Source organism: Embleya sp. NPDC005971 (genome assembly GCF_040629175.1).
In the GTDB taxonomy this organism is placed as follows: Bacteria; Actinomycetota; Actinomycetes; order Streptomycetales; family Streptomycetaceae; genus Embleya.
The window spans coordinates 56357-171699 of record NZ_JBEXUX010000007.1 but is presented as its reverse complement, the minus strand read 5'-3'; the positions used below and the strand labels follow the sequence as shown (position 1 = coordinate 171699).

General features: G+C 70.4%; 99 protein-coding genes, 4 tRNA genes and 1 pseudogene (2 of these 104 running past the window's edge). 21 read left to right on the top strand and 83 right to left on the bottom strand.

Annotated features, from left to right (window positions below):
• The 24 genes from rpmC to ABZ374_RS09585 all read right to left on the bottom strand — a co-directional run.
• Nucleotides 1-25: the 5' end (the start) of a 50S ribosomal protein L29 gene (gene rpmC / locus ABZ374_RS09700; RefSeq protein WP_020549229.1), read on the bottom strand. The gene continues 209 nt to the left of window position 1, outside the view; only the first 25 of its 234 coding nucleotides appear in the window; its start codon is at nucleotides 23-25; its stop codon lies off the left edge, out of view.
• Nucleotides 25-444 carry a 50S ribosomal protein L16 gene (rplP, locus tag ABZ374_RS09695; protein ID WP_020549230.1) on the bottom strand — a complete coding sequence of 140 codons (420 nt, stop codon included), beginning with the start codon at nucleotides 442-444 and terminating at the stop codon, nucleotides 25-27. Before rplP ends, rpmC begins: the two co-directional genes overlap by 1 nt.
• Nucleotides 445-449: 5 nt before the next feature.
• Complete coding sequence (gene rpsC, locus ABZ374_RS09690; protein ID WP_355532993.1) at nucleotides 450-1325, bottom strand: 30S ribosomal protein S3; 876 nt, start codon at nucleotides 1323-1325, stop codon at nucleotides 450-452.
• Entirely contained in the window at nucleotides 1325-1669 is a 345-nt protein-coding gene (gene rplV, locus ABZ374_RS09685) for a 50S ribosomal protein L22 (RefSeq protein ID WP_026217944.1), read from the bottom strand. The genes rpsC and rplV overlap by 1 nt, the downstream gene beginning before the upstream one ends.
• 43 nt (nucleotides 1670-1712) lie before the next feature.
• A complete protein-coding gene (gene rpsS / locus ABZ374_RS09680) occupies nucleotides 1713-1994 on the bottom strand; it encodes a 30S ribosomal protein S19 (RefSeq protein WP_020549233.1) in 282 nt (93 codons plus the stop codon).
• Between the two features lie 11 nt (nucleotides 1995-2005).
• On the bottom strand, nucleotides 2006-2842 hold the full coding sequence (gene rplB / locus ABZ374_RS09675) for a 50S ribosomal protein L2 (RefSeq protein ID WP_355532991.1): 837 nt from the start codon (nucleotides 2840-2842) through the stop codon (nucleotides 2006-2008).
• A gap of 34 nt (nucleotides 2843-2876) precedes the next feature.
• Nucleotides 2877-3218, bottom strand: coding sequence for a 50S ribosomal protein L23 (gene rplW, locus ABZ374_RS09670; RefSeq protein ID WP_020549235.1), 342 nt, complete (start codon nucleotides 3216-3218; stop codon nucleotides 2877-2879).
• The gene (gene rplD, locus ABZ374_RS09665) at nucleotides 3215-3892 is read right to left on the bottom strand and encodes a 50S ribosomal protein L4 (protein WP_360308905.1); all 678 of its coding nucleotides are present in this window, start codon (nucleotides 3890-3892) and stop codon (nucleotides 3215-3217) included. The genes rplW and rplD overlap by 4 nt, the downstream gene beginning before the upstream one ends.
• 5 nt (nucleotides 3893-3897) lie before the next feature.
• Nucleotides 3898-4542, bottom strand: a complete 645-nt coding sequence (gene rplC, locus ABZ374_RS09660) for a 50S ribosomal protein L3 (RefSeq protein ID WP_360308767.1) — start codon at nucleotides 4540-4542, stop codon at nucleotides 3898-3900.
• Nucleotides 4543-4555: 13 nt separating this feature from the next.
• Nucleotides 4556-4864 (bottom strand): 30S ribosomal protein S10, encoded by a 309-nt coding sequence (gene rpsJ, locus ABZ374_RS09655; RefSeq protein WP_020549238.1) that lies wholly within the window; start codon nucleotides 4862-4864, stop codon nucleotides 4556-4558.
• Nucleotides 4865-5388: 524 nt separating this feature from the next.
• Nucleotides 5389-6582: an elongation factor Tu gene (gene tuf, locus ABZ374_RS09650; RefSeq protein WP_360308763.1), complete on the bottom strand. Its 1194-nt coding sequence runs from the start codon at nucleotides 6580-6582 to the stop codon at nucleotides 5389-5391.
• A 129-nt stretch (nucleotides 6583-6711) separates the two neighbouring features.
• Nucleotides 6712-8841 (bottom strand): elongation factor G, encoded by a 2130-nt coding sequence (gene fusA, locus ABZ374_RS09645; RefSeq protein WP_360308760.1) that lies wholly within the window; start codon nucleotides 8839-8841, stop codon nucleotides 6712-6714.
• 42 nt (nucleotides 8842-8883) lie between these two features.
• Entirely contained in the window at nucleotides 8884-9354 is a 471-nt protein-coding gene (gene rpsG / locus ABZ374_RS09640) for a 30S ribosomal protein S7 (RefSeq protein WP_161360661.1), read from the bottom strand.
• Nucleotides 9354-9728 carry a 30S ribosomal protein S12 gene (gene rpsL / locus ABZ374_RS09635; protein WP_020549242.1) on the bottom strand — a complete coding sequence of 125 codons (375 nt, stop codon included), beginning with the start codon at nucleotides 9726-9728 and terminating at the stop codon, nucleotides 9354-9356. The genes rpsG and rpsL overlap by 1 nt, the downstream gene beginning before the upstream one ends.
• Nucleotides 9729-10176: 448 nt before the next feature.
• On the bottom strand, nucleotides 10177-10677 hold the full coding sequence (locus tag ABZ374_RS09630; protein ID WP_360308755.1) for a DUF4190 domain-containing protein: 501 nt from the start codon (nucleotides 10675-10677) through the stop codon (nucleotides 10177-10179).
• A 148-nt stretch (nucleotides 10678-10825) separates the two neighbouring features.
• A complete protein-coding gene (locus ABZ374_RS09625) occupies nucleotides 10826-14701 on the bottom strand; it encodes a DNA-directed RNA polymerase subunit beta' (RefSeq protein ID WP_360308752.1) in 3876 nt (1291 codons plus the stop codon).
• A gap of 138 nt (nucleotides 14702-14839) precedes the next feature.
• On the bottom strand, nucleotides 14840-18319 hold the full coding sequence (gene rpoB, locus ABZ374_RS09620) for a DNA-directed RNA polymerase subunit beta (protein WP_360308749.1): 3480 nt from the start codon (nucleotides 18317-18319) through the stop codon (nucleotides 14840-14842).
• A gap of 672 nt (nucleotides 18320-18991) precedes the next feature.
• Nucleotides 18992-19372 carry a 50S ribosomal protein L7/L12 gene (gene rplL, locus ABZ374_RS09615; RefSeq protein WP_360308746.1) on the bottom strand — a complete coding sequence of 127 codons (381 nt, stop codon included), beginning with the start codon at nucleotides 19370-19372 and terminating at the stop codon, nucleotides 18992-18994.
• 93 nt (nucleotides 19373-19465) lie between these two features.
• Complete coding sequence (rplJ, locus tag ABZ374_RS09610) at nucleotides 19466-20029, bottom strand: 50S ribosomal protein L10 (RefSeq protein WP_360308743.1); 564 nt, start codon at nucleotides 20027-20029, stop codon at nucleotides 19466-19468.
• 412 nt (nucleotides 20030-20441) lie between these two features.
• Complete coding sequence (gene rplA / locus ABZ374_RS09605; protein ID WP_360308740.1) at nucleotides 20442-21158, bottom strand: 50S ribosomal protein L1; 717 nt, start codon at nucleotides 21156-21158, stop codon at nucleotides 20442-20444.
• Between the two features lie 130 nt (nucleotides 21159-21288).
• Nucleotides 21289-21723: a 50S ribosomal protein L11 gene (gene rplK, locus ABZ374_RS09600; RefSeq protein ID WP_020549250.1), complete on the bottom strand. Its 435-nt coding sequence runs from the start codon at nucleotides 21721-21723 to the stop codon at nucleotides 21289-21291.
• Between the two features lie 172 nt (nucleotides 21724-21895).
• Nucleotides 21896-22708 carry a transcription termination/antitermination protein NusG gene (nusG, locus tag ABZ374_RS09595; protein WP_360308902.1) on the bottom strand — a complete coding sequence of 271 codons (813 nt, stop codon included), beginning with the start codon at nucleotides 22706-22708 and terminating at the stop codon, nucleotides 21896-21898.
• A 112-nt stretch (nucleotides 22709-22820) separates the two neighbouring features.
• The gene (gene secE / locus ABZ374_RS09590) at nucleotides 22821-23264 is read right to left on the bottom strand and encodes a preprotein translocase subunit SecE (protein ID WP_360308737.1); all 444 of its coding nucleotides are present in this window, start codon (nucleotides 23262-23264) and stop codon (nucleotides 22821-22823) included.
• Between the two features lie 2 nt (nucleotides 23265-23266).
• Nucleotides 23267-23339 (bottom strand) — tRNA-Trp (locus ABZ374_RS09585).
• A 205-nt stretch (nucleotides 23340-23544) separates the two neighbouring features.
• Here ABZ374_RS09585 and ABZ374_RS09580 point away from each other — a divergent pair.
• Nucleotides 23545-24789, top strand: a complete 1245-nt coding sequence (locus ABZ374_RS09580; protein ID WP_360308734.1) for a pyridoxal phosphate-dependent aminotransferase — start codon at nucleotides 23545-23547, stop codon at nucleotides 24787-24789.
• A 113-nt stretch (nucleotides 24790-24902) separates the two neighbouring features.
• On the top strand, nucleotides 24903-25976 hold the full coding sequence (locus tag ABZ374_RS09575) for an adenosine deaminase (protein WP_360308731.1): 1074 nt from the start codon (nucleotides 24903-24905) through the stop codon (nucleotides 25974-25976).
• Between the two features lie 24 nt (nucleotides 25977-26000).
• Here ABZ374_RS09575 and ABZ374_RS09570 read toward each other — a convergent pair whose 3' ends face one another.
• The 11 genes from ABZ374_RS09570 to ABZ374_RS09520 all read right to left on the bottom strand — a co-directional run bounded on the left by ABZ374_RS09570 (nucleotide 26001) and on the right by ABZ374_RS09520 (nucleotide 41021).
• On the bottom strand, nucleotides 26001-27053 hold the full coding sequence (locus ABZ374_RS09570; RefSeq protein ID WP_360308728.1) for a UDP-N-acetylmuramate dehydrogenase: 1053 nt from the start codon (nucleotides 27051-27053) through the stop codon (nucleotides 26001-26003).
• A 33-nt stretch (nucleotides 27054-27086) separates the two neighbouring features.
• A complete protein-coding gene (locus ABZ374_RS09565; protein WP_360308725.1) occupies nucleotides 27087-27515 on the bottom strand; it encodes a MaoC family dehydratase in 429 nt (142 codons plus the stop codon).
• A gap of 2 nt (nucleotides 27516-27517) precedes the next feature.
• Nucleotides 27518-27979 (bottom strand): MaoC family dehydratase N-terminal domain-containing protein, encoded by a 462-nt coding sequence (locus tag ABZ374_RS09560; protein ID WP_360308722.1) that lies wholly within the window; start codon nucleotides 27977-27979, stop codon nucleotides 27518-27520.
• 115 nt (nucleotides 27980-28094) lie between these two features.
• Nucleotides 28095-28259 (bottom strand): 50S ribosomal protein L33, encoded by a 165-nt coding sequence (gene rpmG, locus ABZ374_RS09555; protein WP_004571794.1) that lies wholly within the window; start codon nucleotides 28257-28259, stop codon nucleotides 28095-28097.
• 76 nt (nucleotides 28260-28335) lie between these two features.
• Nucleotides 28336-28411 (bottom strand) — tRNA-Met (locus tag ABZ374_RS09550).
• A gap of 45 nt (nucleotides 28412-28456) precedes the next feature.
• Nucleotides 28457-28529, bottom strand: a tRNA-Thr gene (locus tag ABZ374_RS09545).
• A gap of 65 nt (nucleotides 28530-28594) precedes the next feature.
• Entirely contained in the window at nucleotides 28595-30451 is a 1857-nt protein-coding gene (locus tag ABZ374_RS09540) for a hypothetical protein (protein ID WP_360308719.1), read from the bottom strand.
• Entirely contained in the window at nucleotides 30448-34089 is a 3642-nt protein-coding gene (locus ABZ374_RS09535) for a DUF5682 family protein (RefSeq protein ID WP_360308899.1), read from the bottom strand. The genes ABZ374_RS09540 and ABZ374_RS09535 overlap by 4 nt, the downstream gene beginning before the upstream one ends.
• Before the next feature lie 31 nt (nucleotides 34090-34120).
• Entirely contained in the window at nucleotides 34121-35281 is a 1161-nt protein-coding gene (locus ABZ374_RS09530; protein WP_360308716.1) for an AAA family ATPase, read from the bottom strand.
• A complete protein-coding gene (locus tag ABZ374_RS09525; RefSeq protein WP_360308713.1) occupies nucleotides 35281-40173 on the bottom strand; it encodes a hypothetical protein in 4893 nt (1630 codons plus the stop codon). Before ABZ374_RS09525 ends, ABZ374_RS09530 begins: the two co-directional genes overlap by 1 nt.
• On the bottom strand, nucleotides 40170-41021 hold the full coding sequence (locus tag ABZ374_RS09520) for a DUF4132 domain-containing protein (RefSeq protein WP_360308710.1): 852 nt from the start codon (nucleotides 41019-41021) through the stop codon (nucleotides 40170-40172). Before ABZ374_RS09520 ends, ABZ374_RS09525 begins: the two co-directional genes overlap by 4 nt.
• A 224-nt stretch (nucleotides 41022-41245) precedes the next feature.
• On the opposite strand from ABZ374_RS09520, the gene ABZ374_RS09515 reads away from it, so the two are divergent.
• The 3 genes from ABZ374_RS09515 (at nucleotide 41246) to ABZ374_RS09505 (ending at nucleotide 42397) form a co-directional block, all read left to right on the top strand.
• On the top strand, nucleotides 41246-41542 hold the full coding sequence (locus tag ABZ374_RS09515; RefSeq protein ID WP_360308707.1) for a hypothetical protein: 297 nt from the start codon (nucleotides 41246-41248) through the stop codon (nucleotides 41540-41542).
• A gap of 116 nt (nucleotides 41543-41658) precedes the next feature.
• A complete protein-coding gene (locus tag ABZ374_RS09510; protein WP_360308705.1) occupies nucleotides 41659-41901 on the top strand; it encodes a chaplin in 243 nt (80 codons plus the stop codon).
• A gap of 133 nt (nucleotides 41902-42034) precedes the next feature.
• Nucleotides 42035-42397 (top strand): VOC family protein, encoded by a 363-nt coding sequence (locus ABZ374_RS09505; RefSeq protein WP_360308702.1) that lies wholly within the window; start codon nucleotides 42035-42037, stop codon nucleotides 42395-42397.
• Nucleotides 42398-42491: 94 nt separating this feature from the next.
• Here ABZ374_RS09505 and ABZ374_RS09500 read toward each other — a convergent pair whose 3' ends face one another.
• The 3 genes from ABZ374_RS09500 to ABZ374_RS09490 all read right to left on the bottom strand — a co-directional run bounded on the left by ABZ374_RS09500 (nucleotide 42492) and on the right by ABZ374_RS09490 (nucleotide 45647).
• Nucleotides 42492-43466: a sugar kinase gene (locus ABZ374_RS09500; protein ID WP_360308699.1), complete on the bottom strand. Its 975-nt coding sequence runs from the start codon at nucleotides 43464-43466 to the stop codon at nucleotides 42492-42494.
• Nucleotides 43467-43590: 124 nt separating this feature from the next.
• Complete coding sequence (locus tag ABZ374_RS09495; RefSeq protein ID WP_360308696.1) at nucleotides 43591-44787, bottom strand: alanine racemase; 1197 nt, start codon at nucleotides 44785-44787, stop codon at nucleotides 43591-43593.
• On the bottom strand, nucleotides 44784-45647 hold the full coding sequence (locus ABZ374_RS09490) for an IclR family transcriptional regulator (protein ID WP_360308693.1): 864 nt from the start codon (nucleotides 45645-45647) through the stop codon (nucleotides 44784-44786). The genes ABZ374_RS09495 and ABZ374_RS09490 overlap by 4 nt, the downstream gene beginning before the upstream one ends.
• Nucleotides 45648-46143: 496 nt before the next feature.
• On the opposite strand from ABZ374_RS09490, the gene ABZ374_RS09485 reads away from it, so the two are divergent.
• The 5 genes from ABZ374_RS09485 to ABZ374_RS09465 all read left to right on the top strand — a co-directional run bounded on the left by ABZ374_RS09485 (nucleotide 46144) and on the right by ABZ374_RS09465 (nucleotide 51457).
• A complete protein-coding gene (locus tag ABZ374_RS09485; RefSeq protein ID WP_360308690.1) occupies nucleotides 46144-47436 on the top strand; it encodes an extracellular solute-binding protein in 1293 nt (430 codons plus the stop codon).
• Nucleotides 47437-47440: 4 nt separating this feature from the next.
• Nucleotides 47441-48406: a sugar ABC transporter permease gene (locus ABZ374_RS09480; protein ID WP_360308687.1), complete on the top strand. Its 966-nt coding sequence runs from the start codon at nucleotides 47441-47443 to the stop codon at nucleotides 48404-48406.
• Nucleotides 48407-48462: 56 nt separating this feature from the next.
• Nucleotides 48463-49293 (top strand): carbohydrate ABC transporter permease, encoded by an 831-nt coding sequence (locus ABZ374_RS09475; RefSeq protein WP_360308896.1) that lies wholly within the window; start codon nucleotides 48463-48465, stop codon nucleotides 49291-49293.
• Between the two features lie 4 nt (nucleotides 49294-49297).
• Entirely contained in the window at nucleotides 49298-50908 is a 1611-nt protein-coding gene (locus tag ABZ374_RS09470; protein ID WP_360308684.1) for a beta-N-acetylhexosaminidase, read from the top strand.
• Nucleotides 50909-51013: 105 nt separating this feature from the next.
• Nucleotides 51014-51457 carry a nuclear transport factor 2 family protein gene (locus ABZ374_RS09465; protein ID WP_360308681.1) on the top strand — a complete coding sequence of 148 codons (444 nt, stop codon included), beginning with the start codon at nucleotides 51014-51016 and terminating at the stop codon, nucleotides 51455-51457.
• Between the two features lie 94 nt (nucleotides 51458-51551).
• On the opposite strand, the gene ABZ374_RS09460 is transcribed toward ABZ374_RS09465, so the two are convergent.
• Together ABZ374_RS09460 and ABZ374_RS09455 are read right to left on the bottom strand one after the other, a co-directional pair.
• Complete coding sequence (locus ABZ374_RS09460) at nucleotides 51552-52574, bottom strand: NUDIX hydrolase (protein WP_360308678.1); 1023 nt, start codon at nucleotides 52572-52574, stop codon at nucleotides 51552-51554.
• Nucleotides 52575-52876: 302 nt separating this feature from the next.
• Nucleotides 52877-52959: transfer RNA gene (locus tag ABZ374_RS09455), tRNA-Tyr, on the bottom strand.
• A gap of 173 nt (nucleotides 52960-53132) precedes the next feature.
• On the opposite strand from ABZ374_RS09455, the gene ABZ374_RS09450 reads away from it, so the two are divergent.
• Nucleotides 53133-53621: a YajQ family cyclic di-GMP-binding protein gene (locus tag ABZ374_RS09450; RefSeq protein ID WP_360308675.1), complete on the top strand. Its 489-nt coding sequence runs from the start codon at nucleotides 53133-53135 to the stop codon at nucleotides 53619-53621.
• Between the two features lie 162 nt (nucleotides 53622-53783).
• Here the strand turns inward: ABZ374_RS09450 and ABZ374_RS09445 are convergent, their stop codons facing one another.
• The 13 genes from ABZ374_RS09445 to ABZ374_RS09385 form a co-directional block, all read right to left on the bottom strand.
• Nucleotides 53784-54764, bottom strand: a complete 981-nt coding sequence (locus tag ABZ374_RS09445; RefSeq protein ID WP_360308671.1) for a glycosyltransferase family A protein — start codon at nucleotides 54762-54764, stop codon at nucleotides 53784-53786.
• Between the two features lie 282 nt (nucleotides 54765-55046).
• On the bottom strand, nucleotides 55047-55451 hold the full coding sequence (locus tag ABZ374_RS09440) for a YccF domain-containing protein (RefSeq protein ID WP_360308668.1): 405 nt from the start codon (nucleotides 55449-55451) through the stop codon (nucleotides 55047-55049).
• A gap of 123 nt (nucleotides 55452-55574) precedes the next feature.
• A complete protein-coding gene (htpX, locus tag ABZ374_RS09435; protein WP_360308665.1) occupies nucleotides 55575-56435 on the bottom strand; it encodes a zinc metalloprotease HtpX in 861 nt (286 codons plus the stop codon).
• A gap of 168 nt (nucleotides 56436-56603) precedes the next feature.
• Entirely contained in the window at nucleotides 56604-58142 is a 1539-nt protein-coding gene (locus ABZ374_RS09430) for an NADH-quinone oxidoreductase subunit N (protein ID WP_360308662.1), read from the bottom strand.
• Between the two features lies 1 nt (nucleotide 58143).
• Nucleotides 58144-59655 (bottom strand): NADH-quinone oxidoreductase subunit M, encoded by a 1512-nt coding sequence (locus ABZ374_RS09425; RefSeq protein ID WP_360308659.1) that lies wholly within the window; start codon nucleotides 59653-59655, stop codon nucleotides 58144-58146.
• A gap of 52 nt (nucleotides 59656-59707) precedes the next feature.
• On the bottom strand, nucleotides 59708-61600 hold the full coding sequence (locus tag ABZ374_RS09420) for an NADH-quinone oxidoreductase subunit L (RefSeq protein WP_360308656.1): 1893 nt from the start codon (nucleotides 61598-61600) through the stop codon (nucleotides 59708-59710).
• On the bottom strand, nucleotides 61597-61920 hold the full coding sequence (gene nuoK, locus ABZ374_RS09415) for an NADH-quinone oxidoreductase subunit NuoK (protein WP_360308653.1): 324 nt from the start codon (nucleotides 61918-61920) through the stop codon (nucleotides 61597-61599). The genes ABZ374_RS09420 and nuoK (ABZ374_RS09415) overlap by 4 nt, the downstream gene beginning before the upstream one ends.
• A gap of 7 nt (nucleotides 61921-61927) precedes the next feature.
• Complete coding sequence (locus ABZ374_RS09410) at nucleotides 61928-62488, bottom strand: NADH-quinone oxidoreductase subunit J (RefSeq protein ID WP_360308650.1); 561 nt, start codon at nucleotides 62486-62488, stop codon at nucleotides 61928-61930.
• Nucleotides 62485-63039: an NADH-quinone oxidoreductase subunit I gene (locus ABZ374_RS09405; RefSeq protein ID WP_360308647.1), complete on the bottom strand. Its 555-nt coding sequence runs from the start codon at nucleotides 63037-63039 to the stop codon at nucleotides 62485-62487. The genes ABZ374_RS09410 and ABZ374_RS09405 overlap by 4 nt, the downstream gene beginning before the upstream one ends.
• A complete protein-coding gene (locus ABZ374_RS09400) occupies nucleotides 63039-63995 on the bottom strand; it encodes a complex I subunit 1 family protein (RefSeq protein WP_360308644.1) in 957 nt (318 codons plus the stop codon). Before ABZ374_RS09400 ends, ABZ374_RS09405 begins: the two co-directional genes overlap by 1 nt.
• Nucleotides 63992-64837 carry an NADH-quinone oxidoreductase subunit C gene (locus ABZ374_RS09395; protein ID WP_360308641.1) on the bottom strand — a complete coding sequence of 282 codons (846 nt, stop codon included), beginning with the start codon at nucleotides 64835-64837 and terminating at the stop codon, nucleotides 63992-63994. Before ABZ374_RS09395 ends, ABZ374_RS09400 begins: the two co-directional genes overlap by 4 nt.
• Nucleotides 64834-65436: an NADH-quinone oxidoreductase subunit B family protein gene (locus ABZ374_RS09390; protein WP_360308638.1), complete on the bottom strand. Its 603-nt coding sequence runs from the start codon at nucleotides 65434-65436 to the stop codon at nucleotides 64834-64836. Before ABZ374_RS09390 ends, ABZ374_RS09395 begins: the two co-directional genes overlap by 4 nt.
• A complete protein-coding gene (locus tag ABZ374_RS09385) occupies nucleotides 65427-65798 on the bottom strand; it encodes an NADH-quinone oxidoreductase subunit A (protein ID WP_360308635.1) in 372 nt (123 codons plus the stop codon). The genes ABZ374_RS09390 and ABZ374_RS09385 overlap by 10 nt, the downstream gene beginning before the upstream one ends.
• Before the next feature lie 263 nt (nucleotides 65799-66061).
• Here ABZ374_RS09385 and ABZ374_RS09380 point away from each other — a divergent pair, with 263 nt between their 5' ends.
• The 5 genes and pseudogenes from ABZ374_RS09380 to ABZ374_RS09360 all read left to right on the top strand — a co-directional run.
• A complete protein-coding gene (locus tag ABZ374_RS09380) occupies nucleotides 66062-67402 on the top strand; it encodes a sensor domain-containing protein (protein ID WP_360308632.1) in 1341 nt (446 codons plus the stop codon).
• 118 nt (nucleotides 67403-67520) lie between these two features.
• Nucleotides 67521-68165, top strand: coding sequence for a response regulator transcription factor (locus ABZ374_RS09375; protein WP_360308629.1), 645 nt, complete (start codon nucleotides 67521-67523; stop codon nucleotides 68163-68165).
• A 279-nt stretch (nucleotides 68166-68444) separates the two neighbouring features.
• Complete coding sequence (locus ABZ374_RS09370; protein WP_360308626.1) at nucleotides 68445-70307, top strand: 2-oxoacid:acceptor oxidoreductase subunit alpha; 1863 nt, start codon at nucleotides 68445-68447, stop codon at nucleotides 70305-70307.
• On the top strand, nucleotides 70300-71370 hold the full coding sequence (locus tag ABZ374_RS09365) for a 2-oxoacid:ferredoxin oxidoreductase subunit beta (protein ID WP_360308623.1): 1071 nt from the start codon (nucleotides 70300-70302) through the stop codon (nucleotides 71368-71370). The genes ABZ374_RS09370 and ABZ374_RS09365 overlap by 8 nt, the downstream gene beginning before the upstream one ends.
• Before the next feature lie 130 nt (nucleotides 71371-71500).
• Nucleotides 71501-73456 (top strand): annotated as a pseudogene (locus ABZ374_RS09360) (APC family permease); the annotation flags it as partial.
• A gap of 350 nt (nucleotides 73457-73806) precedes the next feature.
• On the opposite strand, the gene zapE reads toward ABZ374_RS09360, so the two are convergent.
• The 3 genes from zapE to ABZ374_RS09345 form a co-directional block, all read right to left on the bottom strand.
• The gene (zapE, locus tag ABZ374_RS09355) at nucleotides 73807-74946 is read right to left on the bottom strand and encodes a cell division protein ZapE (RefSeq protein WP_360308620.1); all 1140 of its coding nucleotides are present in this window, start codon (nucleotides 74944-74946) and stop codon (nucleotides 73807-73809) included.
• Nucleotides 74947-75032: 86 nt separating this feature from the next.
• A complete protein-coding gene (locus ABZ374_RS09350; protein WP_360308617.1) occupies nucleotides 75033-75305 on the bottom strand; it encodes a hypothetical protein in 273 nt (90 codons plus the stop codon).
• Between the two features lie 242 nt (nucleotides 75306-75547).
• Nucleotides 75548-76096 carry a Uma2 family endonuclease gene (locus ABZ374_RS09345; RefSeq protein ID WP_360308614.1) on the bottom strand — a complete coding sequence of 183 codons (549 nt, stop codon included), beginning with the start codon at nucleotides 76094-76096 and terminating at the stop codon, nucleotides 75548-75550.
• 153 nt (nucleotides 76097-76249) lie between these two features.
• Here ABZ374_RS09345 and ABZ374_RS09340 point away from each other — a divergent pair, with 153 nt between their 5' ends.
• Entirely contained in the window at nucleotides 76250-76591 is a 342-nt protein-coding gene (locus tag ABZ374_RS09340; protein ID WP_360308611.1) for a VOC family protein, read from the top strand.
• Between the two features lie 103 nt (nucleotides 76592-76694).
• Here the strand turns inward: ABZ374_RS09340 and ABZ374_RS09335 are convergent, their stop codons facing one another.
• Complete coding sequence (locus tag ABZ374_RS09335) at nucleotides 76695-77177, bottom strand: hypothetical protein (protein ID WP_360308608.1); 483 nt, start codon at nucleotides 77175-77177, stop codon at nucleotides 76695-76697.
• A gap of 124 nt (nucleotides 77178-77301) precedes the next feature.
• On the bottom strand, nucleotides 77302-77808 hold the full coding sequence (locus ABZ374_RS09330) for a hypothetical protein (protein ID WP_360308605.1): 507 nt from the start codon (nucleotides 77806-77808) through the stop codon (nucleotides 77302-77304).
• A gap of 197 nt (nucleotides 77809-78005) precedes the next feature.
• Here ABZ374_RS09330 and ABZ374_RS09325 point away from each other — a divergent pair, with 197 nt between their 5' ends.
• The gene (locus tag ABZ374_RS09325) at nucleotides 78006-78548 is read left to right on the top strand and encodes a DUF6058 family natural product biosynthesis protein (protein WP_360308602.1); all 543 of its coding nucleotides are present in this window, start codon (nucleotides 78006-78008) and stop codon (nucleotides 78546-78548) included.
• On the opposite strand, the gene ABZ374_RS09320 is transcribed toward ABZ374_RS09325, so the two are convergent.
• The 21 genes from ABZ374_RS09320 to ABZ374_RS09220 all read right to left on the bottom strand — a co-directional run bounded on the left by ABZ374_RS09320 (nucleotide 78535) and on the right by ABZ374_RS09220 (nucleotide 106077).
• A complete protein-coding gene (locus ABZ374_RS09320) occupies nucleotides 78535-79257 on the bottom strand; it encodes a signal protein (protein WP_360308599.1) in 723 nt (240 codons plus the stop codon). The two genes, ABZ374_RS09325 and ABZ374_RS09320, sit on opposite strands and share 14 nt — an antisense overlap.
• 24 nt (nucleotides 79258-79281) lie before the next feature.
• Complete coding sequence (locus tag ABZ374_RS09315; protein WP_360308596.1) at nucleotides 79282-80724, bottom strand: S8 family serine peptidase; 1443 nt, start codon at nucleotides 80722-80724, stop codon at nucleotides 79282-79284.
• Nucleotides 80725-80819: 95 nt separating this feature from the next.
• A complete protein-coding gene (locus ABZ374_RS09310) occupies nucleotides 80820-81743 on the bottom strand; it encodes an ABC transporter permease (protein ID WP_360308593.1) in 924 nt (307 codons plus the stop codon).
• Nucleotides 81730-82683, bottom strand: coding sequence for an ABC transporter ATP-binding protein (locus ABZ374_RS09305; protein ID WP_360308590.1), 954 nt, complete (start codon nucleotides 82681-82683; stop codon nucleotides 81730-81732). Before ABZ374_RS09305 ends, ABZ374_RS09310 begins: the two co-directional genes overlap by 14 nt.
• The gene (locus ABZ374_RS09300; RefSeq protein WP_360308587.1) at nucleotides 82680-83759 is read right to left on the bottom strand and encodes a DUF2092 domain-containing protein; all 1080 of its coding nucleotides are present in this window, start codon (nucleotides 83757-83759) and stop codon (nucleotides 82680-82682) included. The genes ABZ374_RS09305 and ABZ374_RS09300 overlap by 4 nt, the downstream gene beginning before the upstream one ends.
• Nucleotides 83760-84000: 241 nt before the next feature.
• Nucleotides 84001-85011, bottom strand: a complete 1011-nt coding sequence (locus ABZ374_RS09295; RefSeq protein WP_360308584.1) for a polyprenyl synthetase family protein — start codon at nucleotides 85009-85011, stop codon at nucleotides 84001-84003.
• Between the two features lie 43 nt (nucleotides 85012-85054).
• Nucleotides 85055-86641 (bottom strand): NADH-quinone oxidoreductase subunit NuoN, encoded by a 1587-nt coding sequence (gene nuoN / locus ABZ374_RS09290; protein WP_360308581.1) that lies wholly within the window; start codon nucleotides 86639-86641, stop codon nucleotides 85055-85057.
• Nucleotides 86642-86643: 2 nt separating this feature from the next.
• Complete coding sequence (locus ABZ374_RS09285) at nucleotides 86644-88281, bottom strand: NADH-quinone oxidoreductase subunit M (protein ID WP_360308578.1); 1638 nt, start codon at nucleotides 88279-88281, stop codon at nucleotides 86644-86646.
• 64 nt (nucleotides 88282-88345) lie between these two features.
• On the bottom strand, nucleotides 88346-90244 hold the full coding sequence (gene nuoL / locus ABZ374_RS09280) for an NADH-quinone oxidoreductase subunit L (RefSeq protein WP_360308893.1): 1899 nt from the start codon (nucleotides 90242-90244) through the stop codon (nucleotides 88346-88348).
• A gap of 106 nt (nucleotides 90245-90350) precedes the next feature.
• Nucleotides 90351-90650 carry an NADH-quinone oxidoreductase subunit NuoK gene (gene nuoK, locus ABZ374_RS09275; RefSeq protein WP_020549317.1) on the bottom strand — a complete coding sequence of 100 codons (300 nt, stop codon included), beginning with the start codon at nucleotides 90648-90650 and terminating at the stop codon, nucleotides 90351-90353.
• Nucleotides 90647-91651, bottom strand: coding sequence for an NADH-quinone oxidoreductase subunit J (locus ABZ374_RS09270; protein WP_360308575.1), 1005 nt, complete (start codon nucleotides 91649-91651; stop codon nucleotides 90647-90649). Before ABZ374_RS09270 ends, nuoK (ABZ374_RS09275) begins: the two co-directional genes overlap by 4 nt.
• A complete protein-coding gene (gene nuoI / locus ABZ374_RS09265) occupies nucleotides 91648-92229 on the bottom strand; it encodes an NADH-quinone oxidoreductase subunit NuoI (protein ID WP_360308572.1) in 582 nt (193 codons plus the stop codon). Before nuoI ends, ABZ374_RS09270 begins: the two co-directional genes overlap by 4 nt.
• Before the next feature lie 4 nt (nucleotides 92230-92233).
• The gene (nuoH, locus tag ABZ374_RS09260) at nucleotides 92234-93562 is read right to left on the bottom strand and encodes an NADH-quinone oxidoreductase subunit NuoH (protein WP_360308890.1); all 1329 of its coding nucleotides are present in this window, start codon (nucleotides 93560-93562) and stop codon (nucleotides 92234-92236) included.
• 11 nt (nucleotides 93563-93573) lie between these two features.
• The gene (locus ABZ374_RS09255) at nucleotides 93574-96129 is read right to left on the bottom strand and encodes an NADH-quinone oxidoreductase subunit G (RefSeq protein WP_360308569.1); all 2556 of its coding nucleotides are present in this window, start codon (nucleotides 96127-96129) and stop codon (nucleotides 93574-93576) included.
• 1 nt (nucleotide 96130) lies between these two features.
• Complete coding sequence (gene nuoF / locus ABZ374_RS09250; protein ID WP_360308566.1) at nucleotides 96131-97468, bottom strand: NADH-quinone oxidoreductase subunit NuoF; 1338 nt, start codon at nucleotides 97466-97468, stop codon at nucleotides 96131-96133.
• Nucleotides 97465-98340 carry an NADH-quinone oxidoreductase subunit NuoE gene (nuoE, locus tag ABZ374_RS09245; protein WP_360308563.1) on the bottom strand — a complete coding sequence of 292 codons (876 nt, stop codon included), beginning with the start codon at nucleotides 98338-98340 and terminating at the stop codon, nucleotides 97465-97467. Before nuoE ends, nuoF begins: the two co-directional genes overlap by 4 nt.
• Nucleotides 98337-99674, bottom strand: a complete 1338-nt coding sequence (locus ABZ374_RS09240; RefSeq protein WP_360308560.1) for an NADH-quinone oxidoreductase subunit D — start codon at nucleotides 99672-99674, stop codon at nucleotides 98337-98339. Before ABZ374_RS09240 ends, nuoE begins: the two co-directional genes overlap by 4 nt.
• Nucleotides 99674-100378, bottom strand: coding sequence for an NADH-quinone oxidoreductase subunit C (locus ABZ374_RS09235; RefSeq protein ID WP_360308887.1), 705 nt, complete (start codon nucleotides 100376-100378; stop codon nucleotides 99674-99676). Before ABZ374_RS09235 ends, ABZ374_RS09240 begins: the two co-directional genes overlap by 1 nt.
• Nucleotides 100379-100434: 56 nt before the next feature.
• Complete coding sequence (locus ABZ374_RS09230; RefSeq protein WP_360308557.1) at nucleotides 100435-101055, bottom strand: NADH-quinone oxidoreductase subunit B family protein; 621 nt, start codon at nucleotides 101053-101055, stop codon at nucleotides 100435-100437.
• A gap of 83 nt (nucleotides 101056-101138) precedes the next feature.
• On the bottom strand, nucleotides 101139-101498 hold the full coding sequence (locus tag ABZ374_RS09225; RefSeq protein ID WP_360308554.1) for an NADH-quinone oxidoreductase subunit A: 360 nt from the start codon (nucleotides 101496-101498) through the stop codon (nucleotides 101139-101141).
• A gap of 3853 nt (nucleotides 101499-105351) precedes the next feature.
• Nucleotides 105352-106077, bottom strand: a complete 726-nt coding sequence (locus tag ABZ374_RS09220) for a DUF4232 domain-containing protein (RefSeq protein ID WP_360308884.1) — start codon at nucleotides 106075-106077, stop codon at nucleotides 105352-105354.
• Between the two features lie 1483 nt (nucleotides 106078-107560).
• On the opposite strand from ABZ374_RS09220, the gene erm reads away from it, so the two are divergent.
• Nucleotides 107561-108403 carry a 23S ribosomal RNA methyltransferase Erm gene (gene erm / locus ABZ374_RS09215; RefSeq protein ID WP_360308551.1) on the top strand — a complete coding sequence of 281 codons (843 nt, stop codon included), beginning with the start codon at nucleotides 107561-107563 and terminating at the stop codon, nucleotides 108401-108403.
• A 96-nt stretch (nucleotides 108404-108499) separates the two neighbouring features.
• On the opposite strand, the gene ABZ374_RS09210 is transcribed toward erm, so the two are convergent.
• Complete coding sequence (locus ABZ374_RS09210) at nucleotides 108500-109330, bottom strand: MerR family transcriptional regulator (RefSeq protein ID WP_360308548.1); 831 nt, start codon at nucleotides 109328-109330, stop codon at nucleotides 108500-108502.
• Between the two features lie 433 nt (nucleotides 109331-109763).
• Between ABZ374_RS09210 and ABZ374_RS09205 the strand changes: the two genes are divergently transcribed.
• Nucleotides 109764-110081, top strand: coding sequence for a hypothetical protein (locus ABZ374_RS09205; protein ID WP_360308545.1), 318 nt, complete (start codon nucleotides 109764-109766; stop codon nucleotides 110079-110081).
• Nucleotides 110082-110110: 29 nt separating this feature from the next.
• Here ABZ374_RS09205 and ABZ374_RS09200 read toward each other — a convergent pair whose 3' ends face one another.
• Complete coding sequence (locus tag ABZ374_RS09200; protein WP_360308881.1) at nucleotides 110111-111304, bottom strand: helix-turn-helix domain-containing protein; 1194 nt, start codon at nucleotides 111302-111304, stop codon at nucleotides 110111-110113.
• A gap of 216 nt (nucleotides 111305-111520) precedes the next feature.
• On the opposite strand from ABZ374_RS09200, the gene ABZ374_RS09195 reads away from it, so the two are divergent.
• Nucleotides 111521-112462 (top strand): SGNH/GDSL hydrolase family protein, encoded by a 942-nt coding sequence (locus ABZ374_RS09195; RefSeq protein WP_360308542.1) that lies wholly within the window; start codon nucleotides 111521-111523, stop codon nucleotides 112460-112462.
• Nucleotides 112463-112685: 223 nt separating this feature from the next.
• Here the strand turns inward: ABZ374_RS09195 and ABZ374_RS09190 are convergent, their stop codons facing one another.
• Both ABZ374_RS09190 and ABZ374_RS09185 read right to left on the bottom strand, forming a co-directional pair.
• Complete coding sequence (locus ABZ374_RS09190; protein WP_360308539.1) at nucleotides 112686-114962, bottom strand: BTAD domain-containing putative transcriptional regulator; 2277 nt, start codon at nucleotides 114960-114962, stop codon at nucleotides 112686-112688.
• Nucleotides 114963-115187: 225 nt separating this feature from the next.
• Nucleotides 115188-115343 carry the 3' portion of a hypothetical protein gene (locus ABZ374_RS09185; RefSeq protein ID WP_360308536.1) on the bottom strand. 1230 nt of this gene lie beyond the right edge of the window, so the window shows 156 of its 1386 coding nt (coding positions 1231-1386); its start codon lies off the right edge, out of view; it ends in the stop codon at nucleotides 115188-115190.

Here is a 115343-nt window from a genome sequence, read left to right as displayed (position 1 = left end):
CGGACGCCTTGGTAACGGCCGCCATCACGCCTCACCAGCCTCGCGCCGGACGATCCGGCACTTCATCGGCAGCTTGTGCACGGCGCGGGTAAGCGCCTCACGAGCCACCTTCTCGTTCGGGTACGACAGTTCGAACATCACCCGACCGGGCTTGACGTTCGCGACCCACCACTCGGGCGAGCCCTTACCGGAACCCATGCGGGTCTCGGCAGGCTTCTTGGTCAGCGGACGGTCGGGGTAGATGTTGATCCACACCTTGCCACCACGGCGAATGTGCCGGGTGATGGCAATACGAGCGGACTCGATCTGACGGTTGGTCACGTACGCCTGGCCCAGGGCCTGGATGCCGTACTCGCCGAACGCCAGTTCCGTACCGCCCTTGGCGCGGCCACCACGCTTGGGGTGGTGCTGCTTGCGGTGCTTGACCCTGCGGGGGATCAGCATCGGGGTCAGGCCTCCGATCCGGATTCGGGCGCCGAGTTCACAGCCTCGGCCGCCGGCGCGGAGCCGGTGTCCGAGGAACCGGTGGCCTGCGCGTCGTTCTGCTGCGGACGTCCGCCGCGGCCACCACGGCCACCGCGCTCGCCGCCACGACCGCCGCCGCCACCCTCGCCACCACGACGGGGACGCTCGGGAGCGCCGCCGCGGGCGGGACGGTTGCTGGCACGAGCCGCAGCGTTCTCGGCGCGAACCTCGGCGATGTTCTTCACGTCGCCCTTGTAGATCCACACCTTCACACCGATGCGACCGAACGTCGTACGGGCCTCGAAGAAGCCGTAGTCGACGTTGGCGCGCAGCGTGTGCAGCGGCACGCGACCCTCACGGTAGAACTCCGAGCGGGACATTTCGGCCCCACCCAGACGACCACCGCACTGGATCTTGATGCCCTTGGCCCCGGCCTTCATGGAGCTCTGCATCGCCTTGCGCATCGCGCGGCGGAAGGACACGCGGCTCGAGAGCTGCTCGGCCACACCCTGCGCCACAAGCTGAGCGTCCACCTCGGGGTTCTTGACCTCGAGGATGTTGAGCTGAACCTGCTTGCCGGTGAGCTTCTCGAGCTCACCGCGGATGCGGTCGGCCTCCGCACCACGACGGCCGATGACGATGCCCGGCCGGGCGGTGTGGATGTCGACGCGGACGCGCTCACGGGTGCGCTCGATCTCGACCTTCGAGATCCCGGCGCGCTCCATGCCCTTCGTCATCATCTGACGAATCTTGACGTCCTCGCCGACGTAGTCCTTGTAAAGCTTGTCGGCGTACCACCGGGACTTGAAGTCCGTGGTGATGCCGAGACGGAACCCGTGCGGGTTAACCTTCTGGCCCACTAGCGGGTCCTCTCCTTCTCGGCGACAACCACGGTGATGTGGCTGGTGCGCTTGCGGATGCGGTACGCCCGGCCCTGTGCCCGCGGACGGAAACGCTTGAGGGTCGGACCCTCGTCCACGTAGGCGGCGGACACGTACAGGATGTTCGTGTCCAAGTTGTGGTTGTGACCGGCGTTGGCAATGGCGCTGTCCAGCACCTTGCCGACCGGCTCACTCGCGGCCTGCGGAGCGAATCGCAGGACCGCCTGGGCCTCCGCGGCGTTCATGCCACGGATGAGGTCCACCACACGGCGGGCCTTCATGGGCGTGACGCGGATGTACCGCGCCTGAGCCCTGGCTTCCATCGACGTCCCCTTGCTCATCTCGATATCCATGCGATTCGCCGCGTCAGCGACGACGCGACTTCCGGTCGTCCTTCTCGTGACCGCGGAAGGTCCGAGTCGGCGCGAACTCGCCGAGCTTGTGGCCGACCATCGACTCGGTCACGAACACCGGGACGTGCTTACGGCCGTCGTGCACCGCGATCGTGTGGCCCAACATCGCCGGGACGATCATCGAGCGACGGGACCAGGTCTTGATGACGTTCTTGGTTCCCTTGTCGTTCTGTACGTCCACCTTCTTGATGAGGTGGCCGTCGACGAAGGGTCCCTTCTTGAGACTGCGCGGCATCGAGACTGCTCCTAGCGCTTCTTGTTCGTCTTGCGGCGGCGGATGATGAGCTTGTCGCTGGCCTTCTTCGGCCGGCGAGTACGACCCTCGGGCTTACCCCAGGGGCTCACCGGGTGGCGACCACCAGAGGTCTTACCCTCACCACCACCGTGCGGGTGGTCGATGGGGTTCATCGCCACACCGCGGACGGTCGGGCGCTTGCCCTTCCAGCGCATGCGACCGGCCTTGCCCCAGTTGATGTTCGACTGCTCGGCATTGCCGATCTCGCCGATCGTCGCCCGGCAGCGCACGTCCACCAGGCGAATTTCGCCCGAGGGCATGCGGAGGGTCGCGTGAGCGCCCTCCTTCGCCAGCAGCTGCACGCTGACACCCGCGGAACGGGCGATCTTCGCGCCGCCACCGGGCCGAAGCTCGATGGCGTGGATGACCGTACCGACCGGGATGTTCCGGAGCGGCATGTTGTTGCCCGGCTTGATGTCGGCGCCCGGACCGTTCTCGATCCGGTCGCCCTGCTTCAGCTTGTTCGGGCACAGGATGTAGCGCTTCTCGCCGTCCGCGTAGTGCAGAAGAGCGATGCGCGCGGTGCGGTTCGGGTCGTACTCGATGTGAGCGACCTTCGCCGGAACGCCGTCCTTGTCGTTGCGCCGGAAGTCGATCAGTCGGTACGCGCGCTTGTGTCCGCCACCCTGGTGGCGAGCAGTCACACGGCCGTGGTTGTTACGACCACCCTTGCTGTGCAGAGGGCGGACCAGCGACTTCTCCGGCTCGGACCGCGTGATCTCGACGAAGTCGGCGACGCTGGCGCCACGACGGCCCGGCGTCGTCGGCTTGTACTTGCGGATGCCCATGGCTTCTCTTAGTCCTCGTCCGTATCAGCGGCCGTCAGCCGACGGGTCCACCGAAGATGTCGATCCGCTCGCCCTCTGCAAGGGTGACGATCGCGCGCTTCGTGTCCTTGCGCTTGCCGAAACCGGTCTTGGTGCGCTTGCGCTTACCGACGCGGTTGATCGTGTTGACGCTCTCGACCTTGACCCCGAAGACCGCGATGACGGCCTGCTTGATCTGAGTCTTGTTGGCGTCGGGGTGCACGATGAACGTGTACTTGTTCTCGTCGATGAGCCCGTAGCTCTTCTCCGAGATCACCGGCTTCAGCAGCACGTCGCGCGGGTCGGTGTAGGTCTTGCTGGTGACCTTCGTCGTGCTCTCGACGGTGTCGGTGCTCACGCGTGGCTCCCTTCGAGCTCGTCGGAGCTCGCGACCGCCGAGGCGGCCTGGGCCGGTCCGGCGATGAAGCGCTCCAGAGCGGCCTTCGTGAAGACCACGTCGTCGGAGACGAGCACGTCGTAGGTGTTCAGCTGCCCGACCTCGAGCAAGTGCACCTGCGGAAGGTTGCGGGCGCTCAGCCAGGCAGTGGTGTCGGACTTCTCGACGACCAGGAGCACGTGCTTGCGCTCACTGATCTTGCCGAGCAGCGTCTTCGCCGCCTTGACCGACGGCTTGTCGCCCTCGATCAGCGCGGAAACGCAGTGGATGCGCTCGTGACGCGCCCGGTCGGAGAGGGCACCGCGCAGGGCGGACGCCTTCATCTTCTTCGGGGTCCGCTGCTCGTAGTCACGCGGCACGGGACCGTGCACGACGCCACCACCGGCGAACTGCGGCGCGCGGGTCGAGCCCTGACGGGCGCGACCGGTGCCCTTCTGGCGGTACGGCTTGCGCCCACCACCGCGGACCTCGCCACGAGTCTTGGTCTTGTGCGTGCCCTGACGAGCCGCGGCGAGCTGCGCCACGACGACCTGGTGGATCGTCGGGATGCTCACCTGGACGTCGAACAGCCCCGCGGGGAGCTCGATCGTCCCGGACTTCTCGCCGGCGGGCGAAAGAACGTCAATGCTGGTCATGAAATTCACACACCCTTCGCAGCAGTGCGCACCAGAACCAGGCCGCCGTTGGGACCGGGGACCGCGCCCTTGATCAGGAGCAGGCCCTTCTCCGCGTCCACAGCGTGCACGGTCAGGTTCTGGGTGGAGACGCGCTCGTTACCCATGCGGCCTGCCATGCGCACGCCCTTGAACACACGACCCGGGGTGGCGCAGCCACCGATCGAGCCGGGCGAGCGGTGCTTGCGCTGCGTACCGTGCGAGCTGCCGAGACCCTTGAAGCCGTGTCGCTTCATGACACCGGCCGTGCCCTTGCCCTTCGAGGTGCCCATGACGTCGACCTTCTGGCCGGCCTCGAACACCTCGGCGGTGATCTCCTGCGCCAGCGTGTACTCGCCGGCGTCGGAGGTGCGGAGCTCGATCAGGTGGCGACGCGGGGTCACCCCGGCCTTGGCGAAGTGGCCGGCGAGCGGCTTGTTCACCTTGCGCGGGTCGATCGCGCCGAACGCGATCTGGACGGCCGAGTAGCCGTCGACCTCGGCGTTGCGGACCTGGGTCACGACGCAGGGCCCGGCCTCGACCACAGTCACTGGAACGACGCGGTTGTTCTCGTCCCAGACCTGGGTCATGCCGAGCTTCTTGCCCAGAATGCCCTTCATCTGCTTCGTCATCGTCGGTGCGTCCTCAGAGCTTGATCTCGATGTCGACGCCGGCCGGCAGGTCGAGACGCATAAGCGAGTCGACCGTCTTCGGCGTGGGGTCGAGGATGTCGATGAGCCGCTTGTGAGTGCGCATCTCGAAGTGCTCGCGCGAGTCCTTGTACTTGTGCGGCGAGCGGATGACGCAGTACACGTTCTTCTCGGTCGGCAGCGGCACCGGTCCCGCAACCTGCGCACCAGTACGCGTCACCGTCTCGACGATCTTCTTCGCCGAACTGTCGATGACCTCGTGGTCGTAGGCCTTGAGCCTGATGCGGATCTTCTGTCCCGCCATGGCTGCTTCGAATTCCTTCTCTCGTACCGCTGCGGATCACCCCCGCTGACACGGGGAGAAGACTTGGGCTGAAAACCCGTTGGGGTTTCCCTTCCCCGCCGACCCCCGCGGTCGGGCGTGTCGCTCTGTTGCTCACAAGCACCCCTTGGAAACCCTTACGGGCGGCCTGGGGGCCTGGGCAACGTACTCTCGGCGTCACCTTCGCTGCGGCAAGCGAAAGGACGACACGAGGTCGCTAAGCGACGACGCCGGCTGCATGGGTGGCAGGACAGAAGTCCACCGATTGCTCGGAGTCAACTGGGCCGGCGCCCGATCCCGTCTGTGCGACAGGCACGGCGCAGCCCGTTGTCTATCCGAGCAACTTGGCTAGTATGCCCCACGAATGGCGGGCTTGGCCAATCGAGCGGCTCTCCCAGGTTTGAGGGAGCCACCGAGCAGTGGATATCCGGTCCCACCTTGGGGGTGGAATCGATCCGGACAAAGCCCCGCCCGCCGACCCAGGTGGACCGGCGGGCGGGATTTCATCACTTCTTGATCTTGACGACCTGGCCGGCGCCCACGGTGCGGCCACCCTCGCGGATGGCGAAACGCAGGCCCTCTTCCATGGCGATCGGCTGGATCAGCGCGACGTCCATGCCGGTGTTGTCACCCGGCATGACCATCTCGGTGCCCTCGGGGAGGGTCACCACGCCGGTCACGTCCGTCGTACGGAAGTAGAACTGCGGCCGGTAGTTGTTGAAGAAGGGGGTGTGACGGCCACCCTCGTCCTTCGACAGGATGTAGACCTGGGCCTCGAAGTCGGTGTGCGGCGTGACCGAACCCGGCTTGATGATGACCTGGCCGCGCTCGACGTCCTCGCGCTTGATGCCGCGGAGGAGCAGACCGACGTTCTCGCCCGCCTGGCCCTCGTCGAGCAGCTTGCGGAACATCTCGATGCCGGTGACCGTGGTGGTGGTCTTCTCCAGCTTGATACCGATGATGTCGACGGTCTCGTTGACCTTGACGATGCCACGCTCGATGCGGCCGGTGACGACGGTGCCACGACCGGTGATCGTGAAGACGTCCTCGACGGGCATCAGGAACGGCATGTCGGTGTCACGCGGCGGCGTCGGGATCGACTCGTCGACGGCGGCCATGAGACCGAGAAGCTTCTCGCCCCACTCCTTGTCGCCCTCGAGCGCCTTGAGCGCCGAGACCCGCACGACCGGAAGGTCGTCGCCCGGGAACTCGTACTCCGAGAGGAGCTCGCGCACCTCGAGCTCGACGAGCTCCAGGATCTCCTCGTCGTCCACCATGTCGGCCTTGTTCAGCGCGACCACGATGTACGGAACGCCGACCTGGCGGGCCAGGAGCACGTGCTCCTTGGTCTGCGGCATCGGGCCGTCGGTGGCGGCGACCACGAGGATCGCGCCGTCCATCTGCGCGGCACCGGTGATCATGTTCTTGATGTAGTCGGCGTGCCCGGGGCAGTCGACGTGCGCGTAGTGACGGTTCTCCGTCTGGTACTCGACGTGCGCGATCGAGATCGTGATACCGCGCTGCCGCTCCTCCGGCGCCTTGTCGATCTGGTCGAACGGCGTGAAGGGGTTCAGGTCCGGGTACGCGTCGTGCAGCACCTTGGTAATCGCCGCGGTCAGCGTCGTCTTACCGTGGTCGATGTGACCAATGGTGCCGATGTTGACGTGCGGCTTAGTCCGCTCGAACTTAGCCTTCGCCACTGGGGTCCTCCTGTGGACTGGTTCTTTACGCCGTACGACGTCGGGTATCGGGGGTGAGCCGGGGCGGGGGCACCGGAGTCCTGTGGACTCCGGGTCCCCCTGGTATCGCTGGTGCCGCGGTGGCGGTGATCACTCGCCGCGCGACTTGGCGATGATCTCCTCGGCGACGTTCCTCGGAACCTCGGCGTAGGAGTCGAACTGCATGGAGTAGCTCGCGCGACCCGAGGTCTTGCTGCGGAGGTCGCCGACATAGCCGAACATCTCCGACAGCGGGACCAAGGCCTTGACGACGCGCGCACCAAAGCGCTCGTCCATGGCCTGGATCTGGCCGCGACGCGAGTTGAGGTCGCCGATCACATCGCCCATGTAGTCCTCGGGCGTGGTGACCTCGACGGCCATCATCGGCTCCAGAAGAGCCGGACTGGCCTGCCGAGCCGCTTCCTTGAACGCCTGCGAACCGGCGATCTTGAACGCGAGTTCGGACGAGTCGACCTCGTGGTAGCCACCGTCGATCAGCGTCAGACGCACGCCGACCATCGGGTAGCCGGCGAGAACGCCGTACTGCATGGCCTCCTGCGCACCCGCGTCCACCGAGGGGATGTACTCCCTGGGGATACGGCCACCGGTGACCTTGTTGACGAACTCGTACGCGTCACCCTCGAGCGGCTCGAGCGCGATCTGCACCTTGGCGAACTGACCGGTACCACCGGTCTGCTTCTTGTGCGTGTAGTCCACGCGCTCGACGACCTTGCGGATCGTCTCGCGGTAGGCCACCTGCGGCTTGCCGACGTTGGCCTCGACACCGAACTCACGGCGCATCCGGTCGACCAGCACCTCGAGGTGCAGCTCGCCCATGCCACCGATGATGGTCTGGCCGGTCTCCTCGTCGGTGTGCACCTGGAACGAGGGGTCCTCGGCCGCGAGGGACTGGATGGCGACACCCAGCTTCTCCTGCGCACCCTTGGACTTCGGCTCGATCGCGACCTGGATGACCGGAGCCGGGAAGGTCATCGACTCCAGGATCACCGGGTTCGCCGGGTCGCAGAGCGTCTCACCGGTGGTGGTGTCCTTGAGACCCATCACGGCGATGATGTCGCCCGCGCCGACCGACGGGATCTCCTCACGCTTGTTCGCGTGCATCCGGTAGATCTTGCCGATGCGCTCCTTCTTGCCCTTGACCGAGTTCAGCACGAAGCTGCCGGCTTCCAGGACACCCGAGTAGACCCGGACGAAGGTGAGCTTCCCGAGGTGCGGGTCGCGCATGATCTTGAACGCGAGACCGGCGAAGGGCTCGGCGTCGCTCGGCTGGCGAACGATGGACTTCTCGGCGTCGTTGACGTCGTGGCCCTCGATGCCCGAGATGTCGAGCGGCGACGGCAGGTAACGAACGACCGCGTCGAGCAGGGGCTGAACGCCCTTGTTCTTGAACGCGGTACCGCAGAACACCGGGGTGAACGTCGGCTTGTCCTTGTTGTCACCCAGCGTCGAGGCGATGGTGGCGCGACGGATCGCGGCCATGAGCTGCTCCGTGGTGGGCTCGGTGCCCTCCAGGTACAGCTCCATCATCTCGTCGTCGAATTCGGCGATCGTCTCGAGCAGCTTGCCGCGGTACTCGGCGGCGGCCTCGGTGTGCGTGGCGGGGATGTCGACGACGTCGTACATCTCGCCCTTGGCAGCCTCGGCCGACCAGACCAGAGCCTTCATGGCGACCAGGTCGACTACGCCCTGGAAGTCCATCTCGGTGCCGATCGGAAGCTGCATGACCAGCGGAACCGCGCCCAGTCGCTCGTCGATCATGTCGACACAGCGGTGGAACTCGGCGCCGGTGCGGTCGAGCTTGTTCACGAAGCAGATGCGCGGCACGCCGTACCGGTCGGCCTGACGCCAAACGGTCTCGGACTGCGGCTCCACGCCGGCGACACCGTCGAAGACGGTGACGGCGCCGTCGAGCACGCGCAGCGAACGCTCCACCTCGACGGTGAAGTCGACGTGGCCAGGGGTGTCGATGATGTTGATCGTGTGATCGACGTCTTCGAGCGTCCAGTGACAGGTCGTCGCGGCAGACGTGATGGTGATGCCGCGCTCCTGCTCCTGTTCCATCCAGTCCATGGTGGCAGCGCCCTCATGAACCTCACCGATTTTGTAGTTGACGCCTGTGTAGAACAGGATCCGCTCGGTGGTGGTGGTCTTGCCCGCGTCGATGTGGGCCATGATGCCGATGTTTCGGACCTTGGCCAGATCAAGAGCAGTGGTAGCCATCGTGGCTTGTCTTCTCTCGGCTTCTCGTCGTTGCGGGTGGAACTACCAGCGGTAGTGCGCGAAGGCCTTGTTGGACTCGGCCATCTTGTGAGTGTCCTCGCGGCGCTTGACCGCGGCACCGAGACCGTTGCTCGCGTCCAGCAGCTCGTTCATCAGACGCTCGGTCATCGTCTTCTCGCGACGAGCGCGGGAGTAGCCGACGAGCCAGCGGAGAGCGAGGGTCGTGGAGCGGCCCGGACGGACCTCGACCGGCACCTGGTAGGTCGCGCCACCGACGCGGCGGCTGCGGACCTCGAGGGTCGGCTTCACGTTCTCGAGGGCACGCTTGAGCGTGATGACCGGGTCGGTACCGGTCTTCTCGCGGCAACCTTCGAGAGCGCCGTAGACGATCTTCTCGGCGACGGAGCGCTTACCGTGCGACAGGACCTTGTTCACCAGCGAGGTGACCAACGGCGAGTTGTAAACCGGGTCGATGATGACCGGTCGCTTGGGGGCAGGGCCCTTACGCGGCATTAGCTCTTCTCCTTCTTCGCGCCGTAGCGGCTGCGCGCCTGCTTGCGGTTCTTGACACCCTGGGTGTCGAGCGAACCACGAATGATCTTGTAGCGGACACCGGGGAGGTCCTTCACACGACCACCACGAACGAGCACGATCGAGTGCTCCTGGAGGTTGTGACCCTCACCGGGAATGTAGGCCGTCACTTCGATGCCACTCGTGAGGCGCACACGCGCGACCTTGCGAAGCGCCGAGTTCGGCTTCTTCGGCGTCGTCGTGTAAACACGGGTGCACACGCCGCGACGCTGCGGGCTCCCCTTGAGCGCCGGAGTCTTGGCCTTGTCGACCTTGTCCTGGCGGCCCTTTCGGACCAGCTGCTGGATCGTGGGCACCGCGTCTCCGTCTTCTTCGTGCCGAGCGGTCTTTTTGAAGCGACTGCAATGTCTGAATCGGCCTGCATCCCGGTCGACGCCGGAGCCAACCGCAAGTCCGACCCCCGCGGTCGGGCGTGTCGCCCGGTCTTGGGAGTGTGCTTGCTTAGGAGGCTGTGGGTCGGTCTCTCGGGCCTCTCACGCACAGATCCCGTCGGGATCGCGGTGAGCGCAGCCACAAGAGCCCGGGGACACCCCAGGCACAAGGAGAGAGACTACCTACCACAGCAGCAGAGGTCAAAGCGAAAAGAAAGACCCCCGCCACGACATGGAATTCGGTGCTCTCACCGTGGTGGAGCACCGAATCGTTCAGGGCGGTACATCACCCTCCGAGCCCCACCGTACCCGGCATTGCGGCCCGAGGCGAACGAGCGCGCGCCCGGTTCCCCACCGGGGGCGCGAACGTGACTCAGCACACCGCGCGCAGTGCGCCGAACAGATGCAGGTAGTCCGAATAGTCATCATTGTTCGAATCCAGGACCAGGACCACGATGGTCAGCGCCAGCAGGGCCATGCCGATCCAGCCCAGCACCACGCCGGCGATCGCCATGCCCCGACCCTGCTGGCCGGTACGAGCGGTCTGGGCCAGCGCTATGTGTCCGAAGATCACCGCGAGCAGGCTGCCCAGCCAGTAGAGCCACAGGATGCCCAGGATCATCGACGCGATGGCCAGGCCGTTGGTGCCCGGCTGGGGCAGGTAGCCGCCGTAGCCGGGGTGCTGGGGGTAGCCGTATCCGTACGGCGGCTGCTGCCCGTACTGCGGCGCCTGGCCGTAGCCGTAGGGCGCGGGCGACTCCCCCGGTCCGTAGCCGTATCCGTAGGGCGGGTACGGCTCGCCGTACGGGTTCTGCGCGTCGCCGTACGGCTGCTCTCGATAGGGCCCGTACTCGGACCCGCCAGGGGTGCTCATGGAGGTTCTCCCGGGGTGGGACGACGCGTCGCCGGTATCGTCGCACCGATCGTCGCGCGGTGGAGAGGGTCCGCGTACCGAAGGTATGGATATGCGACAGGGCCGCCACCCCGAAGGATGGCGGCCCTGTGCGTCGACCGGGGGCTGATCAGCCCTGGTAACCGCCGAAGTCGTACTCCTCCAGCGGGACGGCCTGGCCGGAGCCGGAACCGAACGCGGAGTAGTCCGCCTCGTCGTACCCGGACATCGAGTACATCGCGGCCTTGGCCTCTTCGGTGGGCTCGACCCGGATGTTGCGGTAGCGGGGCATGCCCGTACCGGCCGGGATGAGCTTGCCGAGGATCACGTTCTCCTTCAGGCCCAGCAGCGGGTCCGACTTGGCGTGGATCGCCGCGTCGGTCAGCACCCGGGTGGTCTCCTGGAAGGAGGCCGCCGACAGCCACGACTCGGTGGCCAGCGACGCCTTCGTGATGCCCATGAGCTGCGGACGACCCGAGGCCGGGTGCCCGCTCTCGGACATCACCCGACGGTTCTCGGTCTCGAACCGGCCACGCTCGACGAGCTCGCCCGGAAGCAGCTCGGCGTCGCCCGACTCGATGATCGTCACGCGGCGGAGCATCTGCCGAATGATGATCTCGATGTGCTTGTCGTGGATCGACACACCCTGCGAGCGGTAGACCTGCTGGACCTCCGCCACGAGGTGGATCTGCACGGCACGCTGGCCGAGGATGCGCAGCACGTCGTGCGGGTTGACCGCGCCGACGAGCATCTTCTGACCGACGTCGACGTGGTCGCCCTCGTCGACCAGCAGGCGCGAGCGCTTGCTGACCGCGTACGCCAGTTCCTCGGAACCGTCGTCCGGGACCACCACGACCTTGCGGGTCTTCTCGGTGTCCTCGATGCGCACCCGACCGGCCGCCTCGCTGATCGGGGCGACACCCTTGGGGGTGCGCGCCTCGAAGAGCTCGACGACACGCGGCAGACCCTGCGTGATGTCGTCACCCGCCACACCACCGGTGTGGAAGGTACGCATCGTGAGCTGGGTGCCGGGCTCACCGATCGACTGGGCGGCGATGATGCCGACCGCCTCGCCGATGTCCACGAGCTTGCCGGTCGCCAGGGAGCGGCCGTAGCACATGGCGCAGGTGCCGACCTTGGACTCACAGGTCAGGACCGAACGCGTCTTCACCGACTCGACGCCTTCGGCGACGAGGTGGTTGATGATCACGTCGCCGAGGTCGGCGTTGGCCGGGGCCAGCACCTTGCCGTCGACGACGACGTCCTCGGCCAGGTTGCGGGCGTACACGCTGGTCTCGACGTCGTCGTCCTTGCGGAGCACGCCGTCGGCGCCGCGGGTGGCGATCGACAGGACGAGGCCGCGGTCGGTGCCGCAGTCCTCCTCGCGCACGATCACGTCCTGCGACACGTCCACCAGACGACGGGTCAGGTAACCCGAGTCGGCGGTACGCAGCGCGGTGTCGGCCAGACCCTTACGGGCACCGTGCGTCGAGATGAAGTACTCGAGGACGGACAGACCCTCACGGAAGGACGCCTTGATGGGACGGGGAATCGTCTCGTTCTTGGCGTTCGACACCAGACCACGCATACCCGCGATCTGACGCATCTGCATCATGTTTCCGCGGGCACCCGAGTCGACCATCATGAAGATGGGGTTCGTCTTGGGGAAGTTCAGGTTCATCGCCTCGGCAACCTCGTTGGTCGCCTTGGTCCAGATCTGAATCTGCTCCTGCTGACGCTCGTCCTTGGTGATCAGGCCGCGCTCGTACTGCTTCTGCACCTTCTCGGCCTGGGCCTCGAAGCGCTCCAGGATCTCCTTCTTCGCCGGCGGCACGACGACGTCGGAGATGGAGACGGTGACACCGGAACGGGTGGCCCAGTGGAAGCCGGCCTCCTTCAGGTTGTCCAGCGTTGCCGCCACGACCACCTTCGGGTACCGCTCCGCCAGGTCGTTCACGATGATCGACAGCGTCTTCTTGCCGATCTCCTCGTCGACGAACGGGTAGTCCGCCGGCAGAAGCTCGTTGAACAACGCGCGACCGAGCGAGGTGCGCACGCGCAGCGGCGAACCGGGCTCCCAGCCCTCGGGCGCGACCCAGCCGCGCGACGGGACGGTACCCGCCGGCAGCCGCAGCTCGATCTTCGCCTGCAGGTCGAGCTCACGGGCGTCGAACGCCATGATCGCCTCGGCCGTGGACGCGAAGACGCGCCCGTCGCCCTTGGTGATCTCCCGCTCGGAGGTCAGGAAGAACAGCCCGAGCACCATGTCCTGGGTCGGCATGGTGACGGGGCGACCGTCGGCCGGCTTCAGGATGTTGTTGCTGGACAGCATGAGGATGCGGGCCTCGGCCTGCGCCTCCGCGGAGAGCGGCAGGTGAACGGCCATCTGGTCACCGTCGAAGTCCGCGTTGAACGCGGTGCACACGAGCGGGTGGATCTGGATGGCCTTGCCCTCGACGAGCTGCGGCTCGAACGCCTGGATGCCCAGACGGTGCAGCGTCGGTGCCCGGTTGAGCAGCACCGGGTGCTCGGCGATGACCTCTTCGAGCACGTCCCACACCACGGGGCGGGCGCGCTCGACCATGCGCTTGGCCGACTTGATGTTCTGCGCGTGGTTGAGGTCCACCAGGCGCTTCATCACGAACGGCTTGAACAGCTCGAGCGCCATGGCCTTCGGCAGACCGCACTGGTGCAGCTTGAGCTGCGGGCCGACGACGATGACCGAACGCGCGGAGTAGTCCACGCGCTTGCCGAGCAGGTTCTGACGGAAACGACCCTGCTTGCCCTTGAGCATGTCGGACAGCGACTTGAGCGGCCGGTTGCCCGGGCCGGTCACCGGACGACCGCGGCGGCCGTTGTCGAACAGCGCGTCGACGGCCTCCTGGAGCATCCGCTTCTCGTTGTTCACGATGATCTCGGGGGCACCGAGGTCGAGCAGACGCTTCAACCGGTTGTTGCGGTTGATCACGCGGCGGTACAGGTCGTTCAGGTCGGAGGTCGCGAAGCGGCCACCGTCCAGCTGCACCATCGGACGCAGGTCCGGCGGGATCACCGGGACGCAGTCCAGGACCATGCCGTTGGGGCTGTTCCGGGTCTGCTGGAACGCGGAGACGACCTTGAGGCGCTTGAGCGCGCGGGTCTTCTTCTGGCCCTTGCCGGTGCGGATGATCTCGCGCAGCTTCTCGGCCTCGGCGTCGAGGTCGAACGACTCCAGCCGACGCTGGAGCGCCTGCGCGCCCATGCCGCCCATGAAGTACGTGCCGAAACGGTCACGCATCTCACGGAAGAGGATCTCGTCGCCTTCGAGGTCCTGGACCTTGAGGTTCTTGAACCGGGTCCAGACGTCGTCGAGACGGTCGAGCTCGCGCTGGTTGCGGTCGCGAAGCTGCTTCATCTCACGCTCGGCACCTTCGCGCACCTTGCGGCGGACGTCGGACTTGGCGCCCTCGGCCTCCAGCTCGGCGAGGTCGGTCTCGAGCTTCTTCTGGCGCTCTTCGACGCTGGCGTCACGACGCTGCTCGATCTGCTGACGCTCGACCGAGATCTTGGCGTCGAGGGACGGCAGGTCGCGCTGGCGACGCTCGTCGTCGACGTACGTGATCATGTACGCCGCGAAGTAGATGACCTTTTCGAGGTCCTTCGGGGCGAGGTCGAGCAGGTAGCCGAGGCGGCTGGGCACGCCCTTGAAGTACCAGATGTGCGTGACGGGCGCGGCGAGCTCGATGTGGCCCATGCGCTCACGACGCACCTTGGCGCGAGTGACCTCGACGCCGCAGCGCTCACAAATGATGCCCTTGAAGCGGACGCGCTTGTACTTGCCGCAGTAGCACTCCCAGTCCCGGGTCGGACCGAAGATCTTCTCGCAGAAGAGCCCGTCCTTTTCCGGCTTCAGGGTGCGGTAGTTGATGGTCTCGGGCTTCTTGACTTCACCGTGCGACCACTGGCGGATGTCGTCTGCGGTAGCGAGGCCGATACGCAGCTCGTCGAAGAAGTTGACGTCGAGCACTGTTTCGTCAATCCCTCTTTCGGGGTTTGGTCCCGGCGGTCACGGCTGGGGCTGTGCCGTGCTCACCAGTGTGTGTCTTCATCAGGACTGGGGTCGAAATCCCGGGGCCGGCCTCACGGCCGGACCCGGGAGGGAGCCTCAGACCTCTTCGACGCTGCTCGGCTCACGCCGCGACAGGTCGATACCAAGCTCCTCCGCAGCGCGGAAGACGTCCTCGTCGGTGTCGCGCATCTCGATCGACATACCGTCGCTGGAGAGGACCTCCACGTTGAGGCAGAGCGACTGCATCTCCTTGATGAGCACCTTGAAGGACTCGGGGATGCCCGGCTCCGGGATGTTCTCGCCCTTGACGATCGCCTCGTAGACCTTGACTCGGCCGAGGACGTCGTCGGACTTGATGGTCAGCAGCTCCTGGAGCGCGTAGGCGGCACCGTATGCCTCGAGTGCCCACACCTCCATCTCACCGAAGCGCTGGCCACCGAACTGGGCCTTACCACCCAGCGGCTGCTGGGTGATCATCGAGTAGGGACCGGTCGACCGGGCGTGCAGCTTGTCGTCGACCAGGTGGTGCAGCTTGAGGATGTACATGTACCCGACCGACACCGGGTGCGGGAACGGCTCGCCGGAGCGGCCGTCGTACATCTTCGCCTTGCCGGTGCCGTCGATCAGACGGACGCCGTCGCGGGTCTTGTTGGTCGAGTCGAGGAGACCGGTGATCTCCTCCTCGCGCGCACCGTCGAAGACCGGGGTGGCGACGTTGGTGCCGGGGGCACCCTGGTCGGCCGCGATCGCCCGGAGGCGACCCTTCCAGTCCTCGTCGTCGCCCTCGACGCTCCAGCCGGTCTTGGCGATCCAGCCGAGGTGCGTCTCCAGGACCTGACCCGGGTTCATGCGGGACGGGACACCGAGCGGGTTGAGGATGATGTCGACCGGGGTGCCGTCCTCCAGGAACGGCATGTCCTCGACCGGCAGGATCTTCGAGATGACGCCCTTGTTGCCGTGTCGACCGGCGAGCTTGTCACCGTCGGTGATCTTGCGCTTCTGCGCGACGTAGACGCGGACCAGCTGGTTCACGCCCGGCGGCAGCTCGTCGCCGGCCTCGCGGTCGAAGACGCGCACGCCGATGACCTTGCCGGACTCGCCGTGCGGGACCTTGAGCGAGGTGTCGCGCACCTCGCGCGCCTTCTCGCCGAAGATCGCACGGAGCAGACGCTCCTCCGGGGTCAGCTCGGTCTCACCCTTGGGCGTGACCTTGCCGACCAGGATGTCGCCGGGTACGACGTCGGCGCCGATCCGGATGATGCCGCGCTCGTCCAGGTCCGCGAGGACCTCTTCGGAGACGTTCGGGATGTCCCGGGTGATCTCCTCCGGGCCGAGCTTGGTGTCCCGGGCGTCGACCTCGTGCTCCTCGATGTGAATCGAGGAGAGCACGTCGTCCTGCACCAGACGCTGCGACAGGATGATCGCGTCTTCGTAGTTGTGACCCTCCCACGGCATGAACGCCACGAGCAGGTTCTTGCCGAGGGCCATCTCGCCCTCTTCGGTGCACGGACCGTCGGCCAGCACCTGGCCGGCCTCGACCCGCGCGCCCTCGTCGACGACGACCTTCTGGTTGAAGGACGTGCCCTGGTTCGAGCGCATGAACTTCTGCACGCGGTACGTGGTGTACGTCGCGTCGTCGTTCATCACGGTGATGTAGTCGGCCGAGACGTCCTGGACCACACCCGGCTTCTCGGCGGTGATCACGTCGGCGGCGTCGACCGCGGCGCGGTACTCCATGCCGGTGCCCACCAGCGGGGACTCCGCCTTCAGCAGCGGCACGGCCTGGCGCATCATGTTCGAGCCCATGAGCGCGCGGTTCGCGTCGTCGTGCTCGAGGAAGGGGATCATCGCGGTCGCGACCGACACCATCTGGCGCGGCGAGACGTCCATGTAGTCGACTTCGTCGCCGGGGATGTAGTCGATCTCGCCGCCGCGGCGACGCACGAGCACGCGGGCCTCGGCGAAGACGTCGTCTTCCTTGAGCGGCGCGTTCGCCTGGGCGATGACGAAGCGGTCTTCCTCGTCGGCCGTCAGGTAGTCGATGCCGTCGGTGACCCGGCCCTCGATCACCTTGCGGTACGGGGTCTCCACGAAGCCGAACGCGTTGACCCGACCGTAGGACGCGAGCGAGCCGATCAGGCCGATGTTCGGGCCTTCGGGGGTCTCGATCGGGCACATCCGGCCGTAGTGCGACGGGTGCACGTCACGGACCTCGAAGCCGGCCCGCTCACGCGAGAGGCCACCGGGGCCCAGGGCGGAGAGACGACGCTTGTGGGTCAGGCCCGACAGCGGGTTCGTCTGGTCCATGAACTGGGAGAGCTGGCTGGTGCCGAAGAACTCCTTGATGGAGGCGACGACCGGCCGGATGTTGATCAGGGTCTGCGGCGTGATCGCCTCGACGTCCTGGGTGGTCATCCGCTCGCGGACGACGCGCTCCATCCGGGCCAGGCCGGTACGGACCTGGTTCTGGATGAGTTCGCCGACGTTGCGCAGGCGACGGTTGCCGAAGTGGTCGATGTCGTCGACCTCGACCACGATCTCCTGGCCCGACGCGCCTTCCATGGCCTCTTCGCCGGCGTGCAGCTTGACCAGGTACTTGATGGTCGCGATGACGTCTTCGACGGTCATGACGCCGGCGTCCAGCGCCTGCTCGACCCCGAGCTTCTTGTTCACCTTGTAGCGGCCGACCTTGGCGAGGTCGTAACGCTTCGGGTTGAAGTAGAGGTTCTCGAGCAGGGTCTGCGCGGCCTCGCGGGTCGGCGGCTCCCCCGGACGCAGCTTGCGGTAGATGTCCAGCAGCGCGTCGTCCTGGCCCTGGGTGTGGTCCTTCTCCAGGGTCTGCCGCATCGACTCGTACTGGCCGAACTCCTCGAGGATCTGGGAGTCGGTCCAGCCGAGCGCCTTCAGCAGCACGGTGACGCTCTGCTTGCGCTTGCGGTCGATGCGGACACCGACGGTGTCGCGCTTGTCGATCTCCAGCTCCAGCCAGGCACCACGCGAGGGAATGACCTTCGCGCTGAAGATGTCCTTGTCGGACGTCTTGTCGACCTGGCTGTCGAAGTAGACACCCGGGGAGCGCACGAGCTGGGACACCACGACACGCTCGGTGCCGTTGATGATGAAGGTGCCCTTGTTCGTCATGAGCGGGAAGTCGCCCATGAAGACCGTCTGGCTCTTGATCTCGCCGGTCTCGTTGTTGGTGAACTCGGCCGTGACGAACAGCGGCGCCGAGTACGTGAAGTCGCGCTCCTTGCACTCCTCGATGGAGTTCTTCGGAGGCTCGAACCGGTGGTCCCGGAACGTCAGGGACATCGAACCGGAGAAGTCCTCGATCGGAGAGATCTCTTCGAAGATCTCTTCGAGGCCGGACTTGGTGGGCACATCCTGTCCGCCCGCGAGGGCGGCCTCGACCCGTGCCTTCCACGCACTGTTGCCGAGCAGCCAGTCGAAGCTCTCGGTCTGCAACGCGAGAAGGTTCGGAACCTCCAGGGGTTCCCTGATCTTGGCGAAGGAGATGCGGAGCGGGGCAGTGGCGGCGCCGGGGTTGGTAGCGGAGGCGGTGCGCGAGGCGGCCAAGAGGGGTCCTTCCGAGGGCTCGGACTCACTATGCGCATACAAGACGGCCCGGGTTCATACACCGGGAGAAGTCGATAGGCAGCGCAAAGGGTCAGTGTAGCCACAAGGCACACCGCTGTCCAGCCCCTACGAAGGGCCGGTCCACCACCCGGATTCAGAAACCATCCGGCAACCGTGCTTCAGGGGTGCGTCCGAAGAATTGCGCGCCCCGATCCGTTCGTCAAGGGGTTGCTTTCCCCCTCAGAGCCGACGGAACCCTTCCGCGCCCCGGGAAAACCGGACGGAGGTCCCGATCCTGCGGCCTGCGACGAGAGTCTCGTCACATCGGCCGACCGGGTTCGCGAGGAGCCTCGGGAAGCCTGGAAAACACGGTAGACCGCCCGTCCGACAACGACCGGATCCGGCGGCTCACGAGAGGGTCCGCGCGCCCTGGCGCGCGCCCTCGGCGAGGCGCGACGGGCCTGGTACGAGCGGGTTCGGCGGACGCCGAGAGTGTTGGGAGTATCACCCTTTCGAGCGAGGCCGAGAGAGGTATGTCCGACTCTGGGCGGCTCGCCGCGGGGGTCGCCCGGCGCCGTCGAACGGTCCGTGATCCGGTCCGGAAAAGCCCGAAGGCGATCGCCCTGACGGACGATCGCCTTCGGTGATGCCGCCCGAAGGGGCGGCGTCGAATTACTTGACCTCGACCGAGGCGCCGGCGCCTTCGAGGGCAGCCTTCGCCTTCTCGGCGGCCTCCTTCGAGACCTTCTCCAGGAGCGCCTTGGGGGCGGAGTCCACGAGGTCCTTGGCCTCCTTCAGACCGAGGCTCGTGAGCGCGCGCACCTCCTTGATGACCTGGATCTTCTTCTCGCCGGCACCCGTGAGGATGACGTCGAACTCGTCCTGCTCCTCGGGCGCGTCCGCGACGGCGACCGGGCCACCGACGGCGACGGCGGCCGGGGCGGCAGCCTTGACGTCGAAGGTCTCCTCGAAGAGCTTCACGAAGTCCGAGAGCTCGATGAGGGTCATTTCCTTGAACGACGCAAGCAGCTCGTCGTTGCTGAGCTTCGCCATGATCGGCGGTCCTTCCTGATCAATTCGGCTGGTGCCGGGTGGTGTGGGATGGCGGGGGCGCTGCCCCCGGCGACCAAGGTCGCGACTGCCGAACTACTCGGCGGTCTCGGCCTCGGCGGCGGGAGCCGGCTCGCCGGCACCGCCCTGCTCGACCTTCGCGCGCAGCGCGTCCGCAGTGCGGACGAACTCCGTGAGCGGAGCCTGGAAGGTCGCCGCGGCCTTGGCCATGGTTCCCTTCATGGCGCCCGCCAGCTTGGACAGCAGCACCTCGCGGGACTCGAGGTCCGCGAGCTTCTTGATCTCGTCGGCGCTGAGCGCCTTGCCCTCAAGGACGCCGCCCTTGATGACGAGAAGGGGGTTCGCCTTGGCGAAGTCACGCAGGCTCTTCGCGGCCTCCACGGGGTCACCCGTGACGAACGCGATCGCGGACGGGCCTTCGAAGAGGTCGTCCAACTGAGCGATGCCCGCCTGGTTGGCGGCGATCTTGGTCAGCGTGTTCTTCACCACGGCGTACTGCGCGTTCTCACCGAGCGAACGACGCAGCTCCTTGAGCTGCGCGACGGTGAGTCCGCGGTACTCGGTCAGCACTGCGGCGTTCGAGTCACGGAACTGCTCCGTGAGCTCGGCGACCGCGGCCGCCTTGTCGGGCCTCGCCATAGGGCTGGCCTCCTTCCGCGATGCGATTGCCGATCGACCGTGGCGGTCGATCGTGTGCCGGATGAATACGCCGGTCCGCAGGGCGGAAGGGGTCCACATACAAAAACGCCCCGGCGCAGGCGCACGGGGCGTACATCCTCGAAACACGCGGAGTCCGCGGGTCTCGGGGGCAACGTCTCACGTTCACACCTGCGCAGGCCGTCCGCGATGCGGAACCTTCGTTTGCCGACCCTGCCTTACGGCACGACGACAACGACCGACGGTCTTTGGCTTGTTGCCAAGGTACGCGATGGCACTCGTTCGGAGCAAATCGGTTCGCGGAGGAAGGGCTGGCGCGGCGCGGGCCGACGGCGAACGTGCCGAGGCCCGGCACACCGTGGGGTGTGCCGGGCCTCGTTCGCGTGCGGGCGGATCAGACCGCCTCTTCCTCCACCAGGAGGTTGCGGACGCGGTTCGGGTCGACCTGGATGCCGGGGCCCATCGTGGTCGAGACGCCGACCTTCTTGATGTAGCGACCCTTGGCGGCCGACGGCTTCGCGCGGAGCACCTCTTCGAGGGCGGCGGCGTAGTTCTCGACGAGCTGGGTGTCGTCGAACGTCGTCTTGCCGATGATGAAGTGCAGGTTCGAGTGCTTGTCGACGCGGAACTCGATCTTGCCGCCCTTGATCTCGTTCACGGCCTTCGCCACGTCGGGCGTGACCGTGCCGGTCTTCGGGTTGGGCATGAGGCCACGCGGGCCGAGCACGCGGCCCAGGCGGCCGACCTTGCCCATCAGGTCCGGGGTGGCGACGACGGCGTCGAAGTCGAGCCGACCCTTCGCGACCTCGTCGATCAGCTCGTCGGAGCCGACGATGTCGGCGCCGGCGGCCTTGGCAGCCTCGGCACGGTCACCGGTCGCGAAGACCAGGACCCGGGCGGTCTTGCCGGTGCCGTGCGGGAGGATGACGGTGCTGCGGACCATCTGGTCGGCCTTGCGCGGGTCGACGCCCAGGCGCATGGCCACCTCGACGGTGCCGGCGAACTTGGAGGGCGAGGTCTCCTTGGCCAGGCGAACGGCCTCGAGCGGCGAGTAGAGCCGGTCGTGGTCGACCTTGGTGTCGGCCTCGCGGTAGGACTTGCTGCGCTTCACTGAAAGCTCCTGAAATTCCGAAAGGAGTTGTGGTGGGAGCGGGTCGCGCGGACCCTTCCACTCCGCCAGGTCGTGGGCTTTCGCGCACGTCCTCGCGTCGGTTCTGGTACTGCCGGACTGCGGGGCTCGATCAGCCCTCGACCGTGATGCCCATCGAACGCGCGGTGCCGGAGATAATCTTCTCCGCGGCGTCGATGTCGTTGGCGTTCAGGTCGGCCATCTTGGTCTGCGCGATGCCGCGGATCTGCTCGCGGGTGACCTTGGCGACCTTGGTCTTGTGCGGCTCGCCCGAGCCCTTCTCGACACCGGCGGCCTTGAGGATCAGGCGCGCGGCCGGCGGCGTCTTCGTCACGAAGGTGAAGGAACGGTCTTCGTAGACCGAGATCTCCACCGGGACGATGTCGCCACGCTGCGACTCGGTCGCCGCGTTGTACGCCTTGCAGAACTCCATGATGTTGACGCCGTGCTGGCCCAGAGCGGGACCGACCGGCGGGGCCGGCGTGGCTGCGCCGGCCTTGATCTGCAGCTTGATGATCGCTGACAGCTTCTTCTTCTTGGGAGGCATTTTTTCCGGGTCCTTCGACGAGATGTACGTCCCGATCACCACGCGGAGCGCGGACGTGTTCGGGCCCGCCACGCGGTGCGGCGCCCCCTCAACGATAACCACCGTTGTGAGGGCGCCTTGTCCACCACCCGGATGCGACCCCGGCGAAACGGGGTCCCACCTGGGGGAAGTATCAGTTCTTCTGGATCTGGCTGAACGAGAGCTCGACCGGCGTCTCGCGCCCGAAGATCTCCACCAGACCCTTGACCTTCTGCGAGTCGGCGTTGATCTCGTTGATCGTCGCCTGCAGCGTCGCGAAGGGACCGTCGATGACGGTGACCGAGTCGCCGACCTCGAAGTCGAGCACCTTGACCTCGGTCGTGCTCTTGGCACCGCTGCCGCCGCCGGCCGCCTTCTCCTCCTCGGGGGCGAGGATCTTGACGACCTCGTCGAGGGTGAGCGGGAAGGGCTCGTGCGCGTTGCCGACGAAGCCGGTCACCCCGGGGGTGTTCCGGACCGCGCCCCACGACTCGTTCGTCAGGTCCATCCGGACCAGCACGTAGCCGGGGAACTTGTTGCGCTTGACGGTCTTGCGCTGGCCGTTCTTGATCTCGACGACCTCTTCCTGCGGCACCTCGACCTGGAAGATGTACTCCTCCATGTTGAGCGAGGTGGTGCGGGACTCGAGGTTGGCCTTCACGCGGTTCTCGTAGCCCGCGTACGAGTGGATGACGTACCACTCGCCCGGGGCGCGGCGGAGCGCGTCCTTGAAGTCCTCGACCGGGTCGCCCTCGGGGGCGTCCTCGAGCTCGGCGTCGTCGTCCTCGGCCTCGGCGGCTTCGGCGTCGTCGTCCTCGAACTCGTCGTCCGCGTCCTCGGCGTCGTCGTCCTCGGTGGCCTCGGTGTCTTCCACTTCGTCATCGGTGGAGACGGCCGGGGCCTCGGCCGCGTCTTCGAGGTCTGCGTCCTCGAAAGCTGCGGCCTCCGCCTGCTCCGACAGGGCCACCGTCTCGTCGGCGGAGTTGTCGGCGGACAGGTTCGGGTCAGACACGTTGGGTACTTCTTCCTGGCTGGGGGTCGAACGGTCGTTGCAGGCGCGCTGCGAAAAGGGGTGAGGCTCAGCCGAAGATGGCGAGCGCGGCCTTCGCGAAGCCGAGGTCGAGTCCGTAGACGATGCCGATGATCATCAGGCAGAACACGATGACCACCGTGGTGTACGTGCTCAGCTCGTTGCGGGTCGGCCAAACGACCTTGCGCAGCTCGGCGATGATTTGCCGGTAGAAAAGAGCCGCCCGCGCGAACAGGTTCTTCTTCTTCTGCTCCGGCTTGCCCGAAGAACCCTTCGGGCGGTTCGCCCGGCGACCGCCGGGGGGCTCGTCGTCGGAGCCGCGGCCATCAGAGCTGCTGTGCTCAGGCGTAGCCGTGGAGCCGTGGGCCTCCGTCAACTCGTCCTCACCTGATCCGGTCCGACCGTGATCACCGACGGGGTTGTCGGCGCCGACAGTTTGCGCTGACTGCGTACGAGCCACGGTCGATCCGAGGATCGACAGCGGTTCGCACATCGCAGGGCACGAGGGACTTGAACCCCCAACCCCCGGTTTTGGAGACCGGTGCTCTGCCAATTGAGCTAGTGCCCTTCACGTGGTCATCAACCTAGCGGAGACGCCGACCCGAGAACACAACATTTTCGGGCGCGGCAGCATGCAGGTTGGGACCGCCAAGCGTCGAGTGTACGGGGTCCGGTGCGTCAGGTCGAACCCGTGCCGCGCGGGTCCGCCGGATCGACGCGCCGGCGCGAAATCGACAGGCCCGCGCCGAGGCGGAAATGCGACCATGGCCGGCATGACGGCTCCCACCCCCAGCTCCCCGTCCGGGCCCACCGCCAAGCGCCGGGTCTCGGCCCTCGTCGGTGCCATCGCCGAGTCCGCGACGCTCGCGGTCGACGCCAAGGCCAAGGCGCTCAAGGCCGCCGGTCGACCCGTGGTCGGCTTCGGCGCGGGCGAGCCGGATTTCCCCACGCCCGAGCACATCGTGGAGGCGGCGGTCGCGGCCTGTCGCGAGCCGAGGTTCCACCGCTACACGCCGGCCGGCGGGCTGCCCGAGCTGAAGGCCGCGATCGTGGCCAAGACGCTGCGTGACTCGGGCCTGGTGGTGGACCCGGCCCGGGTCCTGGTGACCAACGGCGGCAAGCAGGCGATCCACGAGGCGTTCGCGGCCGTCCTGGACCCGGGCGACGAGGTGCTCGTGCCGGCGCCGTACTGGACCACCTACCCGGAGTCGATCAAGCTCGCGGGCGGGGTCCCGGTGGCCGTGGTCGCCGACGAGGGCACCGACTACCTGGTGTCCGTCGAGCAGTTGGAGGCGGCGCGCACCGAGCGCACCAAGGTGCTGGTGTTCGTCTCGCCGTCGAACCCGACCGGCGCGGTGTACTCGCGGGAGCAGACCGAGGCGATCGGGCGCTGGGCCCTCGAACACGGGCTGTGGGTGTTGACCGACGAGATCTACGAGCACCTGGTCTACGACGACGCCGAATTCGTGTCGATGCCGGTGCTGGTGCCCGAGCTCGCGGACCGCTGCGTGATCGTCAACGGGGTCGCCAAGACGTATGCGATGACCGGCTGGCGGGTCGGTTGGATCATCGCTCCCGAGGACGTGATCAAGGCGGCCACCAACTTCCAGTCGCACGCCACCTCGAACGTGTGCAACGTCGCGCAGGCCGCCGCGCTCGCCGCGCTGACCGGCGATCCGGCCGCGGTGGAGACGATGAAGGTCGCCTTCGACCGGCGCCGGCGCACGATCGTGCGGATGCTGAACGAGATCCCGGGCGTGCGGTGCCCCGAGCCCAAGGGCGCGTTCTACGTCTACCCGTCGGTCAAGGGGGTGCTGGGCAAGGAGATCCGGGGGGTGCGGCCGGCGACCTCGGCCGAGTTGGCGGCCCTGATCCTGGACGAGGTCGAGGTGGCCGTGGTGCCGGGCGAGGCGTTCGGCACCCAGGGCTATCTGCGGCTGTCCTACGCGCTCGGGGACGAGGATTTGGTCGAGGGGATCGAGCGGATCGCCCGGTTGTTGGGCGAGGCGAAGCGGTAGGCGCGGCGCCGGCGCGGTCGTTCACGTGCCGGCCGCCGAAGTTTCGGCTCTCCTTCAGGGGATCATCCGCAGTACCCCTCACGTGCGAGGGGCCGGTGGTCCATGATCTGTGGATGGATCGTCCCGCACGCGATGTCCGCACCCTCCCGAAGGCTCATCTCCACCTGCACTTCACGGGATCCATGCGGTCGCAAACCCTGTTGGAACTGGCGGATCTGCACGGAGTGCGGCTGCCCGACTCGCTGACCTCGGGTCGACCACCACGCTTGCGGGCCACCGACGAGCGGGGCTGGTTCCGGTTCCAGCGGTTGTACGACATCGCCCGCTCGTGTGTGCGCACGCCGGACGACATGCACCGGCTGGTCCGCGAGGCGGCGGAGGACGACCGGTCCGAGGGTTCGGGCTGGTTGGAGATCCAGGTGGATCCGACCTCGTACGCGCCGCGCCTGGGCGGGTTGACGCCGGCGGTCGAGATCGTGCTCGACGCGGTGGAGGCCGCCCGGGAGGCGACCGGGATCGGGATCGCCGTGGTGATCGCGGCGAATCGCACCAAGCACCAGTTGGAGGCGCGCACGCTGGCCCGGCTCGCCGCGCAGTACACCGACCGGGGTGTGGTCGGCTTCGGGCTGTCCAACGACGAGCGGCGGGGGCGGGCGCCCGCGTTCGAGCGGGCCTTCGAGATCGCCCGGCACGCCGGGCTGTTCGCGAACCCGCACGGCGGCGAGTTGGACGGGCCGCGCAGCATCCGCGAGTGCGTGGACATATTGGGCGCGCGCCGGCTCGGGCACGGGATCCGGGTGGTGGAGGATCCCGAGTTGATGGCGCTGCTCGCGCGGCGGCGGATCGTGTGCGAGGTGTGCCCGGCGTCCAACGTCGCGCTCGGCGTCTACGACAAGGCCGCGGATGTGCCGCTGCGGAGGTTGTTCGACGCGGGGGTGCCGATCGCGTTGGGCGCCGACGATCCGTTGTTGTTCGGTTCGCGGTTGGCCGCGCAGTACGAGTCGGCTCGCGACGATCACGGTTTCGACGACGCGGAGTTGGCCGAGCTGGCCCGGCAGTCGATCCTGGGCTCGGTGGCGCCGGCGCACGTACAGCGCGCGCTGCTGGACGGGGTGGACGGGTGGCTGGCGGCGCCCGGTGTCGCGGCGCGGGCGGATCTGCTGCCCGCCCGGCCGCCGGCTCGGTGACCGAAGGGCGCGGCCGGCCCCGGGTCAGAGCTCGGCGTTGATCAGGACCGGTTCGTTGATCAGGGTCACGCCGAACACCTCGTGCACGCCGTCGCGCACCTCGCGGGCCAGGGTGAGCAGGTCCTCGGTGCTGGCCTCGCCGCGGTTGGTCAGGGCCAGCGTGTGCTTGGTGGAGATGCGCGCCCGGCCCTGTCCGTAGCCCTTGGTGAAGCCGGCCCGCTCGATCAGCCAGGCCGCGGAGGTCTTCACGTGGTCGGCGCCGGAGGGGTAGCGCGGCGGGGTGACGTCGGGGCCCAGGTGCCGCGAGGTTCGGGCGGTCAGCTCGGCGAAGGCGTCGTGGGTGAGGATCGGGTTGGTGAAGAACGAGCCCGCGCTCCAGGTGTCGTGGTCGGCCGGGTCCAGCACCATGCCCTTGCCGCGCCGCAGGCTCAGCACCGCCGTCCGGGCCGCCTCGACCGGGACCTGCTCGCCCGGCTCGACGCCGAGCGTACGAGCCAGTTCGGCGTACCGGATCGGCGCCGAGCGGCCCGCGTCGTCGCGCAGCCGGAAGCGCACTCGCAACACCACGAAGCGGTCGTCGCCCTTGAAGACGCTGTGCCGGTAGGTGAAGCGGCATTCGGCGGCGGTCAACGTGCGCAGGGCGCGCTCGGTCCGGTCGTAGACCTCGACCGCGGTGATCGTCTCGGCGACCTCCTGGCCGTACGCCCCGACGTTCTGCACCGGCGTCGCGCCGGCACTGCCCGGGATGCCCGCGAGGCATTCGATGCCGGACAGGCCCGCGGCGACGGCGGCGGTGACCACGTCGTCCCACGGCACGCCGGCCTCGACGCTCAGGTCGGTGCCGGCCAGGTGCAGCCCGGTGGTGGCGATCCGCAGTACGTCCCCCGGGAATCCGTCGTCGCCGACGACCAGGTTGCTGCCGCCGCCGAGCACGAGCAACGCGATGCCCTGCTCGTCGGCGGCACGAACGATCGCCGGCACCGCGTCGGTGGTCGTGGCCGTGTGGAGCCGACGGGCCGGACCGCCGAGGCGGAGGGTGGTCAGGGAGGCGAGAGGCGCGTCGGTTTCAGGCTGCACCGTTGGATTCTCGCATCCCGGCCGGGGCGGGACTCAGGCGAGCTGGACCACGGCCCTGGGCACACCCAGGACCTTGGCACCGCCGGCGGTGACCACCAGGTCCACCCGGGCCCGGCGATCGTCCAGGAGCACCGCGACCTTGCCGGTGACCTCGATGGTCGCGCCCTCGACGGTGTCCGCGACCACGACCGGCTTGGTGAAGCGCACGCCGAACTCGATCAGCGCGCCCGGGTCGCCGAGCCACTCGGTGACCACCCGCGCGGCCTCTGCCATGGTGAACATGCCGTGCGCGATCACGTCCGGCAGGCCGACCTCGGTGGCGAACCGGCCGTTCCAGTGGATCGGGTTGAAGTCGCCCGAGGCGCCCGCGTAGCGGACCAGGGTCTCCCGGGTGACCGGGAAACTGCGGGCGGGCAGTTCGGTGCCGACCGCGACGTCGTCGAAGGAGATCTTGGCGGTCATGGTCAGCCCTCCGAGTCGTCGGCCGCGGCGCGGGCCACCAGGGTCGAGAGCGCGGTGACGATGTGCTCGCCCTCCACGGTGGTCACCTCGGCGCGCGTGGTGAGGATGTCGTTGCCCGCGAGGGACTTGATGTTGTCCACGGTGGTCACCACGGTCAGCCGGTCGCCGGCGCGGACCGGGCGGGTGTAGGTGAACTTCTGGTCGCCGTGCACGACGCGCGAGTAGTCCAGGCCCAGCTCGGGGTCGTAGACCACCTGGTCCGCGGCGCGCATGGTGACCACGATCGCGAAGGTCGGCGGCGCGATCACGTCCGGGTGGCCGAGCGCCTTGGCCGCCTCGGGGTCGTTGTACGCGGGATCGGGGTCGCCGATCGCGGCGGCGAACTCGCGGATCTTCTCCCGACCCACCTCGTACGGCTCGGTGGGCGGATACGTCCGCCCGATGAACTTCGCGTCCAGCGGCATGTAGCGGTTCTCCCTGGTGGGTGGCGGGCCGGTGCGGGCAACGCTGCGGAGAATACGACAACGAGGCCACCCCCCTGATGGGGAGTGGCCTCGTCGGTGTCGTGGTGCGAACCGCCTAGCGGGTTTCGCGGTGCGCGGTGTGCGCGTTGCAGCGGGGGCAGTGCTTCTTCATCTCAAGACGGTCCGGGTCGTTACGCCGGTTCTTCTTGGTGATGTAGTTCCGCTCCTTGCACTCCACGCAGGCCAGCGTGATCTTCGGGCGGACGTCGGTGGCAGCCACTGGAGTGCCTTCCTTGCGGTCAGGGGTGAATACAGCAAAAGCAGCCGATGCGGAGTCTCCCCCGAATCGGCTCGCTTGGTAGCGGCGACCGGACTTGAACCGGTGACACAGCGATTATGAGCCGCTTGCTCTACCGTCTGAGCTACGCCGCCTCAACGAGGCCCCCGCCTGTTTCCAGGCGGGGATCCCATCGTCTGAGCCCCAATACGGAATCGAACCGTAGACCTTCTCCTTACCATGGAGACGCTCTACCGACTGAGCTATTGGGGCGAGCAGGAAAACCATACACGCTGCCCGTCACCGATCGGAAATCGATTGGCGCAACGCCCCCGGCTCTACTGCTCGGCGGACCAAACAGCCCTGGTCAGAGCACCTTCGACGGTTTGCGAGTAGACGGCGGCGGCCAGCCACGCGGCGGACAAAAGGTCGTTGTCGCCCGCGCGAAGACGCCCGAAAACATCCCGTTCGCGGCCCGCCGCGACCTGCCCGAGGCGCTCGACCAGGGTCGCTCCCGTGGCCAGCCCGACCCGGCGCAGTCGGGCGGTGTCGGCGGCGGTGGAACCGGCCAGCGCGAGCACCGGCCGACCGCCGCTGATCGCTCGCTCTACGTGACGGTGCATCAGGTACAGCGGGCCGGCCGGGAGTTCCTCGGCCGCGACGGTCACGGCGGGGGTCGACGCGGCGGCCGGGAGGTCGGCGCGGTGCAGCCGGTCCAGGCCCAGGTCGACCCGGCCCAGCCGGTCCTCGGCCAGTCGCAGTGTCGGTCCCTCGCCCGGCGGGACGCCGACCGCGAGCACCCGCACGGCACGGTCGGCGCCGGGTTCGAGGCGGCCGATCAGCCGCAAGCGCAGGCCCGGACAGGTCGCCAGCAGGCGCAGGTTGTCGCGGTAGGCGAAGGCGGGGTCGGCGTGCGCGACGAGCAGGTGCACATCGAGTCCGGCGCAGACGGCGTGGACCCGGTCCCGGGCGCCGGGGGTCGGGCCGAGCACGGTGACGTCGAGGAAGACCAGGTCGGCGCCTGCGGGGCGGTCGTCGGCGGGCCGATCGCGGTGGCCGACGACGCGGTCGACCTGGGTGGCCGGCGGCACGTCCCACAGCGCGCCGAGCGGCTCGTCGGTCCAGGCCGCGCCACCGGCCCGGGCCGCGCGGACCCCCTGGCCGGCGCCGAGCCGGCCGCCGGCGGACACGGTGGCGCCGGAGACGACCAGGCCGGCGCGGGTGAGCGCGACCGGGTCGATGGAGGTGTCGCCGACCCGGATCGCGCGGGTCGCGGCGCCGACCGCGCGGTCGGCGCCGCCGGGGGCGACGTCGCCGATGGTGCGCAGGGTGCCGGTCGGGTCGACGGTGGTGGTCACCGCGCCCGCGAAGCCGCGGGCGGTCAGTACGGGTTCGGTGAACAGCCCGTACAGCCGCAACGACCCGGCCGGTGCGTAGGCCCGGCGGGAGGTGCCGCGCAACGCGTCGAGGGCCGGGGCGGTCTCCCCCGTCGAGGTGCGCAGGAGGTGCGCCACGTCGAGCAGTTCGCGCAGCGCGGCGACCAGGTCGGTGAGCCGGTACGCGGGATCGCCGGCCCGGGCGGTGCGCAGGCCGGTGGCCACCGCGACGGCGGCGGCGGACGCCCGGTGCAGTCCGGCCAGGCGTGCGGTGTGCGCGGCGCGCAGCAGGCCGGCCTGGAGGACGGCGCCGGCGGTGTCGACGCCGGCGTCCACGATCGCGGCGCCGGCCGTCCACAACGCGTCGGCGGCGGCGCGTTCGGCACCGGTGGGCTCGGTGCCGGCGCCGGGCTCCGTGCTTGCGGCGGCTTGGTGCGGTGTTGTGGCGGTGTTCGGGTCGGGGGTCTCGGTGCTGCTCGAAGTGCCTTGGGGGTCGGGGGTGTTCGAGGTTTCCGGGGTGGGTTCGGCATCGGCGACCGGGGCCGAGGCGGCGGCTGCGGCGCGGTGTACACAGGCCGGAGCGAGCAGGCACGAGCAGTGCAGGTCCTCGGCGCGGGTGACCGATCCGGTGGGGATGGACAGGGTCAGTTCGGCGTCCTCGCCGACGGTGATCCGTACGGTGTCGCCGTCGCGGGAGACCGGGTACGCGGCGAGCTTGTCGATCGCGGCGTCCAGGCGTTTGCGCAGGCGCGGGGTGAGCGCCTCGATGATGCCGGCGGTGACGTCCGGCGCGACCGGTGGCAGGCCCTGGGTGCTCATCGGACCTTCTCTCCGACCCAGCGGGCCAGTTCGGTGGGGCTCAGGGCGGCGACCGGCATGCCGGCGGCGACGAGGCTGCCGGCGACGGCGGCGGAGTAGCGCGGGCGACCCGCGTCGTCCAGGCTCGCGCAGCCCAGGATGTGGCAGCCGGAGGAGGCCAGGGTGCGTACCTCGGCGAGCAGGCCGCCCAGGGGGTAGCCCTCCTCGAAGTCGCTGATCACGGTGATCAGCGTGCGGGAGGGCACGGTGACCAGTTCGCGGGCGGCGCGCAGGCCGGCGGCGATGTGCGTGCCGCCGCCGACCTCGACCTCCAGGAGCAGGCCGAGCGGGTCGTGCACGTGCTCGGTGAGGTCGATCACCTCGGTGGAGAAGGCCAGGAAGTGGGTGCTCAGCGACGGGACGCCGGCCAGGATCGACGCGGTGAGCGCGGACCAGATGGTCGATGCCTCCATCGAGCCGGACACGTCCACGACCAGGATCAGCCGCCAGTCGTTGCTGCGGCTCGACCGGGTGCGGAAGATCGGCCGCTCCGGGACCACGACCACGGTTCCGTCGGCCGTGCGGCGGGCGGTGCCGAGGTTGGCGCGCAGGGTGCGCGGCAGGTCGAGGGCGCCGCCGGGACGGCGGGTGGGGCGTGGGGTGGTGATGCCGGTGAGGGCAGGTCGCAGCCGGGTGGCGAGTTCGCGGGTGAGTTCGGCGACGATCCGGGAGATCAGCGGGCGCAGCAGCGCGAGTTTGGCCTCGGGGAGGCCGCCGGCGTGGGCCAGCACGGTTTTGAGCAGGTCCACCGAGGGGCGGGCCGCGGCGGGGTCGAGGTGGGTGAGGACGTCGGTACGGCCGGCTGCCGCGGCGGCGGCCAGGACCTCCTCGCGGATGTCGGAGCCGAAGAGGGCGATCAGGTCCTCGGACCATTCCCGGACGCCGGGGTAGGGGGCCTGTCGGCCGCCTCGGTCGCCGTTGCCGAGGTCGCTGCGGGAGCCTTCGCCTCGGCCGGTGCCGTAGAGCTCGTCGAGCGCGGTGGCCATCTGCCGGGCGTTGCCCTGGAGGTGGTCGGAGCGGCGGCCGAGGATCAGTTTCCAGCGCTGTTGTGGGGGGATGGCCGCGGGGGCGTCCTGGTGGGGTCGGGATTGTGCCCACCCGCTCACCGGGCCGGCGGCGGGAGTTGCCGCGGGCGCGGGGGCGGCGGCCGGCTCGGCAGCGTTCGTGGGGGTGGGTGGGGGAAGCAGGGATCGGTGGGCCAGGGCCTGGTGGGCGGTCAGGTCGGCGGAGGTCCAGTGGGCCAGGGCGATCGGGTCGGCGTCGGTGTCCACCCGGTCGCCGAGGTGGTCGGCCACCGCGTCGAGGACGCGGTCGCGGGCGGCGGGGCTGAGTGTGTCGAAGCCGCCGCGCAGGGCCGGCAGCCGGTCCAGGAACGGGCGGTCGGCAAGGGTGTCGACGCGGTCCAGGAGAGCCGCCAGGACCGGGCCGCCGGTCTGCAGGAGCGGGCCGGCCGCGGTGAGCAAGCCGGTGAGCCGGCGGGTCAGGTCGGCCCGGGCGGCCGCGGTGGTCGCGGTGTCGAGCCACGAGCCGATCCGGTCGCCGAGGTCGGCCGGGTCCTCGTGGCCGAGCAGGACGCGCACGGCGCCGGCCGCGGCGGACATCAGCGGCGAGCCGTCGGCGGCCAGTCGGGCCAGTCCCGTGGTCAACCGGATCCCGCCGAACGTGTCGGCGCGCTCGGCCAGATCGGCCAGGGCCCGGGCATCGGCGGGGTCGTCGGATCCGGTCAGACCGTCGAGGTGGCGGACGGCGGCGGTGAGCAGGGTCTGGGTGACGTCCTCACCGGCACCGGGACGCGTGTCCGAGTCGGTGCGGGCCGGGTCGAGGGTGCCGGGGGTGGCGGCGGACACGGCGTCGGGGCGCGTCGTCGACTTCGGGTCGGGGGGCGCGGTGGCGGTGGGTGGGGTGGGGGGTGTCGGGTCGGGGGTTCGGGGGGTGGCGCCCAGGTGGCCGGCGTGGATGCGGTCGGTCAGGGTCAGGGCGGTGAGCAGGTTCGGCAGGGTGGCGATGGTGGGCAGGGTCTGGCCGGTCTCGTTCAGTCGGGTGGCGGTCAGGTCGGACAGGCCGCACGCGGCGGCGCGTTCCAGGCCGGTGAGGATCTGTTCCGCCGTGGGGCCGCCCTCGTCGAGTTCGGCTCGGTGTTGTGCGCGCAGGGTGCCCTCGGCGGCCTGTTCCGGGGTCACGCCCCGGACGCCGGCCGCGTCCAACAGGGCCGCCACGGACGGGGTCCAGCGCACCCGCCAGCGGGTGGTGACCGCGTCCGCGCCGCCGGCGCCGACCACCGCGACCGGTTCGGCGTACGGGATCCGACAGGTCGTCAGTTGTTGCAGGAGCAGTTCGCGCCGCCGGTCCAGGTCGCTGCGCAGCGGGTCCAGGCGCAGGTCGCGTTCGGCCGGGTCGGCGGGGCCGGGCAGGCCGAGTTCGGTGATCCGGCGCTCCACCTCGGGGCCCAGGCCGCTGCGCGGTGCGGCCGGCGCCGGGCGGCCGGCTCGTTTGCCGACCAGGACACGTTCGAGTGCGCGGGCCACCGATCGGCCCCGGCCCAGCGGCTCGCCGTGGGTGAGCACGGTCTGTACCGCTTCGAGCAGTTCGCCACGGCCCGCCGCGGGCAGTCCGCGCAGGTTGGCCAGGTCGCCGGCGAGCCGGACGATCTCGCGGGCGTCGGCCGGTCCGCTGGGGTGGCCCTGGCCGCGCAGGTCGGTGCAGATCCGCACGGCCGCGGCGATCAGCGCCTCGTGCAGCGCGGCCGGGTCGCCGCCGGATTCCAGTACGCGTTGCTGCCATTCCGGGTCGCGGATGCCGGCCGGGTAGCCGGAGCGGGCGTCCAGGAGCGGGTAGGTGTACGGGATCAGCGACATCGTGACGTCGGCGATCTCGGCGGCGGGTGTGGTGGTGTCCGGTTCGGACGGGGCCGGTTCGAGCAGCGCCGGTGCGTGGAACGCGCCGAGCACCACTGCGGCACGCGCGCCGGTGGTGGTCGCCTCGTGCAGCGTGGCGCGCATCCACGCCTCGCGGCGCAGGTCGACCGGGTCCACGGTGCCCGCGTCCCGGCGCAGGGCCCAGCCGACGGTGAGCGCCGCCCGGCGGATCGCCTCGGCGGTCGAGCCGGGTGCGGTGGCCTCGACCAGCCGGTCCCACAGGTCGTCGCCGGCCCGGCCGGTGAGCCGGTCGCGCAACGCGGCGTGCAGGCCGCCCGCGCCGGTCTCCGCTCCGGCCTCCGCGCCCTCGCCGTCGGACGCGCGGTCGGTGCGGTCCCATCCGGGGTGGCCCAGCGGAAGGTCGCACGGGATCGCCGGGACACCGTTGCGGGCGGCCCAGCGCAGCGCGGCCAACTCCGGCGAGAAGTCGGCGAACGGGTAGAAGCCGAGGCCGCCCCGGCCGGTGCCGGCCAGGGCGATCGGCGCGCGAGTGTCCTCGTGTGCGAGCCATTGCAGCCAGGGCGCGGCCTCGTGCGGCAGTTCGACAAGGAGCACGTCGGGGCGGGCCGCGTCCAGCAGGGCCGGGACGGCGGCGGCGAGCGAGGGGGCGTGGTGGCGCACCCCGATCAGGTAGGGCTGCCGGGACGCCGCCAGGCGCTCGGCAGCCGGACGGGCCTCGTCGATGGGCCCGTCCGTACGTGTGGTCGACACCTCGTCAGCCCTCCAGGACTCCGCGCAGGTCCCACAGGGTGCGCCAGGTGGCCGAGCCGTGTTCCGCGCGGCGGCGCACCGCGGCGTCCCAGTAGGACAGGAGCCGGGCGGCGTCGGCCGGGTCGTCCTTCTTCGCGACCCCGAGCAGGTGTCCGGGGAGCAGGCTCAGCACGTCCCGGTCACCCGGGAAATAGGCCGCGGCCAGTGCGAGCGAGGACGCCACCGAGACCGCCTCGGCGGTGCTCAGCACGGTGGAGGGGCGTTCGATCTCCCATCCCTCGGCGGAGCGGCCGGTGCGCAGGTCACGAAACGCGGTGACCAGTACCTCCAGCACCGTGTCGTCGACGGCGTAGGCCGTCCCGGTGCGTTCCACCGCGGCCCGGGCCTGCCGGCGGACCAGCGCGATCTCCGCGTCGTGGTCGCCGATCGGGCCGACCGTCTCGAAGTTGAACCGGCGCTTGAGCGCGGCGGACATCTCCGAGACGCCCCGGTCGCGCAGGTTCGCGGTGGCGATCAGGGTGAACCCGGGTGCGGCGTGCACCTGGGCGTCGGCGCCGCCCGCGAGTTCGGGGACGGCGATCCGGCGCTCGGACAACAGCGAGACCAGCGCGTCCTGCACCTCGGGCAGGCAGCGGGTGACCTCTTCGATCCGGGCCACCGCGCCGGTGGTCATCGCGGTGAGCACCGGCGAGGGCACCAGGGCACCCCGGCTGGGGCCCTGGGCGAGCAGCAGCGCGTAGTTCCAGCCGTACTTGAGCTGGTCCTCGGTGGTGCCGGCGGTGCCCTGCACGGTGAGTCCGCTGGTGCCGCACACGGCGGCGGCCAGCAGTTCGGACAACATCGACTTGGCGGTGCCGGGCTCGCCGACCAGGAGCAGGCCGCGTTCGCCGGCGAGGGTGACCACGCAGCGCTCGACGAGGGCACGTTCGCCGACGAACTTGGCGCCGATGGTCAGGGCCCGCGGCAGGCCCTCGACCGGTTCGGGCAGCTTGAGTTCGTCGCCGCTGCCCATCACGAAGATGACCACCGCGCGCGGGGTCAGTCGCCAGGCGGGCGGGCGCGGGCCGCGGTCGTAGGCGGCCAGGAAGGCGAGTTCCTGGGCGTACAGGTCCTCGGGGGGTTGTATCTGGCGCGCGCTCGTGGCGGGTTCGGTTGCGGTTGCCATCAGCGGCGGCCCTTCCGGGTGGTGCGGGTGACGAGTTGTTCGAAGCCTGGCGCATCGCCGTCGAGCACACGTTGCCAGGCCCGGCGGAACAGTTCGGGGACCGGGCGGTCGGGCACGATCACGGTGTGCGTGGGCTGCGGGTACAGCCCTTCCTTCCAGGTCTCCAGGGGCAGCGCCGGGTTCTTCAGCGCGCTCCAGCCACCGGGCACGAACAACGTGCGTCCGGCGCGCGAGCGCTTGGCCTCGACGACCAGGTCGGTGGCCGCGAGTTCGGCGCGGGCCTTCTTCAGCCGTGCGGGCTTCCAGCCGGTCCAGCGGGCCACCTGACGGTCCGTGGGGTCCGGCAGGGCGAGCAACTGGAGGTAGAGGATCGCCGCGTCCTCGCCGAGGCCGTGCGTCTTGGCCACCTCGGCGACCAGGTCGGGCACCGCGTACGCCGGGTCCTGGGGGATGCCGGGCGGGCCGTCGGCGCGCAGGAGTTCCTCGAAGGCCGGGTCCAGGATCCGGCGGAACGCCTTCAGGCTCGCGGAGTTCGCGGCGCCGCGGAGCGCGATCAGCCGGTCGAACCACGGGTCGTCGGCGCCGGTGAAGCCGGCGGGTCGCACCTCGGCGAACTCGCTGTCGCCGTACCAGGGCCGGAGCCAGAAGCGGTCCTCGATGCGCAGCACGCCGTCCGGGTCCGCGCCGCCGGTGGCGGGCAGGCCGACCGCCTCGCGCAGCAGGGTGGCGGTGGAGCCGCGCTCGGCGTACTCGATGTCCAGGTCGAAGACCAGGCCCGGGTCGGCCAGCCGGGTGCGCAGCATGCCGAGCGCGTGCGGCAGTTGGGCGCGCAACGGGTCGCCGTAGGGCAGTCGGTAGGCGAGCCAGACGAGGGCGGACACCATGTGGTTCAGGACGTTGCCGCTGGGCACCGCCTGTGGGTCGGAGGCGAGCAGCCGGCCGTCCTTGTCCACCGTGTGGGTGGAGGTGCCGGTGATCCACCGGAACGATTCCGGCGTGAGCACGTACTCGAACGAGGCCGAGGGGATGCCCCGGGCGTCCGCCGCGACCTCCTCGGACAGGCGCAGCACCCGGCCGAACGCGGCGTCCCACGCCCGGCAGCCGGCCGCGAGGTCGGGGCCCGTCGTCCACAGGGTGGGGATGTCCGACACCTGCTCGGGAATCAGCGCGCCCAGGACGCCGGCCCGCGCGCCGGCGTCGAGCCGGTCCAACTGCTCGCGGGCGTTGGTCGCCTCGGCGGCCTTGAGTCCGAGCACCGCTCGCCGGTCCTTGTCCAAGTCGTCCGCGACCATGCCGGCCAGCAGCACGCTCGCCTCGGCCCGGCCCAGGCCGGTGCCCTCGACCAGGGCCGGCACCGCCTCGGGCCGCCACGGGAGGGGCCCGTTCGTGCGGATCCCGTCCAGCACGGCGGCGACCCGCTCGGCGGACATCGGCTCGACGTAGCGGTGTTCCTCGTGGGTGGTGAAGCCGTCGATCGCGTCGAATCGGCCCGAGGGGTCGTGGTCGAGCGCGACCCAGTGGTCCTTGTCGTTGCCGTAGGTGTACTGGCTGTCCAGGATGAACACCGTACGGTCGCCGCGCCGGATGGTGCGGCCCTGCCGCTTGTGCTCCTTGTTCTTCTTCTTGGGGGATGGCTCGCACAGGACGACCGTGCGCAGCGTCCCGGCGGGAGTGCCCAGCGGCCCGGCGGTGAGCGCCTGCAGGATCACGAGCAACGACGCGCGGTGCTCCTCGGAGGTGAACGGGGACAGGGCGCGGGCGAGCAGCGCGGCGCGGCGGTCGAGCAGTTCGTGCCAGCCGAGCTGCGGATGGGTGAGCCGGACGTCCTCGACGGTCCACTCGGCCGGGCCGTCGGTGCGGGTCAGCGCCTCGGCCACGGCGGTGATGTGGTTCACCGTGGTCCACATGGTCCCGCCCGAGCCGTAGTAGCCGGAGCGGCCGATGCCCGCGGTCCCGGCGAGCGCCGAGCGCAGCTCGTCGTCCCTGCCGTGCTCGGGGCCGGTGGGCACCTCGCGGGTCTTCTGCTCCTTGACGGTGATCCTGCCGAAAGCGCGCAGCCGGCCGGCGAGGCGGGCGGTGGTCGAGGCCAGGGTGGCGACGCTGCGGACCAGTCCGGCGTGGCCGAGCTCGGGCAGCAGCAGGCGCACCGGAGCGATCCGCACCGGGTCGGGCCGGTTGGCCTTGGACTTGTCCCCGGACTTCTTGGCGATGGCGTACTCGGCCTGCGCCCGCTCGTGGTCCGCGTGCACCTCGGCGACCAGTGCGGCGGCGCGCTCGGGGGTGAGCGCGCGCAGGGCCAGCGAGCCGGCCTCGTCGCGAGGTCGCAGCGCGTGCCAGAACGCGACCTCGGGGACGATCCGGCTGCCGGTGGCCAGCTCGATGCCGCCCTGGTTGCCGATGCAGTAGCCGAGCAGCACGTCACCGGACCACAGCGACACGTTGCCGTTCTCGAAGACCACCGTCGGGGCGGCGCCGCCGGGCAGGCGCAGCGTGCCGATCGGCACCTCCTGCGGCATGCCGTCGCCGTGCCGCCGGTTGCGCACGGGGGTGCCGACGGTGCGCCCGTCCACCGATCCGGCGGTGACCGTGTCGCCGTCCACCCGGACCCAGTGGCCGAGCAGCGTGCCGTCGGTGCCCAGCGGGCTGTTCTCCAGGCCGGGCAGCAGCGGCAGCAGTTCGCACCGGTCGACCACGAGCGTGCCGCCGTCGGCGACTGCGGCGGCGAACGGGGCGGGCAGCGAGGCGCGGCCGTGGATGCCGGTGGCCGGGTCGTACTCGGTCCACTTGCGGTCGCCGCGGTCGAAGTCGAGGGACCAGTGCGTGGTGCCGTCGGTGAGCACGCCGCGACGCGGCGGCACCTTGGTGTCACCGGCGTACAGCGGGCGGCCACCGGTGGTCCGGCCGCCGTCGGGCAGTTCGAGGGAGAGCCGGGTGTCGCTGTCCGAGCGGCCGAAGCCCTCGCCGGCGAGCAGGAACGTCTCGGTCGGGCGTCCGGACCAGTAGCCCTCCCAGTCGTATTCCTTGTTGTACCAGGCGACCAGGAGTTGTCCGTCGACGTAGCGGTACTGGACCCGCTGCCAGGTCACGCGTTCCTTGGGCAGGCGCGGCTCGTGCACGAGCAGGATGCCCTCGGGACCGACCACGACCGCGCGCTTCTCGGTGGAGAGCACGAGCGCGGGCCACGCCTCGTCGACGACGATCTTGTGCTTGTGGCCGAACATCCCGGCGGCCTCCTCCAGGGCCGGCCAGCCGAGTTCGTCGTAGACGCCGGCCCGCAGCGTGTTCCTCAGCAGGGCGACCGGGTCGAACGCGCGGACCCGGGCGACCACGTCCGGGGTGACCTCCTCGGCCACCGAACGGAACCCGTTGAGCACCGAGAATTCGCGCTCGGCGGCGGGCAGGCCGGCCGCCGAGGTGACCTTGGCGCCCTGCTCGGTCAGCCAGTTCGCGAGCACCCCGCGCAACACCGGATGCTCGGCGGTGGCCCTGTGGTGGTTGCTCTTGAGGTTGCCGATCGCCCGATACAGCAGCGGAAGGTGGCGTTCGTCGGCGGCGATCGCGGCCAGCTCGCGGCGGCCCGCGGCCTGGTCGCTCCACCACTCGTCGAGGTCGAACGAGCCGTTGGGCTTCGGGTCGGCCAGCGGTATGCCCTCGGTCAGGGCCACGTCCAGCAGGTCGATGTCGACGCCGGCGCGCCAACCGTTGCCGTTGAACAGGTCGACCGGCACCGCCTCGGCGCGCAGCGCGCCCGCCATCCGGACCATCAGTTTCGCGGTGCGCTCGTTGCGCGGGCTGTAGCGCCAGCCGCGTCGGGAGTGCGCGGCCCAGCGGGCGAGCCACTGGGCGCGGGCGCCGGGCGCGAGGTCGCCGTCGGCCAGCAGGTCCAGGGTGCCCGCCTCGGCGAGCAGGTCGAGCCAGAATCCGTCGAGGTCGGCGTCCTCGACCGTGCCGCCGGGGGTGGGCAGGATCTCCAGCAGGCGGGCCCGCACCTCGGGCTCGGCGGCGGCCAGCGTCGCCAGCGGCTTGCGGTTGACCTTCCAGAAGGACAGCGGCGCCCGGCCGATCGCCGGTGTGGCGAGCAGTTCGCGCAGCAGGGCGAACTCCTCGACGGTGTGGTCGCCGCCGGCCGCCCGGATCAGCGCACGGGCGTCCTCGGCCAGGCCGGCGTACGGCGGCATGCCCGCGGTGCAGCGTTCCACCGCGAGTTGGCGGAACTGCACCCACGCCTGGGCCGGACCCAGGCGCACGGCCAGCGCCTTGGCGTGTTCCTTGAGCGCCTTGGCGGTCAGCGCGCCGGCGAAGGCGAACTCCAGGAAGACCGCGCGCAGCCGCTCCTCCTCGATCGGCAGGTTGTGCACCCGCTCGGCCTCGCGGGCCTTGCCGAAGAAGGCGGACGCGTAGGTCTTGTTGTCGTGCTTGAGGAAGATCCGCGCGGCCTGCTCGTGGAAGGTGGGCAGGAAGTGCGGTACGGCCCGGCCCAGGCGCACCGCCAGTTGGTCGAAGCCGTCCTTGGCCGCGCCGGGCTTGGTCTTGGCCTGGCGGTCCAGCCGCTCGATGTCGCGGACCAGGGCCAGCGCGTGGTGTCCGTTGGCCGGGTCGTTGACCAGGGCCCAGGCCGGGAAGCCGAGTGCCTCGCGGCGGACCTGGCCGACCTCGGGGGCGTCCGGCTCGCGGGCCAGGCCCAGGAAGCCGAGGGCCAGGTCCTCCGCCTCGCCCAGCGTCCCCGGGACCAGCCGGACGATCGGGCGGTCCGCGAACGCGGCGTGCAGGTAGGTGCGCACGGTGAGCGTGTCGATGTCGTCGCCGGTCAGGGTGCCGACCGGCAGGATGCCGCCCGCGTCCAGCAGGCCGCGCGCGTTGTCGGGGGTGGTGCTCGTGCCGGTGGTGTTCATGCCGCGTCCTCCGTGGTCTCGATCGTGCGGCCCGCGTACAGCGCGGCGCCCATGCGCATGCCTTCCGACCAGGCCACCGGCGGGACCCGGTCCAGGGTCAGCGTGCTGCCGCCCTCGGTCCAGGAGACCGATCCGGTCTCGGTCTCCTCGTAGCCGTCGTAGTCGCCCAGCCACATCCGGGCCTCGATCTCGCGACCTCCGTCGAGCACCGTGCACACGGCCTGGCCGCCACGCACCTGGTAACCCGACTGGGTGGCCCGGCCGATCAGGAAGCGCAACTGGTCGTAGCGCCCGCCGGAGAACTCCTCGACGGCGCTGCGGCTGCCGTCCAGGTCCGCGGGTCGGTGCCACACCTCGCGGTAGAGCTGCTGTACGCGCTGCTCGACCCCCAGTTCGACGGCGAACTCGCGCAGGTCCTCCAGGTCCTCCAGCAACACCGGGTGCGGGATCCGGATGGTCTGTGCGTCGAGGTAGACGGTGTCGCCGTCGGGGTCGACGATGCCGACGCCGCGCTCGGGGTCCGCACCGCGCAGGAATCCGGCCACGTCGGCGCCGTCGGCGGTGACCACCAGGTCGCGCAGGACGCGCTGCCAGGAGGGATCCGGCCACACTCGGGAGAGCACCGCGACCGGGACCGGGAGCGAGCCGATCATCCAGCGCTCGACCGCGTCCAGGCAGGTGCGGTCGTGGCGTTCCAGCCACTCGACGAGTTGACGCAGGCCCACCACGGCCGGGTCCTCGGCGAGCTTCCCGGGCACCGACTTCAGTTGCCGCCCCTTGGCATTGCGGCACACCACCTTGCCGTCCTGCAGGGCGACCTCATAGTCGCCCGCCGGGATCCATCCCACGATCGTTCCCTCCACTGCCGTCCGAGAAAGTCGGTGACAACCCGTCAAATGCCAAGCGGCACAAGGCGCCTTGCGCCGGTGACCAGGTTGGCGGGAACGTTAGCCGCCGAATCCGACAGCGCCGTCACCCGACAGGATGAAACCCTGAGGGAAACTGCGGGCGATGGCCGAATATCGCGCCTGCCGGGGAAACTCGCGACGGCGGTTGCACTAACTTCCGTGGAATGACAGTGCCCGCCGTGCCCAGAGGTCTGCGCAGCCTGATTCCCGGCCCCGGGCCGGACGGGGATCCGCTCGGCCCGGCCGGGCCGGCCACTCCCCCGGCGGCCTTCGAACCGGTGCCGGTCGCGGCGCGGACCCGTTCGGTGCTGGACGGACTGGCCCCGGTGGCGGTGCCGCGCGCGGTCGTCGAGGCGACGGCGGAGGTGCTCGGCGCACTGTCCGCGACGGCACCCGCGGAACTCGCCCAGGTCGCGCACGAACTGGCCCTGCGGCTCCGGGCCGCCGCCCATCCGGGGTAATTTGCCCGCCACAACCGCTCGTTCGGTGGTGTCGCCGTATCCGAGAGCCGCCTGGCGCGTTGTGCAGGATCCACCCGCCGCGGGTGGACTGTACGAACCGAAAGGACCGACACAAGATGTCGCGTATCGCCAAGGCCGCCGTCCTGACCGCCACTGTGGGCGCCGCTCTCGCGGGCGCTGCCGGCCCCGCCCTGGCCGGCTCCGACGCGGACGGCGCGGCCGTGGGTTCGCCCGGTGTGATCTCCGGCAACAACATCCAGGTTCCGGTTCACGTCCCGATCAACCTGTGCGGCAACACCGTCAACATCGTCGGGCTGCTCAACCCGGCGATCGGCAACGTCTGCGTCAACCAGGGCTGACCAGGCACCTCGGCCCCGCTCGGTGCGTTCTTCCACGCATCGGGCGGGGCCGTCCCATGCGCCGGGGCGGATCGGGTCGGCGCCCGGCCGGAGGGGATTGGCGGCGGCGCGGCGATGGAGTAGGCATGCGCGCATGACAACCTTCGCCCTGCACCACGTACAGCTCGCCATTCCGGCCGGCAGCGAGGACGCGTGCCGCGCCTTCTACCTCGGCGTCCTGGGCATGACCGAGGTCGCCAAGCCGCCGGTGTTGGCCGCGCGCGGCGGCCTGTGGGTGCGCGCCGGCACGCTGGAGATCCATCTCGGCGTCGAGGCCGACTTCCGACCCGCGCGCAAGGCGCATCCCGGCATCCTGGTCTCCGACCTGGACGAGGTGATCGCCCGGCTCACCGCGAACGGCACCGAGGTCGTCCCCGACGGCGAGTTCCCCGGCCATCGCCGGTGCTACGCGCAGGACGCGGTGGGCAACCGGCTGGAGTTCCTCCAACCGCTGTGACCGACGCGGCCACCGGCGTCGGTGCGGATCCGCTTGTGGACCGCGGTGGTTCGCACCCCCGATCGACCTCTCGGCGAGCCGGCGGGCCGGCGGTTCAGCGGGCGACCGCGTCGTCGCGTCGGAGCAGTCGCAGTTCGTCCCGGCGGGGCAGTCCCTCCCAGTCGCCGGGCACGGTGACCGCGAACGCGCCGGCCGCGGCGGCGGTGGCCAACCGGGCCGCCACCGTTGCGCCCTCGACCAGTTCGGCGAGATAACCGGCGGCGAACGCGTCGCCCGCGCCCACCGGGTCGACCTCGTCGACCCGGTGCGGCGGCACGTCGTGCACGTGGCCGTCCACGATCGCGACGGCGCCGCGCGCACCCTGCTTGAGCAACACCTGGCCGGGGCCGAGCGCGCCGAGTTCGCGGGCGAGGTCGAGCAGCGGGGTGTGCGCCGGCGCCTTGAGCACGAGGCGGGCCTCCTCCTCGGTGGCGAACACGATGTCCGCGGCGGCGGCCAGTGCCCGCAGTTCGGCCGCGGCGTCCTCGACCGACCACAGCGCCCGTCGATAGTTGACATCGAGCGAGACCGGTACGCCGGCCGCGTTCGCCTCGGCCACGGCCGCGCGCACCGCCGCCCGCGCGGTCGCGGACAGTGCGGGCGTGATGCCGGTGACGTGCAGGATCCGGGCGGAACGCACCAGCGCGGGATCCACATCCTCGGGACACAGCCGCGAACCGGCGCTGCCCGCACGGTAGTAGCGCACGTCGGTGACCGCGCTGGTCCGCCGGGCCTTGACCATCAGCCCGGTGGGCGCGTCCGGGTCGACCACCGCGCCGCGCGTGTCCAGCCCTTCGCCGCCGAGCACGCTCAGCACCAGCCGGCCGAACTCGTCGTCGCCGACCCGACCGATCCAGGCGGCCCGCCCGCCGAGTCGGGTGACCCCGATCGCCAGGTTGCTCTCGGCCCCGCCGGTGGCGACGTCGAGCGTGCGGGCGTGCCGCAGCGGGCCGATCCGCGGCGCGGTGAGCAGCACCATGGTCTCGCCGAGCGTGACCACGTCCGGGACTTCCCGGGGTTCGGCGCTCATGATGTCCTCTCGCCGGATGCGCGTCGTCGGTGGCATCGGATTCGGGATCGACGCGTCGATCCGGGGTGGGTTCGGTCCGGCGCCGAAACGGTGCCGGGGGTCGGCGCCGGTTCCGGCGGCCGGGTCAGAAGTGGGTGTTCAGCACGTCCACGACGCGGTGGTCGTCGTCCACCACCGGCACCGCGCGCCACTTGTCGAAGGCCGTACAGGGGTGCGAGATCCCCAGGCAGACCAGCTCGCCCGGGGCCATCGTGCTGTCGCCGAGGTCGACGTAGGCGTGCTGGTCGTCGAGCCTGACCACACGCGCCGGCCCCGCGTCGCGCAGTGTTCCGTCCAGCGCGCGCACCCGCAACGGGATCGGCAGGTCCTGGTCGAAGGGCACGTCGCGCCGACCCGCGCCGAGTACGGCAAGGCCCGGCTCGGGCGCGGAGACCACCTGGGCCCACACCTCCAGGGCGCCCGCGAGCGAGCCCTCCTCGGGGTGCCGCACGAACGGCGTCACGCGGGCGTACAGGCCGTCGTCGTGTGAGACGTAGGCGCCGCTGCGCAGGATGATCGTGCGGTCGGCGAGCGGCTCGCCGTCCGGCGCGAGCACGTCCACGACCGCGTCGAACCACGCGCTGCCGCCCGCCGAGACGATCGGCGTGCCGGGCACCAGCTCGGCGATCCCGTCGGCCAGGGCCGCCAGTTCGCGCAACCAGCCGGACACCGCGGCGGCGTCCGGCAGGCCACCCTCGTAGCCGGCCACGCCCGCCACGGTCAGCCCCGGCACCGCGGCGGCGACCCGGGCCAGTTCGACGCCCTCGGCGATGCTCCGGCAGCCGGTCCGCCCACCCGGGCGACCCAGCTCGATCAGTACCGACAACTTCCCGCCGGGCACCGCCGCCAGCGCCCGGCCGGCCACCTCCACGCCGGCCCGCGAGTCCACGTAGAACAGCAGGTCGGGCCGGGTCGCGGCCCAGCGCAGCACCTTCTCGTCCAGCACCTCGTTGGCCAGGATGATCCGCGGCACCCGGAACCGGTGCGCGGCCAGCGCCTGGTTCGCGGTCGCCACGGTGATCCCCCAGGCACCCGCGGCCAATTGCTCGGCGAACAGCTCGGGCGACATGGTCGTCTTGCCGTGCGGTGCGAACAACACGCCGTGGCGCACGGTGTACTCGGCCATCGTGGCCACGTTCGCGAGCAGCGCGGACTTGCGCGCGACCATCACCGGCCAGGTGAACGGACCGTCGAACAGGCTGTGTTCGGCGGCCCCGAGTTCGTCGTCGGTGAGTTCCTCATACGGCAGCCAGGTGCCTTTGGTGTACGAGTCGAGGGTCATCGGGTCGCTCCCAGGGTGCGCGATACACGGAGGGCCGCCGCCGCGACCGCGGGTCCCAGTTCACGAACCCGCGCGGCGGTGACGCGGGACGTCAGACCGGAGACCGACAGCGCTCCGACCACGACGTCGTTGTGATCGAAGATAGGCGCTGCCACACAGCGCACCTCGGGCTCGTTCTCCCGATCGTCGACCGAGTAGCCCCGGTTGCGGATCCGGGCCAGTTCGGTGCGCAACAGCGTGGGATCGGTCAGGGTGCGTGCGGTGACGGTGGGCAGGCCCGCGTCGACCACCTGGGTGAAGATCTCCTCGGGCAACCAGGCGAGCATCGCCTTGCCGACGGCCGTGCAGTACATCGGCGCGCGGCTGCCGATCCGCGAGGCCATCCGCACGGCGGTCTCGTTCTCGACCTTGTCGATGTAGACGATGTGCGGCGCGTCCGGGACGCACAGGTGCACGGTGCCGCCGGCCTCGCGCATCAGCCGGTGCGCCTCCTCGGCGGCGGCGGTGCGCAGGTCGATGCCGGCCAGGTACGCCTGGCCGAGTGCGAGCGCGCCGGGGCCGAGGCGGAAGTGGCCGTGCCGGCGGTCGCGGGCGAGCAGTCCGGTGTCCAGGAGCGGCTGGGCCAGCCGCAACACGGTGCTCTTGGACAGACCGAGCGCGTCGGCGAGTTCGGTCAGGCTCAGGCCCTCGGCGCCGGCGTGGTCGCGGACCTGCTCCAGGACGGCGAGGGCGCGGCGCAACGACGCGGACTGGTTGCGCGGCGGCGGCGACTCGGGGCGCGCTCCGCCTCGGGTCTCGCCGCGCGATTCGCTCGATGCGTCGTCGGTGCCGCGCTGGTGCTCGTGGATGCTCACTGGCATGTCCTCAGGACGACCCGACAAGGCGTCCGGGCGTGTGACCCGTCGGGGCTCCGGACGAGAGTACGGGGGCGGCGGCCGCCGATCCGTCGGTGCCGCCGAGCACCTGCCCGCCGCGCGGCCGTACGTCGTACATGGCGCGCCCTCCCTGTCCTGGTGTCGTTCGTGTCGTTCGCGTCACGTCCCGCGCCTTCGAGCGAGTCGCAAACGTTCGGTGTCGAGCGGATGGCCGTCGGATCGACCGAGCAGGGACGTTACGTGTCCGTGAGCACCCGGTACCACTTTCGCAGCACACAGTTTTGCAGTGCACAACGTTCGCCGGGACGCCTTGTCGGAACGCGGCGTCGCTTTCTAACGTCCCGCTCACGCCGCACCGGACTGTTTCCCCTTGCGGCCCGTTCGTGTCGATTGATGCAGACGTCCAGACGTACAGGCCGACCCTCGGGTCGCGGCATCGCCCGCGGTCGCTCCGGCCTGCCTCGCCGCAGGAGGAATTGTCGTGAAGATCCGGAGTTTGGCCGCCGTCGCAGTGGCCGGCATCGCGCTGGCGGCGTGCGCGCCGGGCACGGCGTCCAAGTCGAAGTCCGCCGACGAACAGACCGGCACGCTCAAGGTGTGGCTGTACGACGAGGCGAACCGCGCACCGAAGGAGAAGGTGGTCAACGCGGCGGTCGCCGACTTCAAGACCGCGCACCCCAAGGTGAACGTCGAGATCGGCTACATACCCACCGACGCGGGTCCGCGTGCGGAGAAGATGAAGGGCGCGTTCAACGACCCGAACAGCGCGCCGGACGTGGTCGAATTCGGCAACACCGACCTGTTCGGCTACGTCGCGGCCGGCGGCCTCGCGGACATCTCCGCCGACCTGGGCAACTGGTCGGAGGCGGGCGACCTGCCCAAGGACCTCAAGGACACCACGCTGGTCGACGGCAAGACCTACGGTCTGCCGTGGTGGCTGGGCCTGCGCTCGCTGTACTACCGCACCGACGTGTTCACCGAGCTCGGCCTCAAGCCCCCGACCTCGTACGCCGAGCTGGTCGAGGCCGCGAAGAAGGTGCGCCAGGCCAAGCCGGACATGCTCGGCATCGCGGTCGGCGGCAAATACACCTTCGGCGGCCTGCCCTTCCTGTGGGCCAACGGCGGCGAGATCGCCACCCAGCAGGGCGGCAAGTACGCCGCCGCGATCGACTCGCCGCAGTCGCAGGCCGGCGTCAAGGCGTACACCGACCTGTTCGGCAAGGACATCTGTCCGCCGCAGCAGTGCGCCGACCTGACCGGCGGCAAGACGGTGGAAGCCTTCGCGGCCGGCACCGCGGGCATGGCGATCCTGCCCAACTCCTCGCGCAGCGCGGTCGAGGCGGGCGTGGCCAAGGGCAAGTACGCGGTCGTCCCGCTGCCGGGCACCACCCCGGGCTCGATCGCGCCGGCCTTCTCCGGCGGCAACGACCTCGGCGTGATGAAGTCCTCGCAGCACCGTTCGCTCGCGGTCGACTTCATGAAGATCCTGGGCGGCAAGAAGTACCAGCTCCAGATGTTCGACGCGATGGGCAACCTGCCCACGCTCGCCTCGGCGCGCGGTGACGTGGTGGCCAAGGACCCGTGGCTCAAGCCGTTCATCGACACCCTGAACGCGGGCACCAAGTTCGTGCCCAAGGACGCCGCGTGGGCCAAGATCGACTCGCAGTCGGTGGTGCCGACCATGTTCCAGAAGGTGGTCACCGGCAAGTCCGACGTCCCGGGCGCGACGGGCGAGGCCAAGACCGCGATCGACAACGCGTTCGCCGGGAAGTAGCACGGTGACCACGACCACCACGCCCGCGCGGGCGGACCGGCCGGCCTCGGCCCCGGTCCGCCCGCGCGGCGGCGCGAAGAAGACCACGGCCGGGCGGCGTCGTTCGTGGATGCCGTTCTGGCTGCTGCTGCCGGCCGCGGCCATCCTGATCCCGCTGTTCGGCTACCCGCTCTACCAGCTCGGCCTGCTGTCCTTCCTCGACTTCGGCCAGCCGCAGGCGTCGGCGGGCGAGGTCGCCGAGTTCGTCGGCTTCGACAACTACTCGACCCTGCTGGGCGACGACCAGTTCTGGGACGTGTTGGTCCAGACGGTGATCTTCGCGGCGGCCTGCGTGGTGGCCACCCTCGTGGTGGGCGCGGCGCTCGCGGTGCTGCTGACCCGGATCGGCAAGTGGCCGCGGCTGCTGCTGCTGTTCGCCGCGCTCGGCGCGTGGGCGGCACCGGCGATGACCGGCTCGACGGTGTGGATGTTCCTGTTCGACACCAACCTGGGCCTGGTCAACGAGGTCCTGGGCATGCAGGGCCACAACTGGTTCTACGAGAAGTGGTCCGCGTTCGCGCTGGTCGGCGTCGTGGTCGTGTGGCACTCGTTCCCGTTCGTGATGATCTCGCTGTACGCGGGCATCGAGTCGATCCCGGTCTCCGTCCTGGAGGCGGCCCGGCTGGACGGCGCGTCCACGTGGACCACCTTCCGGCACGTGATGTTGCCGATCCTGCGGCCGATCCTGACCATCGTGGTGATCCAGTCGATCATCTGGGACTTCAAGGTCTTCACCCAGATCTACGTGATGACCGGGGGCGGCGGCATCGCCGGCCAGAACCTGGTGCTCAACGTGTACGCGTACCAGAAGGCGTTCGCGTCCTCGGACTACAGCCTGGGCGCGGCGATCGGCGTGTTGATGACGCTGATCCTGCTCGTGGTCACGATCTTCTACATCCGCGCGCTGCGTCGCTCCGGGGAGGAGCTGTGAACAGTACGTCCGCCGTACGCCCGGTCGGGCCGCGTCGCGTCAGGGGCGACCGCAAGGTGTCCCGGCGCATCGCCAACATCACCGCGATCGTGATCGCGCTGGTCACCGTGTTCCCGCTGTACTGGATGGTGCTCTCCGCGCTCAAGCCGGACGGCGAGATCAACTCGGTCGACCCGCGGCCGTGGACGTGGCATCCGACGCTGGACAACTTCCGCGACGCGTTCGGGGTCAGCGGCTTCGGCGGCTACTTCCTCAACAGCCTGATCGTGGCCACCGTGGTGGTCGTGCTCTCCGGCCTGGTGTCGTTCCTGGCCGCGGTGGCGCTGACCCGGTTCCATTTCAAGTTCCGCACCACGATCCTGGTGATGTTCCTGGTCGCCCAGATGGTGCCGGTCGAGGCGCTGACCATCCCGCTGTTCTTCCTGGTCCGCGACATCGGCACGGTCGCGCCCGGGTTCGGGCTCAGCACGCTCGGCTCGCTGATGCTGGTCAACCTGGCCTTCTCGCTGCCGTTCGCGATCTGGATGTTGCGCGGCTTCGTCAAGGCGATCCCCGAATCGCTGGAGGAAGCCGCCCGGATCGACGGCGCGAACCGGTTCACCATCCTGTGGCGGATCCTGTTCCCCCTGGTGGCGCCCGGGCTCGCGGCCACGTCGGTGTTCTCGTTCATCACCGCGTGGAACGACTTCGTCTTCGCCAAGACGTTCATCCTGGACACCGACCACCAGACGCTGCCGGCGGCGCTGATGGTGTTCTTCAAGCCGGACGAGAACGATTGGGGCGGCATCATGGCCGCGTCCACCCTGATGACCATTCCGGTCCTGATCTTCTTCGTGCTGGTACAGCGGCACCTGGTCTCGGGGCTCGGCGGAGCGGTGAAGGACTGATCCGGTGACGACGTTCCCTGCGAACCTGTCCGTGGTGCCCCGGCCCGTTCGGGTCGTGCCCGGGGCCGGTGCCTTCGTGTTGACGGAGACCACCGGGCTGACCCATCCACCCGAGCTGGCCGCCGAGGCGGCCTGGTTGCGCGGTGCGCTCGGCCCGGCGACCGGGTGCCTCCTGGCGTCCGGTCCGGGTATCGCCCTGGTCCTGGACCCGGCGGGGCTGCCGGCCGAGGGATACCGGCTGGAGGTCACCACGTCGGCGGTCGAGCTGCGCGGCGGCTCGGCGGCCGGGGTGTTCGCGGGCCTGCAGACGCTGCGCCAACTGCTGCCGGCGAACGTGTTCCGGCGCGCCCGGGTGGGCACCGACCGATGGGCGCTGCCGGTGGGCGTGATCGAGGACGAGCCGGCCTTCGCCTGGCGCGGGGTGATGCTGGACGTGGCCCGGCACTTCCTGCCCAAGCAGGACGTGCTGCGCTTCGTGGACCTGATGGCGGTGCACCGGTTGAACGTGCTGCACCTGCATCTGACCGACGACCAGGGCTGGCGGATCGAGGTGCCGCGGTGGCCCCTGCTGACCTCGGTGGGCGCGTGGCGCACCGGCAGCATGCGGGGGGCGCGGCAGCACGAGACGTTCGACCAGCGACCGCACGGCGGCTACTACACGGGCGAGGACCTGCGCGAGATCGTCGCGTACGCGGCCGATCGGCACATCACCGTGGTGCCCGAGATCGACCTGCCGGGGCATACGCAGGCGGCGGTGGCGGCCTATCCGTCGCTCGGCGCGGTACCGGTGGAGGGGGTGCGCACCCGGTGGGGCGGAGTGTCCGACGGGGTGCTCGCGCCGACCGAGGAGGCGCTGGGCTTCTGCCGCGACGTGCTGGCGGAGGTGTGCGCGATCTTCCCGTCCCGGTATGTGTGCGTGGGCGGCGACGAGGTGCCGACCGAGCCGTGGGAGCGGATGGGGCATGCCGACCCGGGCTCGCTCGGCGGCTGGTTCGTGGGCGAGTTGGCCGTGATGCTGGCCGCGCACGGGCGGCGACTGTTCGGCTGGGACGAGGTGCTGGGGGGCGGGGCGGCGGTGCCCTCGGACGCGCTGATCGGCGGCTGGCGCGGCGAGCACGGCACGATCGCGGCGGCCCGGGCCGGGTTCGACGTGGTGGCGTGCCCGGACACCTCGGTGTACTTCGACTACCGCCAGGGCGAGGACGTGGACGAGCCGATTCCGGTGGGGCCGCTGTTGACACTGGCGGACGCGTACGCCTTCCGGCCGGTGCCCGCGGCGTTGTCCGCCGAGGAGGGCGCGCGGGTGTTGGGTGGGCAGGCGCAGATCTGGACCGAGCACATGGACTCGGTGCGGCGGATCGACTACATGGCCTTCCCGCGGTTGTGCGCGTTCGCCGAGGCGGTGTGGTCGGGTCCCGGCGACTTCGCCGAGTTCGCCGGGCGGTTGACGTCGGCCCACCTGGCCCGGCTGGACGCGCTGGGGGTGGAGTACCGGCCGTCGGAGGGGCCGCATCCGTGGCAGACCCGACCGGACGCCCCGGGGTGGCCTCGGGAGCGGGCGGATCGCGAGGCGGAGCTGCTGGAACTGACGAAAAACATCCGGGCAGACATCTGACGCTATGTCAGTTACCGTCGGCCGGTCCTGCTTTGGTCGTGCCGCGGGCATCGCCGGTCGGCGGTGCCCGCGGCACGACGCGTCGAAGGTCGGGAGGCCGCCGTCATGTCGTCCGGATACCACGCGATTCCGAATCTGATCGGGCTGTACGCCGAGCGCGTCGACGCCGGCGACTACGCGGGCGTGGGCGAGTTGTTCGCGCACGCGGTGATCACCTCCGAGGGCCGGGAACCGGCGGTCGCGGGCGCGGCGGGGGCGCGGGCGATGTTCGAGGCGTGGACCCGCCGCTACCCCGACAACGGCACACCGCACACCCGGCACGTGACCACGAACCTGGTCCTGGACGTGGACGACGAGGCGGGCACCGGGACGTGCCGCAGCTACGTCACGGTCTTCCAGTCCCTGCCCGACTTCCCCCTGCAACCGATCTTCACCGGCCGCTACCACGACACCTTCGAACGGGCCGACGGGAGCTGGCGGTTCACTCGCCGCCACATGATCACCGACTACGTGGGGGACTTGACCCACCACTTGAACCGGGCGCTTTAGGGCGGGCACGGGTGGCGGGCGCCGGTGGGCATGGCGGCCTGCCGGCGCCGAGCGGGCACGGGCGGCGGGCGTGGGCGGGCGGCATCCGCGGTGGCTATTCGAAGGTGACGCCGGCCGGGGGGACGTCGACTCGGCTGTCGTCGTCCAGGATCGGGACGCCGAGGCGTTCGTGGGCGATGCGCTGGGCGGCGAGGGCCTGGGGCAGGCGGGCGTCGTAGCCGCCGCTGAGGAGCGCGGCGGCACGGCGCGGGGTGACCAGGGCGCGGCTCCACGACCAGCCGGTCGCCGGGTCGGGGGCGAGCGGGCCGAGTGCGACGATCCGGGCGGCGCTGCGGGACCTGACGTCGCTGCCGTCCGGATCGGACAGGTAGCCCACGTGGGTGATCTTCCCGAGCACCGCGTTGGCCTCCTCGGCGACCTCGCGCGTCAGCGTCGCCAGTACGTCCGCGTCCTCGGGCTCGGCACCGCCGCCGGGCAGCGCGTACCCGCCGTCCGGGTCACCGACCAGCAGGACCCGGCCCTCGGGGTCGAACAACCACCCCGCCGCCCGGCCGACCGCGGTGCCGGCCGGGATCGGCTCGTCCTCGTGCCACACCCGCTCCTTGGCCGGCCGGTACTCGCGCCCGTCGACCATGTACAGACAGGCCCCCGACGCGTACGCCTCCAACGCCACCGACACCCGCCGCCGGGTCCGCCCGGGAAAGCGCGGCAGCGCCTGGTCGGGGGTGAGCACGTACACCGCGTCCAGTTCGTCGTCCGCCGGGGCCAGCGCCGCGACCTGCTCGTCGGTCAGCGTCGGCCCGTCGAAGAGGAAGTCGAGCACGACCCGCCCGAACGTCCCGGCCGAGGTCGCGGACACCGCGAGCAACCGGCCGACGGTGATGTCCAGACCCAGTTCCTCGCGCACCTCGCGGGCGGCGGCCTCGTGCGGGGCCTCCCCCTCCTCGGCCATCCCGCCGGGCAGATCCAAACCGGGCTTGTAGTTGGGCTCCACCACCACGAGCCCGCCGTGGCGATCGCGCAGCAGCACCGAGGCGCCCACGGGCGCTCCCGGCAGGGTCGCGCAGTAGTCGACCAGTTCCCGCGACACCGATTCGTCGTTGCCGTTCACGCTCATCCGCTCCCCCGTGGCGTCCGCCCGTAGTCGTCGTGCTCCCATCCTGGCCGACCCGTCGGACGCCCGCGCGAAGGCGAATCGCAACCCGTCGGGCCCTTCGCCGGATATCCGAGACGCCGAACCCACCCGAGCGCCCTCGCCGTCATCCATCCACGTCGACTTGCCCTCGGCGCCCTGCTCACCCCATCGGCGGCATCCCCCGCCGTCCACCAGGCTCCACCCGGACGGCCGCCCCCACGCCTCCGGACAACAAAAAACGGCCCCTGACCAAAACCTCTGGTCAGAAGCCGTCTTTCACGGTGTGGCGGGTGTTGGGTTCGAACCAACGTAGGTATACACCGGCAGATTTACAGTCTGCTCCCTTTGGCCGCTCGGGCAACCCGCCGTGTGCGCCTTGCGGCGCGACGGGACAACAATAGCGGACCACCCGGGGTGGTTCGCCACTCGGTATCGGATCGGGTGGGGGTGTGCGGTCGGGGTCGGGGTCGTGGGGGACGCTCTAGGGTGGTGGGGTTGCCTTTTTTCCCACTCAGATCCCACAGAAAGCGATTCCGAGCCTTGGCTGACTCCTCTTTCGACATCGTGTCCAAGGTCGACCGTCAGGAGGTCGACAACGCGCTGAACCAGACCTCGAAGGAGATCGCGCAGCGGTTCGACTTCAAGAACGTCGGCGCGCACATCGGCTGGACCGGCGAGCAGATCGAGTTGCGCGCCAACTCCGAGGAGCGTGTGAACGCGATCCTCGACGTGTTCCAGGGCAAGCTGATCAAGCGCAGCATCTCGCTCAAGTCGCTCGACGCCGGTGAGCCGAAGGCGTCCGGCAAGGAGTACAAGATCTTCGCGTCGATCCAGGAGGGCATCTCCCAGGAGAACGCGAAGAAGGTCTCCAAGATCATCCGCGACGAGGGCCCCAAGGGCGTCAAGGCGCAGATCCAGGGCGAGGAGCTGCGGGTGTCGTCCAAGAACCGGGACGACCTCCAGGAGGTCATCGCGCTGCTCAAGGGCAAGGACCTGGACTTCGCGTTGCAGTTCGTGAACTACCGCTGACCGAGGCCGTCGGCCTGCGGTGACGTGCGGCGGCGCGGTGGCGGCGGGCCCGGTGGTACCCGGGTCGAGGGCACAGCGAGGACGGGATCGCCGGGGACGGTGGGTCCACGGTCCTCGCTGTGCCCTTTGTGGTTCGCCCGGCCGGGCCGACCCCGCCACGCCCTATTGCTGCACGCGTTCCACCAGGGGGCCGCAGGCGTCGATGGTGTGGGCGTCGGTGCCGGTCAGGACGGTGGACAGGCGGGTGGGGACGGTGTCCTCCTCCAGACGGCCGGTGAAGCCCGCGTGCAGGACGCGGAGGGCGTCCTCGTAGGCGAACGGGGCCAGGTGCGCGCCGGTGGAGAGTTGCTCCCGGGCGATCGCGAACATGGTCAGCGCGTGCCGGCGGAAGCGGGCGACGCGGCCGGTGGGCGGCACGGGCCAGCGGGCGACGATCGTGCGGTAGGTGTCCTCGTACCGGTCCAGCGAGTCGAGTTGGGCCGCCGCGCCGCCGGACAGGCTCGAATCGACCGGTTCCCGGTGATAGACCACACCCGGCTCGGACAACCGGGCGAACGACCAGCCCCGGTCGTGCACCAGCCGCAGCCACAACGACCAGTCGACCAGGAGCGGCAGTTCGGGGTCGAAGCGGAACCAGGACGCGGGCGCGGTGTGCGCGGGATTGCGCGCGACCACGGCGGTGGTCGGCACGAAGTTGGCCACCGAGAGCATGTCCGGGTCGTACGGGAAGTCGTAGTGGTACGCGCTGCCCGGCGTCTCGCCCGGCATCGTCCGGTCGCCGCTGAGGATGCAGTCCGCGTAGATCGCGTCCGAGCCGGTGCTCTCCAGCGCGGCCAGGGCCCGGTCCAGGTGGCCCGGCAGGTACATGTCGTCGTCGTCGAGGAAGGCGACGAAGCGCCCGGTGGCGATCTCCAGACCGGCGTTGCGGGCCGCGGCCGGGCCGCGTGAGCGGGGGAAGGAGAGCAGTCGTACGGTCATCCCCCGGACGCCCAGCGGCAGCACCCCCGCGACGTCCGCGCCGCCGTCGTTGACCACGACGACCTCGATGTCCCGCATGCCCTGGAGGGCCACGCTGCGCAGGGCATCGGCCAGCAGGGCCGTGCGGTCGCGGGTCGGAACGATGACACTGACCGTCGCCGCCACGGCAACCTCCGCGCTTCCCGATGGGGTTCGTTTCCCGGTGGGGTCCATTCCCGGTGCAGTGCGTCTACCCGGGCCTACCGGGACATATCGACACACCGGGAGCGCGGCTACAGCGGTTGCGGCGGGTCTCCCTCGTACGAGATCACGCGATTGGCCTGTCCGGGCCCAGCGCCGGCCGGTCGACCAAGGGCCGCCCGGACGGCCGTCCGTACAGCCGTCCGGGCTCGGACGGCGGGGTCGCCCGGTGGGCGCCGGGCCCGGACGGCGGGTGCGGTGGTCCGGTCAGACGCCCACGTGCATCGGGTCGTCGGTCGAGACGATCTCGCGGCCCAGCGGGGTGAGCGAGACCGGGATGAGCTTGAAGTTGGCCAACCCGAGCGGGATGCCGATCACCGTGATGCACAGGATGACGCCGGTGACCAGGTGGGCAAGCGCCAGCCACCAGCCGAACAGCACGATCCACAGGATGTTGCCGAGCAGCGACCCGGCGCCGGCGTCGCGCCGCCACTCCACCCGACGACCGAACGGCCACAGCGCGTAGGCCGCGATCCGGAAGGAGGCGATGCCCAGTGGGATGGTCACGACGAGGAAGAACAGCAGAAAGCAGACAATGCCGGCGATGGCGTAGCCGATGGCCAGCCACAGGCCGGAGAACACGAGCCAAATGATGTTCAGGACAGTTTTCACGGACTTGTTCTACCCCGCCCCGCGTCCGCTGACGTCCCCCGCAGGACTGACGGTCGGGGCCGAAGGTCGGGACGGACGGCCCACGACCCACCCGAGCCCGAACCCGTCGAGCGGCGGCCCCCGTCAGTGCCCCGCCATCGCCTCGAGCCGGGCGATCCGGTCCGCCATCGGCGGGTGCGTCGAGAACAGCTTGCTCATCCCGCCCGCGCCGCGCCGGAACGGGTTGGCGATCATCAGCGAGCTGGTGGTCTGCAACTTCGGCTCCGGCGGCAGCGGCAGCGCCTGGGTGCCCGCGTCCAGCTTGCGCAGCGCGCTCGCCAGCGCCATCGGGTCGCCGGTGAGCCGGGCCCCGGAGGCGTCCGCCTGATATTCACGCGAACGACTGACCGCCAACTGGATGACACTCGCCGCGAGCGGGCCCAGGATCATGATCGCCAACATCCCGAACAGGCCCGGACCGTCGTCGTCGTTGCTGCGGCCGATCGGGATCAGCCACGCGAAGTTGACCAGGAACATGATCACGCTGGCCAGCGCGCCGGCCACCGACGAGATCAGGATGTCCCGGTTGTAGACGTGCGACAGCTCGTGCCCGATCACCCCGCGCAACTCGCGCGCGTCCAGGATGCGCAGGATGCCGGTCGTACAACACACCGCCGCGTTGCGCGGGTTGCGGCCGGTGGCGAAGGCGTTCGGGGCCTCGGTGGGCGAGATGTACAGCCGCGGCATCGGCTGCCGGGCGTCGTTGGAGAGCTCGCGCACGATCCGGTACAGCTCGGGGTTCTCCGCCTCGCTGACCGGGCGCGCGCGCATCGAGCGCAGTGCGATCTTGTCGCTGTTGAAGTAGGCGTAGCCGTTCGTGGCCAGGGCCACGAACAGGGCGATGATCAACCCGGTCCGACCGAAGAAGCTGCCGACGACCAGGATGAGCGCCGACATGCCGCCGAGCAGTACGGCGGTCTTCAGTCCGTTGTGCTGGCCGTGCACGGCAGAGTCCTCTCGCAAGCGTCCCAGGGGTGACAATGCGGGTCCTTGCGGAATATCCGCCGGCTTGTCGCCCTCTGCCCGTTGTCTCTTCTTTCGCAACGGGACAACGCCTCGCAGAGTTCCCTCCCGGAGCGGGCATAACCCCCGCTCCGGGGCCGGAACCGCAGGTCAGCCCAGTAGACCCGGCACGGTGAGCACGTGCAGCACCACCTGTGGCGCGACCGAGAGCAGCACCCCGAGCGCCCCGGTGACCACCAGTGCGGCGACCAACGGGGCCGGCGTGCGAACCGCGCCGTCGACCGCGCCGGACCGGCCGCCCGCGGGGCTCGGCGGCCCCGGTAGGGCGGGCGCGAACAACTGCGCGGTCCACACCAGGTAGTAGTACAGCCCGATCACCACGTTGACCGCCATCACCACCGCGAGCCAGCCGGTGCCGGAGTCGATCACCGCCTGGAACACGGTCACCTTCGCGAACAGCCCGGCCAGGCCCGGCGGGATGCCGGCCAGGCACAGCAGGAAGAACGCCATCGCCGCGGCGCCGACCGGACGCGAGCGGAACAGCGCGCGGTGATCGGAGACCAGGCCGCCGCGCTCGCGCGCCACCAGGGTCACCACCGCGAACGCGCCCAGGTTCATCACCGCGTACACCGCGAGGTAGGCGACGGCCGCGGGCAGCGTGTCGGCCAGGTCCTCGCCGTGCCCGGCGGCGGTTCCGAACGGGACCAGCACGTAGCCCGACTGGGCGATCGAGGACCACGCCAACAGCCGCACCGCGTCCGTCTGGCGCAGTGCGGCCACATTGCCCGCGGTCATCGTCGCCGCGGCGAGCACCGCGAGCGCCGGACCCCAGATGTGCGCGTACGGCCGGAAGGCGATGCCGGCGACCAGGAGCAGTCCGGCGAAGCCGGCGGTCTTGGAGACCACGGACAGGTAGGCGGCGACCGGGATCGGCGCGCCGCGATAGGTGTCCGGCACCCAGAAGTGGAACGGCACCGCCGCGACCTTGAAGGCGAACCCGACCATGGTCAACATCGCGCCGGTCGCGGCCACCGCGGTCAACCGCGGATCCAGCCGCTCCAGGTCGGCCGCGATCCTGGCCAGGTGCACGCTGCCGGTGCTCCCGTAGACCAGGCTCACGCCGAACAACATCACCGCCGTCGCGGCCACGGACAGCAGGAAGAACTTCAGGGCCGCCTCGCCGCCCGGGCCGTCCCGGCGCAGGCCCACCAGCGCGAACGCGGGCAGCGACAACGTCTCCAGGGCGACCACCAGGGTCAGCAGGTCGCGCGCGCCGGCCAGCGCGACCGCGCCGGTCACCGAGGACAGCAGCAGGAAGTGGTACTCGCCGCCGGGCACCTCGCCCTCGGTCTCCCCCGTCCTGGGCACCGAGGACATCGGCATCGACAGCAGCACCACCACGACCGCCGAGCCGAGCAGCACCAGTTGCAGCACCAGGGTCAGGTCGGTGACCACGTACGAGCAGCCCGACGGCGAGCAGAAGGTGCCGCGCGCAGCGGAGTCGTCCCTGTGCAGCGGCAGCAAGGACACCAGCGCCGCGCCGAGTCCGGCCAGGGTCAGCCAGGGCAGCACGGCCTTGCGCGCACCCTCCAGGAACAGGTCCGCGAGCAGCACCACGAGGGCCGCGACCGCGACCGCGACCACCGGCCCGATCGCGAGCCAGTCGATCGACTGGACGTCGAACGGCATGTCAACTGCCTCCCATGAGGGCGCGCACGGCCGGGTCGGTGATCGCGAGCACGGTGGCCGGCCACAGGCCGGCGAGCAGGGTCAGCGCGACGAGCGGGGTCCACACCACGACCTCGCGGCCGGTCACGTCGACCTCCGGCCGGCCCGTCGGGGCCTCGCCCGCCGGGCCCATGCACAACCGGCGGACCAGACCGAGCATGTAGGCCGCGGTCAGCACGGTGCCCAGGCCGGCCAGGACCAGGAAGGTCCGGTAGCCGCCGGTGGACAACCCGGCCGCGGGCTCGTACGCGCCGTACATCGCGAGCAGTTCGCCCCAGAACCCGGCCAGCCCGGGCAGCCCGAGGCCGGCCACCGCGCCGAACGCGACGAGCGCGCCGAGCCGGGGGGTGCGGCCGTACATCCCGCCGCCGAGTCGGCCCAGCAGCGCGGTGCCGTGCCGGTCCTTGACCGCGCCGGCCAAAAAGAACAGCAGGCCGGTGACCAGGCCGTGGCCGATGTTGACGAACAGCGCGCCGTTGACGCCCTGCGGGGTGAGGGTGGCGATGCCGAGCAGCGCGAAGCCCATGTGGCCCACCGACGAGTAGGCGATGATGCGCTTGAGGTCGCCGTCCGGGTCACGCAGCAGCGCCAGGCACACCAGCGAGCCGTACACGATGCCGACCACGCCGAACGCGGCCAGATACGGCGCGAACGTCTCGGCGCCCTCCGGCAACATCGGCACCGCGATCCGGATCAGGCCGTAGGTGCCCATCTTGAGCAGCACGCCGGCCAGCAGCACGGAACCGGCCGTCGGTGCGGCGGTGTGCGCGTCGGGCAGCCAGGTGTGCAGCGGCCACATCGGCACCTTGACCGCCAGGCCCAGACCGATCGCCAGGAACGCCAGCACCTGGACGCCGTGCGACATGCCCGCGCCGTGCCGCTCGGCGAGTTCGACCATGTCGAAGGTGCCGGTCTTCGCCTGGATCAGCAGGAAGCCGAGCAGCATCACGGCCGAGCCGAGCAGCGTGTACAGGATGAACTTGTACGAGGCCGGGCCGCGTTCGCCCGGACTTCCCCAGCGGTTGATGAGGAAGTACATCGGGACCAGGACGACCTCGAAGAAGAGGAAGAACAGGATCAGGTCGAGCGCCGCGAAGGTGCCCAGCGTGCCGGTCTCCAGGAGCAGGAACAGCGCGACGAACGCGCGGGCGTCGCCTCCGGGCGGAATGTTCCACAGGCTGTGGACGGCGACCAGCAACGTGAGCAGCGCGGCGAGCAGCAGCAGCGGCAGCGAGATGCCGTCGATGCCCAGGTGGAAGCGCAGGCCCAGCGAGGGCGCCCAGGACACGTCGGTCTCGAACTGCATCCCGCGCCCGCGGTCGAAGTCGCATGCGAGCAGCACGGCCCCGACCAGGGCCGCCGCACTCGCGCCGACGCCGACCAGTCGGGCCGCGCGATCTCCGACCCCGGGCAGGGCGAGCAGGGCGGCGCCGAGCAACGGCACGGCCACGACGAGGATCAGCACGACGCTCACCGCGAGGTCTCCTGGGCATGAGAGGGCGTCGGGGGCAACGATCGCGCGCGGGTCACGAACCCACCGCCACGGCGACGGCGAGCACGACCACGCCCGCGAACAGGCCGGTCAGGTAGAGCCGGGCGTTGCCGTTCTGGCCCCGGCGAATCCCGCCGCCGAGCAGCCACGCGCTCTGCGCGGCGCCCTCGACGTAGGTGTCGACGACGGCCGTGTCCGCGAACCGGGCCGCCCTGGCGGCGAGTCGGACCGGGGTCAGGACCAGCGCCGCGTACAACCGGTCCACGTCGAACCCGCGCAGCGCCGGACCGCGCAGCCGACCCGGCATCCGGGCCGGATCGGCGGCCGGGTCGCGCCGCCACGACGCGGCGACCGCGCCGGCGCCCAGGACCAGGGCGAGCAGCGCGAGCACGGTGGTCCACAGGTGCGGGGCCAGGTCGGGATAGCCCAGGTCGCTGCCGAAGGGCGGCAGGCCCGGGAACGCCACGAAGCCGAACAGCACGGTGGGCACCGCGAGCACGATCAGCGGCCACACCATCGCGGCGGGCGCCTCACCCGCGTGCGCGGGCCCGCCGTAGTCCGCCGCGTCCGCGTGCGCGGGCACCTCCGCGCCGGCCGCGCCCTCGCGGGTCGGCCCGAAGAACACCCGCAACCAGACCCGGGTCGCGTAGGCCGCGGTCAACACGGCGGTGAGCAGCCCGGCCACCAGAACCAGCCAACCGGCCACCGTCGGGACCGAACCGTGCCCGGCGGCGGTGTGCTCGGCCGCGCCGAGCACCGCCTCCTTGCTGAAGAAGCCGGCGAACGGCGGCACGCCCGCGAGTGCGGCGAGCCCGGCGGTCATGGTCCAGAACGCGATCGGTGCCCGGCGTCGCAGCCCGCCCATGCCGGCCAGCGCGCCGGTCCCGGCGACGTGGACGGCCACCCCGGCGCCGAGGAAGAGCAGCGCCTTGAACGCGCCGTGCGAGAGCAGGTGGAACACCGCCGCGTCGCGTCCGCCGACGGCGAGCCCGCCGGTCATGTAGGCGAGTTGGCCGACCGTCGACCAGGCGAGCACCCGCTTGAGGTCCTCCTGGGCGAGCGCGGCCAGGGCCGAGCCGATCATGGTCACCGCGGCCAGCACCGCGAGCACGATCAGCGTCGCGTGCGCGGCCAGGAAGGCCGGGTACAGGCGGGCCACCAGGTAGGCGCCGGCGGCGACCATGGTGGCCGCGTGGATCAGCGCGGACACCGGGGTCGGGCCGGCCATCGCGTCCGGCAACCAGGTCTGCAGGGGCACCTGGGCGGACTTGCCCGCGACGCCGCCGAGCATCAGCAGGGTGCCCGCGGTGACCCAGCCCGCGCCGCCCTCGGGCACCGCGGCGAGCACGTCGCGGATCCGGAACGAGTCGGCGCCCGCGGCGAGCACCAGGATGCCGATCAGGAACGGCACGTCGCCGAGCTTGGTGACCACGAACGCCTTGATCGAGGCCGAGCGGGCCGCTTCGGTCTCCCAGTGGTGACCGATCAGGAAGTACGAGCAGACGCCCATCACCTCCCAGCCGACCAGGAGCACGATCAGGTCGCCGGTGTACACGACGAGCAACATCGCGGCGGTGAACAACGACACCAGCGCGGCGTAGGACGAGTAGCGCGGGTCCCGACGCAGGTAGGCGGCCGAGTAGACCTGGACCAGCAGCGCGACCGCGGTGACCAGCACCGCGGACAGCGCCGCGAGTCCGTCCACACGCAGCCCCAGGGTGATGTCCAGGGCACCGGTGGGGGTCAGCCGCACCGCCGAATCGCGCACGTCGTCGCCGATGCCGGCGGCCACCGCGATCGCGAGGCCGCAGGCGACCAGGGCGGCGGGTACCGCGATCAGGACCGGGCGCACCCGGCGGCCGAGGAACAGCCCGAGCAGGGCGGCGAGCGCGGGCAGGCCGGTGGCCGTCGCGGCGGCGACCGTCATACCGATCCCTCCTTGTGCTCGGCGAGCTCGCGCAGTTCGGGAATGTCGGTGGTGGCCCGGTTGCGGTAGACCAGCAGCACGATCGCCAGGCCCAGGCCGATCTCGGCGGCGGCGATGGTGATCACGAACAGGGTCAGCGCCTGACCGGCGTGCAGCGTGTCGCGCAGGTACATGTCGAACGCGACCAGGTTGACGTTGACCGCGTTGAGCATCAGCTCGATCGACATCAGGACGAGGATCGCGTTGCGGCGCGCGATCACCCCGTAGAGCCCGATGCCGAACAGCAGGACGGCGAGGACGAGCGGGTAGACCAGATGCATCGCGGGGTCAGTCCTTCCGGCCCGAGTGCACGCGCGAGCGGGAACGGGAGAGCACGATGGCGCCGATCAGCGCGGCCAGCAGCAGCACGGACAACACCTCGAACGGCAACACCCACACCTTGAACAGGCTCTGTCCGGTGACCTCGGTGCTGCCCACGGTGTCCTCGCCCAGGTGCAGGTAGGCGGTACGGAACGCGTCCACGATCACGGTGAGCAGGGTCGCGGTGGCGCCCAGCGCGACCGCGGCGGCCGGGATCCGGGCGATCGGGTCGACCGGTTCGGAGTAGCCGATCGGCGCCTTGGTGAGCATCAGGCCGAACAGCAGCAGCACCACGACCGCGCCGACGTAGATCAGCACCTGGACCCAGGCGATGAACTCGGCGGTGAGCAGCAGGTACTCGGCGGCCAGGCCGCCGAGCGTGACCACCAGCCACAATGCGGCGTGCACCACCTGACGGGTGCTCACCACGAGCAGCGCGGAGCCGAGCACGACCAGGCCGATCAGCACGAAGGCGATCTCGGCGCCGGTGGGCGAGAGGAAACCGTGCTCGGTGGCGGCGAGGTTCACGGGGTCTCCTCCGGTTTCGACGCGGCGGCCGCGGCCGCCGCCGCGGCCTTCTCCGCCTTCTCGACGGCCTTGCGGGCCTGGATCAGTTCCTTGGGGTCCTCGGCGTGCTCGTCCAGTGCGGGTGGCGGCGGGACGGTCCACATCCACGCGCGCAGCTTGTCCTTCTCGTGGGTGAGTTCGTGGATGTCGCCGGTCGCGTACTCGAACTCCGGCGACCAGAACAGCGCGTCGAACGGGCACACCTCGACGCAGATCCCGCAGTACATGCACAGCGCGAAGTCGATCGCGAAGCGGTCGAGCACGTTGCGGGTGCGGTCGCGCGCGCCGGGTTCGCGGGCGGGCACGACCTCCTTGTGCGAGTCGATGTAGATGCACCAGTCCGGGCATTCGCGTGCGCACAACATGCAGACCGTGCAGTTCTCCTCGAACAGCGCGATCACCCCGCGTGAGCGGGGCGGCAGTTCCGGCATGACCTCCGGATAGGACTGGGTGACGGACCTCTTGGTGAGGGTCTTGAGGGTCACCGCCAGGCCCTTGGCCAGGCCCTTCATCAGGTCGCCACCTTTACCACGCCGGTCAGGACGAGTTGGCCGAGCGCGAGCGGGACGAGCACCGTCCACGCGAGCTTTTGCAGTTGGTCCTCGCGCAGTCGCGGATAGCTGACCCGCAGCCAGATCACCACGAACGCGAGCAGCCCGGTCTTGAGCAGGGTCCACAACCAGCCGACCGAGTCCGACCACGGTCCGTGCCAACCGCCCAGGAACAGCACGGTGGTCAGCGCGCAGACGATCAGGATCCCGGCGTACTCGGACAGCAGGAACAGCGCGAAGCGCAGGCCGGAGTACTCGGTGTAGGCGCCGAAGATGATCTCCGAGTCGGCGACCGGCATGTCGAACGGCGGGCGCTGGATCTCGGCCAGGCCGGCGGTGAAGAAGACCACGCCGCCGATCGCCTGCCAGGGCAGCCACCACCACTCGAAGCCCTCGACGATGCCGGGCAGCGACACGGTCCCGGCGGCCATCGCGACCGAGGCCGCGGCCAGCAACATCGGCAGTTCGTAGGCCATGAGTTGGGCGGCCGAGCGAATGCCGCCGAGCAGCGAGTACTTGTTGGCCGAGGCCCAGCCGCCCATCAGCGAACCGAGCACGCCGACGCCCATCACCGCGAGCACGAACACGATGCCGGCGTCGACGGTGCGGCCGACCAGGCCGTGCGGCCCGATCGGGATGGCGATCAGCACCACGAAGTAGGGGATCAGCGCGACGGCCGGCGCGAGCTTGAACACTCTGCGGTCGGCGCCGGCCGGGACGATGTCCTCCTTCTGGGCGAACTTGACGCCGTCGGCGACCAATTGGGCCCAGCCGTGGAAGGCGCCCGCGTAGATCGGGCCGACCCGGGCCTGCATGTGCGCCATCACCTTGTGCTCGGTCTGGCCGATCAGCAGGGGCAGCACCAGGAACGCCCCGAGCACGAGGGCGAGCCGCAGGCACACGTCGAGGAGACTCACGGGGCGTCCCCTTCGGTGGACGGGCCGCTGTCCGGGGGTTCGGCCGCGGGGGTCGGCGGCGCCTGGCTCGCCGAACCGTCGGCCGCGCTGCGCGAACGGCGGGCGGGCGGCGGCGGGGTCTCGTCGGCCTGGCTCGCCGAACCCTGCGCGGCGCTGCGGGTGCGACGTGCGGGTGGTGCGCCCTCGCCGGCCCGGCTCGCCGAACCGGCCGCGGCGCTGCGGGCGCGGCGCGGGCGTTCCTCGGCGGCGGCAGCGGCCTCGGCCGCCGCCTCCTCCTTGTGCGGACCCCAGGTCGCCGGGTCGGGCACGCCCGGCGGCAGCGTGCGGCGACGGCCCGGCGAGCGGCCCGGTCCACCGCCGTGATCGGACTCGCCCGGCTCCTTGGCGCCCGGCCATGCCTTGGCCACCCGAGCGGCCAGGACGAATTCCTTGCGCAGCGGGTGTCCCTCGAAGCCGTCCGGCAACAACAGCGGGTCCAGCCCCGGGTGGTCGGTGAAGTCGATGCCGAACATCTCGTGCGTCTCGCGCTCGTGCCAGCGGGCCCCGGCGTACACCCCGGACGCGGTCGCCAGCACCGCGGCCTCGCGCGGCACGCGCGTGCGCAGCAACAACCTGGGCCCGGTCGGGATCGCGCACACGTGCGCGACCACGTCGAAGCCGTCGGCGAGTTCGTCCACCGCGGTGAGCCAGTCGAAGAACGCGCAGCCGAGCCCGTCCCGCGCCGCGGTCAGCGCGGCGACCCAGTGTTTCGGGGCGACATCGACAGTGTGCAGCCCGTATGCGTCCGAGACGGCGAGCACCAGGTCCGTGCCCAGTGCCGCGCCGAGCTCCTCCGGCGTCATCGGGCGTCCCCCCGCGGCGGCGCCGGCGGTGCGACCAGCGGGCGGCCGAGCGCGGCGGCCGGCAGCTTGCGCCCGTATCGCGCGGCCGGGTTCTCCACCGCGATCCGCTCCTGGAGCTTGAGGATGCCCTGGAGCAGCGCCTCCGGCCGAGGCGGGCAGCCGGGCACGTAGACGTCCACCGGCACCATCTGGTCCACGCCCTTGGTCACGCAGTACGAATCCCAGTACGGCCCGCCGCAGTTCGCGCAGGATCCGAACGAGATCACGTACTTGGGCTCGGGCATCTGCTCGTACAGCCGCTTGATCGCGGGCGCCATCTTGTCGCTGACCGTCCCCGACACGACCATCAGGTCGGCCTGGCGGGGGCCCGGCGCGAACGGGATCACGCCGAGCCGGATGAAGTCGTGCCGGGCCATCGAGGACGCGATGAACTCGATCGCGCAGCAGGCCAGGCCGAAGTTGAACACCCAGAGGGAGTAGCGCCGTCCCCAGTTCAGCACCAGCCGCACCGGGTCCGGCGCGAGCCGGGAGAGCACCCCGAGCCGAGGCGGGGGCAGGTCGACCGGTGTGCGCTCCACCGGTGCAGGTGTCAGGTCCATGCGAGCACGCCCTTCCGCCACGCGTACAGCAGTCCGGTGGCCAGGAAGCCGACGAACACGAACATCTCCACCAGGGTGGTGGCGCCGAAGCCGGGCGCGTCGAACACCGTCGCCCAGGGAAACAGGTAGATCACGTCGACCGCGAAGATGACGTACAGATAGGCGTAGAGGTAGTAGCGGATGTGGACCTGCGCCCACCCCGCGCCCACCGGGTCGACGCCGCACTCGTAGGTCGTGAGCTTCTCGTGCGTGGGTACGCTCGGTCGCAGCAGTCGCCCGCCGGCGAATGCCACCGCGACGAAGGCCGACGCGACGAGCAGCACCAGACCCACGAGCGCGTACGTTCCGTAGTAGCCCTCCACCCGGCGTCCGCCTCCCGATCGACATTGCCCGAACGTTGCGTGTTCGTTGCGTACGTTTGTGGCACGGGAGTCTATGGGGGTTGCGCCGGACCTGTCCCCGGTGTCCAGTGCGGCCGACCCGCCGGATCGGCGATACCGCCCCCGAGCCGAAGGTGGTAGGGACAACCCCACCCCCAAGACACCGACCCGCGCCATGGGCCCCGCCCGGAGCAACCGGCAGAGTTGACCCAACGGATCGGCTTCTCTCCCAGCGAGGCAACTCCATGTCCATGCCCTCACCCGCGACTGCCTACGACGGGTCCACAGGTGATGTCCCGGCCCGAGCGCGGCCGGGCATCCTGCGCGCGCCGTTCACGGTGCGCACGTGGACCGACACGATCCATCTGGCGCTGAATCTGCCCGTCGGCGTCATCGGTTTCACCTACGCCGTGGTGTTCATCATGCTCGGCATCGGCCTCACCCCCCTGTTCCTGCTGGGCCTGCCGCTGTTGGCGCTGACCCTGCTGGGCAGCAGGGCGTTCGGCCGTCTGGAGCGGGCTCGGGCGAGCGCGCTGCTGGACGAGCACGTCCGGGCGCCGGCGCCGGTGCAGCGCCGCCCCGGGCCCACCGGGTGGATCCGGTCCGGGCTGACCGACCGGGCCGGGTGGCGGGCCAGTCTCTATCTGTTCCTGCAACTGCCCTGGGGTGTTTTCACCTTCGCCGTGACCACGGCGTTGTGGGCGACCTCGCTGAGCGCGATCGCCTATCCGCTGATCCAGCCGCTGTATCGCCGGGCCGACATGCCGGGCGCGCTGCTGCGGGGCGACGGGCCGCACGCGCCGGGCGCCGATCACTACCTGGCCGGGCCGGGCCCGGTGTCGCTGACCGTGGTGGCGGGCGTGGTGCTGTTCTTCGCGACCCCGTGGCTGGTGCGCGGCATGGCCAACGTGGATCGGGCGATGGTGCGTGGGTTGCTCGGCACGGCCTTCCTGTCCGAGCAGGTGCGCGATCTGACCGTGTCCCGGGGGGCCGCGGTCGACACCGCCGCGTCCGACCTGCGCCGGATCGAGCGCGACCTGCACGACGGTGCGCAGGCCCGACTGGTGGCGCTGGCGATGGACCTGGGCATGGCGAAGGAGAACCTGAGCACGAGTCAGGACACCGAGACCGCGCGGATGGTCTCCTCCGCCCACGACGAGGTCAAGCTCGCCCTCCAGGAGTTGCGCGATCTGGCCCGGGGCATCCACCCGGCGGTGCTCACCGACCGGGGGCTGGACGCGGCGCTGTCCTCGATCGCGGCCCGCTGCACGGTTCCGGTCCGGGTCGAGGTGGACCTGCCCGACCGACCGCCCGCCCCGATCGAGTCGGTCGCCTACTTCTGCGCGTCGGAACTGCTGACCAACGTCTCCAAGCACGCGCGCGCCACGCACGCGTGGGTGACGGTGGGCCACCGGGACGGTCGGATGTATCTGATCGTCGCCGACGACGGCGCGGGCGGCGCCGCGACGGGCAAGGGATCCGGCCTGGCCGGCCTGACCGAGCGGGTGCGCGGCGTGGACGGCACGCTCAGTGTGGACAGCCCCGAGGGCGGTCCCACCCGGATCACCGTGTGGCTGCCGCTGTGAGGGTGCGCCCGGCCTGAGATCCGACTCCCCCAGGGCCACCGCACCGACTCGAATCCGGAAGACTGTAGCCGCACCCGCTCTCCGGGTGCGGCTACCGGATTTGGGGGATGTGAACGCTGTGCGCGTCGTCATCGCTGAGGATTCCGTACTACTTAGAGACGGTTTGTCCCGCTTGTTGACCGCTCGCGGTCACGAGGTCGTGGGCGAGGTCGGGGACGCCGAGCAACTGGTCGCCGTCGCGGGGAAACTGCGGCCCGACGTGTGCGTCGTGGACGTGCGGATGCCGCCCACCCACACCGACGAGGGCATTCGGGCGGCGGTACGGATGCGGGCGACGCTGCCGGAGGTCGGCGTGCTTGTCCTGTCACAGTACGTCGAGGAGCAGTACGCGACGGAACTGCTCGCGGGCAACACCAGTGGCGTCGGCTATCTGCTCAAGGACCGGGTCGCCGACGTCGGCGACTTCGTCGCGGCGGTCGAGCGGGTCGCGAGCGGCGGCACCGCGCTCGACCCCGAGGTGGTCTCCCAGTTGCTCGGCCGCTCCCGCAAGCGCGACGTGGTGGAAAGGCTCACACCGCGCGAGCGCGAGGTGCTCGGTCTGATGGCCGAGGGACGCACCAACGCGGCGGTGGCACAGGCCCTGGTGGTGTCCGACGGCGCGGTGGAGAAACACGTCAGCAACATCTTCGGCAAGCTCGGTCTCGCACCCAGTGACACCGATCACAGACGGGTCCTCGCGGTACTCGCGTATCTCGGATCCTGACATCGTAGGGATCGAATTACTGGACCCATGCAATCATCCGGTCGATCGGAGCAGCCGCCCCAGAGCGGGGCGGACTCTTTGTTTGTCCGGAATTAGACGGATATGAACCCCCCTGCGGGCCATGTCCGAAGCGTGACGCCGCTCACGTCGCGCGCCAGGGCGGATCCTCGCCCGCTCCGGGGGGCGCCACGGCCCCCATCTGTACCGCCGTACGATGAAAACTGCGACATCCGCGCGGTGCGCGGACCAACCGCCGCAGCGCCGAGGAGGTCCATCCCCGTGACCAAGCAGGTCAAGCAGCTCGACCGGGTAGTGATCCGGTTCGCAGGCGATTCCGGTGACGGAATGCAGCTCACAGGCGACCGTTTCACGTCCGAAACGGCGACGTTCGGAAACGATCTGTCGACCCTTCCCAATTTCCCCGCCGAGATTCGGGCACCCGCGGGCACCCTGCCGGGTGTATCGAGTTTCCAGCTCCACTTCGCCGACCACGACATCCTGACGCCGGGCGACGCCCCGACCGTCCTGGTCGCGATGAACCCGGCAGCGCTCAAGGCCAACATCCGCGACCTGCCGCGCGGGGCCGAGATCATCGTCAACACCGACGAGTTCTCCAAGCGCGCGATGGCCAAGGTCGGCTATGCGAACAGTCCGCTGGAGGACGGCTCGCTGGACGCCTACAACGTGCACGCGATCCCGCTGACCACGTTGACGGTCGGCTCGCTGGCCGAGTTCGAGATCTCCAAGAAGGACGCCGAACGAGCGAAGAACATGTTCGCGCTCGGTCTGCTGTCCTGGCTGTACCACCGGCCGACCGAGGCGACCATCGCCTTCCTGCGCAAGAAGTTCGCCAAGCTGCCGGTGATCGCCGAGGCGAACGTGGCCGCCTTCAAGGCGGGTTGGAACTTCGGCGAGACCACGGACGACTTCGCGGTCTCCTACGAGGTGGCCCCGGCCAAGCTGCCCGCCGGGACGTACCGCAACATCACCGGCAACCTCGCGCTGTCCTACGGCCTGGTGGCCGCCGGGCAACTGTCCGAGCTGCCGATCTACCTCGGTTCGTACCCGATCACCCCGGCCTCGGACATCCTGCACGAGCTGGCCAAGCACAAGAACTTCGGCGTGCGCACGTTCCAGGCCGAGGACGAGATCGCGGGCATCGGCGCCGCGCTCGGTGCCTCCTTCGGCGGTGCGCTCGGCGTGACCACCACCTCCGGTCCGGGTGTCGCGCTCAAGTCCGAGACGATCGGCCTCGCGGTCTCCCTGGAGCTGCCGCTGCTGATCATCGACGTGCAGCGCGGCGGGCCCTCGACCGGTCTGCCGACCAAGACCGAGCAGTCCGACCTGCTCCAGGCCATGTTCGGCCGCAACGGCGAGGCGCCGGTGCCGATCGTCGCCCCGCAGACCCCGTCCGACTGCTTCGCGGCCACCATCGAGGCAGCCCGGATCGCGCTGAAGTACCGCACCCCGGTCTTCCTGCTCTCCGACGGCTACCTGGCCAACGGCTCGGAGCCCTGGCGACTGCCGGAGACGTCCGAACTGCCGGACCTGCGGGTCGAGTTCGCGACCGAGCCGAACCAGGAGATGCCGGACGGAACCAAGGAGTTCTGGCCGTACAAGCGTGACCCCGAGACGCTGGCCCGCCCGTGGGCGGTCCCCGGCACGCCGGGTCTGGAGCACCGCATCGGCGGGATCGAGAAGGCCGACGGGATCGGTTCGATCTCCTACGACCCGGCCAACCACGACCTGATGGTGCGCACCCGGCAGGCCAAGGTGGACGGCATCGCGCAGGACATCGAGCCGCTGTGGGTCGACGACGCGACCGGCGACGCCAAGGTGCTCGTGATCGGGTGGGGCTCCACCTACGGCCCGATCGCCGCCGGCGTCCGTCGGGTACGGGCCGCGGGCGGCAAGGTCGCGCAGGCCCACCTGCGCCACCTCAACCCGTTCCCGGCCAACACGGCCGAGGTCCTCAAGTCGTACGACAAGGTGATCGTCCCGGAGATGAACCTGGGTCAGCTCGCCCTGCTCCTGCGCGGCAAATTCCTCGTGGACGCCATGTCGTACAACCAGGTCCGCGGTCTGCCGTTCAAGTCCGAGGAACTGGCTCACGTGATCCAGGAAGTGATCGAGAGTGTCTGAGTCTGCGAACGGCGCCGGCGGCTTCCCTTCGCTGTCGCTGATCCCGAAGGCCGACGGCAAGCAGTCCATGAAGGACTTCAAGTCGGACCAGGAGGTGCGCTGGTGCCCGGGTTGCGGGGACTACGCGATCCTGGCGGCGGTGCAGGGCTTCATGCCCGAGCTCGGTCTCCGCAAGGAGAACATCGTGTGGGTCTCGGGCATCGGCTGCTCCAGCCGCTTCCCGTACTACATGAACACGTACGGCATGCACTCGATCCACGGCCGCGCCCCGGCCATCGCCACCGGCCTGTCCACCTCGCGCGAGGACCTCTCGGTCTGGGTGGTCACCGGTGACGGCGACGCGCTCTCGATCGGCGGCAACCACCTGATCCACGCGCTGCGGCGCAACGTCAACCTGAAGATCCTGCTGTTCAACAACCGGATCTACGGCCTGACCAAGGGTCAGTACTCGCCGACCTCCGAGACCGGCAAGATCACCAAGTCCACCCCGATGGGCTCGCTCGACCACCCGTTCAACCCGTTGTCGGTGGCCATCGGCGCCGAGGCGTCGTTCGTGGCCCGGTCGATCGACTCCGACCGCAAGCACCTGACCTCGGTGCTGCGCGCGGCGGCGGCCCACGAGGGCACCGCGCTGGTGGAGATCTACCAGAACTGCAACATCTTCAACGACGGCGCGTTCGAGCAGCTCAAGGACCCCGCGCAGCGCGACGACGTGACCATTCGGCTGGAGCACGGGCAGCCGATCCGGTTCGGCGCCGACGGCCAGTTCGGCGTCATCCGCGGCGCGGGCGGTTCGCTGGACGTGGCCGAGGTGGCCAAGGTCGGCGAGGACGCGCTGATGGTGCACGACGCGCACGCGGACAACCCGGAGTTGGCCTTCGCGCTGACCCGACTCGGTGACCTGACCAGCAACACGCACACCCCCATCGGCGTCTTCCGCGACATCCGGCGGCCGGTCTACGACCGACTGATGTCCGCCCAGATGGCCGAGGCGGCGAGCGCCGGGGGCCCCGGTGACCTGTCCTCGCTGATCCGCGGCAACGACACCTGGACGATCGACTAGCGGGACCTCGACGCCCGGACGCGTCGTCACCGAGCGGGGCCCGCGGATCTTCCGCGGGCCCCGCTCGCGTACCGCCCCTGTTCGGCCGAGCGTGGGCATGTGCGGCACGACGCCCGGGCAGCCGAGGGGCATGCAGTCACCCACCGGCCCGCCCGCTCCGCTCAGCGTGGATGTCCGGATTCCCGAGACGGTCGGCTATCGCGTCAAGAAACGACTGCTCGGCCCGCCCCTGGTCAGCTCGCGACTGCGCGGCGAGAAGTTGTCCAACCCGACCGCGCTCGGCGTGCTCGCCTCGGACTGCATCTCGTCCTCGGCGTACGGCACCGAGCAGATGTTGCGCGCACTGGTGCCCTACATCGGCGTCGCCGCCTTCACCCTGGTGCTGCCGGTCACCTACACGATCCTCGCGGTGCTGCTGTTGCTGACGTTGTCCTACTGGGACGTGGTCGGCCTGTACACCAAGGCCGGCGGCTCCTACATCGTGGCTCGGGACAACTTCGGACCGCGCGTCGCGCAGGTCGCCTCGGTCGCGCTGCTGATCGACTACGTGGTCACCGTCGCGGTGCAGACGGCGGCCGGCACCGACGCCATCGCGTCGTTGCTGCATCTGGTGTGGGGTACCGACATCAGCGGCTGGAAGCCGGAGATCTGCGTCGGTGTGGTCGGGGTGCTGTTCTACGGCAACCTGCGCGGGGTCAAGGAGGCCGGGCGGGCGTTCGCGCTGCCGGCGTACCTGTTCATCGGCGCGATGGCGATGGTGTTCGCGGTCGCGCTGGTGCGCTGGGCGAGCGACGGCTCGCTGCCCCAGGCAAACGTACACGCGGCCGGCGCGGTGCCGCTGGGCACGTCGGGCAGCGGACTGCTCTACGGCGCGTCGCTGTTCGTGGTGCTGCGGGCCTTCGCCAACGGCGGGTCCTCGCTGACCGGCCTGGAGGCGCTCTCGAACAGCGTGTCCACCTTCCGCGAACCGCAGGGACGCAACGCGCGCAAGACGCTGGTGGCGATGTCGCTGGTGCTCGCGACGCTGGTGCTGGGCATCTCGCTGCTCGCGCGCGCCACGCACGCGATCCCCTATGTGGACGGCGATCCGACGGTGATCGCGCAGGAGGCGCACCTGGTGCTGGGCGGGGGCGTATTCGGGCGGGCCGGGCTGATCTTCGTGCAACTGGCCACCGCGCTGATCCTGTACACCGGCGCGAACACGCCGTTCAACGGCTTCCCGTTCCTGGCCGACTTCGTCGCCGAGGACGCGTTCCTGCCCAAGATGTTGCGCCGGCGCGGGCACCGGCTGGCCTTCTCGAACGGGATCATCCTGCTCGCGGTGCCCGCCGTCGCGCTGCTGCTGGTGACCCAGGCGAGTGTGGACTCGCTGGTCGCGCTGTACGCGATCGGCGTGTTCACCGGGTTCATGATGGCCGGTGCCGGGCTGACGAAGCATCACTGGACCCAGCGCACCGGGCAATGGCGGGCCGGGTGCGTGGTGAACGCGCTCGCGGCGGTGGTCTCGGCCGCGGTGGTGCTGATCTTCGCGATCACCAAGTTCACCGAGGGCGCGTGGCTGGTGGTGGTGCTGTTTCCACTGGGCGTGTGGGCGTTGATCGGGGTCAACCGGCGCTACCGGGAGGAGGCGGCGGCGCTGGCGGCGGCCCCGGCCACGGCGGACTTCGGGCTGCGGGACCGGTCGGTGGTGGTGGTGCTGGTCGACTCGCTCGACGTCGCGGTGCTCCAGGCGGTGCGCTACGCCCGCGCGCTGCGGGCCGACGATCTGCGGGCGGCGCACTTCGTGTTGGACAGTCGGCATGCCAAGAAGCTGCGCAAGCGCTGGGAGGCGAGCCGGGCCGCCGACATCCCGCTGGAGCTGATCGAGTGCCCGGACCGGCGGCTCGCCCGGGCGGTGTTGGAATTGGCCGCACGCGAGGTGGCGGACGGCGCGTCCGGGATCACCCTGCTGCTGCCTCGACACACCTATCCGCCGTTGATCGGCCGCCTGTTGCACGGCCGGACCAGCGATTCGATCGCGTCCGCGCTGACCCGGGTGCCGCATGCGATCGCCACCGTCGTGCCGTTCGACGTGGCCGCGGCGATGGCGCATCGACCGTCCGCGCCCCCGGAGGTGCCGCCGGCGAAGTGTGTGCCGCGGTTGTTGCCGGTGACGGACGCCGAACCGGAGCCGGTCCCCCGCGTGGTCGGGCCCGCCTCGGTCGCCCAGCTCAAGTGGCGGCAACGGGCCGAGGTGGTCGGCCGGGTGCGTTCGGTGTCCCCGTCGCCGGAGACCGCCCGGCCGGCCCTGGAGGTCGAGTTGTACGACCGCACCGGCGGCCTGCTGCTGCTCTTCCACGGGCGCCGGCAACTCGCCGGGGTGGAACCGGGCCGGCGGATGCGGGTCAGGGGGGTGGTCGGCGAGGCCGAGGGCCACCTGGCGATGTCCGACCCGAACTACGAACTGCTGCCGGAGGACGATTGAGCCGACGCCGAGCCGTTCTCGCGAGCGTCGGACCGGCCCACCCGGCGGAGCAGACCCAGGCGGCTGGCGGTGCGGGAGATGTCGGTCGGCAGGTCGTCGCCGGCGAGCACTTCGGCCAGGGGGCGGTCGCTGCACAGGAACAGCCGCACGTCGGCGTCGCAGCAGACGTCGATCAGATTCACGAAGCGTTGTCGGGCCTCGGCGCTCGCGGTCTTGAGCGGGGGCAGCGCGCCGATCACCCACGTCGGGTACGTCTCGGCGAGCACGAGGTAGTCCAGCGCCGAGGTCCGGCCCTCGCACAGCGCGGCGAACCCGCCCCACAACTCGCCCGGTCGGGCCGCCCGGACGGCCAGATCACGGCGGTTCACCCGCAGTATGCGTGCCTCGTCGGGGGTCGGCGGAACCAGGCCCTGTCCGCGCAGTTGCTCGGGGTCGCCGGGCCACAACACCGCGCCTTCGCCGAACTCGCCGGCCGCGGTGCCGACCCGGGTCAGGGACCGGTAGTCCTGCGGACCGGCCACGGTCACGGTGGTCATCCGCTCCTCGATCTCGCGGATCGTCGGCTCGAACAGGTGGTGGTGGAGCGGACTGGGCAGCAGGCCGGCGGGCGGATAGTTGGACGTACAGACCAGGACGACGCCGCGCGCGTGCAACTCCCGGAGCAGCCGGGTGACCAGCATCGCATCGCCCGGGTCGTGCACGTGGAACTCGTCGAAGCACAACAGGTCGACGTCGCCCACCAGTTCGGACAGGGCCGCGTCGACGGCGCTGTGCTCGTGGCCGTGGTCGTCGCGGTGCCGGTCGACCGCCTCGTGCAGGCGGCGGAAGAACGCGTGGAAGTGCACCCTGGTGCGCCGCTCGGCGGGCAGCGGTACGGCCGCGAAGAACGTGTCGAGCAGCCAGGTCTTGCCCCGACCCACCGGGCCCCACAGATACAGCCCCGCGACCGGGCGGCGGTGGAACAGGCCGTGTCCGCGACCCCGGCTCAGCGCGGCGCCGAGTTCGGCGAGCCGCTGGACGGCCTCGTGCTGGGCCGGATCGAGCACGTAGCCGCGGGTGGTCGCGGCCTCGTGAAAGTGGTTTCGCATCGTCTCGACCGTCGTTCGCCCCATGATCGAGATCCTAGTGAGCGCTTGTTCGAGCACCTCGCCGCACCGGCGGCCACTCGACAGCGGTGTTTCGCGGTTGCGTGATCACTTCAATCCGGCGACGAGTCGTCGGCCCGGACGGGTATCGCGTGGTATTCGACCTCGACATAGAACTGCCCGTTGGGCCGCTGCAACCGCCGCACGGTCCGATGTCCCGTCGCCCCGAGTTCGCGCAGCGCCTTCTGCACCCGATACTGCCCCTCCGGCATCACATCGGCCACGTCCTTGCCGGTGAATCTGATCCCCTCCGGCACCGCCAACATGCACGCGAGCACCCGCCGGGCAAGCGGACTCAGGCCACTGTCCGAGGCATCATCCGACACGGGATCACATCCCCACGATTCAGTCGACGTGAAGTCGCTCGGACAGGGCGAGGAACACCTGCAGCGGATCCGGCATCGCATCGTCGTCGGTTTCCACACCCGGTGTGTACACGGCATCGACGGACATCACACCCGCTCCTCCCCTCCCCACGGCAACACCCTCAGCCTAGTTTCGGGTCCCACGGCACAGTAACCTCCCGATTCCGGTTCACCCGATCGGGCAGCGGTGGTCTTCCTCCTGCTCAGTCGACCAGGTCGGCGGTGTCGATGGTCAGGGCGAACGGGGCCGGGAGGGCAAGCTTTTTGCCGAAGGCGACCTCGTTGCGGCCGGCGTACGCGTCCCGCTCCGGATCGGAGAACAGGATCACCTTGCCGTTCTGGCGATCCACCAGGAGGTAGAAGGGGATGCCGGCGAGGGCGTAGACGCGGTACTTCTTCATTCGATCGCGGGTCGGGTCGGAGGAGGTCACCTCGACCACGAGCAGCACATCGTCCGGCGGCATCCACGAAGGCGCGTGGCGCAGTCCGCCGCGCGCCACGTGGGTCGCGTCCGGGACGACGAAGTCCCCGCCGGGCAATGCGAGTCCCTTGTTGCCGGAAGCACTCAACGCGATTGCCGAACCCAACATCTGCAAACGCAATTGATCGACGATCTTCTCGTGGTCTCCATCCGGCGGTGGTGCCACGTTGATGTTCCCGTCGATGAACTCCACACGATCGTTGGTCAGCCGCTCGGACAGCGCGAAGAACTCGGCCAGTAGCGGCGACGTCGGCTCCTCATCGGTTTCCACACGATGGGGATACACCGATCCGGCGGTCATCACACCCGGCCCTCCTCTCCCCGAGGCAACGGCATCAGCCTAGTTTTGCCGTCGATGCCGTAGTGGCACTCGCGGCCCGGTTCACCCGATCGGGCAGCGGTGGGGTCTTCTAGGCTTTCGGGTATGCGTGTCGAGTTGCATCAGATCGTGGTGGACGCCCGGGAGCCGGGGTTGTTGGTCCGGTTCTGGGCCGGGCTGTTGGGTGGGGAGCCGGTGGATCGGGCGCGGGGGTGGTCGCACGTCGAACCGCCCGGCTCGGCGCGGATGGCGTTCCAGCCGGTGCCCGAGGACAAGGCCGGGAAGAACCGGTTGCACCTGGACCTGAGGGTGGCCGATCTGGACGCGGCGGTGGCGCTGGCGATCTCGCTCGGGGCGAGTGCGCGGGGGCCCGCGGTCACCGACGAGCAGGGATCGTTCCGGGTGATGCTCGATCCGGAGGGCAACGAGTTCTGCTTCGTCGCCTGAGACGACGTACGGGTCGGCTCGAACGGGGAGTCGGCGGGACACAGTCGCCGTTCCCCGCGAGCCGACCCGTCGGTCGTCGCGGTCGCCGTCCGGGCGCCGCCGGTCAGGCCGCCGTCGCCACCGCTTCCCGGGCGAGCACACGCGGCGTGGCCTTCGGGCCGGTCGGGCTCTTCTTCGCGAAGATCACCAGTCGCATGAAGGCGAACCGGCCGATGCCGGCCAGGCCGGAGGCGGAGAGGTAGACCGCCTGCCGCACCAGCACGCCGGCCTGCGGCTGGATCGCCTGCAGGGTCAGCATCGCGGCCGTGGTGAACAGGTAGCAGACCAGTACCGTCAGCGCCGCCTTGACGTGGTCGCTCGTGCCGGGCTTGTCCCGGCCGAAGGTGAATCGGCTGTGCAACTCGGTCGCGATCAGCGTCGAGCCGACGGTCACCAGCGCGTTGGCCGCGGCGAACGGCAGGTGGCCGCAGAGCAGGATCAGGGTCACGCTGCTCGCGAGGCCGACACCGCCGCCGAAGACGACGAAGCGGACGAAGGAGCCGATCACTTGGGGGGTCTTGGCGGTGGTGCTGCTCGTGGTGTCCATGTCGTAGAGCATCCGCCGCACCGCCGGCAACTCCCGCACAGCGCGCTGACCACCGCCACACCCCGCTGTCAGCGCCCACCCCGACGCCCGCCGAGCTGTCAGCGCACGCCCGTGACCTGGGCGTTCACTCGAAGTTCCAATCCGCCGGCAGCTCGGCCGCACAACACGCGCACACGAAGTCGCCCTCCTTGACCACGTTGCGTTCCCCGCAATCCGGACACCGCCGGAAGACGAACTCGTGGGTGAACCCCTCGGGGCCGGCCACCCCGATCCGGGCGAGCGCCGCCGCGACCGCCGGCCACGAGCGCGGCTCCGGGCAGTAGCCGGTCGACTGGTTGCCGATCTCGACCACCGCCCACCCTCCGTCCTCGATCGCGAACGCCACCTCGCCCGCGGCGAGCACCCGCTCGCCGGCCGCGCAGGCGACATGCTCACCGCGCCGCGGCGCGAGCCGCAACACCCCGTCGAGTCCGACCACATACGTGAAGGGCTCGTCGTGTTCCTGCGCCTGGACCCAGGCCGCGAAGTCCGCCGCCGAGCGCATCGGCCGGCCCTCGGTGTCGGCCCGCACGGCCTCGGCTCGGATGTCCGCCGGTCCGACATACCCGTAGTCGCGCAGGGGAGCAGTCATCCCACCACCTTGGCAGGCCGGCCCCCGGTAGCACGCGGATCGTTCGGCGGGCGCCGAAAAATCGGCGGACTAGCTTCCGAGGAGTGGGTGTTCGTGGACGAAGTGGAGGCGGGGCGATGGTGGGGCCAGGCGATCGGCGATCGGCGGCTGCGCGGGCCGTGGCCGTGCGGTTTCGGGAGGTCAACGGGGATCACCCGATGACGGCGGCGGACGACGCGTACGTGGATCGGCAGTTCGTCGAGTTGGGCGCGCTGTGCCGCAGACTCGGACGTGCTCCGGACGAGGTGCGCGAGCTGATGCTCGCCCGGCTGCTGCCGTTGCCCGGGTATCTGCGCTCGGACGGCGCCGAGATGGTGCCCGCCGACCTGTTCGCCCTCGCCGACGCGGCCGGCGGCACGGATCGGCTGCGGGCCTGGTTCCTCCGGCACTGGGACGATCCGGCCGAGGGCGAGGAGGAGTGGCACGCCTACCTCAGCGGCCAATACGTCTGCCTGCACGCGGTGTCGCCGACCACCATCCGCCGCAAGGGCGACCTGGTCGCCGCGATCGACGCCGCCCTGGCCGCGGCCGACCGGGACTCCCCGACGTCGACCGCGACCCTGGCTGCGCTGGTCGACGAACTCGACCTATTGGAGCCGGAGTTCACCGCCTACGACCGACTACGCTTCGGTGGCCCGGTCTCCCGTGACACGCACGTCACCGCCCTGCGCGCCCACCGACCGCCGGTCAGCGCGCCGTGACGTTCAGGGTGTAGTCCACCACGGTGGTCACCGTGCCCGCGGAGCCGCGGACGGCGAGCGTGTGGGTGCCCTCGCCGAGCGGGGCCAACTGCACCCACAGGCCGCACGCGTAGGTGTTCACCTCCTCGGCGTTGCCGGTGACCGCATTGCCCTCGACCCCGGTGAAGCGGATCGGCGCGGCGTCGAACCGGTCCGGCCGGATCTGCTTGCCGTCCAACTCGACCGAGCCCTTGGCGTCGGCCATGAACCGCGCACACTCCGCCTGGGTGCCCTTCAGGTTCACCACCGGGAACGCGACGGGTGCCCGGGTGACCATCCGGCAACGCCGGATCGCCGGGCCCTCGGAGCTGCCCGCGAGGTACCACGCGGTGGTCGCCTGGTTGCGGTCGCACTGCTCGCCGTTGCGATCGGCGAGCGGATTCGTGCCGCTCGTGCTCTTGGCCGCCCAGGCCCACCAACGTGCCTGGAGGTCGGGCAGGTTCGGCCGATTCGGGTTGTTCGGGTCGACGGCGATGATCGGCGTGGCGGACGCGGCTTCCGTCGCCTCGGCGGGGGCGGCAGGGGCGGCGGACCCGGCCGACGGCGGTGCGGCCGAGGGCGGCGTGCTTTTCGGGCCGGCCGGGTTCGACGACGAGGACTTGTCCGAGGTACATGCGGTGATCAGCGTGAGCGCGCCGACCAGCAGGGCCAACGAGCGTGCGATTTTCATGGGCCGGAGTATGACCGACGGGCCTCACCCGCGCCCGGCCGGTCCGCTCGACGACCGCACCGCCCGCAACGCGTTCACCAGACCGTGGCCGTGAAACGAGTCGACGTCGCCCGCCGGGACGCACGGCGCCACGCACTCCGGCCTGCCCGCCGTCGCGTACAACCGGGCGGTGATCGCGGCCGGCCCCCACGTCGGATGCATCGAGGCGATCAGCGCGGCCACCCCGGTCACCGCCGGCGCCGCCATCGACGTGCCCTGCTTCCGCGCCCAGCCGCCGTCGCCCGACGTGGACAACACCCCCTCGCCACCCGCCGCGCCATCGCCACCGGGCCCGGCCAGATCCAGCACACCCAGGCCCGTGTTCGAATAGCCGGCCCGTAGTCCGTTCGCACCCACCGCGGCGACCGTGATCACCCCCGGAAGCTCGGCGGGCAACTGGCGGCACTCGTCGTTCACCGGCCTCGGTCGCGCCGGCCGGGTGGCCGCGTCGTTCGGGCTGCGCGGATCCACCGTCTTGTGCGCGAGGTCGTAGGCGTCGTTGCCCGCCGCCGCGATCGACAACACGCCCCGGTCCGCCGCGTACGCCGCCGCCCGACGCACCGCCTCGTGGATCACCGCCTGGTCCTCGTCGTCCGGACACAGCAGCCACCACGGGTCGTTGTAGTAGCTGTGGTTGGCGATCCGCAGCCCCTGATCCGCGTGCTCGGCCAACCAGACGAATCCGCACACGCTCGCCTCGCCGTGGAACAGCGCGTCCGCGTCGCCCAGCCGCAGCGCCGCGATCCGCACCCCCGGCGCCACCCCCAGCACCCCGTGCCCGTCGCGCGCCGCCGCGATGGTGCCGGCCACGTGGGTGCCGTGATCCGAGCGCGGCGCCCGCCACGCCGCGTCCGCCCGGATCGGCCGACCCGTCGAGCAGTCCGCGGACAGTTCGGCGGCGAAGTTCGGCGCCAGGTCCGGATGCCGGTCGTCCACGCCCGCATCGGCCACCGCGACCACCACGTCCGCGCTGCCCTCGGTGATCCGTTGCGCCTCGTACGCGTGCACCATCGCCAGATTCCACTGCGCCGCCTCGGCCGGATCCGCAACGGCCCCTCCGGACCCCACCGCCGGCAGCCCGGCCGCCCCCACCCGCTCCGGCGCCCGCCCGCGCGCGCGCCCCCGCAACGGCACCGTGCGCGTGGCCCCCACCCGCGCCACCCCGGGCCGCCCCCGCACCGCCGCCGCGAACCCCGGCCCACCGTGTGCCACCACCACGCCGACCGGCCCGTACGCGTACACCACCACGCCGCCGGCCCGCCGCACCGCCGACTCGGCGAGCACCGTCTGCGCCGTCCCGACCGAGGGGGTCAACACCAGGTACGAATAGAGCTCCGCCGGCGCGGCGTCGGTCGATGCCGCCCTCGCGGGCACCGACCCGAACAACGCGGCCGCAGCCACCGACACCATCGCGATCGCCGCGCGCATCCTCATATCGGCGTACATGCACACCGGGCCCCCGAGGCAACCGGACATTCACCCGGACGAGTCGCCGGCCGCGACCGCGGCCGGCCCCGTCCCGCTCACGTGGTGATGTCGCGCTCGGTCATCCGCGCCCAGGCCGCCGCACCGAAGATCGCCGTATAGGCCGCCTGGATGCCGAGGTTGCGGACGATCTCGTCGGTCGGGATCGGATTGCGCAACAGGTCGCCGAAGCTCATCCAGCCGTCGGTGAACAACCACGGATGGATCGCCGACAACTGCGGGATGCCGGTCAGGATCGCGGTCACGATCACCACGCCGACCGTGGTCGCCATCGCCGCCACCGGCACCGTGGTCAGCGTCGACACGAACAGCCCGATCGCCGCGAGGCCCACCAGCGAGGCCGCCACACACAGCGCGATCAACACCGCCCGCCAGGACGCCTCGCCCATCGAGATGGTGTCGCCGGTCAACAGCGGCACATCGCCCATCGGAAACAGCGCCGCGCCCACCACCAACGCGGACAGCGCCACCGTGAGCGTCGCGGCCAGGCAGAACGCCAACACCCCGGCGAACTTCACCGACAACAACCGGGTCCGCCCGGCCGGCGCGACCAGCAGATAGCGCAGCGTCCCGGCGTGCGCCTCGCCCGCGATCGAGTCGCCCGCCACCACGCCGACCGTCATCGGCAGGAAGAACGGCAGCGCGGCGGCCAGCGACGCGAAGACCAGGAACAGCCCGTTGCCGGTGACCTGGTTCACGAAGTCCACCGTCCCGCCACCGTTGCCGCCCGAGGAGCCGCCGTCGTGGAAGTAGCGCAGCGCGACCCCGAGCATGACCGGTACGAAGGCCAGGAAGCCCAACATCGCGGCCGTGCGCGGACGCAGGAAGACCAACCGCAGCTCGCTGCGCATCAACCCGTGCAGCCTCGGCAACCGCTCGGACCCGAACGCCTCGGTGCCCGCCGCGTACCGGAACGCGGGCGACAGGACACCCGTCTTGGGCAGTGCGTCAGTCGGTGACATCGAAGCCTTCTCCGGTCAGGGCGACGAACGCGTCCTCCAGGGACGGTCGCGCCAGAGTGAACGAACGCACCCGCACGTCGGCGCGGACCAGCGCCGCGCAGACCTCGTCCGGCTCCAACGGCGCCGGGTCGGCCTCGACACCGTCGCGGGTGGTGACGATGTCGGTCGCGCCGAGCCTGTCCAGCACCACGACCGCCGCCTCCGCGTCGGGAGTCGTGACGACCAACCGGGCCCGGGTGCCGGCGCGCAGGGATTCCACCGTGCCCTGGGTGATCAGCTTGCCGTGGCTCATCACCGCGACATCCGTGCACACCTGCTCGATCTCGTCCAGCAGGTGCGAGGACAGGAACACCGTCGTGCCGTCCGCGGCCAAGCCCCGGATCAGCGTCCGGATCTCGCGCATGCCCTGCGGGTCCAGGCCGTTGGTCGGCTCGTCGAGCACCAGCAGGTCGCGCGGACGCAGCAGCGCGGACGCGATGCCCAGCCGCTGCTTCATGCCCAGCGAGTAGGCCCGCGCCTTGCGCCCGGCCACCGCCGTCAGGCCGACCTTGGCCAGTGCCTCGTCCACCCGGGCGTCGCGGGTGCGCGGGTCCGAGGTGGGGTCGGCGGCGTCCAGTCGGTCCAGGTTCTGTCGCCCCGTCAGGAAGCCGTAGTGGGCCGGGCCTTCGATCAGCGCGCCGACCCTGGGCAACACCTGCCCGACGGCCCCGGGCATGGGGCCGTCGAGCAGGGTGACCGAACCGCTGCTCGGCCGGATCAGGCCGAGCAACATCCGGATGGTCGTGGTCTTCCCGGAACCGTTGGGCCCGAGGAACCCGAAGACGGAACCGGCCGGCACGATCAGGTCGAGTCCGTCCACGGCGAGCCGGTCCCGGCCGTAGCGCTTGGACAGCCCCTCGGTACGGATCGCGGCGGTACCGACCGCCGTGGACGCGGTCATCGCTGTGCCGCGATCCGCTGCAGCGTGTCCGCGTCGACCGCGCCGGCGAAGACCCGGCCCGAGTCGGTGCGCAACACGTTCAGCAGGCGGGTGTCGATCAACGTCCCGCCCGGAACCGGCTTGCCCAGCTTGCCCATCAGCCGGGCGGCTTCCTTGGCGTCGCCGCCCGCGGGCAGCTCGACCACGGTCGACCAGCCCTCGCCCAGCAGCCCCGGCTCGACGTGCCCCCCGGTCGGCGCCGCGGACTTGCCGGGTGCGTCCGGCGTGTCCGGCAGCGCCGGCCGCACCTCGTTCGGCTTGACCTCCTCGACCCGGGCGCCGGCCGGCGGCTTGAAGTCGAAGGTGCCGGCCGCGGGCTTGTCGTACGAGACCTGCTCGAAGCCGATGTCGATCGCGGGCTTGCCGCCCTTGACGGAGTCCACGGTCACCCGCAGCGGCACCCCGGTCTTCGCGTCCACGAACACCGTCGCGGCGGCGATCAGACTGCCCTGGCTCCTGGGCGCGAAGCGCAGCTTGTACACGTCGTGCCCGGCGACCCGACCGGTCCCCTCGACCCGGACGTCGGTGGTCGGGCCGACCAGGTCGAGCAGTTGCCGGGCCGCGTCCTGCGGCGTGGTCGGCACCAGCGACGCGACGTCGGAGCGGCCCCCGTCGAAGGTGCCGTGCGTCACCGCGTGCGTGCGGCTGTCGTAGGTCCACACGTCGCGGCCGTTGTGGATGACGTTGTACTCGGCCAGATCGGACATCAGACCGATCCGCTGCCGGTCCGGGCCGTCCAGGGCCACCTGGAGCTTGTTGGTGCCGGACAACAGCGCCTGCGGGCCGTTGCCGCCGGCCTTGCCGGGCAGCGTGGGCAGGCCCAGGTCGCTGTCGATGCGGACGGTGCCGGTGAGCGCGTCGGTCCGGGCTGCGGCGACCTCGGCGACGAGTTGCTCGGCGGTCCGGTCCGGTAGTCCCGGATGCGAGTCGTCGGCGAACGCGCTCGGGCCGAACGTCACGGCACCGACGGTCGCGGCGGCGATCGCGGCCGGTACCGCGAAGCGCCACGGAACGGATCGGCGGGTGGTGCGAGTCATGGAGATTGCCCCCTGATTCGATGTCGAATGCGACACCACAAGGGGATCATCGGCACCGGGCCATCGGCGTCGGCCGTACGTCACTGCAAAACGTCACCCTCAAGACGTGCGGGACCCTCGGGCACAGGACTTGATGGTGACATGGCACCCCACGCGCTACTCCCGGGGGAGCAGCCGCCGAGCACTCCCTGGGCAGACCGCGGCCCGCCCGCGTGATCCACGGGCGGGCCGGCGGGACGAACTACGCGCTGCGCTCGACGACCAGCTCGCACAGCGACGACAGGGCCCGCTTGGCGCTGCATTCGGGCAGCGGCGCCAGCACCTCGCGCGCCGCCTCGGCATAACGCCGGGTGTCCTCACGGGCCTTCGCGAGCGCCGGGTGGGCACGCAACAGCCCGAGGGCCTCCGCGTGCTCGGCGTCGTCGGTGATCGGTCCGTCCAGCAGCGCGAGCAGGTGCCGATCGGCCGCCGGCGACGAACCGGTCACCCCCGCCCGCAGGTGCAGCACCGGCAGCGTCGGCACTCCCTCGCGCAGGTCGGTGCCCGGGGTCTTGCCCGACTCGGTCGCCTCGCTGGCGATGTCGAGCACGTCGTCCGCGAGTTGGAACGCGACGCCGAACCGCTCGCCGTACCGGGTCAGGATGTCCACCACGTGCTCGTCCGCGCCCGCGAACATCGCACCGAACTGGCCCGACGCCGCGATCAGCGAGCCGGTCTTGTCCGCCATCACCGACAGGTAGTGCTCGACCGGGTCGTCGCCCGGGCGCGGACCGACCGTCTCGCGAATCTGGCCGGTCACCAGCCGGGCGAACGCCCGCGCCTGGATCCGCACCGCCTCGTTGCCCAGGTCGGCGACGATCTCCGAGGCCCGGGCGAACAGGAAGTCGCCGGTCAGGATCGCGACCGAGTTGTCCCAGCGGGAGTTGGCGCTGGGCGCGCCGCGCCGCAGCAGTGCCTCGTCCATCACGTCGTCGTGGTACAGCGTGGCCAGGTGGGTCAGTTCGCACACCACCGCCGCCGGCACCACGCCCGGCGCCTGCCAGTCGCCGAATTGGGCGGCCAGCAGCACCAGCAGCGGCCGGAACCGCTTGCCGCCCGCCTCGACCAGGTGCCGCGAGGTCTGCGTCAGGTAGGGGAACTCGCTCTTGGTGGCCGCCAGGAGCTCCTGCTCCACGGCGGCCATCCCCGCCCTGATCTCGGCATCGAGAGTCTCGTCCGTGACGCTCAGCCCGAAGGGCCCCACGATCGCCATGACGGTTCTCTCCTGTCGATCACGCAGAGTCTCTGCGTCTTGCCTAATGGACGAACAAGGCTGCCTTGTCCGCGAGGTCCAGTACGGGCTGCGGGAGGATGCCAAGGACCACGGTAACGGCTACCCCCAGCGCGATGGCAGCGGTGGTCATCACGCTCGGTACGACAACGGTCGGACCGTCGACCTTGGGCTCCGAGAAGAACATCAACACGATCACCCGTACGTAGAAGAACGCGGCAACCGCGCTGCACAGCACACCGACCACCACCAGGCTGCCCGCACCACCGCGCGCCGCCGCCTGGAAGACCGCGAACTTTCCGGCGAAACCGCTGGTCAGCGGGATGCCGGCGAAGGCGAGCAGGAACAGTGCGAACACTCCTGCGACCAGCGGGGAACGCCTGCCCAGCCCCGCCCAATGGGACAGGTGGGTCGCCTCGCCGCGCGCGTCGCGCACCAGAGTGACGACCGCGAATGCACCCAGAGTGACGAACCCATAGGCCACAAGGTAGAACATCGTGGACGACACGCCCGCGTCGTTCATCGCGATCATTCCGGTCAGGATGAAACCCGCGTGGGCGATCGAGGAGTAGGCCAGCAGTCGCTTCACGTCCGTCTGGGTGATCGCGATGATCGCGCCGGCGACCATGGTCGCGATCGCGACGCCGATCATCACCGGCCGCCAGTCCCAGCGCATGCCCGGCAGCGCGACGTAGAAGAAGCGCATCATCGCGCCGAACGCGGCCACCTTGGTGGCCGCCGCCATGAACCCGGTGATCGGGGTCGGCGCGCCCTGGTACACGTCCGGCGTCCAGGAGTGGAACGGCACCGCGCCGACCTTGAACAGCAGGCCGACCGCCACCATCGCGAGCCCGATCAGCAGCAGCGCGTCGTTGTCCATCGCGCCGGCCGAGGCCACCCCGATCTTGTCCAGCGAGACGCTGCCCGAGTAGCCGTAGAGCATGGCCACGCCGAACAGGAAGAACGCCGAGGAGAACGCGCCGAGCAGGAAGTACTTGAGCGCGGCCTCCTGGGAGAGCAGCCGGTTGCGCCGGGCCAGCCCGCACAGCAGGTAGAGCGGCAGGGACAACACCTCGAGCGCGACGAACATCATCAACAGGTCGTTCGCCGCCGGGAAGAGCAGCATGCCCACCAGCGAGAACATGGTCAGCGGGTAGACCTCGGTCTGCGTCCAGCCCGCCGCCGTCGCGTCCTTCTCCTGCTGACTGCCCGGCGCCGCCGCGGCCTGCGGGGCGAACGCGTCGCCGCCGGCCGGCTCCAGCCTGCGCTCGCCGATCAGCAGCACCGACGCGATGCCGATCAGCAGCAGCGTGCCCTGCAGGAACAACGACGGGCCGTCCACGGCGACCGCGCCCATCGCGGTGATGCTGCCCCGGTGGTCGTCCGGCAGGTCGCGGGCGAGCCAGACGACCGCGCCGAACGCGCCGATCATGCCGACCAGGGCCACCGTGAGCTGCGCGCGGTAGCGGGCCGGCCGAGGCAGGAACGCCTCGATCAGCACGCCCACCACCGCGACGCCGGCGATGATCAGGATCGGCGAGAGCTTGCCGTATTCGATGGTGGGCGCGTCCACCTTCGTCACGGCGAGCGTTGCCGTTGCGGCGGTGCTCATGCTCACTTGGAGCCTCCAGTGGTGTGCGCCTCGGTGCCCGCGGCCTGTTCGATGGGCTTGGTGGGCGCCGGGTCCTTCTGCTCCACCCGGCTGAGCGTGTGGTCCACGGCCGGGTTCACCGCGTCGAGCACCGGCTTCGGGTAGACGCCGAGCACGAGCAGGAACGCGATCAGCGGTACCACGACCGCCAGTTCGCGCGGCACCAGGTCGCGGAGCTTCTCATTGCCCGGCCGCAGTGGGCCGGTCATCGTGCGTTGGTACAGCACCAGCACGTACAGGGCGGCGAGCACGATGCCGGTGGTGGCGAAGATCGCCGCCACCTTGTACTTCGCGAACGCGCCCACCAACACCAGGAACTCGCTCACGAACGGGGCGAGTCCGGGCATCGAGAGGGTCGCGAGTCCGGCCACCAGGAACGTACCCGCGAGAATCGGGGCGACCTTTTGCACGCCACCGAAGTCGGCGATCGTCTTGCTGCCGCGGCGGGTGATCAGGAAGCCCGCGATCAGCAGCAGGGCCGCGGTGGAGAACCCGTGGTTGACCATGTACAACGTGGCGCCCGACTGACCCTGACTGGTCATCACGAAGATGCCCAGGATGATGAAGCCGAAGTGCGAGATGGACGTGTACGCGATCAGCCGCTTGATGTCGGTCTGACCGACCGCGAGCAGCGCGCCGTAGATGATCCCGATCACCGCGAGGGTGATCACCGCCGGGGCGAAGTACTTCGAGGCGTCGGGGAAGATCTCCAGGCAGAACCGCAACATCGCGAACGTGCCGACCTTGTCCACCATCGCGGTGACCAGCACCGCGATGCCGGGCGTGGCCTCGGTCATGGTGTCCGGCAGCCAGGTGTGGAACGGCCAGAGCGGCGCCTTGACCGCGAACGCGAACATGAAGCCCAGGAACAGCGCCTTCTCCGCGGTCGGGTCGATGTCCAGTTGGCCGGTGGCCACGGCCTGCGAGATCTTCACGAAGTCGAAGGTGCCGTGCCCGTCGATGCCGATGCCCTGGTTGGCGGTGGCCACGTACAGACCGACCACGGCGGCCAGCATGACCAGGCCGCCGAGCAGGTTGTAGAGCAGGAACTTGACCGCCGCGTAGGAGCGTTGCGGGCCGCCGAAGCCACCGATCAGGAAGTACATCGGGATCAGCATGGCTTCGAAGAAGACGTAGAACATGAACACGTCGGTGGCCGCGAAGGACACCACGACCATCGCCTCGACCAGCAACATCAGCGCGAAGAACGCGTGCGTGCTACGCGGCGCGGCCTTGCCGGTGCCGGCCGATCCGTCGGCGTTCACCGGCGCCGTGTCCGCGTCGTGCCACGAGGCCAGGATCAGCAGCGGCATCAGCACCGCGGTGAGCAGGATCAGCACCAGGCCGATCCCGTCCACGCCCAGCGACCAGCGCACGCCGAACGAGGAGATCCAGCTGTAGCTTTCGGTGACCTGGAACCGGTCGCCGTCGTTGTCGAATCTGGTCGCCACCACGATCGCGACGGCGAGGGTGAGCAGGCTGAACAACAACGCCACGTTCTTGGCGAGCTTGCGCTTGCCGGCCGGCACGGCGGCGACGCACAGCCCGCCGACGAACGGCAGCGCCGCGAGCGTCGTCAGCCAGGGAAAGTGGCCGTTCATCGAAGTCCCTCCGCCAAGGCGCCTACGGGGTGGGCGAGCTGGGGTCGTGTCCGGATGGTCATGTTCAGGCCATCCGAGCCATCAGCGTGCAGGCCACGACCAGCAGCGTGCCGCCGAACATGGACAGCGCGTACGAACGCACGAACCCGGTCTGCACCTTGCGCACGCGCGCCGAGGTGCCGCCGATGAACGCCGCGAGTCCGCCCACGAATCCGTCCACGCCGCGGTTGTCGAACCACACGAGCAGGCGGGTCAGGTACTGGCCGGGCCGCATCACCAGGCCCTCGTTGACCGCGTCCTGGTACAGGTCCCGCCGCGCCGCGACGGTGACCAGGCTCGCGGCCGGCGCCACCGCAGGCACGTCCCGACGGGCGTACTGCAGGTAGGCCACCGCCGAGCCGAGCGCGACCATCGAGAGCGCCATGCCGGTGACCGCCCACTCGCTCATCGGCAGATCGCCGTGCGAGAAGCCGGTGACGGGCGTCAGCCATTTGACAAACGAATCGTTGAGCACGAACAACCCGCCCGCGAACACCGATCCGAACGCGAGCAGGATCATCGGACCGGTCATCGAGGTCGGCGACTCGTGCGGGTGCGGCTCGTGCCAGTCGGCCGGCGCGCCCGCCGGCGCCTCCTTCCAACGTTCCTTGCCGAAGAAGGTCATCAACATCACGCGCGTCATGTAATACGCGGTGAGGCCGGCCGCCAGCAGGGTGACCGCGCCCAGGATCCAACCCGAGGTGCCGCCCTTGGCGAACGCCGCCTCGATGATCTTGTCCTTGGAGAAGAACCCGGACAGCAGCGGGAAGCCGATGATCGCCAGGTAGCCCAGGCCGAACGTGACGAAGGTGATCGGCATGTACTTGCGCAGGCCGCCGTAGCGGCGCATGTCGACCTCGTCGTTCATGCCGTGCATGACCGAACCCGCGCCCAGGAACAGCCCGGCCTTGAAGAAGCCGTGCGTGACCAGGTGCATGATCGCGAACGCGTAGCCGATCGGACCCAGGCCCGCGGCCAGGATCATGTAGCCGATCTGGCTCATCGTGGAGGCGGCCAGCGCCTTCTTGATGTCGTCCTTGGCGCAACCCACGATCGCCCCGAACAGCACGGTGATCGCACCGACGATGGTGACCGCGAGTTGGGCGTCCGGTGAGGCGTTGAAGATCTCTGCGGACCGGGTGATCAGGTACACGCCGGCGGTGACCATGGTTGCCGCGTGGATCAGCGCGGAGACCGGGGTCGGACCCTCCATCGCGTCGCCGAGCCACGCCTGGAGCGGGAATTGCGCCGACTTGCCGCACGCGGCGAGCAGCAACATCAAGCCGATCGCGGTCATCGTGCCGTCGCTCGCACTCGCACTGCCGCCGAGCACGTCGGCGAAGTCGAAGGAGCCGAACGTGGTGAACATCAGGAAGATCGCCACGGCCAGACCGAAGTCGCCGACGCGGTTCATGATGAACGCCTTCTTGGCGGCGGTCGCGGCGCTGGGCTTGTGCTGCCAGAAACCGATCAGCAGGTAGGAGGCGAGCCCCACACCCTCCCAACCGGCGTACAGCAGAAGGTAGTTGTTCGCCAGCACCAGCAGCAGCATCGCGCCGACGAACAGGTTCAGGTAGCCGAAGAAGCGCCGACGGTTCTCGTCGTGCGCCATGTAGCCGATCGAGTAGATGTGGATCAGCGAGCCCACACCGGTGATCAGCAACACGAAGACGATGGACAACTGGTCCAGGTGCAGACCGATGTCGGCCTGGAACTCGTTGACCGGCGCCCAGGTCCACAGGTGCTGGTCGACCGAGCGGTCCGCGTCGTCCTTGCCGAGCATGGTCACGAACAGGACCACGCCGACCACGAACGACCCGAGGGCCATCGCGGTGCCGAGGATGTGGCCGAAGGCGTTGGTGCGCTTGCCACCGACGAGCAACAGCAGCGCGCCCAGCAGCGGCAGGCCGACGACCAGCCACATCGCCGAATAGGCGCCGGTTGCCGCGACGGAGTGCAGCCCGCCGCCGCCCTCGTTGGCGAGCATGACGCCGGAGGCCAGGGAGGAGGTTTCGATCACCGGTTCCGACCTACCACTTCATGAGGCTGGCGTCGTCGACCGAGGCCGACCGGCGGCTGCGGAAGATGGCGATGATGATGGACAGTCCGACCACGACCTCGCACGCGGCGACGACCATCGTGAAGAACGCGATGATCTGGCCGTCGAGGTTGTCGTGCATGCGGCCGAACGTGACGAACGCGAGGTTGCACGCGTTCAGCATCAGTTCGACGCACATGAACACGACGATCGCGTTGCGCCGGAGCAGGACCCCGGCCGCGCCGATGGTGAACAACAGCGCGGACAGGTACAGGTAGTTCACCGGGTTCACGGGCGCCCCTCCTTGGAGCCTGCGCCGGCGGCAACCTCGTTGCCCGAGCCGTCGCCCGCCGAAGAGTCGGCGTCGTCGTGTTCCTGCCGGGCGGTGGGCACCGGTGCGGACGAGCGAGCGTCCGACTCGTCCGGCCACGCCTCGTCGTCGGCGTCGCTACCGGCGCTCTCCAGTTCGGCGACGCTGTGCACCGCCTCGGCGCTGACGTCGCGGATCTGGCCGCGGGCGCGCAGGGTGCCGTTGATCGACAGTTGCGAGATGCTGCCGTCCGGCAGCAGCGCGGGCACGTCCACGGCGTTGTGCCGGGCGTACACCCCGGGCGTGGGCAGCGGCGTGACCTGCTTGTTCTCGCGCACCCGCTGCTCGGACAACTCGCGCTGGGTCTTGCGCGCCACCAGGCGTTCGCGGTGCGCGAGCACCATCGCGCCGACCGCCGCGGTGATCAGCAGTGCGCTGGTCATCTCGAAGGCCCAGATGTACTTGGTGAAGATCTGGTGTGCCAGACCCTGCACGTTGCCCTGGGACGCCGCGGCCAGCGCCTCGTCGTTCGTCTCCGCCGGGTAGACCGGGCGGTTGCCCGGCGCCTTGGTGGCGAGCGCGGTGAAGTGTGTGATCGACGCGTTGGCGATGCCCGCCACGAGCAGGATGCCGAAGCCCAGGCCCAGCCCGACCGCGGCGATCCGCTGGCCCTTCAGCGTCTCCTTGAGCGAGTCCACCGAGGTGACGCCGACCAGCATCAGCACGAACAGGAACAACATCATGATCGCGCCGGTGTAGACCACGATCTGCACGATGCCCAGGAACACCGCGCCCTGGGCCAGGTAGAAGATCGCCAGGCACATCATCGTGGTCACCAGCGCGAGCGCGCTGTGCACCGCCTTCTTCATGAAGACGGTGGCCAGGGCACCGATCAGCGCGACGACCGCGAGCACCCAGAACTGCAGCGCCTCACCGGTGGAGGTCTTGGTGACCTCGGCCGCGAAGTCGATTCCGGGACTCATCGGCCCGCCTCCGTCCGCTGCTTGTGCTCCTCGGCCGACTCCCGGGGCTCCTGGGTCACCGTGCCGGGCGCGGCCGCGGTGACCTTGCCCAGGTAGTAGTCGGTGTCGGTGGTGCCCGGGTACATCTCGTGCGGCGCCGGGACCATGCCCTCGTACAGCGGTGCGAGGAGCTGTTCCTTGGTGAAGATCAGGCTCGCCCGGCTGGTGTCGGCGAGCTCGAACTCGTTGGTCATGGTCAGCGCCCGGGTCGGGCACGCCTCGATGCACAGGCCGCAGAAAATGCAGCGCAGGTAGTTGATCTGGTAGTTGCGGCCGTACCGCTCACCGGGCGAGAAACGCTCCTCGTCGGTGTTGTCGGCACCCTCCACGAAGATCGCGTCGGCGGGACACGCCCACGCGCACAGTTCGCAGCCGATGCACTTCTCCAGCCCGTCGGCGTACCGGTTGAGCTGGTGCCGGCCGTGGAATCGCGGTGCGGTGACCTTCTTCTCGTACGGGTAGTACTCGGTGTTCGCCTTCTTGAACATCGTCGCGAAGGTGACACCGAACCCCGCGACCGGTCCGAGGAACTTGGGCACGGGTCTATGCCTCTCCTTCAGTGCGGTCGGCCGGGGGCTCCGCCGCGGCCGGCGCACCGACCGGCTCGGGTTTGCGCACGTTGCGGCGCGGCACCGGCGGAAGTTGTTGTCCCGGCATCGGCGGTACGGGGAACCCGCCCGCCATCGGGTCGAACGGTTCGGGTCCGGCCGCCTTCGCGTCCGCCTCCTCGTCCCGGTCGGGGGTGATCGCGTCCCACAGGATCGACAGCAGGAGCAGGGCGACCACGCCGCCCGCGACCCACAACACGATCCGGGACTGCTCGTAGCCCTCGTTCTTGAGCGCACGCACGGTGGCCACCAGCATCAGCCACACCAACGAGAGCGGGATCAGCACCTTCCAGCCGATCTTCATGAACTGGTCGTAGCGGAACCGCGGCAGCGTGCCGCGCAGCCAGATGAACACGAAGATGAAGGCCTGGACCTTGAGGAAGTACCAGAGGAAGGGCCACCAACCGGAGTTGGCGCCGTCCCAGACCGCGGTGATCGGCCACGGCGCGAGGTAGCCGCCGAGGAACAGGGTGGTCGCCAGCGAGCTGACCACCACCATGTTCACGTACTCGGCGAGGAAGAACAGCGCGAACTTCAGTGACGAGTACTCGGTGTGGAATCCGCCGACCAGCTCGCCCTCGGCCTCGGGAAGGTCGAACGGCGCCCGGTTGGTCTCACCGATCATCGCGACGACGTAGATGATGAACGAGACCGGCAGCAGCACCGCGTACCAGGTGTCCTGCTGGGCGGCGACGATCTCCGAGGTGGACATCGAGCCGGCGTAGAGGAACACCGCCGCGAACGACAGGCCCATCGCGATCTCGTAGGAGATCATCTGCGCCGAGCTGCGCAGCCCGCCGAGCAGCGGGTAGGTCGAGCCGGAGGACCAGCCCGCGAGCACGATGCCGTAGATGCCCACGGACGCGACCGCGAGGATGTAGAGGACCGCGACCGGCAGGTCGGTCAGTTGCAGATTGGTGCGGTGCCCGAACATCGAGACCTCGGGCCCGAAGGGGATCACCGCGAACGCCATGAACGCCGGGACCATCGCCACGATCGGGGCGATGATGTAGACGGCCTTGTCGGCGCCCTTGACGGTGATGTCCTCCTTGAGCGCGAGCTTCACGCCGTCCGCGAGGGACTGGAGCAGGCCCTGTGGGCCGGTGTACTTGGGCCCGATGCGCATCTGCATCCAGGCCACGACCTTGCGTTCCCACCAGATCGCGAACAGCGTCATGACGACGCAGAACGCGAAGATGAGCACCGCCTTGAGCAGGATCAGCCACCAGACGTCGGTACCGAACCCGACCGCGGCGAGCTGCATGCCGCTGTCCGTCACCGCTCCTCCTCATGAACGTGTGCGGTCCGACCGTTGCGGCCGGTTCCGTTGGGGGGACCTTCGGCGTTGGCCAGGTCCACGACCGCCGGCCGAATCCGAACCAGTTCGCCGGCGCCGACGCCCAGTGCGCGACGCACCGAGGAGCCGGGCGAGTTCGCGGGCAGGAAGACCACCCGCTCGGTCATGTCGGTGATGCGCAGCGGCAACGTGATCTCCCCGTGCAACGAGGTCACGGTGACGCCGCTCCCGTCCTCGGCGCCGATCTCGGCGGCCGTGGAGGCACAGAGCCGGACCACCGGCGTGCGCCGGGTGCCCGCCAGATGGGGTTCGCCGTCCTGGCCCCGGCCCTCGTCCAGGAGCAGCCGCCAGGTGGCCAGTACGGCTTCGCCCGCGCCGGGGCGCGGGAGTTCGCGGGCGGTGCCCTCGGGGGCCGGTCCCCGGTCGCCGCCCCACCGGCCGAGCCGGCGCAGTTCGCGGCGGGCGGCGGTGAGCGAGGGCAGGTCGATCGGGGTGCCCTCGCACTGCTCGGCCATCGCCTCGGCGATCGCGTCGAGCACGCGCAGGTCGGACATCACCGCGGCCAGGTCGCCGGTGAGCTGGTCCTTCTTCAGCACGGTGGCGAACGGGCGCTCGCGGCCCTCCCAGTCGACGAAGGTGCCGGGCTTCTCGGCGGGTGCGGCGACCGGGAAGACCACGTCGGCGCGTTCGGTGACCGCGCTGTGCCGCAGCTCCAGGCTGACCACGAAGCGGGCCGCGTCCAGCGCGGCGATCGCGCCGGCCGGGTCGGGCAGGTCGTCCACCTCGACACCGCCGACCACCAGGGCCCCCAGGCGTTGTTCGCGGACCGCGGTGAGCATCGAGGTGGTGTCCAGGCCGTAGCCGCCGGGCAGGTCGGCGACCGCCCAGGCGGCGGCCGTCTCGGCTCGGGCCGCCGGGTCGCCGACCGGTCGCCCGCCGGGAAGCAGGTTGTACAGCGCGCCCGCGTCCAGCGCGCCGCGCTCGCCGGCCCGGCGCGGGATCCAGGCGAGTCGGGCGCCGGTGGCCGCGGCCAGCGCGGTGACCTCGGCCAATGCGCCGGGCACGCCCGCCAGGCGCTCGCCGACGAGCACGATGGTGCCCGGGGTGCGCAGCAGTTCGGCGGCGGCGCGCGGGAGTTCGCCCTCGACCGCCGGGTCGCCGAGCGCACAGAGCCACTCGGTCTCGGTGCCGGGGGCCGCCCGCAACAGCGTGCCCTTCATCCGGACCAGGCCGGCCGAGGCGAACGGCGCGATGCCGTAGACCTTCAGGCCCTTGCGGGCGGCCTTGCGCAGCCGCAGGAACACGATCGGCGATTCGTCCTCGGGCTCGAACCCGACCAGGAGTACGCCGGGGGCCTTCTCCAGGTCGGCGTAGGTCACCCCGAGCCCGCTGCCGGCCACCCGGGCGGCGAGGAAGTCGGCCTCCTCGGCCGAGTGTTCGCGGGCCCGGAAGTCGATGTCGTTGCTGTCCAGCGCGACTCGGGCGAACTTGCCGTACGCGTAGGCGTCCTCCAGCGTGGCCCGCCCGCCGACCAGGACGCCGGCCGAGCCGCGTGCGGCGGCGAGCCCGCGCGCGGCCACACTCAGCGCCTCGGACCAGGACGCGGGAACCAGTTCGCCGCTCTCCTCGTCCCGGATCAGTGGGGAGGTGAGCCGGTCCTGTCGGGTGGCGTAGCGGAACGCGAAGCGGCCCTTGTCGCAGTTCCATTCCTCGTTGACCTCGGGCTCGTCGCCGGCGAGCCGGCGCAGCACCTTGCCCCGTCGGTGGTCGGCGCGCAGCGAGCACCCGGACGCGCAGTGCTCGCACGTGGTCGGGGAGGACACCAGGTCGAACGGCCGGGCGCGGAAGCGGTACGCGGCCGAGGTGAGGGCGCCGACCGGGCAGATCTGGATGGTGTTGCCGGAGAAGTAGGACTCGAAGGGCTGCTTCTCGTAGATCCCGACCTGTTGCAGTGCGCCGCGTTCGATCAGCGCGATGAACGGGTCGCCCGCGACCTGTTCGGAGAAGCGGGTGCAGCGTGCGCACAACACGCAGCGCTCGCGGTCCAGCAGCACTTCGGAGGAGATCCGCAGCGGCTTGGGGAAGGTCCGCTTGACCTCGGCGAAACGCGAGGCGGAACGACCCGCGCCCATCGCCTGGTTCTGCAGCGGGCACTCGCCGCCCTTGTCGCAGACGGGGCAGTCCAGGGGGTGGTTGATCAGCAGCAGCTCCATCACCCCGTCCTGCGACTTCTTCGCGACGGGCGAGGTGAGTTGGGTGCGCACCACCATGCCGTCGGTGACGGTGGTGGTGCACGAGGCGAGCGGTTTGCGCTGGCCCTCGACGTCGACCAGGCACTGCCGGCACGCGCCGACCGGGTCGAGCAGCGGGTGGTCGCAGAACCGGGGGATCTGGATGCCGATCAGCTCGGCCGCCCGGATCACCAGGGTGCCCTTGGGCACGGAGACGTCGATCCCGTCCACCGAGATGGTGACGAGGTCCTCCGGCTTGGGTGCCGGCGGCCCACCCGCTGGGGTGTTGGTCGTGACGGTCATGTCAGCTCTGCGCTCCTGCCCCGATGGAAGCGGGGGCTGTGCTCGCCCACGCGGTGGATGCCGCGGTGTCGAACGGACAGCCGCCGTGCTCGAAGTGCGCCAGATATTCGTCGCGGAAGTACTTGAGCGAGGACTGGATCGGGCTCGCGGCACCGTCGCCCAGCGCGCAGAACGACTTGCCGAGGATGTTGTCGGCGACGTCGAGCAACGTCTCCAGGTCCGCTTCGGTGCCCTCGCCGCGTTCCAGCCGGGTGAGCAACTGGGTGAGCCAATAGGTGCCTTCGCGACACGGCGTGCACTTGCCGCAGGACTCGTGCTCGTAGAACTCGGTCCAGCGCAACACCGCGCGCACCACGCACACGGTCTCGTCGAAGATCTGCAGCGCCTTGGTGCCGAGCATGGATCCGGCGGCGCCGACGCCCTCGTAGTCGAGCGGTACGTCCAGGTGCTCGTCGGTGAACATCGGCGTGGACGAGCCGCCGGGCGTCCAGAACTTGATCCGGTGTCCCTCGCGCACCCCGCCCGCCAGGTCGAGCAGTTGGCGCAGGGTCACCCCGAGCGGGGCCTCGTACTGGCCGGGCCGCTTGACGTGTCCGGACAGCGAGTACAGCGTGAAGCCGGGCGACTTCTCCGAGCCCATCGAGCGGAACCACTCGACGCCCTTGTTCAGGATCGGCGGCACCGAGGCGATCGACTCGACGTTGTTCACGCAGGTCGGGGACGCGTACAGGCCGGCCACCGCCGGGAACGGCGGGCGCAGTCGGGGCTGACCGCGGCGGCCCTCCAGCGAGTCGAGCAGCGCGGTCTCCTCGCCGCAGATGTAGGCGCCGGCGCCCGCGTGCACGGTGAGTTCGAGGTCGAAGCCCGAGCCCTGCACGTTCTTGCCGAGGTAGCCGGCGGCGTACGCCTCACGGACCGCGTTGTGCAGTCGGCGCAGCACCGGGACCACTTCGCCGCGCACGTAGATGAACGCGTGCTCGGAGCGGATCGCGTAGGACGCGATGATCACGCCCTCGATCAGCACGTGCGGGTTGGCGTACATGAGCGGGATGTCCTTGCAGGTTCCCGGCTCGGATTCGTCGGCGTTGACCACGAGGTAGTGCGGCTTGCCGTCGTTTTGCGGGATGAAGCCCCACTTCATGCCGGTGGGGAAGCCCGCGCCGCCGCGACCGCGCAGGCCGGAGTCCTTGACGGTCTGGATCACCTCGTCGGGGTGCATCGCCAGCGCCTTGCGCAGGCCGTCGTAGCCGCCGTCGCGCCGGTAGGTGTCCAGCGACCACGGCCGGTGCTCGTCCCAGTTCGCGGAGAGCACGGGGGTGAGGAGGGAGGGGTCGGTCACGGCGCTTGGTCCCCGTCCTGGTCGGTCGCGGCCCCGGTGGGCGGCGCGGGGTGGGCCGGGTCGGACTCGGCGGTGGGCGCCGGGGCGTCGTGCGAACTCGGCGCGGGGGGCTGCTCGTTCGCGGCCTGCTCGGCCGCGCTGCGCGGGCTGCCCACGATCTTGGGGCGGCGGGTCGGCTCGTCGGTGTTCGTGCCGTTGGCGATGCGCAGGCCGACCAGGCTGGCGGCACCGCCCGCGCCGCCCTCGTCGACCGCGCCGGGGCGCTCGTCGGGGAAGCCGGCCAGGATCCGCGAGGTGTCCCGGAAGGTGCACAGGCGCGCGCCGCGGGTGGGCACCGCGTCCTTGCCCGCGCGCAGGTCGTCCACGAGTTCCTTGGCCGACTGCGGGGTCGCGTCGTCGAAGAACTCCCAGTTGACCATCACCACGGGCGCGTAGTCGCAGGCGGCGTTGCACTCGATGTGCTCCAGGGTGACCACGCCGTCGGCGGTGGTCTCCTTGTTGCCGATCCCGAGGTGGTCCTTCAGGCTCGCGAAGATCTCGTCGCCGCCCATCACCGCGCACAGCGTGTTGGTACAGACGCCGACGTGGAAGTCGCCGCCCTGGCGACGTCGGTACATCGTGTAGAAGGTCGAGACCGCGGAGACCTCCGCCGTGGTCAGGCCCAGGATGTCGGCGCAGAACTCGATGCCGGTGCCGGTCACGTAGCCCTCTTCGGCCTGCACCAGGTGCAGCAGCGGCAGCAGCGCCGAACGGGCCTGTGGGTAGCGCCCGATCACCTCTTTCGCGTCCACCTCCAGGCGGGCCCGCACCTCGGGCGGAAACGGCGGAGCCGGCTTGGCCGGGGGCATCGGCATGCCCAGGTCCGTACTCATCGGTCGACACCTCCCATGACGGGGTCGAGGCCCGCCACTGCGACGATCACGTCGGCCACCTGACCGCCTTCGCACATCGCGGCCATGGCCTGCAGGTTGTTGAACGAGGGGTCGCGGAAGTGCACGCGGTAGGGGCGGGTGCCACCGTCGCTGACCGCGTGTACGCCCAGTTCGCCGCGCGGCGACTCGATCGCGCTGTAGACCTGGCCGGGCGGTACCCGAAAGCCCTCGGTGACCAGCTTGAAGTGGTGGATCAGGGACTCCATCGAGGTGCCCATGATGTTCGCGATGTGCACGGGCGAGTTGCCCAAGCCGTCGGCGCCGAGCGCGAGTTGTGCGGGCCAGGCGATCTTCTTGTCGCCGACCATGACCGGTCCGGGAGCGAGTCGGTCCAGGCACTGTTCGACGATCCGCAGCGACTGCTTCATCTCCTCGATGCGGATCAGGTACCGCCCCCAGGAGTCGCACGAGTCGGCGGTGGCCACGTCGAACTCGTAGTTCTCGTAGCCGCAGTAGGGCTGTGTCTTGCGCAGGTCGTGCGGCAGGCCGGTGGAGCGCAGCACCGGGCCGGTCAGACCCAGCGCCATGCAGCCGGCCAGGTCGAGGTAGCCGATGCCCTGGGTGCGGCCCTTGAAGATCGCGTTGTCGTTGAGCAGCAGTTCGTACTCGCGGATCCGGCCGGGCAGGATGTTCACCAGCTCGCGGACCTTGTCCACGGCGCCGGGCGGGAGGTCCTGGGCGAGGCCACCCGGGCGGATGTAGGCGTGGTTCATCCGGAGCCCGGTGATCATCTCGAACACGTCGAGGATCAGTTCGCGGTCGCGGAACCCGAAGGTCATCACGGTGAGCGCGCCGATCTCCATGCCGCCGGTGGCCAGGCAGACCATGTGCGAGGAGATCCGGTTGAGCTCCATGAGCAGGACCCGGATCACCTGCGCGCGCTCGGGGATGTCGTCGGTGATGCCGAGCAGCTTCTCCACCGCGAGGCAGTACGCGGTCTCGTTGTGCAGCGGCATCAGGTAGTCCATGCGCGTCACGAAGGTGACGCCCTGGGTCCAGTTGCGGAACTCCAGGTTCTTCTCGATACCGGTGTGCAGGTAACCGATTCCGCACCGGGCCTCGGTGACGCTCTCCCCGTCGATCTCCAGGATCAGTCGCAACACGCCGTGGGTGGACGGGTGTTGCGGGCCCATGTTGACGACGATGCGCTCGTCGGCGTCGGCCGCGGCCTGGACCACTTCGTCCCAGTCGGAGCCGGTGACCGTGTAGACCCGGCCCTCGGTGGTCTCCCGCGCGTGCGCGGCGGATGGGGGTGTCGTTGTCTGATCGCTCATCAGTTGTACGACCTCCGCTGGTCGGGCGGCGGGATCTGGGCGCCCTTGTACTCGACGGGCACGCCGCCGAGCGGGTAGTCCTTCCGCTGCGGGTGGCCGGGCCAGTCGTCCGGCATGAGGATGCGCGTGAGCGCGGGGTGGCCGTCGAAGACGAGGCCGAAGAAGTCGTAGGTCTCCCGCTCGTGCCAGTCCAGCGCGGGATACACGCTCACCAGGGACGGCAGGTGCGGGTCGGCGTCGGGCACGCTCACTTCCAGGCGGACCGCCCGATTGTGGGTGATCGAGCGCAGGTGGTAGACCGCGTGCAGCTCGCGGCCGGTCTCCTGCGGGTAGTGCGTGCCGGACACGCCGGTGCACAACTCGAAGCGCAGGGCCGGGTCGTTGCGCAGGGTCAGCGCGATCCGGGGCAACGACTCGCGACGCACGTGGAAGGTGAGTTCGCCGCGGTCGACGACGACCTTCTCGACCGCCTCGTCGAACTCGATGCCGGCTTCCGCGAGGGCGCCGGAGAGTTCGTCGGCGACCAGGTCGAACTCGCCCTCGCCGGCCGCGGTTCCGCGCGGGCCGCCGTAGGGGCGGGCGGCGGCGCCGGGGAAGGCGACGGTACGGACCAGCTTGCCGTAGCCGGAGGTGTCGCCCGATCCGCTCGCGCCGAACATGCCGTGCCGGACCTCGACGGGTTCGCCGGTCGGTTCGCCGTGGATGTCGCGGGGGGCGGGGAGCTGGGCCTTCTCCTCGGGCGTGGGGTTCGGGGGTGTACTCACCGGGTGCCCCCCTCGGGTGCGTGGCCGACCGGAATGCCGGGGTTGAGCTCGTGCGCGCCGCGGCGGGCGCTCGCGGGCAACATCTCGATGGTGGGCAGCGCCTTCATGGCGGCCTGCTCGGCGGCGCGGGCCGCCTTCTCGCGGTTGACGCCCAGCGGCATCGCCTGGATCTCCTCGCGGAGCTTGATGATCGCGTCCATCAGCATCTCCGGCCGCGGCGGGCAACCGGGGAGGTAGATGTCCACCGGCACCACGTGGTCGACGCCCTGGACGATCGCGTAGTTGTTGAACATGCCGCCCGAGGACGCGCACACGCCCATCGACAACACCCACTTGGGGTTGGGCATCTGGTCGTAGATCTGCCGCAGGACCGGCGCCATCTTCTGGCTGACCCGGCCGGCGACGATCATCAGGTCGGCCTGGCGGGGCGAGGCCCGGAAGACCTCCATGCCGAACCGGGCCAGGTCGTAGCGGCCGGCGCCGGTCGCCATCATCTCGATCGCGCAGCACGCGAGTCCGAACGTGGCCGGCCAGAAGGATCCCTTGCGGAAGTAGCCGGCCAGCCCTTCCACGGTGCTCAACAGGAAGCCGCTGGGCAGCTTCTCCTCGATACCCACGCGGATGCCCTCTCTCGGTCAGTCGTTGGGGGAAGCCTGGGCGTGTCGGCTCGTCCGGGCGTCGTGGTTCACGGGCCGCATGGTCAGTCCCACTCCAGGCCGCCGCGACGCCACAGGTAGGCGTAGGCGACGAAGACCGCGGCGACGAACAGGACCATCTCGACCAGACCGAACATCCCGAGAGAGTCGAAGTAGACGGCCCACGGGTAGAGGAAGACGATCTCGATGTCGAAGACGATGAAGAGCATCGCCGTCAGGTAGTACTTGACCGGGAATCGCCCGCCGCCGACCGGCTGCGGGGTCGGCTCGATGCCACATTCGTAGGCTTCGAGCTTGGCCCGGTTGTAGCGCTTGGGCCCGGTGAGCGCCCCCATCACGAGGGAGACCAGTCCGAAGGCCAGGGCAATGCCCCCGAGCACGAGGATCGGCGCGTACAGGTTCACCGCGCTCCCATCTCCCTTCTCAGTCCCCCGATGTCACGCATGTGACCGGGTTCACAAGCTGCCGGAACGGCGCCCATCCTAGGCCCCTTGCGATGTGATCTGCGACACGGGTAGGGAACGATCATGGTGTGATCTTCCCCACCTGATGATCGATCAGAAACGGTTGCGTGCAGGCAAAAATCACACAGGGTGAGAAATAGGGGAGCCTAAACGGTTCGCCACTCACGGACGATGTTGATCATGAGATGCCCCTATACCACCCGTTCACAAGCGCATCAAATTTGGCCGATCATGATCGGTTGTGATAATCGCTCGCGCCGGGCGCGCACACAGCGTCACGGATTGGACCGCGCTCCGCGCGGGGCGGCGGGCCCGGCGGGGGCTCGTGACGGGGGTGGGGGGTGGGGTCGGGGGGCGGGGTCGGCGGTCGGCGGTCGGCGGTCGGCGGTCGGCGGTCGGCGGTCACTATCACCGGGCGACGGGCGGCGGGCGGCGGGCGACGGGCGACGGGCGACGGGCGACGGGCGACGGGCGACGGTCAAGTCGTGGGCGCTGACGCGCCGGGGGGCGAGTTCGCGGTAGCGCCGGGGGTGCCGCGCGCCCGAGTCGCGGCAGGTGCCGTCGGGCCTTGCCCCATCCGGACCGGCTTCCCTGCCCGCCACATCAGTGTGTTCGTCGTTTCGGTCAGTTCACCCGACTTTTGCTCGGCCCCAGTGCGTGGCCGGAGTCCGCGCGCCGCGCGCGACGCGCCACGCGCCACCGCCTGAGCCGCCCTCGCCGTCGAAGGGGACGGTTTCGCGGGTTCGCCGGGGAGCCTTCCCGGGTGGGTTGGGTGCTTTGTGGCCGGCGGTCGCGTGTTGGTCGGCAGCGGGTGGCCTTGTGCTAAACGGTCGGCGTGGGCCGGCGGAGATGGGCCCGGTCCCAGGGTCACCGGCGGCCGGGAGCCTTGGGTTTCCCGGCGAGAGGTGGGCGTTGCTTGCCGGAAAGGCGCCGGCAACGGCGGAGCGGGTGGGTGCTTTCGTCGGGTCCGCCGGGGAGCCTTCCCGAGTTGGTCGGGTGTTCGCGGCGGGCGGTCGCGTCTTGGTCGGGTTGGGTGCGGGTGGCTCAGTGCTAAACGGTCGGCGTGGACCGGCGGAGATCGGCCCGGTCCCACCGTCACCGGCGGCCGGGAGCCCTGGGTTTCCCGGCGAGAGGTGGGTGTTGCTTGCCGGAAAGGCGCCGGCAACGGCGGAGTGGGAGGGTGCTTTCGTCGGGTCCGCCGGGGAGCCTTCCCGAGTTGGTCGGGTGTTCGCGGCGGGCGGTCGCGTCTTGGTCGGGTTGGGCGCGGGTGGCTCAGTGCTAAACGGTCGGCGTGGACCGGCGGAGATCAGCCCGGTCCCACCGTCACCGGCGGCCGGGAGCCTCTGATTCCCCGGCGAGACCCGGGTGTTGCTCGCCGGAAAAGCGCTGGCAACGGCGGAGCGGGTGGGTGCCTTCGTCGGGTCCGCCGGGGAGCCTTCCCGAGTGGGCCGGGCGTGCGCGACCGACGGTTGCGTCTTGGTCGGCAGCGGATGGCTCAGTGCTAAACGGTCGACGTGGACCGGCGGAGATCAGCCCGGTCCCACCGTCACCGGCGGTCAGGAGCCCTGGGCTCCCCGGCGAGACGCGGGCATTGCTCGCCGGAAAGGCGCTGGCAACGGCGCGGAGGGAGGGCGGTCCGGTCAGGTCCGCCGAGGAGCCTTCCCGAGTCGGTCGGGGCGTTTCGGCGGGGGTTTCGGGGTGGGTGCGCAGTGTGGAAGGGCTGCCAGTGGGTTGGGCAGGTCTCGATCCGGATGGCGGGACGCCTTCGGGCCCGCCGTTTAGCACTGACCTGCGGTTTTATGGGAGCGGACGGCGAGAGTGGGTGCCGAGGGCCGGGGTGTGCACCCCGGCGGCGGAATCCGCGTGGGTCATGACTCTCGGTGGGCGTTTCCGGTCGGAGCCGCCGGGCGGAGAGCCGCCCGCGAGCCTCAAGGGTCACGACCCGGACCCCGAGACGGCTCCCCACACCCGAGGGTCCGCTGACCTGCGGTTTTGTGGGAGCGGACGGCGAGAGTGGGTGCCGAGGGCCGGAGTGTGCACCCCGGCGGCGGAATCCGCGTGGGTCATGACTCTCGGTGGGCGTTTCGGGTCGGCGCGCCCGGGCGGAGAGCCGTCCGCGAGCCTGAAAAGTCACGACCCGGATCCCGAGACGGCTTCCCGGACCCGGGGGTCCAGTGACCTGGGGTTTTACGTGACCGGGCGGCGAGAGCGCGTGCCGGGGGCCGGGTTGCGCACTCCGACGACCGGAACCGCCCACTCAGGGCCCGCTCTTCTCCTCACCCTCACGCCACCACACACCCACCGCCCGCCGAAACGGCCCGACCGACTCGGGAAGGCTCCCCGGCGGACCTGACCGGGCCGCCCTCCCGCTCCGCCGTTGCCGGCGCCCTTCCAGCCGAGCAACACCCACCTCTCGCCGGGAAACCCAAGGCTCCTGACCGCCGGTGACGGTGGGACCGGGCCGATCTCCGCCGGTCCACGCCGACCGTTTAGCACTGAGCCATCCGCCGCCGACCAAGACGCGACCGCCCGCCGCAAGCGCCCGACCCACTCGGAAAGGCTCCCCGGCGAACCCGACGAAAGCACCCACCCGCTCCGCCGTTGCCAGCGCCTTTCCAGGCAAGCAACACCCGGGTCTCGCCGGGGAGTCCAGGGCTCCCGGCCGCCGGTGACAGTGGGACCGGGCCCATCTCCGCCGGCCCACGCCGACCGTTTAGCACTGAGCCACCCGCACCCAACCCGACCAAGACGCGACCGCCCGCCGCAAGCGCCCGGCCCACTCGGAAAGGCTCCCCGGCGGACCCGACGAAAGCACCCACCCGCTCCGCCGTTGCCAGCGCCTTTCCGGGCGAGCAACACCCGGGTCTCGCCGGGGTGCCCAGGGCTCCCGGCCGCCGGTGACAGTGGGACCGGGCCCATCTCCGCCGGCCCACGCCGACCGTTTAGCACTGAGCCACCCGCTGCCGACCAAGACGCAACCGCCGGCCGCGAACGCCCGACCCATTCGGGAAGGCTCCCCGGCGGACCCGACCGGGCCGCCCTCCCTCCGCGCCGTTGCCAGCGCCTTTCCGGTGAGCAACACCCACGTCTCGCCGGGGTGCCGAGGGCTCCCGGCCGCCGGTGACGGTGGGACCGGGCCCATCTCCGCCGGTCCACGTCGACCGTTTAGCACAAAGCCACCCGCGCCCAACCCGACCAAGGCGCGACCGCCCGCCGCGAACACCCGACCGACCCACCCGGAAAGGCACCCACCGACCCCCACAAAAGCACCCACCGCGATCAGTCCTGTTTCTCCCAGGACCACCCAACCGCTCTGTGGATCGACCCCAGTTCCTCCGACCGAGGATCGAACTGCGTCGAAGTCGCCGATCTCGGGACAGCAGGTAGGAGTGCCGGACGCAAAAGCCCACATCGGTGGGGCGGTTGCCAGTGGCTTTGGGTCTCGTCTGGTCCTGTGACGTTCCTGGTCTGGGGCGAGGGGATTCCTCGGATGGCTGGTGGGCGGCCTGGAATGGTCGTTGTTACCAGTCGCGTTGCCGTAGCAGTGGCGGCCACGGTCGTTTCGGCAGCGCCGCCGCCGACGCCGGCACCAGCACCAGCACCGATCGACGGAATCCGTCGGCGGGTACAAGCCGGCGCACCTCGTCCAGGCCCCCCGCCCGAGCGTGAGCCGTCGCGGAGGAGCGGCCGGGCCCTTGCCATCGGCGATGCGGCGGCAGTGTGGCCGGGCCCAGCGCTTGTGCGGTGGGGTGGGCCCGGGAGGTTCGTCGGTGTTGCCGCCGTGTGGGGTGGGTCAGCCGCCCTGGCCGGCGCTTCCCATCGGGCCGACCGTGACCGGGGAGCCGGCGCCGTCCGTGACGGGCAGCGTGGCGGCGCCCGGCCACTGGAGGGTGACCGTCTTCGTCTCACCGGGCGGGGTGATCTGCAGACCCGTGATCCGGACACCGGAACCACCCGACTCGCCGATCGGGTAGTGGATTCCGAACGACACCGACTGGCCGCTCTTGAGAAGGATCGGGACGATCGGCTCGCTCGTGCGCTTCGCCGACAGCGGCCCCTCGCTGGTCTTCAGGTCGACACCCGCGAATCCGGACATCGCACAGTCGTGACCGATGTTCTTGAACGTCACCGCGACCGTGCGGTCGTTGTCGCCCCCGATGGTGGCGTCCTGCGCGGTGATATTCAGGTCGTCGGTGAAGCACTTCCGGATCTCGCCGTTCGCGCCGGTACCGGTCCCACCGGTCCCACCGGTCGTACCCTGCCCGCCGGAGCTCTTCCCGGCGGACGTCTTTCCGGTGGATTCCGTCTTGCCACCCTGGTTGCCGCCTTGGTTGCCACCCGTGGTCGAGGAGCCGGCCGGGGCGGCCGCCGGGACAGTCGCCGGAGCCGGCGCGGCTGCCGGCGAAGTGCCCTGCGCGGCGCCCGAGTTCTTGTCCGTCTCCTGGCACGCCGTCGTCAGCATGATGCCCCCGAGGAGGGCTGCCGAGACGAGAACGGCCTTACGACGGTTGCCGAACATATGAAAGACCCCTTGATATCCGGTGATCGAAGCCGAAGCGATCTCGACTCCTCGGTGTGCCTGCTCAATCACTATGTAGTGACCACGGATCGCAGGGATACCGACGTCGTCGGTCCACAACACCGCTGTCGCAGACCGGTGACATGGTCACGAAGCAAAGAAACAAGACCAGAAAACCCGGTATGCCACAATTTGGAGCCCGAGAAACGACACACCCACCCCGACGACAACCTTCGTGCCCCGGCCCGACCAACGGGCCCACACGAATACCACCGCCCCGCAGCACGATCGCCGTCCCCACCGTCGGCGCGGTGGCACACAACCCCCTCGCCACACGCCTCTCCCCAACGAACCACCCTCCGTCGCCGCGCCGTCCGGCCCCGACCGAGCGAGACGGACACCCGCTGCCCGACCCCGCGCATTCGGCCCGGACCACACCTCTCCGGCCCGAGAGGGGCTCCGCCCGGTGCATCCGAATACACGCAACTGCTCGTAACAATCGGAACTCGGCCCGGACGGGGAATCGGAAACACACGGGCCCTCCCCCGCCTCACCATCGCGAGTCGTCGGCGCGCCATGAGGTCGGGCTCATGCCGGGGAGGCGGCTGCAGACAGCGGTCGTGGCGCGGATGGCCTTTCTGTCGTGGCCGATACCTTTCCACCATGGGGAAGAGGCGGCCGTATTGGCGCGCGTTGGGGACGCCGGCGACACTCATGCTGTATCGCACGCCGGAACGGTGGCGATATGCCATCTACTTCGCCCCGAGAGGCGTCGCCTGCGGAGGTCTCGACGATCCCCCGCCGTCATCCAACCCGGGGGGCGCGCAGGTGGCCGTGCACCGCGGAGCCGAAGAATTCACGCACCGCGAACTCGAAGTCACCTGGAACGAAGCCGACGAGCCGGACCGGTGGACCGGCGTCGTCACCAACGCCGGCCCGCTCCCGCCCCTTGACAGGCCGAGTGCCCCACTGCGGGTGTCGCCACGTCGAAATGCCTTGTCGCGGGGATGGACGGCGGCGATGCTGAGGCCATGCCAGGGCAGCGGAAAAGGAAACAGCGGGAGCAAGAGCGGCAGCGGCGGGACGCCGTTCGTTTCGCTCCCGACGCGGGGCACTGGGAGGTGATCTTCGCGACCGATGAACATGCGGAGCTACGGGCTCACCTTGGAAAACTCCGTGCCGAGGACGAGCAGTTCGATATGTCGACCATCAGGATCGACCAGTTCTGCGGACGGTTGATATATCCGTCCACTTACCAGTTGAGCCGATTCGTGCCGAACTCCACCTCCACCCCGACCTCGCGAGTCGACGGGCCCGCGCCCCCCGGCGGGAAATAGTTCGAGGGCGCCGCAGCCGGCGGGCTATGGTCGGGGCATGTTCGCTTCCGCTTACACGAGGACTCGCCGCTTCTAGCGGCGGCCGAGGGCTTTCGTCTCTCCTGGTTCCGCCGCACTTCGGGTCCATACGCCGGTGCGGCCATTTCGTGTTGCCCGGTTCCGAACTGCCTTTGCGGAGCCCCTTCGTGCCTTATCCCACTCATGGTGGACGTCATGAGCTCGGTCAGAACTTCCTCGTCGATCGTGCCGTGATCGCACTTTTCGAGGACCTTGTCGCGCGTACATCCGGGCCGATCGTCGAGATCGGGCCCGGAGACGGTGCGATCACGCTGCCGTTGAGTCGGACCGGTCGGGCGATCACGGCGGTGGAGCTCGATCCGAAGCGGGCTCGGCTGCTGGCCCGGCGAGTCCCCGGACACGTCGAGGTCGTGGCCGCCGATGTGTTGCGTTTCCGGTTTCCGCGCGAGCCACACACCGTGGTGGGCAATCTGCCGTTCCACCTGACCACGCCGGTGTTGCGGCGACTGTTGGAAACGGAGCACTGGCGCAGCGCGGTCCTGTTGGTGCAGTGGGAGGTGGCCCGGCGGCGGGCGGGCGTGGGCGGGGCCACGATGCTGACGGCGGCCTGGTGGCCCTGGTACGAGTTCGGGTTGCACGCCCGCGTGCCGGCGAGGGCGTTTCGGCCGATGCCGTCGGTGGATGGTGGGCTGTTGACGATGACCCGCCGGGATGTGCCGTTGGTCGAGGGCCGGCCGGGTCCGTACCAGGAGTTGGTGCGGCAGGTGTTCACCGGCCCGGGGCGCGGGTTGCGTGAAGTGCTGGGTCGGACCGGGCGGTTCGGGGCCTCCGCGCTGCGCGGGTGGTTTCGGGAGGAACGGGTGCCGGCGTTCGCGTTGCCCAAGGATCTGACGGCGGGTCACTGGGCCTCGTTGTGGCGGCTGGTCGATGCGCCCGTACGCGGTGGGCGGCCCGCCCACCGGGCACGCTGACGGTCGTCGTCGTCCGCCGGTGGTCCACCGGCGCCGGGTCGTACGTGTTCGTGATGCCGTCCGACCCGGCGCCGTCCGTCGGCGACCCGGGTCGGATCAGGCCGGCGTGATCGGCTCCTGGAGTTCCGTCACCCACTGCTCCTCGTCCTCGGGACATTCGAGGTACAACTCCCGGGCGTATCCACCCGATCGATACCCATGCCCGTCGATCCACCGGGCCATCGCCTGGACGCCGGTCATCACGTTGTCCATCGAACCGCGATGTACGTACGTCGCGGCCGTCCCGATCTCGGGCAGGTCCACGATCGCGAAGTCGAAGTCGGCGCGGGGCTCGGCCTCGACGGTCAGGCCGGCGTGGATGACGACGGTGTCGTCACCATCCGACGCGGCGTCGTAGTAGGCGATTGCGGGACCGGTCGCCGGCACGCCGGCAACGTCGAGTCGGCGACACAGTTCGTCGTACAGCGGGCCGATGATCGGCCCGATCCCCTCCGGCCCGTCGGCGTCGGCGGTGGTCGTGGCGGTCAATTCGGCAACCCGCACGGCGGGGATGCGCTTGATCACGATGTCGTCGGTGGGCATTCGTCCCTCGGTTTCGATCGTCCGGAGCCTCGCCTCGACCCGGGTCAGTCGCATTGCGTCCGCCGCTACCGTGGCGGCGAGTTCGGCCCGCCGCAGCCGCAACATCCCGCGAAGTTCGTCGACGTTCACCTGTTCGTCCAGGATGCTCCGCACCTGGTCGAGGGTGAAGCCGAGGTCCTTGAGCGCGATCACGCGGTTGAGCCGGGCGAGTTGGCCCGCCTGGTAGAAGCGGTAGCCGCTTGCCGCGTCGACGTGGGCGGGCCGCAGCAGCCCGATCGCGTCGTAGTGCCGCAACATGCGTACCGATACCCGACCGTGCCGGGCGAAGTCTCCGATGGTGAACATGACGCCTCCCAGTGCACGGCCTCACACCGTGTCAGGGTCAAGCGCGCGGCCCTCCCGCGCCGAGCGCAGCCGGACGCCCGTCCACTCCTCGACCACCAACCACCCGCTCCGAGTGGGCAGGCGCGACCGGATGCCGGCGGCGGTCGGGATGCCGGCACCGAAGCGGACCTGTTGCAGGTTCGCGTGACGCAGCCCACCGAACCCTGCCGAACAGCAGGGCGCAGGCGGTTTCCCATCCACCCCGTGGCCGCCCCCTCCCGGTCACCCGTCCGGGTCGCTCATGCCGGGACCCACAACCTCCGATCGGCTGCGGCAGCGGCAGCGGCGGCCCGATCCGGTGTCGGTCGTCTCCGAGCGGTTCGACCGGTGCCGGCCGGGCCCCACAGTGGCCCTCACCCCACCGGCCCGACAACTCCCACCCCTCCGCGCGCACATGCACACGCACGCTGCCCGGTACGACCTCCGTCCCGCAGCCCCGGCACATCACCGCGACGTCGAGTTCGTGGTCGCCGTGTCGGAACTCCACCGGCGGCTCCCCGGCCGGCCGGCGGTCACCCCACGCGGCCAGGGTCTGGAGTACCGGCGCGAGATCGCGGCCCCGGTCCCGCTACCAGGACCGCCCACCACGCTTCGAGTACCACCTGACCTCGAAGCCGGGCGATACGAGGTGCTCGTCGACCACTACGGCCGGGACGCCAAGGCCGCCCTGTCCGCCGACCCAAAGGCGTTGTATCCGGCCCTGCGCCGCTGACCCGGCGAACCCCCGCCGCCTGAACCACGTCAACCCGGCGGCCTCGGCCTCAACGTCCGCCGCGCCACCAGGGCCGCGTTCAGTCGATGCAGGTCCTCGGCGCGGTTCGGGGAGAGCCCGATCAGGCCGGTCAACCGGCGAATCCGGTAGTCGACCGTGTTCGGATGCAGGTGCAGGGCGCCCGACGTCGCCCGGCGGTCGCGGCCATGCGCGAGGTAGGTCTCCAGCGTCAGCAACAGCTCCGGCCTGCCCTCCAGCGGCGCGAGGAGGCCGGCCAGTCCGGCCAACGCGGCGCTCGGACGGCTGAGTTGGTAGTCGAGCAACACATCGGTGAGCAGGTACAGGCCCGGACCGCGGCCGGTGTCGCGGATCAGCCGGAGCACCTCGGTGTTGCGGTCCACCGCGTCCGGGATGCCGGTCGGCTCGGCGAGTGCGGCCGAGGCGGTGATCGCGGTGTCGGCCGCGTCGGCGGCGCGGGCGATCAGGGCGCGTACGTCCGACCAGTCGGGCGCGGCGTCCATCGGCAACAACGCGGTCCCGCCGCCCGGGTCGAGCGCGGTCAGCGCGGAGCGGCCGGTGAAGCCGTCCAGGGCCTGCCGGATCCGGCGCAACTTGCGCCGCGCGGCGATGGCGGCGCAGGGGCCGAGGCGGGCCTCGTCCGGATGAGCGGCCAGGACCAGGGTCAGGACCAGGTAGTGGGCGGCCGGGCGCACCCCCGTCCGACCGGCCACGGTGTCCGCCGGCTCCCCGGCCAGCAGGGCCGCGAACAGTGCGTGTCGGCCGCTCTGTTCCGGGCCGTCCAACAGGCGGCGGGCCTCCAGGTAGGCCGACGCGACGCCCGCGACGATGGCCCGCTGTATGCCGAGCAGATCCGCGAACAGGGCCAATACATCCGCGAGTTCCTCGGGGCGCGCCTGATCGGTCATCTCCCGCCAGCACATCTCGATGCCGATCTGATACGCGGTCAGTATCGCGTCGAGCGGTACACCCTCCTCCGCCCGCTGGGCCGCCGAGGCGCACTGTGGCGCAAGGTCCGGATCGCCCGCCCCCGGCCGTCCCTCGACCACGTCGGCGAACAGCCGCACCGTGTGCTGCACGATCTCGGCGATGTCCCCGGCCAGTTCCTCGGCCGGCAGCGCCGCGTAGGCGGGCAACTCGGCCGGCAACCGCTCCAGCACCTCCCTGGTCAACCGGGGCGCGCCGGCCCGCAATCGGGCCGCCACCGGGCGCCCGCCGATCCGTAACGGGCGCTCGGAGCGCGGCCGATCGGAGGCGACCCGCGCACCGGCCGCGACCGACACGCCGGGTGGCCGGTCCCCCGACGAGTTGTCACGTGTCACAGGCACCTCCCGGAAAGTCTGTGTTACTCACCAGTTAAGCCGCTGTGTCCGAGTCTGCATGATGACGCGTGGGACATTCCACGACCGGCGGGAGTCGTCATGAACTCTGCTGCACGCACGAGGAGTCGGCTGCACAGCAGTCCCCGGAGCCCACGCCGACGCCTGCGCGGGTTCGCGCGCGGGACGGCGGCGGCGATCGCGACGAGCGCACTGGCCCTGTCCGGCCTGGTCGCCGCGACCGCGCCGGCGGGCGCGGCGGATCGGCAGGTCTACGTCGCGCTCGGCGACTCGATGGCCTCGGGTCCGCTGATCCCGGGCATCACCGGGCCACTGGCCTGCGGCCGATCCACCAACAACTACGCACACGTACTCGCGGCCCGCCTGAACGTCGCCGAGTTGCGGGACGTCACCTGCAGCGGCGCGGACACCAACGACATGACGTCCCCGCAACACCTGTCCCTGGCCGGCATCGACATGGGCGAGGCGCCCCCGCAGTTCGACGCGCTGGGTACGGACACCACGCTGGTCACCCTCACCATCGGCGGCAACGACGTCGGCCTGGTCGGCGTGGCCCAGGGCTGCGCGACACTCGACCCGTTCGCGACTCCGTGCAAGGAGCGCTGGACGGCCGGCGGCGTCGACCAAATCGCGCAACGCATCGACGCGTTCGCCCCCAAACTCGGCGCCGTGCTGACCGGCATCCACCAGCGCGCACCACAGGCCCGGGTCGTGGTCACCGGCTACGGCCTCTACATCAAGCCCGGCGGTTGCTGGCCGTACCAGCCGGTCCTCGGCGTCGACGCGGACTACCTCCAGGGCAGCGTGAACCGCCTCAACGCGACGATCGCCGCCCAGGCCGCCGGCCACGACGCCACCTACGTGGACGTGGCCGGCCCCAGCACCGGCCACGACGCCTGCCAGGCGCCCGGCGCCAAGTGGCTGGAGGGCTACGTCCCCACCGACCTCGCCGCCCCGCTCCACCCCAACCGCCGGGGTGAAGCCAACTACGCCGCCATCATCGCCGGCCACATCCCCGCGTAGGCACCCGTCGGGCCCGGCACGGCCGACACGGCCGCCCGCGCCGGACAGCCCGCCCCCGGGGCCCGATTCCCGCGTGGCACACGACAGGGCCCCCTCGGCTTCGTCCGAGTGGGCCCTGTCGCCCGTTCCAAAAGACACCGGAAAGCACCGGAAAGAACCGAAAGAACCGGAAGACGTCGGAAGGCGCGCCGGAAAACACCGGACCGCCGGCGCCGTCCCGACCTCACTCGTGGCTGTGGTCCCCCGACTGCGCCAGCGAGCGTTCCGCGCCCGCCTCCATCTCCTTGCGGGTCGCCTCGTCCACGACGCCCGAGCGGTCGAAGGCCACCAGGGCTCCGCGCCACAGCTCGGCCGCCTCGCGGTAGGCGAAGTGGATCTCCGCGTCGAGTGCGGCCAACCGAGCGAAGTGCGTCGCCTTGGCCGCCGTCGCGCGCGAGGCCGAAGCCAGGTAGTGGTGCGCCAGGGCCGCGACGTCCCGGGGTCGGACGGCCTCGATCGCCTCGGCCGTGCGCGCGTGCATCCGGGCCCGGCGCAACTGGGACAGGTCCTCGTACAGGGTGTCCCGGACCAGCGCGTGGGTGAACCGCAGTTGGCCCGCGTCGGGTTCGACCAGCAGGCCGGTCAGCAGCGCCGACTCGACCGCGTCGAGCACGGTGTCCTCGTCCGTGCCGCTCTGCGCCAACAACACGTCGACATCGATGTCCCGGCCGAGTACGCACGCCTGCTTGAGCACCTCCTGGGCGGCCTTCGGCAGCCCCGCGACGTGCCGCCGAATCACGTCCCGCACCCCGACCGGGACCTCGGACACCGCCGCGTGCGCCCCCTCGGCCGCGAGCACCCGCGCCGTCTCCAGGACGTAGAACGGGTTGCCCGCCGTCCGGTCCACGATCGCCCGCACGGTGTCCGCGTCGATCGGCGCCGAGACCGCCCCGCGTACCAGGTCGGCGACCGCCTCCGGGGCCAGGCCGGTGAGTTCGATGCGTTCCGGACCGCACCGCGCCAACCGGGCCAGCGCGTCGGCGAGCAGGTCGCCGACCTCGTTGTGCCGGTAGGTGACCACGAGCAGCACCCGCCCGGCCGCGTCCCGGTCGGTGGCCAGGTGGCACAGCAGCGCCAACGTCTCCTCGTCCGCGCGGTGCACGTCGTCCAGCACCAGCAACCACGGCGTCTCCGCACCGGCCCGGGCCAGGTAGCCCACCACCGCCTGATGCAGCCGCAGCTTCGCCGCCGCCTGGTCGCCGACCGGGACGAACGAGTCGGCCAGCAGCGGGGCCAGCACCCGCGCGGTCTCCTCGTCCGGCGGGCTCACCGCCGCGAGCGTGCGCAACATCTGGGTCCACGGCCACCCGGCCGGCGCGCCACCGGACTCCGGGCAGCGCCCCCAGGCCGCCCGCCAACCCTCGGCGGCCAGCAACTCCCGCACGTGCTCGGTCAACGCGGTCTTGCCCTCGCCCGGATCGCCGCTGACCAACGCCACCGCGAGCCGTCCGTCGGCTCGCTTGGCCGCGGCCAGCAGCGTCGCGGTCTCCTCGGCCCGGCCGATCAACGTGGTCGTACGCGCCACGAACTCGCCTCCCGTCGCATCACCGGAAACGTGCTCGGGAACAGGCCCCGAAGCAGGCCCGGAACCCTGTTCCAAGACAACCGTCGAGGAGCCCTGAACCGCCCCCGGCTCCTCCCGAACCACCGACCCGACCGCCGCCGCCCCCGCCACACTCGGCAAAGCCGTCGGCACGTCCAACTCCGCCGCGTGCGCCAGGATGTCCGCCTCCAGCCGCTGCAACCGCGCGCCGGGCTCGACCCCCAACTCCTCGCGCAGCGCGGTTCGTACCCGGCGCAACACGGCCAGCGCGTCTCCCTGCCGCGCGCATCGGTACATCGCCAACGCGAGCAACCGCCAACTCTCCTCGCGCAGCGGGTGCGCGGCCGCGTGCGCCTCCAGGCCCGGCACGATCCCGGACGCCTGCCCGATCGCCAGGCCCGCCTCGGCCCGGCGCTCGACCGCGACCAGGCGCAACTCCTCCAGCCGGGCCGCCTCCGGCCGAGCCCACGGTTCGTCGGCGAACTGCGCGTAGGCCGGCCCGCGCCACAGGTCCAGCGCCGCGGTCAACTCACGCAGCGCCTCCTCGGCGGCGCCGGCCGCCAACAGCCCGCCGGCCCGGTGTACCAGTGCCTCGAATCGCCACGCGTCGACCTCGTCCGTGCCGACCCGGAAGGCATAGCCCGGCGGCGCGGTCACCAGCACGGTCGAGGGTGTGCGCGGCGCCCGGTCGGGTTCGAGCGCGCGGCGCAGGTGCGACACGAAGGTCTGCACGGAGCCGAGCGCGCGATGCGGCGACTCACCGTGCCACAGGTCCTCGATCAGCCGGTCGACCGGTACGACGTGCCCCCGCGCCAGGACGAGCCGAGCGAGAACGGCCCGATGGCGCGGGCCGCGCAGGTCGGCCGGTCGGTCACCGTCCCACGCTTCGAGCGCTCCCAGAACACGAAACGTCAGCATGGATAAGAGACCTTACTGATGCGTCACGAGCGGCCGAGCGGCGGCCGGGGGCTGAAGTCGTCCGGCCGTTGTCCCACGTCGCGGTCAACGCCCACTCGACGCGCGATGAACGCCCTTGCCGTCCTCCTGCCGCCCACTCGCCATCCACCCGACACGACCGGCCCGGGACCGGGCGATCGACGACCGCCGGTCCCGGGACCCGGGTCGAGGCCCGAGCCCAGGGCCTCAACTCCCGCTCTGTGCGGGCGGGGTCGACGGCTGCCCGGTCTTCGGGTTCGCCTCCGAGGCAGGCGGGGCCGAGTTCGGCGGCACCGGCGCGGTGGTCGGGTTCACCGGCGGATTCGGCTTCGCCGAGACACCGGCCGAGGGAGCCGACGACGG

Bases quoted from the DNA above. Each gene is read 5' to 3' on its own strand.
- ABZ374_RS09205 (WP_360308545.1), top strand. From the start codon at position 109,764: ATGCACACGCACGCTGCCCGGTACGACCTCCGTCCCGCAGCCCCGGCA.
- ABZ374_RS09330 (WP_360308605.1), bottom strand. From the start codon at position 77,808: ATGACTGCTCCCCTGCGCGACTACGGGTATGTCGGACCGGCGGACATC.
- ABZ374_RS09295 (WP_360308584.1), bottom strand. From the start codon at position 85,011: ATGGCGATCGTGGGGCCCTTCGGGCTGAGCGTCACGGACGAGACTCTC.
- ABZ374_RS09495 (WP_360308696.1), bottom strand. From the start codon at position 44,787: ATGACCCTCGACTCGTACACCAAAGGCACCTGGCTGCCGTATGAGGAA.
- ABZ374_RS09240 (WP_360308560.1), bottom strand. From the start codon at position 99,674: ATGAGCGATCAGACAACGACACCCCCATCCGCCGCGCACGCGCGGGAG.
- ABZ374_RS09300 (WP_360308587.1), bottom strand. From the start codon at position 83,759: ATGACTCGCACCACCCGCCGATCCGTTCCGTGGCGCTTCGCGGTACCG.
- ABZ374_RS09565 (WP_360308725.1), bottom strand. From the start codon at position 27,515: ATGACCGCCAAGATCTCCTTCGACGACGTCGCGGTCGGCACCGAACTG.
- ABZ374_RS09465 (WP_360308681.1), top strand. From the start codon at position 51,014: ATGTCGTCCGGATACCACGCGATTCCGAATCTGATCGGGCTGTACGCC.
- rplB (WP_355532991.1), bottom strand. From the start codon at position 2,842: ATGGGCATCCGCAAGTACAAGCCGACGACGCCGGGCCGTCGTGGCGCC.
- ABZ374_RS09190 (WP_360308539.1), bottom strand. From the start codon at position 114,962: ATGCTGACGTTTCGTGTTCTGGGAGCGCTCGAAGCGTGGGACGGTGAC.
- ABZ374_RS09490 (WP_360308693.1), bottom strand. From the start codon at position 45,647: ATGCCAGTGAGCATCCACGAGCACCAGCGCGGCACCGACGACGCATCG.
- ABZ374_RS09270 (WP_360308575.1), bottom strand. From the start codon at position 91,651: ATGAGTCCCGGAATCGACTTCGCGGCCGAGGTCACCAAGACCTCCACC.
- ABZ374_RS09210 (WP_360308548.1), bottom strand. From the start codon at position 109,330: ATGTTCACCATCGGAGACTTCGCCCGGCACGGTCGGGTATCGGTACGC.
- ABZ374_RS09305 (WP_360308590.1), bottom strand. From the start codon at position 82,683: ATGACCGCGTCCACGGCGGTCGGTACCGCCGCGATCCGTACCGAGGGG.
- nuoH (WP_360308890.1), bottom strand. From the start codon at position 93,562: ATGCAGCTCGCCGCGGTCGGGTTCGGTACCGACGTCTGGTGGCTGATC.
- ABZ374_RS09540 (WP_360308719.1), bottom strand. From the start codon at position 30,451: ATGAGCACCCAGGGCCTGCCACCGGTCGCGCCGGACGTCACCGCCGGC.
- rplK (WP_020549250.1), bottom strand. From the start codon at position 21,723: ATGCCTCCCAAGAAGAAGAAGCTGTCAGCGATCATCAAGCTGCAGATC.
- ABZ374_RS09525 (WP_360308713.1), bottom strand. From the start codon at position 40,173: ATGAACACCACCGGCACGAGCACCACCCCCGACAACGCGCGCGGCCTG.
- ABZ374_RS09430 (WP_360308662.1), bottom strand. From the start codon at position 58,142: ATGCCGTTCGACGTCCAGTCGATCGACTGGCTCGCGATCGGGCCGGTG.
- ABZ374_RS09220 (WP_360308884.1), bottom strand. From the start codon at position 106,077: ATGTTCGGCAACCGTCGTAAGGCCGTTCTCGTCTCGGCAGCCCTCCTC.
- ABZ374_RS09380 (WP_360308632.1), top strand. From the start codon at position 66,062: ATGTCCATGCCCTCACCCGCGACTGCCTACGACGGGTCCACAGGTGAT.
- ABZ374_RS09405 (WP_360308647.1), bottom strand. From the start codon at position 63,039: ATGAAGGGCCTGGCCAAGGGCCTGGCGGTGACCCTCAAGACCCTCACC.
- rpsJ (WP_020549238.1), bottom strand. From the start codon at position 4,864: ATGGCGGGACAGAAGATCCGCATCAGGCTCAAGGCCTACGACCACGAG.
- ABZ374_RS09580 (WP_360308734.1), top strand. From the start codon at position 23,545: ATGACGGCTCCCACCCCCAGCTCCCCGTCCGGGCCCACCGCCAAGCGC.
- rplL (WP_360308746.1), bottom strand. From the start codon at position 19,372: ATGGCGAAGCTCAGCAACGACGAGCTGCTTGCGTCGTTCAAGGAAATG.
- rplP (WP_020549230.1), bottom strand. From the start codon at position 444: ATGCTGATCCCCCGCAGGGTCAAGCACCGCAAGCAGCACCACCCCAAG.
- ABZ374_RS09195 (WP_360308542.1), top strand. From the start codon at position 111,521: ATGAACTCTGCTGCACGCACGAGGAGTCGGCTGCACAGCAGTCCCCGG.
- ABZ374_RS09325 (WP_360308602.1), top strand. From the start codon at position 78,006: ATGACGGCGGCGGACGACGCGTACGTGGATCGGCAGTTCGTCGAGTTG.
- ABZ374_RS09390 (WP_360308638.1), bottom strand. From the start codon at position 65,436: ATGGACCTGACACCTGCACCGGTGGAGCGCACACCGGTCGACCTGCCC.
- rplJ (WP_360308743.1), bottom strand. From the start codon at position 20,029: ATGGCGAGGCCCGACAAGGCGGCCGCGGTCGCCGAGCTCACGGAGCAG.
- ABZ374_RS09575 (WP_360308731.1), top strand. From the start codon at position 24,903: ATGGATCGTCCCGCACGCGATGTCCGCACCCTCCCGAAGGCTCATCTC.
- ABZ374_RS09460 (WP_360308678.1), bottom strand. From the start codon at position 52,574: ATGAGCGTGAACGGCAACGACGAATCGGTGTCGCGGGAACTGGTCGAC.
- ABZ374_RS09500 (WP_360308699.1), bottom strand. From the start codon at position 43,466: ATGAGCGCCGAACCCCGGGAAGTCCCGGACGTGGTCACGCTCGGCGAG.
- ABZ374_RS09510 (WP_360308705.1), top strand. From the start codon at position 41,659: ATGTCGCGTATCGCCAAGGCCGCCGTCCTGACCGCCACTGTGGGCGCC.
- ABZ374_RS09630 (WP_360308755.1), bottom strand. From the start codon at position 10,677: ATGAGCACCCCTGGCGGGTCCGAGTACGGGCCCTATCGAGAGCAGCCG.
- zapE (WP_360308620.1), bottom strand. From the start codon at position 74,946: ATGGGGCGAACGACGGTCGAGACGATGCGAAACCACTTTCACGAGGCC.
- nuoK (WP_360308653.1), bottom strand. From the start codon at position 61,920: ATGCATCTGGTCTACCCGCTCGTCCTCGCCGTCCTGCTGTTCGGCATC.
- ABZ374_RS09340 (WP_360308611.1), top strand. From the start codon at position 76,250: ATGCGTGTCGAGTTGCATCAGATCGTGGTGGACGCCCGGGAGCCGGGG.
- fusA (WP_360308760.1), bottom strand. From the start codon at position 8,841: ATGGCTACCACTGCTCTTGATCTGGCCAAGGTCCGAAACATCGGCATC.
- ABZ374_RS09310 (WP_360308593.1), bottom strand. From the start codon at position 81,743: ATGTCACCGACTGACGCACTGCCCAAGACGGGTGTCCTGTCGCCCGCG.
- secE (WP_360308737.1), bottom strand. From the start codon at position 23,264: ATGTGCGAACCGCTGTCGATCCTCGGATCGACCGTGGCTCGTACGCAG.
- ABZ374_RS09515 (WP_360308707.1), top strand. From the start codon at position 41,246: ATGACAGTGCCCGCCGTGCCCAGAGGTCTGCGCAGCCTGATTCCCGGC.
- ABZ374_RS09285 (WP_360308578.1), bottom strand. From the start codon at position 88,281: ATGAACGGCCACTTTCCCTGGCTGACGACGCTCGCGGCGCTGCCGTTC.
- ABZ374_RS09315 (WP_360308596.1), bottom strand. From the start codon at position 80,724: ATGCGCGCGGCGATCGCGATGGTGTCGGTGGCTGCGGCCGCGTTGTTC.
- rpsG (WP_161360661.1), bottom strand. From the start codon at position 9,354: ATGCCGCGTAAGGGCCCTGCCCCCAAGCGACCGGTCATCATCGACCCG.
- ABZ374_RS09320 (WP_360308599.1), bottom strand. From the start codon at position 79,257: ATGAAAATCGCACGCTCGTTGGCCCTGCTGGTCGGCGCGCTCACGCTG.
- rplV (WP_026217944.1), bottom strand. From the start codon at position 1,669: ATGGAAGCCAGGGCTCAGGCGCGGTACATCCGCGTCACGCCCATGAAG.
- rpsS (WP_020549233.1), bottom strand. From the start codon at position 1,994: ATGCCGCGCAGTCTCAAGAAGGGACCCTTCGTCGACGGCCACCTCATC.
- nuoN (WP_360308581.1), bottom strand. From the start codon at position 86,641: ATGAGCACCGCCGCAACGGCAACGCTCGCCGTGACGAAGGTGGACGCG.
- ABZ374_RS09420 (WP_360308656.1), bottom strand. From the start codon at position 61,600: ATGACGGTCGCCGCCGCGACGGCCACCGGCCTGCCCGCGCTCGCCGCC.
- ABZ374_RS09335 (WP_360308608.1), bottom strand. From the start codon at position 77,177: ATGGACACCACGAGCAGCACCACCGCCAAGACCCCCCAAGTGATCGGC.
- rplD (WP_360308905.1), bottom strand. From the start codon at position 3,892: ATGACCAGCATTGACGTTCTTTCGCCCGCCGGCGAGAAGTCCGGGACG.
- nuoL (WP_360308893.1), bottom strand. From the start codon at position 90,244: ATGTGGCTGGTCGTCGGCCTGCCGCTGCTGGGCGCGCTGCTGTTGCTC.
- ABZ374_RS09255 (WP_360308569.1), bottom strand. From the start codon at position 96,129: ATGACCGTCACGACCAACACCCCAGCGGGTGGGCCGCCGGCACCCAAG.
- ABZ374_RS09505 (WP_360308702.1), top strand. From the start codon at position 42,035: ATGACAACCTTCGCCCTGCACCACGTACAGCTCGCCATTCCGGCCGGC.
- ABZ374_RS09530 (WP_360308716.1), bottom strand. From the start codon at position 35,281: ATGGCAACCGCAACCGAACCCGCCACGAGCGCGCGCCAGATACAACCC.
- nuoE (WP_360308563.1), bottom strand. From the start codon at position 98,340: ATGAGTACGGACCTGGGCATGCCGATGCCCCCGGCCAAGCCGGCTCCG.
- rplC (WP_360308767.1), bottom strand. From the start codon at position 4,542: ATGACGAAGCAGATGAAGGGCATTCTGGGCAAGAAGCTCGGCATGACC.
- ABZ374_RS09560 (WP_360308722.1), bottom strand. From the start codon at position 27,979: ATGCCGCTGGACGCGAAGTTCATCGGGCGGACGTATCCGCCCACCGAG.
- ABZ374_RS09395 (WP_360308641.1), bottom strand. From the start codon at position 64,837: ATGACGCCGGAGGAGCTCGGCGCGGCACTGGGCACGGACCTGGTGCTC.